The 115,343-nt window shown below is 71.1% G+C and carries 95 protein-coding genes and 6 pseudogenes (1 of these 101 running past the window's edge); 58 read left to right on the top strand and 43 right to left on the bottom strand.

Annotated elements, in window-relative coordinates; all coding sequences use genetic code 11:
• Together ACZ434_RS27340 and ACZ434_RS27335 are read left to right on the top strand one after the other, a co-directional pair.
• Window positions 1-106 carry the end of a replication/maintenance protein RepL gene (locus ACZ434_RS27340; RefSeq protein ID WP_468460354.1) on the top strand. It extends 485 nt beyond the left edge of the window, so the window shows 106 of its 591 coding nt (coding positions 486-591); its start codon lies beyond the left edge, outside the window; the stop codon is at window positions 104-106.
• Between the two features lie 20 nt (window positions 107-126).
• On the top strand, window positions 127-525 hold the full coding sequence (locus ACZ434_RS27335) for a hypothetical protein (RefSeq protein WP_468460352.1): 399 nt from the start codon (window positions 127-129) through the stop codon (window positions 523-525).
• A 179-nt stretch (window positions 526-704) separates the two neighbouring features.
• Here the strand turns inward: ACZ434_RS27335 and ACZ434_RS27330 are convergent, their stop codons facing one another.
• Together ACZ434_RS27330 and ACZ434_RS27325 are read right to left on the bottom strand one after the other, a co-directional pair.
• A complete protein-coding gene (locus ACZ434_RS27330) occupies window positions 705-1,592 on the bottom strand; it encodes a GNAT family N-acetyltransferase (protein WP_468460350.1) in 888 nt (295 codons plus the stop codon).
• Window positions 1,593-1,696: 104 nt separating this feature from the next.
• Window positions 1,697-2,560 (bottom strand): LysR family transcriptional regulator, encoded by an 864-nt coding sequence (locus tag ACZ434_RS27325; protein ID WP_468460428.1) that lies wholly within the window; start codon window positions 2,558-2,560, stop codon window positions 1,697-1,699.
• A gap of 155 nt (window positions 2,561-2,715) precedes the next feature.
• On the opposite strand from ACZ434_RS27325, the gene ACZ434_RS27320 reads away from it, so the two are divergent.
• Window positions 2,716-3,675: an NADP-dependent oxidoreductase gene (locus ACZ434_RS27320; RefSeq protein WP_468460348.1), complete on the top strand. Its 960-nt coding sequence runs from the start codon at window positions 2,716-2,718 to the stop codon at window positions 3,673-3,675.
• Between the two features lie 268 nt (window positions 3,676-3,943).
• Here the strand turns inward: ACZ434_RS27320 and ACZ434_RS27315 are convergent, their stop codons facing one another.
• Complete coding sequence (locus tag ACZ434_RS27315; RefSeq protein ID WP_468460345.1) at window positions 3,944-4,564, bottom strand: TetR family transcriptional regulator; 621 nt, start codon at window positions 4,562-4,564, stop codon at window positions 3,944-3,946.
• Between the two features lie 176 nt (window positions 4,565-4,740).
• Here ACZ434_RS27315 and ACZ434_RS27310 point away from each other — a divergent pair, with 176 nt between their 5' ends.
• On the top strand, window positions 4,741-5,664 hold the full coding sequence (locus ACZ434_RS27310; RefSeq protein WP_468460343.1) for an SDR family oxidoreductase: 924 nt from the start codon (window positions 4,741-4,743) through the stop codon (window positions 5,662-5,664).
• Between the two features lie 94 nt (window positions 5,665-5,758).
• On the opposite strand, the gene ACZ434_RS27305 is transcribed toward ACZ434_RS27310, so the two are convergent.
• The 3 genes from ACZ434_RS27305 to ACZ434_RS27295 all read right to left on the bottom strand — a co-directional run bounded on the left by ACZ434_RS27305 (window position 5,759) and on the right by ACZ434_RS27295 (window position 8,786).
• The gene (locus tag ACZ434_RS27305) at window positions 5,759-6,628 is read right to left on the bottom strand and encodes a hypothetical protein (RefSeq protein ID WP_468460341.1); all 870 of its coding nucleotides are present in this window, start codon (window positions 6,626-6,628) and stop codon (window positions 5,759-5,761) included.
• Between the two features lie 335 nt (window positions 6,629-6,963).
• The gene (locus ACZ434_RS27300) at window positions 6,964-7,503 is read right to left on the bottom strand and encodes a GNAT family N-acetyltransferase (RefSeq protein ID WP_468460339.1); all 540 of its coding nucleotides are present in this window, start codon (window positions 7,501-7,503) and stop codon (window positions 6,964-6,966) included.
• Entirely contained in the window at window positions 7,500-8,786 is a 1,287-nt protein-coding gene (locus ACZ434_RS27295; protein ID WP_468460337.1) for an XRE family transcriptional regulator, read from the bottom strand. Before ACZ434_RS27295 ends, ACZ434_RS27300 begins: the two co-directional genes overlap by 4 nt.
• A gap of 324 nt (window positions 8,787-9,110) precedes the next feature.
• Here ACZ434_RS27295 and ACZ434_RS27290 point away from each other — a divergent pair, with 324 nt between their 5' ends.
• The 9 genes and pseudogenes from ACZ434_RS27290 (at window position 9,111) to ACZ434_RS27250 (ending at window position 15,048) form a co-directional block, all read left to right on the top strand.
• The gene (locus ACZ434_RS27290) at window positions 9,111-9,530 is read left to right on the top strand and encodes an ATP-binding protein (protein ID WP_468460336.1); all 420 of its coding nucleotides are present in this window, start codon (window positions 9,111-9,113) and stop codon (window positions 9,528-9,530) included.
• Window positions 9,531-9,589: 59 nt separating this feature from the next.
• Complete coding sequence (locus ACZ434_RS27285; RefSeq protein ID WP_468460334.1) at window positions 9,590-9,940, top strand: DUF6415 family natural product biosynthesis protein; 351 nt, start codon at window positions 9,590-9,592, stop codon at window positions 9,938-9,940.
• On the top strand, window positions 9,937-10,638 hold the full coding sequence (locus tag ACZ434_RS27280) for a hypothetical protein (RefSeq protein WP_468460332.1): 702 nt from the start codon (window positions 9,937-9,939) through the stop codon (window positions 10,636-10,638). Before ACZ434_RS27285 ends, ACZ434_RS27280 begins: the two co-directional genes overlap by 4 nt.
• 254 nt (window positions 10,639-10,892) lie before the next feature.
• On the top strand, window positions 10,893-11,189 hold the full coding sequence (gene tgmA / locus ACZ434_RS27275) for a putative ATP-grasp-modified RiPP (RefSeq protein WP_468460330.1): 297 nt from the start codon (window positions 10,893-10,895) through the stop codon (window positions 11,187-11,189).
• Window positions 11,189-12,154 carry an ATP-grasp ribosomal peptide maturase gene (tgmB, locus tag ACZ434_RS27270; protein ID WP_468460328.1) on the top strand — a complete coding sequence of 322 codons (966 nt, stop codon included), beginning with the start codon at window positions 11,189-11,191 and terminating at the stop codon, window positions 12,152-12,154. The genes tgmA and tgmB overlap by 1 nt, the downstream gene beginning before the upstream one ends.
• Window positions 12,154-13,287: a methyltransferase domain-containing protein gene (locus ACZ434_RS27265; RefSeq protein ID WP_468460326.1), complete on the top strand. Its 1,134-nt coding sequence runs from the start codon at window positions 12,154-12,156 to the stop codon at window positions 13,285-13,287. Before tgmB ends, ACZ434_RS27265 begins: the two co-directional genes overlap by 1 nt.
• 72 nt (window positions 13,288-13,359) lie before the next feature.
• Entirely contained in the window at window positions 13,360-13,686 is a 327-nt protein-coding gene (locus ACZ434_RS27260; protein ID WP_468460324.1) for a DUF6087 family protein, read from the top strand.
• Between the two features lie 329 nt (window positions 13,687-14,015).
• A pseudogene (locus tag ACZ434_RS27255) lies at window positions 14,016-14,257 on the top strand (metallophosphoesterase family protein); the annotation flags it as partial.
• 329 nt (window positions 14,258-14,586) lie between these two features.
• Window positions 14,587-15,048: a prevent-host-death family protein gene (locus ACZ434_RS27250; protein ID WP_468460322.1), complete on the top strand. Its 462-nt coding sequence runs from the start codon at window positions 14,587-14,589 to the stop codon at window positions 15,046-15,048.
• 381 nt (window positions 15,049-15,429) lie between these two features.
• Here the strand turns inward: ACZ434_RS27250 and ACZ434_RS27245 are convergent.
• Window positions 15,430-15,870: pseudogene (locus ACZ434_RS27245) on the bottom strand (Tn3 family transposase); the annotation flags it as partial.
• A 570-nt stretch (window positions 15,871-16,440) separates the two neighbouring features.
• Here ACZ434_RS27245 and ACZ434_RS27240 point away from each other — a divergent pair.
• Genes ACZ434_RS27240 through ACZ434_RS27230 form a run of 3 tightly spaced genes read left to right on the top strand, consistent with a single transcriptional unit; the run spans window position 16,441 to window position 18,409 of the window.
• Window positions 16,441-16,692 carry a hypothetical protein gene (locus tag ACZ434_RS27240; RefSeq protein WP_468460320.1) on the top strand — a complete coding sequence of 84 codons (252 nt, stop codon included), beginning with the start codon at window positions 16,441-16,443 and terminating at the stop codon, window positions 16,690-16,692.
• The gene (locus ACZ434_RS27235) at window positions 16,692-17,570 is read left to right on the top strand and encodes a sigma-70 RNA polymerase sigma factor region 4 domain-containing protein (RefSeq protein WP_468460318.1); all 879 of its coding nucleotides are present in this window, start codon (window positions 16,692-16,694) and stop codon (window positions 17,568-17,570) included. Before ACZ434_RS27240 ends, ACZ434_RS27235 begins: the two co-directional genes overlap by 1 nt.
• Before the next feature lie 11 nt (window positions 17,571-17,581).
• Window positions 17,582-18,409, top strand: coding sequence for a DUF6207 family protein (locus ACZ434_RS27230; RefSeq protein WP_468460316.1), 828 nt, complete (start codon window positions 17,582-17,584; stop codon window positions 18,407-18,409).
• A gap of 442 nt (window positions 18,410-18,851) precedes the next feature.
• On the opposite strand, the gene ACZ434_RS27225 is transcribed toward ACZ434_RS27230, so the two are convergent.
• On the bottom strand, window positions 18,852-20,015 hold the full coding sequence (locus ACZ434_RS27225; protein ID WP_468460314.1) for a nuclear transport factor 2 family protein: 1,164 nt from the start codon (window positions 20,013-20,015) through the stop codon (window positions 18,852-18,854).
• Between the two features lie 96 nt (window positions 20,016-20,111).
• On the opposite strand from ACZ434_RS27225, the gene ACZ434_RS27220 reads away from it, so the two are divergent.
• Window positions 20,112-21,050, top strand: a complete 939-nt coding sequence (locus ACZ434_RS27220) for a LysR family transcriptional regulator (protein ID WP_468460312.1) — start codon at window positions 20,112-20,114, stop codon at window positions 21,048-21,050.
• A 311-nt stretch (window positions 21,051-21,361) separates the two neighbouring features.
• A complete protein-coding gene (locus ACZ434_RS27215; RefSeq protein WP_468460310.1) occupies window positions 21,362-24,658 on the top strand; it encodes a tetratricopeptide repeat protein in 3,297 nt (1,098 codons plus the stop codon).
• A gap of 109 nt (window positions 24,659-24,767) precedes the next feature.
• Here ACZ434_RS27215 and ACZ434_RS27210 read toward each other — a convergent pair whose 3' ends face one another.
• Both ACZ434_RS27210 and ACZ434_RS27205 read right to left on the bottom strand, forming a co-directional pair.
• Entirely contained in the window at window positions 24,768-25,538 is a 771-nt protein-coding gene (locus ACZ434_RS27210) for a hypothetical protein (protein WP_468460308.1), read from the bottom strand.
• A gap of 4 nt (window positions 25,539-25,542) precedes the next feature.
• A complete protein-coding gene (locus tag ACZ434_RS27205; RefSeq protein ID WP_468460306.1) occupies window positions 25,543-26,322 on the bottom strand; it encodes a hypothetical protein in 780 nt (259 codons plus the stop codon).
• 417 nt (window positions 26,323-26,739) lie between these two features.
• On the opposite strand from ACZ434_RS27205, the gene ACZ434_RS27200 reads away from it, so the two are divergent.
• Window positions 26,740-27,720: a TIGR03557 family F420-dependent LLM class oxidoreductase gene (locus ACZ434_RS27200; RefSeq protein ID WP_468460305.1), complete on the top strand. Its 981-nt coding sequence runs from the start codon at window positions 26,740-26,742 to the stop codon at window positions 27,718-27,720.
• Between the two features lie 345 nt (window positions 27,721-28,065).
• Here ACZ434_RS27200 and ACZ434_RS27195 read toward each other — a convergent pair whose 3' ends face one another.
• Window positions 28,066-28,953, bottom strand: coding sequence for an alpha/beta fold hydrolase (locus ACZ434_RS27195; RefSeq protein WP_468460303.1), 888 nt, complete (start codon window positions 28,951-28,953; stop codon window positions 28,066-28,068).
• Between the two features lie 119 nt (window positions 28,954-29,072).
• On the opposite strand from ACZ434_RS27195, the gene ACZ434_RS27190 reads away from it, so the two are divergent.
• The gene (locus ACZ434_RS27190; protein ID WP_468460301.1) at window positions 29,073-31,016 is read left to right on the top strand and encodes an AfsR/SARP family transcriptional regulator; all 1,944 of its coding nucleotides are present in this window, start codon (window positions 29,073-29,075) and stop codon (window positions 31,014-31,016) included.
• Between the two features lie 137 nt (window positions 31,017-31,153).
• Here ACZ434_RS27190 and ACZ434_RS27185 read toward each other — a convergent pair whose 3' ends face one another.
• Window positions 31,154-31,288, bottom strand: a complete 135-nt coding sequence (locus tag ACZ434_RS27185; RefSeq protein WP_468460299.1) for a hypothetical protein — start codon at window positions 31,286-31,288, stop codon at window positions 31,154-31,156.
• Window positions 31,289-31,620: 332 nt separating this feature from the next.
• Entirely contained in the window at window positions 31,621-32,256 is a 636-nt protein-coding gene (locus ACZ434_RS27180) for a TetR/AcrR family transcriptional regulator (RefSeq protein WP_468460298.1), read from the bottom strand.
• A 90-nt stretch (window positions 32,257-32,346) separates the two neighbouring features.
• Between ACZ434_RS27180 and ACZ434_RS27175 the strand changes: the two genes are divergently transcribed.
• Window positions 32,347-33,789, top strand: a complete 1,443-nt coding sequence (locus tag ACZ434_RS27175) for an amidase (RefSeq protein WP_468460296.1) — start codon at window positions 32,347-32,349, stop codon at window positions 33,787-33,789.
• Between the two features lie 273 nt (window positions 33,790-34,062).
• Here the strand turns inward: ACZ434_RS27175 and ACZ434_RS27170 are convergent, their stop codons facing one another.
• Window positions 34,063-34,659, bottom strand: coding sequence for a TetR/AcrR family transcriptional regulator (locus ACZ434_RS27170; protein ID WP_468460294.1), 597 nt, complete (start codon window positions 34,657-34,659; stop codon window positions 34,063-34,065).
• A gap of 152 nt (window positions 34,660-34,811) precedes the next feature.
• Here ACZ434_RS27170 and ACZ434_RS27165 point away from each other — a divergent pair, with 152 nt between their 5' ends.
• Entirely contained in the window at window positions 34,812-37,355 is a 2,544-nt protein-coding gene (locus ACZ434_RS27165; RefSeq protein ID WP_468460292.1) for an MMPL family transporter, read from the top strand.
• A 321-nt stretch (window positions 37,356-37,676) separates the two neighbouring features.
• Here the strand turns inward: ACZ434_RS27165 and ACZ434_RS27160 are convergent, their stop codons facing one another.
• Window positions 37,677-38,084, bottom strand: a complete 408-nt coding sequence (locus ACZ434_RS27160; RefSeq protein WP_468460290.1) for an arsenate reductase ArsC — start codon at window positions 38,082-38,084, stop codon at window positions 37,677-37,679.
• A 154-nt stretch (window positions 38,085-38,238) separates the two neighbouring features.
• On the opposite strand from ACZ434_RS27160, the gene ACZ434_RS27155 reads away from it, so the two are divergent.
• The 5 genes from ACZ434_RS27155 (at window position 38,239) to ACZ434_RS27135 (ending at window position 42,530) form a co-directional block, all read left to right on the top strand.
• Window positions 38,239-38,547, top strand: coding sequence for an ArsR/SmtB family transcription factor (locus tag ACZ434_RS27155; protein WP_468460288.1), 309 nt, complete (start codon window positions 38,239-38,241; stop codon window positions 38,545-38,547).
• Window positions 38,544-39,662 carry an ACR3 family arsenite efflux transporter gene (gene arsB / locus ACZ434_RS27150; protein WP_468460287.1) on the top strand — a complete coding sequence of 373 codons (1,119 nt, stop codon included), beginning with the start codon at window positions 38,544-38,546 and terminating at the stop codon, window positions 39,660-39,662. The genes ACZ434_RS27155 and arsB overlap by 4 nt, the downstream gene beginning before the upstream one ends.
• 118 nt (window positions 39,663-39,780) lie before the next feature.
• A complete protein-coding gene (locus ACZ434_RS27145; protein ID WP_468460285.1) occupies window positions 39,781-40,350 on the top strand; it encodes an SMI1/KNR4 family protein in 570 nt (189 codons plus the stop codon).
• A gap of 253 nt (window positions 40,351-40,603) precedes the next feature.
• Complete coding sequence (locus ACZ434_RS27140) at window positions 40,604-41,104, top strand: ricin-type beta-trefoil lectin domain protein (RefSeq protein WP_468460283.1); 501 nt, start codon at window positions 40,604-40,606, stop codon at window positions 41,102-41,104.
• 256 nt (window positions 41,105-41,360) lie between these two features.
• Window positions 41,361-42,530: a tyrosine-type recombinase/integrase gene (locus ACZ434_RS27135; RefSeq protein WP_468460281.1), complete on the top strand. Its 1,170-nt coding sequence runs from the start codon at window positions 41,361-41,363 to the stop codon at window positions 42,528-42,530.
• 46 nt (window positions 42,531-42,576) lie between these two features.
• Here ACZ434_RS27135 and ACZ434_RS27130 read toward each other — a convergent pair.
• From ACZ434_RS27130 to ACZ434_RS27120, 3 genes and pseudogenes are all read right to left on the bottom strand, one after another.
• A pseudogene (locus ACZ434_RS27130) lies at window positions 42,577-42,702 on the bottom strand (hypothetical protein); the annotation flags it as partial.
• Between the two features lie 93 nt (window positions 42,703-42,795).
• Window positions 42,796-43,467: an enoyl-CoA hydratase-related protein gene (locus ACZ434_RS27125; RefSeq protein ID WP_468460279.1), complete on the bottom strand. Its 672-nt coding sequence runs from the start codon at window positions 43,465-43,467 to the stop codon at window positions 42,796-42,798.
• A gap of 50 nt (window positions 43,468-43,517) precedes the next feature.
• On the bottom strand, window positions 43,518-44,135 hold the full coding sequence (locus ACZ434_RS27120; RefSeq protein WP_468460277.1) for a TetR/AcrR family transcriptional regulator: 618 nt from the start codon (window positions 44,133-44,135) through the stop codon (window positions 43,518-43,520).
• A gap of 458 nt (window positions 44,136-44,593) precedes the next feature.
• On the opposite strand from ACZ434_RS27120, the gene ACZ434_RS27115 reads away from it, so the two are divergent.
• Window positions 44,594-45,727 carry a hypothetical protein gene (locus tag ACZ434_RS27115; RefSeq protein ID WP_468460275.1) on the top strand — a complete coding sequence of 378 codons (1,134 nt, stop codon included), beginning with the start codon at window positions 44,594-44,596 and terminating at the stop codon, window positions 45,725-45,727.
• A 153-nt stretch (window positions 45,728-45,880) separates the two neighbouring features.
• On the opposite strand, the gene ACZ434_RS27110 is transcribed toward ACZ434_RS27115, so the two are convergent.
• On the bottom strand, window positions 45,881-46,768 hold the full coding sequence (locus ACZ434_RS27110; RefSeq protein ID WP_468460273.1) for a bile acid:sodium symporter family protein: 888 nt from the start codon (window positions 46,766-46,768) through the stop codon (window positions 45,881-45,883).
• A gap of 494 nt (window positions 46,769-47,262) precedes the next feature.
• Here ACZ434_RS27110 and ACZ434_RS27105 point away from each other — a divergent pair, with 494 nt between their 5' ends.
• Complete coding sequence (locus ACZ434_RS27105) at window positions 47,263-48,030, top strand: hypothetical protein (protein ID WP_468460272.1); 768 nt, start codon at window positions 47,263-47,265, stop codon at window positions 48,028-48,030.
• 314 nt (window positions 48,031-48,344) lie between these two features.
• Here ACZ434_RS27105 and ACZ434_RS27100 read toward each other — a convergent pair whose 3' ends face one another.
• The 7 genes from ACZ434_RS27100 to ACZ434_RS27070 all read right to left on the bottom strand — a co-directional run bounded on the left by ACZ434_RS27100 (window position 48,345) and on the right by ACZ434_RS27070 (window position 53,743).
• Window positions 48,345-48,989: a response regulator transcription factor gene (locus ACZ434_RS27100; protein WP_468460270.1), complete on the bottom strand. Its 645-nt coding sequence runs from the start codon at window positions 48,987-48,989 to the stop codon at window positions 48,345-48,347.
• Entirely contained in the window at window positions 48,980-50,098 is a 1,119-nt protein-coding gene (locus ACZ434_RS27095) for a sensor histidine kinase (protein WP_468460426.1), read from the bottom strand. The genes ACZ434_RS27100 and ACZ434_RS27095 overlap by 10 nt, the downstream gene beginning before the upstream one ends.
• Window positions 50,099-50,343: 245 nt before the next feature.
• The gene (locus ACZ434_RS27090) at window positions 50,344-51,042 is read right to left on the bottom strand and encodes a DedA family protein (RefSeq protein WP_468460268.1); all 699 of its coding nucleotides are present in this window, start codon (window positions 51,040-51,042) and stop codon (window positions 50,344-50,346) included.
• A 172-nt stretch (window positions 51,043-51,214) separates the two neighbouring features.
• Window positions 51,215-51,775 carry a GNAT family N-acetyltransferase gene (locus ACZ434_RS27085; RefSeq protein WP_468460266.1) on the bottom strand — a complete coding sequence of 187 codons (561 nt, stop codon included), beginning with the start codon at window positions 51,773-51,775 and terminating at the stop codon, window positions 51,215-51,217.
• A gap of 176 nt (window positions 51,776-51,951) precedes the next feature.
• On the bottom strand, window positions 51,952-52,494 hold the full coding sequence (locus tag ACZ434_RS27080; protein WP_468460264.1) for a GNAT family N-acetyltransferase: 543 nt from the start codon (window positions 52,492-52,494) through the stop codon (window positions 51,952-51,954).
• Window positions 52,479-53,471 (bottom strand): hypothetical protein, encoded by a 993-nt coding sequence (locus ACZ434_RS27075; protein WP_468460262.1) that lies wholly within the window; start codon window positions 53,469-53,471, stop codon window positions 52,479-52,481. Before ACZ434_RS27075 ends, ACZ434_RS27080 begins: the two co-directional genes overlap by 16 nt.
• Before the next feature lie 131 nt (window positions 53,472-53,602).
• On the bottom strand, window positions 53,603-53,743 hold the full coding sequence (locus ACZ434_RS27070; RefSeq protein ID WP_468460260.1) for a hypothetical protein: 141 nt from the start codon (window positions 53,741-53,743) through the stop codon (window positions 53,603-53,605).
• A gap of 159 nt (window positions 53,744-53,902) precedes the next feature.
• Between ACZ434_RS27070 and ACZ434_RS27065 the strand changes: the two genes are divergently transcribed.
• The 3 genes from ACZ434_RS27065 to ACZ434_RS27055 all read left to right on the top strand — a co-directional run bounded on the left by ACZ434_RS27065 (window position 53,903) and on the right by ACZ434_RS27055 (window position 59,563).
• A complete protein-coding gene (locus ACZ434_RS27065) occupies window positions 53,903-54,325 on the top strand; it encodes an ATP-binding protein (RefSeq protein ID WP_468460258.1) in 423 nt (140 codons plus the stop codon).
• Window positions 54,326-54,728: 403 nt separating this feature from the next.
• The gene (locus ACZ434_RS27060) at window positions 54,729-57,224 is read left to right on the top strand and encodes a protein kinase domain-containing protein (protein WP_468460256.1); all 2,496 of its coding nucleotides are present in this window, start codon (window positions 54,729-54,731) and stop codon (window positions 57,222-57,224) included.
• Window positions 57,225-57,280: 56 nt separating this feature from the next.
• A complete protein-coding gene (locus ACZ434_RS27055) occupies window positions 57,281-59,563 on the top strand; it encodes a protein kinase domain-containing protein (RefSeq protein WP_468460254.1) in 2,283 nt (760 codons plus the stop codon).
• A 338-nt stretch (window positions 59,564-59,901) separates the two neighbouring features.
• On the opposite strand, the gene ACZ434_RS27050 is transcribed toward ACZ434_RS27055, so the two are convergent.
• On the bottom strand, window positions 59,902-60,417 hold the full coding sequence (locus ACZ434_RS27050; protein ID WP_468460252.1) for an ATP-binding protein: 516 nt from the start codon (window positions 60,415-60,417) through the stop codon (window positions 59,902-59,904).
• Window positions 60,414-60,611 (bottom strand): hypothetical protein, encoded by a 198-nt coding sequence (locus ACZ434_RS27045; protein ID WP_468460250.1) that lies wholly within the window; start codon window positions 60,609-60,611, stop codon window positions 60,414-60,416. Before ACZ434_RS27045 ends, ACZ434_RS27050 begins: the two co-directional genes overlap by 4 nt.
• Window positions 60,612-60,767: 156 nt before the next feature.
• Here ACZ434_RS27045 and ACZ434_RS27040 point away from each other — a divergent pair, with 156 nt between their 5' ends.
• Both ACZ434_RS27040 and ACZ434_RS27035 read left to right on the top strand, forming a co-directional pair.
• On the top strand, window positions 60,768-61,490 hold the full coding sequence (locus ACZ434_RS27040) for a GntR family transcriptional regulator (protein ID WP_468460248.1): 723 nt from the start codon (window positions 60,768-60,770) through the stop codon (window positions 61,488-61,490).
• A gap of 477 nt (window positions 61,491-61,967) precedes the next feature.
• The gene (locus ACZ434_RS27035) at window positions 61,968-63,224 is read left to right on the top strand and encodes a serine hydrolase domain-containing protein (RefSeq protein WP_468460246.1); all 1,257 of its coding nucleotides are present in this window, start codon (window positions 61,968-61,970) and stop codon (window positions 63,222-63,224) included.
• 172 nt (window positions 63,225-63,396) lie between these two features.
• On the opposite strand, the gene ACZ434_RS27030 is transcribed toward ACZ434_RS27035, so the two are convergent.
• From ACZ434_RS27030 to ACZ434_RS27020, 3 genes are all read right to left on the bottom strand, one after another.
• A complete protein-coding gene (locus ACZ434_RS27030) occupies window positions 63,397-63,768 on the bottom strand; it encodes a hypothetical protein (protein ID WP_468460244.1) in 372 nt (123 codons plus the stop codon).
• Window positions 63,769-63,822: 54 nt separating this feature from the next.
• A complete protein-coding gene (locus tag ACZ434_RS27025) occupies window positions 63,823-64,290 on the bottom strand; it encodes a hypothetical protein (RefSeq protein ID WP_468460242.1) in 468 nt (155 codons plus the stop codon).
• Between the two features lie 104 nt (window positions 64,291-64,394).
• Window positions 64,395-65,489, bottom strand: coding sequence for a winged helix DNA-binding domain-containing protein (locus tag ACZ434_RS27020; protein WP_468460240.1), 1,095 nt, complete (start codon window positions 65,487-65,489; stop codon window positions 64,395-64,397).
• A 298-nt stretch (window positions 65,490-65,787) separates the two neighbouring features.
• Between ACZ434_RS27020 and ACZ434_RS27015 the strand changes: the two genes are divergently transcribed.
• The gene (locus ACZ434_RS27015) at window positions 65,788-65,988 is read left to right on the top strand and encodes a hypothetical protein (protein WP_468460238.1); all 201 of its coding nucleotides are present in this window, start codon (window positions 65,788-65,790) and stop codon (window positions 65,986-65,988) included.
• A 131-nt stretch (window positions 65,989-66,119) separates the two neighbouring features.
• Window positions 66,120-66,890 (top strand): nucleotidyltransferase family protein, encoded by a 771-nt coding sequence (locus ACZ434_RS27010; RefSeq protein WP_468460236.1) that lies wholly within the window; start codon window positions 66,120-66,122, stop codon window positions 66,888-66,890.
• Between the two features lie 136 nt (window positions 66,891-67,026).
• Here ACZ434_RS27010 and ACZ434_RS27005 read toward each other — a convergent pair whose 3' ends face one another.
• The 3 genes from ACZ434_RS27005 to ACZ434_RS26995 are packed head-to-tail and all read right to left on the bottom strand — an operon-like array spanning window position 67,027 to window position 69,894.
• Window positions 67,027-67,719, bottom strand: a complete 693-nt coding sequence (locus tag ACZ434_RS27005) for a response regulator (RefSeq protein WP_468460234.1) — start codon at window positions 67,717-67,719, stop codon at window positions 67,027-67,029.
• 5 nt (window positions 67,720-67,724) lie between these two features.
• The gene (locus ACZ434_RS27000; RefSeq protein ID WP_468460232.1) at window positions 67,725-68,972 is read right to left on the bottom strand and encodes a sensor histidine kinase; all 1,248 of its coding nucleotides are present in this window, start codon (window positions 68,970-68,972) and stop codon (window positions 67,725-67,727) included.
• A gap of 25 nt (window positions 68,973-68,997) precedes the next feature.
• Window positions 68,998-69,894, bottom strand: coding sequence for a lysostaphin resistance A-like protein (locus ACZ434_RS26995; protein ID WP_468460230.1), 897 nt, complete (start codon window positions 69,892-69,894; stop codon window positions 68,998-69,000).
• 294 nt (window positions 69,895-70,188) lie between these two features.
• On the opposite strand from ACZ434_RS26995, the gene ACZ434_RS26990 reads away from it, so the two are divergent.
• A complete protein-coding gene (locus ACZ434_RS26990; RefSeq protein WP_468460228.1) occupies window positions 70,189-71,253 on the top strand; it encodes a YncE family protein in 1,065 nt (354 codons plus the stop codon).
• 12 nt (window positions 71,254-71,265) lie between these two features.
• Window positions 71,266-71,637, top strand: coding sequence for a hypothetical protein (locus tag ACZ434_RS26985; protein ID WP_468460226.1), 372 nt, complete (start codon window positions 71,266-71,268; stop codon window positions 71,635-71,637).
• A 61-nt stretch (window positions 71,638-71,698) separates the two neighbouring features.
• On the opposite strand, the gene ACZ434_RS26980 is transcribed toward ACZ434_RS26985, so the two are convergent.
• The 3 genes from ACZ434_RS26980 to ACZ434_RS26970 are packed head-to-tail and all read right to left on the bottom strand — an operon-like array spanning window position 71,699 to window position 74,063.
• On the bottom strand, window positions 71,699-72,040 hold the full coding sequence (locus ACZ434_RS26980; RefSeq protein ID WP_468460224.1) for a hypothetical protein: 342 nt from the start codon (window positions 72,038-72,040) through the stop codon (window positions 71,699-71,701).
• Window positions 72,040-73,530 carry a molybdopterin-dependent oxidoreductase gene (locus ACZ434_RS26975; RefSeq protein ID WP_468460222.1) on the bottom strand — a complete coding sequence of 497 codons (1,491 nt, stop codon included), beginning with the start codon at window positions 73,528-73,530 and terminating at the stop codon, window positions 72,040-72,042. Before ACZ434_RS26975 ends, ACZ434_RS26980 begins: the two co-directional genes overlap by 1 nt.
• A 35-nt stretch (window positions 73,531-73,565) precedes the next feature.
• Window positions 73,566-74,063: a hypothetical protein gene (locus ACZ434_RS26970; RefSeq protein ID WP_468460220.1), complete on the bottom strand. Its 498-nt coding sequence runs from the start codon at window positions 74,061-74,063 to the stop codon at window positions 73,566-73,568.
• A 275-nt stretch (window positions 74,064-74,338) separates the two neighbouring features.
• On the opposite strand from ACZ434_RS26970, the gene ACZ434_RS26965 reads away from it, so the two are divergent.
• The 7 genes from ACZ434_RS26965 to ACZ434_RS26935 all read left to right on the top strand — a co-directional run bounded on the left by ACZ434_RS26965 (window position 74,339) and on the right by ACZ434_RS26935 (window position 85,553).
• Window positions 74,339-76,144: a thiamine pyrophosphate-requiring protein gene (locus ACZ434_RS26965; RefSeq protein ID WP_468460218.1), complete on the top strand. Its 1,806-nt coding sequence runs from the start codon at window positions 74,339-74,341 to the stop codon at window positions 76,142-76,144.
• Window positions 76,141-77,202 carry an SDR family oxidoreductase gene (locus tag ACZ434_RS26960; RefSeq protein WP_468460216.1) on the top strand — a complete coding sequence of 354 codons (1,062 nt, stop codon included), beginning with the start codon at window positions 76,141-76,143 and terminating at the stop codon, window positions 77,200-77,202. The genes ACZ434_RS26965 and ACZ434_RS26960 overlap by 4 nt, the downstream gene beginning before the upstream one ends.
• 16 nt (window positions 77,203-77,218) lie before the next feature.
• Window positions 77,219-79,000 carry a glycoside hydrolase family 15 protein gene (locus ACZ434_RS26955; RefSeq protein WP_468460214.1) on the top strand — a complete coding sequence of 594 codons (1,782 nt, stop codon included), beginning with the start codon at window positions 77,219-77,221 and terminating at the stop codon, window positions 78,998-79,000.
• 168 nt (window positions 79,001-79,168) lie between these two features.
• Window positions 79,169-79,417, top strand: a complete 249-nt coding sequence (locus tag ACZ434_RS26950) for a hypothetical protein (RefSeq protein WP_468460212.1) — start codon at window positions 79,169-79,171, stop codon at window positions 79,415-79,417.
• Complete coding sequence (locus ACZ434_RS26945; protein ID WP_468460210.1) at window positions 79,417-80,556, top strand: enolase C-terminal domain-like protein; 1,140 nt, start codon at window positions 79,417-79,419, stop codon at window positions 80,554-80,556. Before ACZ434_RS26950 ends, ACZ434_RS26945 begins: the two co-directional genes overlap by 1 nt.
• Window positions 80,557-80,592: 36 nt before the next feature.
• On the top strand, window positions 80,593-83,772 hold the full coding sequence (locus ACZ434_RS26940; protein ID WP_468460208.1) for an FAD-binding and (Fe-S)-binding domain-containing protein: 3,180 nt from the start codon (window positions 80,593-80,595) through the stop codon (window positions 83,770-83,772).
• A complete protein-coding gene (locus ACZ434_RS26935) occupies window positions 83,769-85,553 on the top strand; it encodes a hypothetical protein (RefSeq protein WP_468460206.1) in 1,785 nt (594 codons plus the stop codon). Before ACZ434_RS26940 ends, ACZ434_RS26935 begins: the two co-directional genes overlap by 4 nt.
• Window positions 85,554-85,726: 173 nt before the next feature.
• Here ACZ434_RS26935 and ACZ434_RS26930 read toward each other — a convergent pair whose 3' ends face one another.
• Window positions 85,727-86,620 carry a class I SAM-dependent methyltransferase gene (locus ACZ434_RS26930; protein ID WP_468460204.1) on the bottom strand — a complete coding sequence of 298 codons (894 nt, stop codon included), beginning with the start codon at window positions 86,618-86,620 and terminating at the stop codon, window positions 85,727-85,729.
• Window positions 86,621-86,879: 259 nt separating this feature from the next.
• Here ACZ434_RS26930 and ACZ434_RS26925 point away from each other — a divergent pair, with 259 nt between their 5' ends.
• The 4 genes from ACZ434_RS26925 to ACZ434_RS26910 all read left to right on the top strand — a co-directional run bounded on the left by ACZ434_RS26925 (window position 86,880) and on the right by ACZ434_RS26910 (window position 104,130).
• Window positions 86,880-87,995 (top strand): SDR family oxidoreductase, encoded by a 1,116-nt coding sequence (locus ACZ434_RS26925; protein ID WP_468460202.1) that lies wholly within the window; start codon window positions 86,880-86,882, stop codon window positions 87,993-87,995.
• A gap of 183 nt (window positions 87,996-88,178) precedes the next feature.
• The gene (locus tag ACZ434_RS26920) at window positions 88,179-89,804 is read left to right on the top strand and encodes a PfaD family polyunsaturated fatty acid/polyketide biosynthesis protein (protein WP_468460200.1); all 1,626 of its coding nucleotides are present in this window, start codon (window positions 88,179-88,181) and stop codon (window positions 89,802-89,804) included.
• A gap of 23 nt (window positions 89,805-89,827) precedes the next feature.
• A complete protein-coding gene (locus ACZ434_RS26915) occupies window positions 89,828-96,130 on the top strand; it encodes an SDR family NAD(P)-dependent oxidoreductase (protein WP_468460198.1) in 6,303 nt (2,100 codons plus the stop codon).
• 5 nt (window positions 96,131-96,135) lie between these two features.
• Entirely contained in the window at window positions 96,136-104,130 is a 7,995-nt protein-coding gene (locus tag ACZ434_RS26910) for a beta-ketoacyl synthase N-terminal-like domain-containing protein (protein WP_468460196.1), read from the top strand.
• Window positions 104,131-104,280: 150 nt separating this feature from the next.
• Here ACZ434_RS26910 and ACZ434_RS26905 read toward each other — a convergent pair.
• Window positions 104,281-104,703: pseudogene (locus ACZ434_RS26905) on the bottom strand (DDE-type integrase/transposase/recombinase); the annotation flags it as partial.
• Between the two features lie 165 nt (window positions 104,704-104,868).
• Here ACZ434_RS26905 and ACZ434_RS26900 point away from each other — a divergent pair.
• The 5 genes and pseudogenes from ACZ434_RS26900 to ACZ434_RS26880 all read left to right on the top strand — a co-directional run.
• Window positions 104,869-105,126 (top strand): annotated as a pseudogene (locus ACZ434_RS26900) (helix-turn-helix domain-containing protein); the annotation flags it as partial.
• A gap of 98 nt (window positions 105,127-105,224) precedes the next feature.
• A complete protein-coding gene (locus ACZ434_RS26895) occupies window positions 105,225-105,362 on the top strand; it encodes a hypothetical protein (protein WP_468460430.1) in 138 nt (45 codons plus the stop codon).
• 287 nt (window positions 105,363-105,649) lie between these two features.
• The gene (locus ACZ434_RS26890; RefSeq protein WP_468460194.1) at window positions 105,650-106,186 is read left to right on the top strand and encodes a hypothetical protein; all 537 of its coding nucleotides are present in this window, start codon (window positions 105,650-105,652) and stop codon (window positions 106,184-106,186) included.
• A gap of 374 nt (window positions 106,187-106,560) precedes the next feature.
• On the top strand, window positions 106,561-107,304 hold the full coding sequence (locus ACZ434_RS26885) for an SDR family oxidoreductase (RefSeq protein WP_468460192.1): 744 nt from the start codon (window positions 106,561-106,563) through the stop codon (window positions 107,302-107,304).
• 1,210 nt (window positions 107,305-108,514) lie between these two features.
• Entirely contained in the window at window positions 108,515-109,111 is a 597-nt protein-coding gene (locus ACZ434_RS26880; RefSeq protein WP_468460424.1) for a restriction endonuclease, read from the top strand.
• Window positions 109,112-109,218: 107 nt separating this feature from the next.
• On the opposite strand, the gene ACZ434_RS26875 is transcribed toward ACZ434_RS26880, so the two are convergent.
• Window positions 109,219-109,554: an EthD domain-containing protein gene (locus tag ACZ434_RS26875; RefSeq protein ID WP_468460190.1), complete on the bottom strand. Its 336-nt coding sequence runs from the start codon at window positions 109,552-109,554 to the stop codon at window positions 109,219-109,221.
• A gap of 67 nt (window positions 109,555-109,621) precedes the next feature.
• Between ACZ434_RS26875 and ACZ434_RS26870 the strand changes: the two genes are divergently transcribed.
• Window positions 109,622-110,017, top strand: a complete 396-nt coding sequence (locus ACZ434_RS26870) for a MerR family transcriptional regulator (RefSeq protein ID WP_468460188.1) — start codon at window positions 109,622-109,624, stop codon at window positions 110,015-110,017.
• Between the two features lie 20 nt (window positions 110,018-110,037).
• On the opposite strand, the pseudogene ACZ434_RS26865 reads toward ACZ434_RS26870, so the two are convergent.
• A pseudogene (locus tag ACZ434_RS26865) lies at window positions 110,038-110,343 on the bottom strand (class I SAM-dependent methyltransferase); the annotation flags it as partial.
• Between the two features lie 240 nt (window positions 110,344-110,583).
• On the opposite strand from ACZ434_RS26865, the gene ACZ434_RS26860 reads away from it, so the two are divergent.
• Complete coding sequence (locus ACZ434_RS26860) at window positions 110,584-111,066, top strand: GNAT family N-acetyltransferase (protein ID WP_468460186.1); 483 nt, start codon at window positions 110,584-110,586, stop codon at window positions 111,064-111,066.
• A gap of 282 nt (window positions 111,067-111,348) precedes the next feature.
• Here the strand turns inward: ACZ434_RS26860 and ACZ434_RS26855 are convergent, their stop codons facing one another.
• Window positions 111,349-112,455, bottom strand: a complete 1,107-nt coding sequence (locus tag ACZ434_RS26855; RefSeq protein WP_468460184.1) for a ParB/RepB/Spo0J family partition protein — start codon at window positions 112,453-112,455, stop codon at window positions 111,349-111,351.
• Entirely contained in the window at window positions 112,452-113,615 is a 1,164-nt protein-coding gene (locus tag ACZ434_RS26850; protein WP_468460182.1) for a ParA family protein, read from the bottom strand. Before ACZ434_RS26850 ends, ACZ434_RS26855 begins: the two co-directional genes overlap by 4 nt.
• A 378-nt stretch (window positions 113,616-113,993) precedes the next feature.
• Here ACZ434_RS26850 and ACZ434_RS26845 point away from each other — a divergent pair, with 378 nt between their 5' ends.
• Both ACZ434_RS26845 and ACZ434_RS26840 read left to right on the top strand, forming a co-directional pair.
• Window positions 113,994-114,824 carry a nucleotidyltransferase domain-containing protein gene (locus ACZ434_RS26845; protein WP_468460180.1) on the top strand — a complete coding sequence of 277 codons (831 nt, stop codon included), beginning with the start codon at window positions 113,994-113,996 and terminating at the stop codon, window positions 114,822-114,824.
• Window positions 114,825-114,924: 100 nt separating this feature from the next.
• Entirely contained in the window at window positions 114,925-115,323 is a 399-nt protein-coding gene (locus tag ACZ434_RS26840) for a hypothetical protein (RefSeq protein WP_468460178.1), read from the top strand.
• Window positions 115,324-115,343 lie beyond the last annotated feature (20 nt).

The raw sequence follows: 115,343 nt of genomic DNA, 5'->3' as shown, positions 1-115,343 counted from the left end.
GCAGTACGACTTCCTCGCCGAACTGCGCGCCCTCGCCCTCGACTCCCGCTTCCCCGACGAACTCTCGCCCGAACTGACCCGGCTCCCCGGAACCGGCACCGGCTGACGGAAGGGATACTCATCGTCATGCTCTTCAACACCACGGGCCTGCTGGGCATGCTCCACCAGCTCCGGCTGACGCCGACGGCCATCGACGTCCTGTCGGTGATGGTGGCCCGTCAGCAGCCGGGCGGGGAGGTCGGCATGAACCAGTCGGAGATCGACGAGATCCTCGGTGTGGGCCAGGCCTCCATGAGCCGTGCCATGGCCCTGCTCGTCGAGCGGGGCATCGTCCTGCGCTCCGGAGGCGGCCGGGGCCACCGCTACGCCCTCAACCCGGCCGTCGCCGGCTACGAGTCGCAGACCGAGCTGGAGAAGGAGATGACCCAGCTCCTGGCCGTGGGCGGCCCCCCGTCCATCAAGGTCCCCGGCTACACCAAGCGTCCCCCCAAGCCCGGCAAGGGCGGCCTCCACGCCGTCGCCTGACCACCGGGAAAGCAGCAAGGCCCCGGCAACCGCCGGGGCCTCCTGCACCTGTACGCGAAAGCGCGTCCTCCCCAGTATGCCCGCGCGGCCGGCGGAGGGCCACGCGAAGGGGCGCAGGGGCTGAGGAAACGCCACCAGGAGCCGGACGGGGCGGCGCCGGCGAGGTGGGCAACGGATTCTCACCCGGCTTGCGGTGCGGCGGAGGAGAACCTGTATCCGGCGAAGTCGGCGAGGTGGACATACCCGATGCGCTGGTAGAGGGCGTTGCTGGTGGGGTTGTCCGGGTCCGTGAACAGGACCACGTCCGTCGCCCCCGCGGCCAGCGCGGCCCTGCTCGCCTCCACCGCCACGGCTCCTGCGTAGCCGCGGCCGCGGAGGTGGGCGGGGGTGTAGACGGGGTCCACCCGGACCATGCCGCCGACGACCGAGGTCGCGGCCGCCATCGAGACGGGGGTGCCCTCCGGGGTCTCCCAGAACGTGAAGTGCCGGTCGCCGAAACGCGACTCCTCCCAGGAGCCGGCGTCGATCACGTCGATGGAGGACTGCTCCCCGACGTCGACACAGAACTCACGGCACCAGCGCACGACTTGCTCACGGTCCCGGCCGCCCGTGAGGCGCCCCTGGCCTTCCGGGCGCGGCCGCGGTGGGGTGAGCGCGCCGAGACGGTAGAGATGCGTCCGCCAGAAGAGTTCCGCGGCCGCGCCCGTGTGCTTCTGCCATGACTCGGCGAAAGCCCTGGCGGTGTCGCGGTCGGCGATGACGTTGGCGGGTGAGTGGCCGAGGCCGGCCAGGTGTGCGGCGAGGTCGTCGGTCTGCTCGTCGGAGAGGGGCGTGAGGCCCAGACGGCCGCGCGGAGTGAGATAGAAGATCGCGCGGACCTCGCCCCGTACCTCCAGCCGGCCGAGAACGGGCGCTTCGGCGTCGTGACCGGCCGCCCTGCCCATCCGCAGCTTCGCGATGTCCGTCAGCGGCGTGTTGTGCAGGGCGGCGCGCGAGGACAGGAAGCCCTCGGCTCGCGCGAGGAAGTCGTCGACGTCATGGGTGAGGTGCCAGTCGTCCGGAAGCATGCTTCATGATCCCGGACGACCTCGAATCGGGGACTGCTTACCCAACATCCTCGGCCACCTGACCGACTGCTCCCGATCAGCCGCGCAGCTGTGGATCCGAGCGGTCACCGCGACGCTTCGGCAGCTGCGCTCATCCCCCGTGACCGGGCGACCGCTGCCGCCGCGCGGACCAGCGCGGCCACGCCGCGGCTGCGGGAGCGCTCCGGCCAGGCGATGACCAGCGTTGCGGGAGGGCAGTCCTCGACGGGCACGTAGGTTACCCCCGGCCGGGGATATCTGGCGGCGACGGATCTCGGGAGCACGGTCGTCGTCGTGCCGAGGCCGACGAGGGCGAGCAGTTGGGCGAGATCGTGTACGCCGTGCCCGTCGATGTCGTGCTCTGCCCGTTCGTCGACTTCGTCGGGGGCGATGCCGAGGTCGGCGAGCAGTACCCGGGCGGCGGACGTGAGGGCGTGGTCCGTGGGCAGCGCGGCGACACGGGGCTCCAGCGCGACGATGTCCGCGTCGATGCCGTCCGGGTCGTATGGCTCGAACATGAGTGCGGCGTCGGCCTCGCCGGTGCGCAGCAGCCGTGTGTGCTCGCGCCAGCCGCACAGGCGTACGGCGATGGGTTCGGCGCCGGGTTCGCCGGCCGCCGCGGTGAGGAGGTCCTCCAGCAGGCCCCCGTCGGCGTCCGCTTTGACGGCGAGCAGCAGGCTGCGGTTCGGCGCCGAGGCCCGCACGGTGCGGCGGACCGCCGCATCGAGTGCCTCGAGGGCGGGCCGCACCTGGGCCAGCAGTATCGCGCCGGGCTCGGTGAGCTCCACGACCCGGGTGGAGCGCTCGAAGAGGCGTACGCCGATCTCGGCTTCGAGGTTGCGGATCGCGCGCGACAGGGCGGGGCCGGCGATGCCGAGTCGGTCTGCGGCGCGAGTGAAGCTGCGTTCCTCCGCCACCGCGACGAAGTACCGCAACGACCGGGACTCCACTGCCATGAGCCTGATACTACGACCCGTTCGGCATCGCCATTGATGCCTTTTTGTTCATGGTCGGTTCCGGATCGGTCATTCTCCCGGGGTGGTCCTTCGCCGCACCCTGGTGCGGTCGCAGCGCGGACGGCCTGCGGTGGAAGGGAGAGGGAGCAATGCGAGGAATCGGCATCGAGCGCTTCGGGCAGGCCCCGGAGCTCAGGAACCTGCCCGTGCCCGAGCCCGGCCCCGGCCAGGTGCAGGTCGCGATCGAGGCGGCGGCGGTCAACCCGCTCGACAGGGCCATCGCCTCCGGCGCGCTGGCGGCGCTGGGGGAGTACCGGTTCCCCCTGACGCTCGGTATGGACGGCGCCGGAACCGTGACCGCGACCGGCGACGGCGTCACGCGGTTCCGCGTGGGGGAACGCGTCTTCGGGCAGTTCTGGGGCCAACCGCTGCAGTTCGGTACGTTCGCGGAGGTCTGCGTGGTACAGGCGGCACCCGCGTTCGGCGCGCTGGCCGCCGTACCCGACGAGTTGCCGAGCCACGTGGCTGCCGCGCTGCCGACGTCGGGCATGACCGCCCTCGGCGCCCTCGACCGCATGCAGGTCCCCGAGGGCGGAACACTCCTGGTCATCGGCGCGACAGGGGGCGTGGGCACCTTCGCGGTGCAAGCCGCCGCCGCCCGCGGGCTCAGGGTTGTCGCCACGGCGCCCGCCGAACTCGCCGAGCAGATGCGAGCACTCGGCGCCGGCGAGATCCTCACGCGAGGGACTGAGCCCCTGGATCAGGCGCTGCGCAGGATCGTTCCCCAGGGCGTCGACGCGATCCTCGATGCCGTCGGCGACCCATCCCTCACGAGCAGGGCGGCCGGCGTTGTGCGGGACGGCGGGGCCCTGCTCTCGACCGCCTTCGGCATCGGCGGCCACCTCCTCGCCGACGAGCGCATCCGAACCGCGAACTACCGCCTCGACCGCAAGCCCGAACGGCTCGCCGAACTCACCGAACTCGTCATGGCCGGCACCATCCGACCCGTCATCGGCACGGAAGCCTCCCTCGAGGAAACACCGCGCGCCCTCGCCGGCGACGCCGGCGTGACGGGGTTGCGCGGCAAGACGGTACTGCGGACGAACTGAACCCGGACCCGGCAACGAACAGGGGACTGCTCACCAGGAACTACAGCACCGACCGCCCTCCCCCCGGCCCACAGGCCACAGGTGCGGACAGGCCCCGCACCGAACACCGGACGGCCCGGCACCGACCGGAAGCCACAGCGCCGCGCGCGGCCCCGACCGAACGGGCCGCCAACTGGCATCGCCGGGCCGGCGGCTCACCCGGGAGCCGGTGGACCACCGCCGTCGACCAGATCCGGACCCGGCAGCTCTCACGGGCGCCCGCCGCCCTTCATGTCACTCCCTCATGGCCCGTGAAGTTCATGTCGTCGCTCGCGGCGACGTGTTCGGCGGGGGCGGTGAGGTGCCGGGCGGTGTCCAGGGTTTCCCGGATGTGCTGAGCGAGGGGGTGCCGGTCGGGGTCGTTGATCCAGCCTTCGAAGGCGACCTTGAAGGCGGCGATCCCGATTTCGGCGGCGAGTGCGGCGGTGGTGGTCTCCAGGCCGCGTTCGCGCAGCGTACGGGCGAGCATGGAGGCGAGGGCGGCGAGTTTGGCCAGTTCGCGTTCCTGGAGTTCGGGGTTGGCGGCGATGACGGCCTGGCGTTGCCGTGCCAGGTCCGCGCGTTCTTCGAGGACGGGGGCGACTTCGGTCAGGACGTGGGTGATCACCTCGAGCGGCGGGAGCGCGACGGGGGCGGTGGCCGTGGCGTTCGCGAGGGCGTCGGCGAGGGGGTTGGCGGCCGGGAAGAGGACTTCCCGTTTGTCGGTGAAGTGCCGGTAGAAGGTCCGTTCGGTGAGCCCGGCGCGGGTGGCGATCTCCGCGACGGTGGTGGCGTCGAAGCCCTGGTGGTTGTAGAGCTCCAGCGCCGCCTTCTCCAGGCGGCCGCGTGCGTCGGGTTTCCATCGGCTCATGCTCCGATCCTAACCGTCGATGACAGAGCCTGACATGACCGGGACGTCAGTCACGACGTAAGACGGATGTCAGTCACTGACGTAAGACTGATGTCAGTGACTGACATCGGTGTTACGGTGATGTCATCAACTGACATCACGGCGCCCGGGTGGGAGCCAGAGCAGGAAGGCGCACCATGCGCGTATTCGTCACCGGAGCCTCCGGACACGTCGGCTCCGCCGTCGTCCCCGAACTCCTCGAAGCGGGTCACCAGGTCGTCGGCCTGGCCCGCTCGGACAAGTCCGCCGCCGCGTTGGCGGCTGCCGGTGCCCAGGTGTACCGAGGCGACCTGGACCATCTCGACGGCATCGCCGCGGCCGCCGCCGCGGCCGACGGCGTCATCCATCTGGCCTTCAAGCACGACGCCATGTTCGCCGGCGACTTCGAGGGCGCGGTCGCAGCGGATCTGCGCGCCATCGAGGCGCTCGGGGACGCTCTGGCCGGCACCGGCAAGCCCCTGGTGGCCACGTCGGGAACCGCGCTGTTCGCCTCCGCGGGCCTCGAGGGCACCCTCACCGAAGCCGACGCGCTCGACGCCGGCCCGCGGATCGACGCCGAGAACGCGGTGGTCGCACTCGCGGGGCGCGGCGTCCGCTCATCCGTCGTCCGGCTCACTCCGACCGTGCACAGCACGCTCGACCACAACGGCTTCGTCCCGACCTTCATCTCCGTCGCCCGGTCGAAGGGCGTCTCCGCCTACGTCGGTGACGGGGCCAATCGCTGGCCCGCCGTGCACACGCTCGACGCGGCACGCCTGTACCGGCTGGCGCTGGAATCCGCGCCGGCGGGGTCACGGCTGCACGCCGTCGACGAGGAGGGGATCACCTTGCGCCAGATCGCCGAGGCCATCGGCCGCGGGCTGGACCGGCCCGTCGTCAGCATCCCGCCGACGCAGGCCGACGACCACTTCGGATTCCTCGGCGCCCAGGCCCAGGCCGACAACCCGTCCTCGAGCACGCTGACCCGCGACCTCCTCGGCTGGAAGCCCCTCCAGCCCGGCCTCATCGACGACCTCGCCCGGGGCCACTACTTCGACGCCGCGGCGACCACCACACACTGAGCCGAGCCCTCTCAAGCTCCCCGGTTCCGCCGCGCCGCATCCCGCCGACGGGGCGGAACCGGTCCACATGCCTCTGCCGGCGGGAACGTGGTGGTCAGCCGTTGACGGTGGGCTGTTCCCCGGTGCCGCAGAACTGCTCGAACAGCAGGGGGGTGCCGAGGGCGGTGGCGGTGAGTTTGCGGTGTGCCGATTCGAGGGTGCGTACGGCGGCCGGGAGTCCGGCGGGGGGTGCGGGTTGTCCGCTGCGGGGGCGGCCGGGTGAGGTGGTGATCCATAGTTCCTCGACGTTGCCGCCTTTGAGGACTTTCAGGTGTCCGGCGGTGAGTGCGGTGTGGGTGTTCTTCCAGCGGGTGAGGGCGCGCTGGGAGACGGTGTCGAGGGGGTACCAGTCGTGGTCGACGCGGGCGCGTGGCAGGGGGCGTTCGAGTTCGAGGTCGGCTCGTCGCATGGGGTGGAGGGTGCTTATTCCGTGTCCGGTGCAGACGGCGAGGGCGATGAGGGCGACGGTGCGTTCCCAGGTGGCCTGGTGCATGCCGGCGGGGTGGTGTCCGCAGAGCAGCTGGAGGGTGCGGTGGGCTTCGGTGGGGGTGAGCCGGTGGGCGAACTGTGCTGTGGGCGGTTGCAGCTCGAGGGGGTGGCCGCAGTAGCGGGAGAAGGTGTTGAGCGAGCTGGTGCGTGCGGCCATGGAGTTGGCGGAGGCCCGGGTGGTGGGGCCTTCGAGGCCGGGCCGGCGCCGGGTGAGGCCGCGTTGGGCGGCGGCGAGCCAGGCCAGCGCGTTGTCCTCGTCGAGGAGTTCCCCGGTGGTCACGGCGTCCGCGGCTTTGTCGTCCTGCGCGGCGACCCAGGCGGTGTACTCCTCGAGGAAGGCTCGGCGCTGGCGCCGGGTGGCGTCGGTGCGCAGCGTCTCCAGGAAGGACTCGACGGCGGTGCGGGCGCGGCGGGGGACAGGGGTCGGCTTCGGCAACGTCTCCTCCTCGGCGGTTCTCGGCACGGCGCCCGGCGCCTGCGGCCTTCCGGCCCCGAAGTATGCGCTGAGTCCGTCCACTCTGTCATTGAATAACAGCAAGTAGCTGAAGACCAGCACGAGATCCGTCCTCCAACCAGCCCATCGTTTCGGCTCGTGTCGAACCGAGTCGTACGTGCCGGTCCGGTACGCACAATGCGTCCCTCCGGCCATCCGGACACGTACGTTCCTGCCTCCGCCGACCCTGTTGCCGTTGTCCCCAGCTCCTTGCTGTTATTGAGATAACATCGGCCCCGCCTCTTCCAGGCCTCTCCCGAGGCCCGCCACGCCCAGGGTCAGCGAGTAGCGCGGATCATCACGGTGAGCACCGGGGAGGCGGGGGACGGCTGGCTCTGCCCGATGTCCTCGTATCCCCACGACCGGTAGAGCGCGTGAACCTTCCCATCCCCGGCCGCCGGGTTGACCATGAGCGTCACGTACGGCTCGTCACGGGCCGCGAGGAACGCATCGTGCAGCGCCTTGGCCGTGCCGGTCTTTCTCCACGCCGGACGCACGCCGATTTCCTTGAGCGCGACGGCCGTCTGACCGGTGTACTCCAGTGACGGCTCCGGGGCGGTGCGCTGCCAGTATCGGTCACCGTGCTCGATGCGGTTGCCGTAGACGTAGCCGACCGGGGCCCCCTCCGCGTACGCCAGGACGGCCGCGAAACCGGGCTCGGTGCTGTGCCGGTCCAGCCGCTCCCCGAACGCCGTAACCGCGTAGTTCGGCAGGTGGAGCAGCGGGGCGCGGACCTCAGCGTAGGTGTCGAGGATGTCGCCGCGTATCGGGTCCAGGTCGGTGTGCGTACGGAGTTCGGTCGTCGGTGCGCTGGTCATGCGGCGGCCCTCCGGGCGTCGCGGGTGTGCTCAGCCCAGGCTTGCGCAGTGTTGCTCTTCGGTGCCTTTGCGCGAAGGGCTGCGCTGAACTCCTGCAGCATGCGGGACACCCGGGCGTGCTGGGTAGCGGCGTCGGCGGGGACCTTCATCGCGGTGGCGGTCGCGGCTTCCAGGTCGTCCTGGGCGAGCTGGGCGTGCGCGAGGCGCGTCATGGTAATCGCCTGGGAGCGGCGCATGTGCGGGCGCAGGCCTGCCAAGCAGCGGTGCGCGTGGAACTCGGCAGTCGGGTAGTCACCCAGCGCCAAGTGGGCAGACAGGGCGAGCGAGTGGAGTTCCGCCTGATCATAGAAGGCGAGCAGCCACACCGGCCGATAGTCGTCGGGGTTGGCGCGCTGTATCGCTTCATGCGCCTGGTCGAACGTGCGGCGGGTGCCGGTGCGGTCCTGGGCTGCGCCGTGGATGGCTGCCTGCCGGGCGAGGCCAAGGGAGGCGAACATCGGGTCGCGGCGCGTGATGTGGAGGTTGCGCGCCACGTCGTTGGCGGCGAAGGCATCGGCGGGGCGGCCCATGTGCCGGTACACGGCGCCGGCGTGGCTCCAGATACGGAACTTGATGGCCTGGTCGCCGGACATCTCCGCGAGGGCCTGCGCCTCGCGCATATGCATCTTCGCGTCGGTGTAGCGGCGGCCGTCGATCGCGGCCCACATGGCGGAGGAGCGGAAGGATGCCGCGCACGCGTACAGGTTGTTGCGGACCCGCTGGGTGGCGCTGCCAGCGTTCTGCAGGTTCAGTGCCTCGTCGGCGAGTGCGGCGGCACGCTGCTCGATGCCGCGCTGCCCGCCGTGGCGGTGGTCGCTGGCGATGATCTCGGCGAAACGCTGCTGTAGACGGTCGACGTCGGTCATGCCGATGCGGCGGGGGGCAGTGGTGCCGGGGGCCGCTGCTGCTGCGGCGGCTGCAGCAGCAAGGCCGCCTACGAGGGTGCGGCGCTTCATGTCGGGGTCCTCCTGCGGTGCGGCGGGGTTGGCCGAAGTCCGGCCCCGTGGCAAGAACCCTAATTCGCTGGCGGGTAAGCCGGTGACATCCTCAAGAGCCTTGCGGGTGGCCGATTTAGGCCACCTGATGCGGCCTGCTTTCCAGGCACGGATAGATGAGCCGTCGAGCCCGCCGGGCCGTCCGGTCAGTCGCTCAAGGGCCCTGTTCACCGCCTCCGCCAGGCTGTTGGAGCTGTGCCCGTGTTCGGCCATCCACGCCTCAAGAGCCTCATTGCGAGTGGCGTTCATGCACGCACGGTAGCCCTTCACGCGCCGACCGTCATGCAAAGCGCGGGTCAAATCACCCTAGGGGGATCCGCCGGATCGGCACCTGATCGTCCTAACCAGCACCTCGCGCACAGGAGTTCTCTGGTTACCGGCCACCCGCCACCCGTGACGGTGGGCCGCCGTCGGCCTTTGCCCGCGGCCCGTCTCCCAGCGGGCAGAAGCAAGGGCGCCGAACCGAGCGCGAGGCAAACGATAATGACGACTGGGCACCTCCCCGCGACTGAGGCGGGGCACCCACACCGCGGCTGCAGCCGGCCCGAACGTCTGCACCGGGCCGACGACCGGGTGAGCGTAAGCTTCGAGGTCTGCCCGCCCGCCGCCGGGGACGAGATTCCCGAACGGGACGCGCGCCGCGTGCGGATGGCCCGGAAGCTGACCGCGGCCCGGCTGCGGTTCTGCGGCCTGGAGACGCTGGTCGACGACGCCACCCTGATCGTCTCCGAGCTGGTCACCAACGCCATCCAGCACGGGGCCGGCGCACAAGTCACCTTCACCATGACGGTCAGAGACGGCTTCCTGCGGCTGGCCGTGCACGACGAGACCCCCGGTCGGCCGGTCGTCCGCCACGCCGCCGACGACACCGAGCGCGGCCGCGGCCTGTTCCTCGTCAACTGCCTCGCTTCCGCCCACGGAGGCTCCTGGGGAACTAGCGACGACGGAGCCACCACCTGGTGCTGCCTCGCGGTTTCCGGCGGCCAGCCGTGACGGCCCCCAGCACCGCCGACACCGTACGGCCGTGGACGCCGCCCTTATCCCTCGGGGAATTGGCCACCGTCTTAGACAGGCTCCGCGGCTGGACCGTGTTCGACGGCGTCGCCCTCCTCGACGACGTCGCCGTGGTCCTGGACGACGTCCCCCCGGCCGAGGAGAACACCGAAGAACTCGCCGAACGGCTCCGCGGACACCTCATGCGGCTGGTCACCATCGCCATCGCCGCCAAAGCCGAAGAGGACACTGCCGCGGCGCACCTTATCGAGCGGGCCCGCACGCTGCGCGACGAAGACCTCCCCGGCGGCCACTGGAAGGCCGTAGCGCACCTGCGCCGGCTGGGCTGGACCGCCAACGAACTCCACGACCGGCTCGCCGCGATCCGCTGCCTGAAGGAGGCGGCATGACGCCCGCCCGTACCGCCCCGTCCCGTTCGAGAGAGAACTCCGTGCGCCGCGAACCGCCCTTGGTCCCGTTCGTCATCCAGCGCGAGGGGGAGGAGGCCGCCCCCGACAATCTGCTGCTGACCTCGTTCCGGCCGGGCCGCTACCGGCTGCGCTACGCCGACGAGGATCCCCGGGACCGGGACCTGCGGAGCGTGCTGTGGGCCCGCTGCGCCTTCGGCGAGGTCGACGACCTCGGACGGCCGACGGGCCGGCCGCAGTGGCGGATGATGCACCCCCTGCGGCAGCGGGGCACGATGCAGAACCTGCGCTGCCAGGTCTGCGCCGAACGCGCGCGGACTCCTCTCGGGTTCATCTTCCTTGCCGGCCCGAACACCGTGGACCCCGACGACCCGATGGTCCTCACGAACCAGCCGCCCGTGTGCCCGAGGCACGTGCGTACGGCCGCCGAACTGTGCCCGCACCTCACCCCCGACCCGATGGTGTTCGTCGCGCAGAGCGCGCCCATGTACGGGGTGAACGGCGTCGGCTACGGCTACGGCGACCAGGGCCTACAGGTTGTACACCGGCCCGCCGGACCGATCCCCTACGGCCACGAGCTCCTTCCCACCGTCCTCGCCTCTCAGATGGTGCGCCGTCTCAGTTCCTTCCGGCTCTTGGGCCTGAGCCAACTGCTGTGGGAGCTGGAGCGCGCCACGTAGACCCCTGTTCGGCGGCCCGGATGTCCCCCGGCCGGGCCGTCGGGCAGGCACAACTCCCGGCGCGGGGACGACCTGCCCGATCCGTGTTCCCCCCACGGAACAATCACCGCCCCGCGCCGGGCCCAGACGCGCCGGTCGGCCACACCGAAGGACAGGCGGCCGGCGTCGGGCGGGCCCGCCGGAGTCCCCCGACTCCACCTCTGCACCGGGCCTGCCCACCCCATCGCACACACGAAACGAAGGGAAGTAGGACTGTGACGACAGCACCGGAGCGCGAGGCGTTCCCCCTCACCCTGCCCGGAGGCCGCACCCCCTACAGCGACGAGGCCCCATCGGCTCCGGCCACCAGGCCGTGGGCGCTGCGGTTCGCGCGCACGCCTGATTCCACCGGTGCCGCCCGAATCCCGGCGCACGTCTACGACCACGACCGACAGGTCAACATCTCCGACGACGGCGGCCTGCTGACCTGCATGGCGAACACGCACTCGCCGACCGTCCCGGACGGCAACGTGAAGAACCCGCCGCCGCTGGATGAGGGGGCGAAGGACTGATGCCCTCGCCCGTCCTGATCATCGCCGCTTCCGACGACTGGCCCACGGACCGGATCGTCGTGGAGCTGGAGCGCCGCGGAGTGGAGGTGTTCCGCATGGACACCACCGACTTCCCGCAGCGGCTCGCCCTGGCCGGACGGATCGACCAGGCAAGCGCGTGGACGGGCGAACTTGCCACCGAGCACCGGACGGTGGAACTGTCCCGGGTCGGCGCGGTGTACTACCGCGCCCCCGGGGCGTTCCGCTTCCCCGAGGGGATGTCCGGCCCGGAGGAGAGGTTCGCTTCCGCTCAGGCCCGCGCCGGCCTGGGCGGGGTGCTGTCCGCACTGGAATGCCGCTGGGTCAACCACCCCACCGCCATGGCGCGCGCCGAGTTCAAGCCGGTGCAGCTCGCTGCCGCCCGCGCATGCGGCCTCCGCGTCCCGCCCACCCTGGTCACCAACCGGCCGCAGGACGTGATCGCGTTCGCCACGGAGATCGGCAGGCCGATCGTGTGCAAGCCGGTCGCCTCCCCCGTGCTGATCGAATACGGCCGGCTCAAAGCCGTGTATACACAGCGTCTGACCCTGCCCGAGCTGGAAGATCTGCGCGGGATCGACACCACCGCGCACCTGTTCCAGGAATGGGTGAGCAAGGACCACGAGGTGCGGCTGACGGTGGTCGGGGAGCGCATGTTCGCCGCCGCGATCCACGCCGGCAGTGAAGCCTCGTACGAGGACTGGCGCAGCGACTACGGAGCACTGTCGTACACCACGACGACCGTCCCTGACGACGTCGCTGCGGGTGTGCGGCGCCTGATGGAGCGGCTGCAACTTCGCTACGGCGCGGCAGACTTCATCGTGGGCCCCGGGGGAGAGTGGACGTTCCTCGAGGTCAATCCGTGTGGCCAGTGGGATTGGATCCAGGGCGCGACCGGCCTGCCGATCGCCGAGGCAATTGTTGACGACCTGCAAGGAGTCACCTGATGGACTGGAAGCCGCACGCGGCAGCGCTGGCGGCCCGGGTCACCTATCCGGGATCGAACTGGTGGGCGCCGGTCAAGGAGACGCCCCGGCATCTGCTGGTGGAACGCTGGTACACGTCCAGCCCAGAGGGGTGGATCGTTGCCGATGGGCCGTCCGATGAGTCGGCGTGGGCTGCGGCCGCGTACGCGGACACCACGCTGGTCACCCGCATTGGTGCGGTACACGCCGACCATGCGCGCCCGTACCCGCCGGTCACCGGGCATCCGACCTCGTCCTCCACCCTGCCCAGCCTGGTCGTGACGATGCTCGAACACGGCCGCCTCACCCCGGGCGTGCGGCTGCTGGACGTGGCCACCGGCTCCGGATACAGCGCCGCTCTGGCCTGCCAACGCCTCGGCGACGACCTGGTGACGACACTGGATGTCGACCCCTACCTCACCGAAGCGGCCGCGCAGCGCCTCGACCGTATAGGCCGGCATCCCACCGTCGTCACCGCCGACGCCGGAGGCGAGGAGCTGCCGGGCGTATTCGACCGGATCGTGTCCATGGTGTCGATGCCCCGCATTCCCGCCTCGTGGCTGGCCGCCCTCGCCCCGGGCGGGCGTCTGGTCACCACCCTTGCCGGTACCGGTCTGATCGTCACAGCGGACAAGACCGAAGACGGCGGCGCCACAGGACGCGTGGAGTGGGACCGCGGGGCGTTCATGACCACCCGGACCGGCGACGACTACCCGCCCGCCCTCAACGACGTGTTCACCACCGCCAACCACACCGAAGGAGAGGTGTCCGTCTCCTCGTTCCCCGTGCTGGACGTCATGCAGGCATGGGAAGTGTGGTCGATGCTCTCCCTGACCGTGCCCGGCATCGAGCACCGCAACGGCACCGCGGACGACGGCAGCCGCATCACCTGGATGCTGCACTCCGATGGTTCATGGGCCCGAGCCCACACCGCGCGCGGCGAGCACACCACGACCGTCTACCAAGGCGGCCCGCGCCGCCTGTACGACGTTCTGGAAGAGATCCGGTGGCGGTGGCTCGAGCACGGCGAACTCCCCGTGTACGGCGCCCAGGTCACCATCACCCCCGACGGGAGGACAACCCTGTCCCGTGGTGGCTGGTCGGCGACGCTGTGACCCGCACATGGTCCCGGTGACCGGGGACGACGCGGCAGACTGGACGAGAACCGGCAACGGAGGGAGCACCCCGTGGAAGACGAACCCCTCGAAGAGTGGGCAGCACGCCGTGAGGAGCGCCGCCCCAGGCCCGGGGAACGTCAGGCGGTCCCTCTCGGTGAACAGCCGCAGGGGGCTCACGTCGAGCCTGACACGCCGCGCGGCATCCAGGAGTGGGACGGGCACCAGTGGGCTCCCGCCGGCGTTGCCGAGGATCGCGCGGCCGCCGCGGACGAGACGAGCGGAGAGGACGCGGTGAACAGAGCCGAACGGGTCCGGCTGCCCCAGTTCGGCAAGCTGCCTCCGATGCCTGAACCGTTTCGGCCGACGGTGCCATGGCATCGTCCTGACCCCTCCTGAACCACCCAACGGCTGCGCCCCCGAGCCCTCTCGGCCCGGGGGCGCAGCCGTTGGGGTGTAACAGAACACGGCCGTTGACGTTCCGGGGGTGAAGGGGGTTGCGCTTTATGTCAACCCCGCAGTGATCCGGAGGAACGGTGACGACAGCGACAGCCCCCCTCTCGCCCGAGACCGGCCGCTCTCATCTGCAGGAGAGCCTGTTCGCCTGGCTCGACCCCGAGCCGGCCCCCACACCAGCCACCAGCCCGGCCCCCGAGCCGGTCGCGTCCGCTCCCGCGGCCGTGACCGAGACGAAGACGCTCGAGGAGTCCGACCCCGAAGGACCCCCGGTTCCGCCCGGCAGCATCGGCATGCCCTACGGACGAACCGGAGCACACTGGGCCCTCCTGGGCCCGGGCGTCGAACTCCGCACCACGCACTTCGACCTCCAGGCCGCAGCCACCCAGCTCAGCCAGGTCTCGTCCTACCCGACATCGCCGAATGGGCCGACTACTTCCTACACGCTCGCGCTACCGACGCCGACGCCCTCGCAGCCTTCGCCCCACGGGACGGACGCGACCGCAGCCCGTGACCCTCGCTCCCCTCCACAGCACAGGGAAGCCGAACACCGACTACACGATCAACGACGCCTACCAATCTCGACCCCCAGGCCCGTAGGGTCTGCCCCGCGCACGGCGGCAGCCCGCACCGTCGGCCGCAACTCCGCAGTCGGCTGTGCTTTGCGCACGCCTACCCCACCCTTCACCTCGTCCGTTCGGTCGTCCCCGCAGCCCAGGCCGGGCGGGGACGACCGAACGAGGACGAAAGGGCAGACCCGGAGGCACGCTCAATCCCGCCATCGGGCTCAGGATCAGCCCCGTCCAGTTGACTTCGGAACATGTTCCGAAGCAAGGTCAGGTCGTGTTCACACCTACGGTCGCCTTCTCCGAGCTCTCGAAGAACTCGAAACGCGTCGCCGAAACGCTCGACCGGACTCACCGCGTGCACGTCACGCGTCGGGACGGAGAGGATCTCTACCTCACCACCGCCCGCCACGACCAACAACGCGAGGAAACGGCGGACATCACCGCCCGACTCCTCTCCGCCCTCGTGCGCAGTGATGCCGGTGAGCGAGCCATACTGCGCGCACTGCCATCGGTCTTCCCGTGGGTCCGTCACCTGTCCGCGGAAGAGTCGAAGGAGTTCGTGGCCGACCTCATCGACGCCACGCATGACGCGGCCCAGCTGGACGTGCACGGCAACCTCCACCGTCTCGTCGTCGAATGGCGCGCGACGGCCCGCATCCTCGCCGATCCCGAACTCACCGCACAGCTCACCCGCCGGCTGCCGGACGAGGACCACGGCGAGGTGACAGCGCCGTGACCCCGAAGCGCGGTGACAATGTCGCTCCGCCGTCCGTGAGCGGTGAGTGGCGCCTGCGATTCGCGACGAACGAGGCAGCGAAAGGGTGGGGCGGGCTGGGCGCGGAGGCTCCAGGAAAACGCACGCCGCTGTTTCGAGGCTCTGCGCCGAGACCCGCTGCCCCGGGCGGATCCGGACCGCCAGCACCCGCTGCGCGGCCGTCTGGCCACGGGCAGCCACGGCGGCCGGGAGTACCCCCAGTGGGAGTACGAGGTGACAGCGGGCGGCCGCGTTCGCCATCTCGTCGACGAGGCACGCCGCACTGTCCTTTTCGTGTACGCGTCCACCCGCCACCCGAAGAACACCGATTGACATCCTCACTCCCTCGTACACGGGGTGCCGTTAACGAGCAGCGAACCAGGTGACAAGTAACCCACCAGTAGCTTTCGGATTGAAGATCGGCCCCCTCGCCGGGACGTGGTGAGGGGGCCGAGTGGCGTGCGCCGGCACCCAGGCCGCGGCTGGCTCCGGTTCCGGCTCGGGGTCGGCGGGGGTGGGGACCGCGAGCCGGAGACGGCTGCCCATGTTCAGCCGCACCTCCCCGTAGGGCTGGACGTGCATCCAGAACAGCGGGGTCAGGGCCCGCTTGTCCTCGTCGGTGAGGACGTCGGCCCACTCGGGGTCGGCGAGCATGTCCTGGATCATCAGGGTGTTCACGAAGACGAGCGCCGTTTGCAGGAGATGGAGCGCGAGAACGGACAGTTCTTGCTGGTCACGGCGGTTGCTGCTGAGCTCGCCGCTCTTGCCGAAGAAGATGACGTCGTTGGCTCCGTTCCAGCCCTCGACGACGTTGGACGGGCCGTCCATGCGGTGGTTGGCGCCGTTCATGATGAACCGGGTGCCCGTCCCCAGCGCGCAGTACTTGCCGATGACAAGCCGCTCGGGGCCGTAGTGGTACAGGACGTTGCGCGGTCGGTACCGCCGCGCGCAGTTGGATCCCGCAGCCGTCGACGAGGTCGGCGTGTACGCATCCCGCCACCGGGCCCGACCACGCGGGGCCGGGCTCACGGGTGGTGGGTCGTGCGGCCCCCTCTTTCGTTCTTCAGCACAGGGGGCCGCACGTGGTGCGGCGTCGAGTGGCGCCTTGGAGCATCCATGATGAGGGATCCCCTGCAATTGCAGAGCAGAAGTGCCGTTTTTCTCCTCAAAGGGATGAACCGTGCGCTACGGGGGCCGCGAGGCGGGTGGCGGGACGTAGCGGAAGGTGGCGGATCTTCTTATTGTTCCGTAATCCCATGATCACATAGCGTCGGAAGGCTGTGTGCGGTCATTCTGGCGGTCCTTCCTGATGGCGCTTCAGCGCCGCCTGAAGGAAGGCCAGTTGAAACTGTTCGCTCACAGAAACCGAGTGCGATGTCGAGGTCGAGCAAGAAGGTGGTGGCCGCTGTCGTCCTGGCGGCGGCCCTTACGTGGAGCACGGTGATGACCGTGCTGGGACACGCAGCCGCCGCGGCGGTCCTGCTGCCCTCCCTGGGCCTGCTCGTGCAGCAGGTCGTCCAGGCGCTCACGGCGTCCGACGGACGCCCCCGTCCCGCGGACGCCACACCGTCCTCCACCGACGGCCCGACCGGGCGGCTGCGGGACGGTCAGGAGGCGCCGCGGTGATGCCGTCGTCCGATGCCGCCCAGCCCCCACCACACAGCGTCAGACGGGGCCGCCCGCCGGCCCCCATCTCCCCGAGCGCGGGCGCACTGCACCGCGCCTGGCTCGAACCCGTCCGCAACGTGCTCTTCACCAGTGGCATGACCCTGGACGACCTCGTCGACCGGTCCGGCTACTCCAAGACCCGGATCAGCGAACTCCTGCGCGGAAACGGCTACTACCCCGCCTGGGAGATCACCTTCAGCGTGATCCGCGCCCTGGACATACCCACGGCGCCCATGTGCCGACTGTGGAGAGCCGCCGCCCGCGAAGCCCACAAGGGCCCGGAGTGGATCCGCCAGTGCATCGAACAGGTCGCCCACGAGGCCGAAGGGCCCCCGCTGCCCTACCAGGCGTTCACCGACACCATGTACCGCCCCTACCTGGAATACGCCTCCGCCTTCCTCCTGACCGACCGGCGGGCCCGGGGAGTCGTCGCGGAAGCCAACGACATCCTGTGGCTCTCCTGGAACGAAGCCACCGCCAGCGCGAACCTCAACCGCTACGCCTGGCTCCTGCTGCGCTCCCGGGTCATGCTCCGCGCCCCCCGCCACGAAGGACACCCCGATCTGCGCGCCGCCGTCTTCTCCACCCGCGAGATCCGCACCAGCCAGGACCCCGGGCACCTGATCGCCCTGTCCGAACTGATCGATCTCTTCGACGCCATCAGCCGCCTGCCCGACGACCAGATGGACGTCGCCGTCCTGCACTACCTGTGCGGCATCCCCGACCAGCGCATCCCCCATGTCCTCGGCCTGAGTCCCGCCATCGCCCACGCCGTCGACCACCACGCCCGCGCCACCGTAGAGGCCCTCCTCGACGCCCCCAACACCCGGGAGTGACCCCGCCCGTCATGTCTGCCATCGACCAGCTCCTCGCCCGAGCCCGCCTGCACCACCACCCCGACGTCCCCGACGACGCCGTCCCCCACGACGACGGCACCTGCCCCGACCACCTCCCGGCCGCCCCCCTGCCCACCTGCTCCGACCACACCGACCCGGCCGCGGCCCGGCAACTCCACACGCTGTGCGAAACCGCCGTCACCGCCGTCACCCCCGACGTGCTGGCCTTCCTCACCGACCAGATCCCCGACCACCACAGCGCCTGGCTCCTGGGCTGCGCCCTCCACCTCGCGGGCATCGAGGACGGCGCCCGCTTCTGGTGGCAGTACGCCGCCGGCGACGGCCACCCCCCGGCCTGCTACACCCTCTCCCTGCACCACCGTGTCCGCGGCGAACAGCACGCCGCCGCCTTCTACGCCCAGCAGACCGGCCTCGACCTCACCCCCGAGGCCGGGGCATCGGAAACCCTCACCGTCGCCGGCACATGCCCGCCCACGGACATCCGCTTCGACGCCGGAGTCTCCACCGTGCTCCGCATCCTCAGCGAACTCGCGGCCCCGGGCTACCGCCGCCGGCCCCACCGCATCGTCGCCCTGACCAACTACGTCGCCGACGCCGTCACCCCCCACTACAACCGCCACCCGAACATCGAACTGCCCGTCCCCGAGCCCCGGTTCGCCGACAGGATCGACTTCCTCCTCAACACCCCACCGTGGAAGGCCCGCACCCGCACCCCCCGCGCCACCGCGCCCGCGCTGCCCGTCCGCACAGACCAGGACCGGACCGGCAGCCCCCGGGCACAGCCGCCCTGCGCACACCGAGGCGCCGCCACGTCCTGACCCGGGCCCCGGCCGGGAGGCAGCGGGACGACAGAACGGGAACTGTCCGACGGCGACGGCGACGGCCGGTCCGGCGAACTCCGGCATGTCGCGGGACCTCTCGCGAGGAACAGCAGGTTCGGCTGGCGCTTGTCGACGGGCAGGGTGCTCAGGAATCCCAGCACGGCCGGGTCGGACGCCACCGCGGGGGCCAGTGCCTCGTGGGCGGGGGAGTATCCCGCCGTCTCGTGCTCGGCGAAGCGGCGATAGTTCTCCGCGGTCGTCACCTGGTCGTCCAAGCCCGCCATCGCCACGGCGTGATCATACGGGCCGGTCCGGAGCTCCCGGGGAGATGCGCGGGCGGCCGTAACCACGGGAAGCCGCGCTCCAGAAGCCCTCGCCACCACGCACCGCGCGTGACCCGCCGGTGGCCCTCCAGCGCACCGGCCCGCTCGCCGCTCTCTCAGGAATGCCGGTGATACGCCTTGTTGGCGATGCGCCAGCTGCCGTCGACGCGGGTCAGCAGGAAGACGTCGGTGAAGACGTCCGTGCCGTGCCGGAGCGTCATGGTGGCGGTCGCGACGGTGCCGTGGACGTCGATGACGTCGATGCGGCGGGAACGGGTCGGTTCGTCCGGGGCGGGCCGACCCGGGAAGAGGGCGCAGTACTCGTCCAGGGGCCAGGAGACGAACGCACCGTCCCGGATTCCCTCGATGTGGGCGGTGGGCAGGAACGCGTCGAGGAAGTGGGTGGGGTCGCCGGTGGCGTGTCCGCGCATGTAGGCGCGGAGCGGTTCGAGCACGGCGTCCTCCACGGCGGGGACCGTCGCGGCGGCGGCGATGTCGGCCTCGGGGTCGGGGTCGGCGGGGGTGCCGGTCAGGTCGGCCGCGCTGCGCGAGGGGGTGTGCGACGCGGCGGCCAGCAGCGCCATGTCCTTGGCCAGCGCTCCGATGGTGAATTCTGCTGTGCCGGCGGCCGGCCGGTCGGTGAGGAGGGGTCGCTTACGGGTCACCAGCCCGCCGAGCTGGCCGAGTTCGAGGACGTCCAGCGTCTGCGTACGGGGCAGGCCGAGGGCGTCGGCCTGCCGCAGTGAGTCACGCAGCGCGAGGACGGCGCCGGCGAGGCTGTTGTTGGCGATCAGCTTGAGCGCGGCGGCGGTGGAGGCGTCGTCCGTGCGCCGGACGGTGCCCAGCGTCTCCAGAACCGGCCGGACCCGTTCGAGCGCGTCCTGGTCGGCGGCGGCGAGAAGGTGCAGGGCGCCGGCGGCGGCGGCCGGCACCGACCCGAGCACGGGCGCGTGGACGTAGGACGGACCGAGTTGCCGGGCCAGCTCCGACGCTTCGGCGGGGGCGACGGTGCTGGTGTTGAGCACGATCGTGTCCGTTCGCAGCGATGCGCGCACGTCGTCGAGGACCTGCCGGCACGCCGGCCCGTCGAACAGTGCCAGGAGTACGACGCCGGCCTGCGCGACGGCCTCGTTCGGGTCGCCGGTCGTCCTGACCGGACCTGGGGTCCGCCCCGAGCGTGTCCAGCCGACGACGTCCCAGTCGCGGGCGGCCAGTCGTGTCGCGATCGCGCCGCCCATGCGCCCCAGACCGAGGACGGCGATCGTGTGCGGTGTGGTCATGCACCCCACACTGGTGCCACCTCGACGGATGCGACAAGCGCAGACTTCGCACCCCTGCCCTGCGCACCTCGCATACCTGCCGGTCATACTGCCGTCATGGATCTGACGGTGTGGCGGGTATTCGTGACCGTGTGCCGGCTCGGGTCGCTGTCGGCGGCGGCAGCCGAGTCCCATCACACGCAGTCGGCCGTCTCCCGGCAGATCGCCGGGCTGGAGCAGCAGCTCGGCGTGCCTCTGCTGGAGCGGCATGCCCGTGGCGTGCGCCCCACTCCGGCCGGTGAGGTGTTCCGGCGCCACGCCCTGGCCACGCTCAACGAGGCGGACCGCGCCGTTCGCGCTGTACGAGACGTTCGCGACGGGGTGGGCGACCGGCCGCTGGCCATCGGCGCGACACCGTCCCTCGCCGCGGGTTTCGTCCCGGAGGCCGTCCGAGGCTTGCTGGAGCGGACCGGATCCCTCCGGTGGAGCCTGCTGCCCGGTCTGAGCGCACAACTGCACAGCCGCGTGGTCGCCGGCGACCTCGACGTCGCCGTCGTCACCGACGCTCCGCCGGGGCTGGCCGTCGACCCGCGCGTCGGCCGGCGGTTCCTCGGGCTGGACGAGATGGTCGTCGTACTGCCGGCCGGTCATCCGCAGGCCGGGCGCGGGCCGGTGCCCGTCGAGGCGCTGGCCGACCAGACCTGGGTCGAGGACAACGACGGCTCGGCGGCGCTCCTGCACCAGCACGCCGCCCGCGCCGGAGTCGGCGTCCGCATCGACCTCACCGCGGCCGATCTGCCCGGCAAGCTGGCCCTGGTCGCCACCGGTCACGCCATCGCGCTGATCCCCGGAGTGCTGACGCGCGCGCTGCGGGCCGACGTCACCACAGTCGGCCTCGTGGATCCCCCGACCCGCGGGATCTACGCGATCACACCGCGCCGCGACGCCCACCCCCGCGCAGCGACCCTGCTCGAACTGCTCGCCACCGCCTTCGTGTCCATCCGCTCGGCCCGCGCTGCTCACCGGTACGACACCGACCCGCCACCGCGACCGTAGGAGCACCTGCTCGCCCGGCGAGGACGTCACCCGGCTCTCCCCGCTCAAGGACCGGGGCCGGTCCGGACCGGTACCCATTCGTGTGGAACAGCCGTCAACGCCGGCCAAGGCGTCGGCGGGAGCGCACCGGCCACCGAACCCGCGGCGCGGCACCTCCGGTGTCGGTCAACCGGCTGCCTCCTCCCTCACCTGGCTGACAGACCGGGGCCCGGACCTGGAGACTGATGCCCTGCCTCTGGTGAGGCGTCGGACGTCGGTGGCAGGTGTGGCCGGTCCCGGGAGCGGGGCGGGCGAGTTGCGGGGGTGGCTGGTTGTCGGGGTCGGGTGCGCGGGGCGGCCTGTCGCGAGGGGCGCTGATCCGGCAGCGGGCGAAGGCCCGGTTCGTGGGGCGGCGTGCGCAGTTGGCGCTGTTCACGGAGAACCTGTCGAAGGACCCCTTGTCCGAGGAGGCTCCGGCCGAGTTCCTCTTCCACGTGCGCGGCGTGGGCGGGGTGGGCAAGTCCACGCTGCTGCGCCAGTGGCAGGAGGCGGCCAGACGGGCGGACGCGGTGACGGCGGTGGTGGACGAGAACGACGTCCACGGGGTACGGCAGGCCCTGGTCGAGCTGACCCGGCAGCTGGCGGAGCAGACGGGACCGTGCAAGGAGTTCGACAAGGCGGTCGAGCAGTTCAGCCGGGAGCAGACCGAGCCGATGCCCGTGGAGGGCGAGGCGTCGGTGTCGAGCCGGGTCGTGGCGCAGGCCGCACTGGGAGCGGCGTCGCTGATCCCGGGGGCCGGCGTCGTCACGGCGATGGCGAACCCGGACACCGCCGCCCAGGGGCTGGACCGGCTTCGGTCGGTGTCGCGGTCCCGTGCGGGGCGGCGCGGCGGCCGGGGTGACGAGGCGGGGCTCAGCCGTGCCTTCGTGGCCGAGCTGGAGCGGCTGTGCCGCCGGCGGCCGTGGGTGGTGCTGTTCTTCGACACGTGGGAGCAGAGCGCGCAGTACCTGGACGGGTGGCTGCTGAGCCTGCTGGACGAGGAGTTCGGACCGGTCCCGGCCAACGTCATCATCGTACTGGCGGGCCGGGACGAGCTGGCGGAGCGGGAGTGGGCGCCGCTGCGGGACCAGGTCGCCGACGTACCGCTGGAGGTCTTCACCGAGTCGGAGACGCGTTCGCTGCTCACGTCGCGGGGGGTGTCCGATCCCGCGGTGGTGGAAGCGGTGCTGCAGCTGTCGATGGGGCTGCCCCTGCTCGTGGAGCTCCTCGCCCTGGCCCGCCCCCGCACGGCCGACGAGGTCGACGCGGGCGGCGACCTCGCCGACGTGGCCGTCGAACGCTTCGTACAGTGGATCACCACCCCCGAGCAGCGCGCGGCCGTACGGGCGTGTGCGCTGCCGCTGCAGCTGAACGAGGACGTCTTCGCCGCCGCGGCCGGGCCCGGGGCGGCGGCGTTGTGGGAGTGGCTGTGCGGGCAGCCGTTCGTCAGCGGCCGCGGCGACTTCAAGCACTACCACGCGGTGGTCCGCGCCAGCATGGTCCGCCAGGAACGCACCCACTCCCCCCGGGGCTGGGAGTCGGCGCATCTGCGGCTGGCCGGCACGCATGCCGACTGGCGTGCCGCGGTCGAGGAGCGGCTGCCCGAGGCGAAGCGGTGGAAGGACCCCGACTGGCGCCGGCACCGTCTGGACGAGACGTACCACCGGCTGTGCGCGCACCCGGGAACGCATCTGACCCCCGCTCTCGAACAGGTGGTCCATGCCGCGGGCGAGGACACCGCCGTCCTACGGCAGTGGATCGAGGCCCTGGAACAGGCCGCACGGGACACCACCGACCCGGCCCTGCTCGACTGGTCCGAACGCCTTCGGGGCGCTCTCGCCGACGACGAGCCCGGGCTCACCTGCCTCGGTGTCCTGCTCTCCCACGGCCGGCTGAGCGCCGGGACGAAGAGCTGGGCCCACACCTACCGCGGCATCCGCCTCTACCTCTGCGACCGGGAGGAAGAGGCGCTCGCCGAGTTCGACCGCGCCCTCGCGTGCGACGCCCGTAACGCCCGTGCCTGGGCCCGCCGCGGGGAGACCCACCGCTGGCTCGGCCACTACGACCTGGCCGTCGACGACTTCACCGCCGCCCTCGCACTCGACCCCGCCGACGCCTGGGCGCTCGCGTCCCGCGGCCAGGCGCACCTGCAGACGGAACGGTACGAGCAGGCCTTCGCCGACCTCACCGCCGCGCTCGAACTCGACCCCGCCCTGGCCTGGGCCCTGGGCCAGCGCGGCCAGGCACACCTCCAGGTGGACCAGTACGACGAGGCCTTCGCCGACCTCACCGCCGCACTGGAACTCCGCCCCGCGGACGCCTGGACGCTCGGCACCCGCGGCTGGGCGTACTACCGGGCCGGCCGCTACGACGAGGCCATCGCCGACTTCACCGCCGCCCTCGAACTCGAGCCCACCGACGCCGGAGTCCTCAGCTTCCGCGGCCGCGCACACCACCAGGCCGGCCGCTACGACCAGGCCGTCGCCGACCTGACCGCCGCCCTCGCCCTCGACCCCACCGACCCCTGGACGCTCACCTCCCGCGGCCAGACCCACCGCCGAACCGGCCGCCACGAGCAGGCCGTCGCCGACTTCACCGCCGCCCTCGCCCTCGACCCCGCCTACGCCTGGGCCCTCACCTCCCGCGGCCAGACGCACCAGGAGACCGACCACCACGACGAGGCCATCGCCGACTTCACCGCCGCGCTCGCACTCGACCCCACCAACACGTGGACGCTCACCTCCCGCGGCCAGACCCACCGCCGAACCGGCCGCTACGACCAGGCCGTCGCCGACCTCGACGCCGCGCTCGCCCTCGACCCCCGCTACGCCTGGGCCCTCGGCACCCGGGGAGAGATGCACCTGCACATGGGCCGCTACTCCCGGGCGATCGCCGACCTGACCGCCGCACTCGCACTCGACCCCACCTACGCCTGGGCCCTCAGCCAGCGCGGGGAGGCGTACCGCCAGACCGACCGTTACGACGAGGCGATCGCCGACCTGACCGCCGCACTGGAGATCGACCCCACCTACGCCTGGGCCCTCGGCGCCCGGGGAGAGACACACCACCAGGCCGGCCGCTACGACCAGGCCGTCGCCGATCTGACCGCCGCCCTCGAACTCGACCCCGCCTCCATCTGGGCCCTCGGCATCCGCGGCAGGGTTCACCGCCAGGCCGGCCACTTCGAGAAGGCTCGCACGGACCTCGAGCGGGCGGTGCGCATGGCTCCCGATGACCTCTCCTGCAGATTCGAGAAGCTCATGCTCGACACCGTGGAGGGCAGGCCCGAAGCGTGCGCGGAACAGTGGCTTCAGCTGCTCACCTCGCCCATGGACCCCGCGACGGAAGTCGGCACCAAGTTCCTGGACCTCTTCCACGCCCTGCTCGTCGCACCGGAGAACCGTGTGGCGCAGGCGGCCGAGGAGCTGCTCGCCGCCCGGCCGGAACCGAGCAGCTCGACAGAACTGCTGAGCTATCTGGCCGAGCTGGCTGCGGTAGGAGACGGGGCAGGCGGGGTGGCCGGGGTGGACGGGGTGGCCGAGCGTGCGCGGCTGTGCCGTGACCTGATCGTCGCGGAGACGGTGAGCTGAGCAGCGCCCGGTGCTTGAGCGGCCCGCAGGGGCGAACGCGTGACCCGGCCCCGTCGGCTCGCCGTCCCGGGAAGGCGTGCGCGCCCGCACCGCCGCATCGCACGGCTGGTCAGAACGGGCGCGGGTCGCCGATCCGGTAAGAGACCCTGTTGCGGCACTGCCGGGCGAGGCGGGTGTTGCCGTAGAAGCGGGCCTGGTCCCGGACGGCGACCGGTACCCAGGAGAAGGGAAACTCGGCAAGGTCGGCGTTGTACTCGATGCCGACCTGGTAGGGCGAGTGGAACCTCATGGGGCTGGAGTTCGGGTCGGCCGCCCACAGGGTGCCGAAGTCGAACAGACCGGAGCCGTGGAAGTAGTACCAGTCGCCGTCGAGGCCGGGTTCGATCGCGCCGCCGGTCAGGTGGTTGCCTTCCCAGCCGTACTTGTACTGCCAGTGGTGCCACGCCTCGTGGACCATGACGGCGGCCCGGTTCGCCGGGTCGTCCGAGGGACCGCCCACGTGGAAGACCGGGCACCGGAAATTGGTGCGGTCCCGGGCCAGGACACGGCCGGTCTCGGCCTGGGCCTCGAGGCCGTCACGGTTGAGGAAGCGTGTGTAGAAGGGGCCGTGGTACCTGCTGCTGCCGGCGCGCGCCGCGGCCAGGTAGTCGGCGCGGGCGTGCCATTGCGGGATGTACTCGTCGCGCAGCGCGTAGGCCAGCAGATAGACCGAGTTGACCATCTTTCCGTAGGGCAGGATGCTGCTCCACGCGTCCAGCCGGCCCGCGCCGTTCCAGGAGTCGTCGTCGAGGGCGAAGGCGTCGTCGGCCCACGAGTAGAACTCCGGCCACTGCGAGGGCGCCGGGATGAGGCGACGTACCGCCAGTTCGGTGAGGGTCATGCCGTCACGGCACATCGCCGTCTCCCTCCGCCCGATCGAGGGGTTGGGGCAGCTCCACGGCGGAGCCGAACTCCTCCTGGTGGCGCGCGACCGCACGGTCGAAGACCGCCGCGTCGAACTCCCCGGTGCCGTGGTCGGCGGCCCGTCGGGGCAGGCCCACCGCCCACTGGTCCTCTTCCCGGGCCAGCGCACGGAGCCGGTCGAGTTCGCCGGGGTCGTCGTCGACGGCGTACGCGCAGGCGCCCAGAGTGGCCACCCGGACCTGCTGACCGGGGTGGTCGGTGAGGACGCGTCGGATGGCGTCGGAGTGATGGTGGCGGAGCACCCAGACGAGCATCTCGGCGGCCCGGCTCTGCAGGGTGCCCGTGGCGGCGAACATGCAGCCGGGGCCGGTGGCCGGGGTTGCCCACACCTCCTCGTCGTCGAGCCAGAGGAAGCGCTCGAGAGGCTCGGCGGAGGACGGCTCGCGCAGTTCGCCGGTGAGGGAGAGCAGCAGCAGGTGCCGGCCGAAGTCGCGGACCGGCAGCTCGAAGAGGGACTCGTGAAGCAGTGCGGCCACCACATCGCGGTGGTCGAAGCCGGCGATCGTGTCGATGATCAGTTGCCGCTCACCGGTCGGGGTGGTGGCCACCGCGCGGACCAGCAGGTCCAGCTCATGGCGGTCGCTTGGAGGCGGCAGCGGCAGGGTGGGCGATGCGAGGTCCTCGCCGGGTGGGGAGGGATCGTCGGGCGAGCGGAAGCGCAACGCGGGAGCGTCGACGAGGGGCCGTTCTCTGTGATCCATGACGCCTCCGTCGGGTAGGCGCGCAGCGGTGTCGCGGTTTCGGCAACAGGCAACAGGCAACAGAGCAGGCCGCGCACCACTTCCAGCGTCTCTCCTGTCCCCGTCGATCGCATCCTCGACATCGGCCGAGGTCAGCGGCGGTGAGGGAACCCGACATCCTCTTCGCGGTCCCGTGGACCGGCCGGCGGCCCGGGCCCGGGCCCGGGCCCGGGCCGCCGGGGCGCCGGGGCGCTGCTGCTCCGTGCCGCGTACCGAGGCGGGCGCCGTTCAGGTGACAACGCGGCCGGGCGCAGCCCGCCTCCTCACCGCCCTCCCTCCGGCCTGCCAGGGTGCATCGGGTTCATCGAGCCCACTGGGCCCGTCGAGCCATCGGGCCCGGGACAGAGGCCGGCTACCGGAAAGAAGAAGGGGCGGCAGATGGAAATCGGCTACAAGTTGGCCTCCGAAGCCTTCGGGCCGGACGAGCTGATCCGGCAGGCCATCGCGGCAGAGGCCGCTGGCTTCGACTTCGTGGAGATGAGCGACCACTTCCATCCGTGGCTGGACGTCCAGGGCCACTCGTGCTTCACCTGGACCGTGCTGGGCGCCATCGCGGCCAGGACCGAACGCATCCAGCTGGTCACCGGCGTGACCTGCCCGACCATCCGCTACCACCCGGCGATCATCGCCCAGGCGGCGGCGACGCTCGCGCTGGTCTCGGGCGGGCGCTTCGTGCTCGGTGTGGGCTCCGGCGAGCGGCTCAACGAACACGTCGTCGGCCTCGGATTCCCCGACTCCGTCCACGTACGGCACGAGATGCTGCGCGAGGCGCTGGACATCATCCGCCTGCTGTGGCAAGGCGGTTACCGCTCCTACGAGGGCAAGCACCTGCGGCTCGAGGACGCCCGCGTCTTCGACCTCCCGCCCGAGCTGCCGAAGATCGCCGTGGCCGCCAGCGGCCGTAACTCGGCACGCATCGCCGCGGAACTCGGCGACTGCCTGTTCGTCAACGAACAGAAGCCGGAGATCCTGCGCCACTACCGGGACGCCGGCGGCACCGGCCCCGGATACGCCGAGGTCCCCCTGGCCTGGGCCCCGGACGAGCGGAGCGGTGCCCAAGCCGCGCTGGAGACCTCCCGGTGGGCGCTGACCGGATGGAAGGTCATGAGCGAGCTGCCCAACCCGGTCAACTTCGACGCCGCGACGACCACGGTCCGCGAGGAGGACATGCTGGCCAAGTTCGCCTGCGGCCCCGACCTGAACCGCCATCTGCAGGTCGCCCAGGAGTTCGTGGACGCCGGTTACGACCGCCTGGTCATGCAGAACGCGGGCCCCGACCCCGACGGCTTCCTGGACTTCTACCAGCGCGAACTCGACACCCCCCTCCGCCGCCTGACTCCCGGCACCACGACCTCCTGAGCGACACTGCCGGGCGGTGGGGTGGCGCGGGCACCGTCCGTCCCGGGTCTCCCACCGCAACGAGACCGCCGATCGAGAATGAGACCGCTGACCGAGCGGGTCCGTGTGCTTCGACGAAGTACCGGGGCGGCGGCTCAGTCCTTCTGCTGCCCGAGGAGTCAGCGGCACTCGCGCGTCGGCCGGCGCCGCTGGTCCCTGCCACCGGAGGTGTGCCGCACCGCTGCGGCGATCTCCCTCACGCGGTCCCGGGTGATTCCCGTGCGTTGTTCGACGGCGAGGGGGTGGTCGGTGGCCGAGGCCCGACCGACGAGTCGGGACCGGGCGGGCTCGGCGGGCTCAGCGGGCTCAGCGGGCCAGCAGCCCCCGGATCGCCGCCGTGATCTCGTCGGGTGCCTCTTCGGCCATGAAGTGTCCGGCCCGGGTCAGCCGGTGGTCCAGGTCCGGGGCCCACGCCTTCCACACCGCGGCGGCGTCGTAACCGAGTTGCGCGCCCCAGTCCTGCTGGACGACCGTCACGGGCATGGCCAGTTGTGACCCGGCGTCCAGGTCCGCCTGGTCGTGCCGGATGTCGATGTCCGCCGAGGCCCGGTAGTCCGCGACGATCGACGTCACCGCGGCGGCGCTCGCGCGCAGGTACTCGGCACGCACCTCCTCGGGCATCGCGGCCGGGTCGCCGGCCCAGGCGTCGAGGAACGAGCCGAAGAACGCGTCCGCACTGCCCGAGATCATCGCCTCCGGCAGTCCCGGCGGCTGTGCCATCAGGAAGAGGTGGTAGCCGACCGCCGCCGAGACGCCGTGCAGCACGTTCCACGTGTCGAGCGTCGGCACGATGTCGAGGATGCCGAGGTGCGTGATGGTCTCCGGGTGGTCGAGGCCGGCCCGGAAGGCGACGAGGGCGCCCCGGTCGTGGCCGACCAGGGCGAAGCGCTCGTGGCCGAGCGCCGCCGCCAGGTTCACGACGTCGGCGGCCATGGTGCGCTTGGCGTACACCTCGGGGCCGGTCGCCGCCGGCTTGTCGCTGGCGCCGTAGCCGCGCAGGTCGGGGCAGATCACGGTGTGCTCGTCGGCGAGCCGCTCGGCGACGTGCCGCCACATCAGGTGGGTCTGGGGGAAGCCGTGCAGCAGCACGACCGGGCTGCCGCCGCAATTGCCGCCGACGGCCGCGGCCAGCTCCACCCCGTCCGCGGCACCGGGCAGACGGACATGATCGAAGCCGGGAAGGGTGAGCGTCATGAGGGACCACCTTTTCGGGGTCGAGGTCAGGGACGTGATGCGATCAGCTTGGGCGACGGCGATCAGCAGCCGATCAGTACGGTTGGCCGCGGTCGGTCCCCGGCACGGAGGATGAGGGCATGCGAATCGACGTGCTCGGTGCGGTACGGGCCCTCCGCGACGACGGCAGCCCGGTCGACCTGGGCGGACCCCGCCATCGTGAGGTGCTCGCCCGGCTCGTCGCCGCCGAGGGACGGATGGTCACCACCGACACCCTCGTCGATGACCTGTGGACCGATCCGCCGGTACGCGCCGTGGGTGCTCTGCGTACGTTCGTCGCCGCGCTGCGCCGCGCCCTCGAACCCGACCGGCCGCCCCGCGATCCGCCGCGCGTCATCGTCACCGAGGGCCCCGGCTACGCGCTGCGCCTGCCGCGCGACGACGTGGACGTCCACCGGTTCCAGGACACCCTGGCCCGCGCCCGCCGCGACCCCGGCGCGGTGGCCGACCTCGGCGTGGCGCTCGCGGCCTGGCGCGGACCCGCCTACGCCGACGTCACCGGCTCCGCATGGGCGCAGCGCGAACGGACCCGGCTGGAGGAACTGAGGCTGGAGGGCGTGGAACTGCGCGCCCGCATCCTCCTCGACTCCGGCGAAGGCGCCGCCCTCGTCGCCGAACTGGGCGCCCATGTCGCCGAACACCCGTGGCGCGAGCCGGCCTGGGAGCTGCTGGCCCGCGCGCTGTACCGGGCGGGCCGCCAGGCCGACGCGCTGGCCACCCTCCGCCGCGCCCGCGCGATGCTCGTCGACCAGCTCGGACTCGACCCCGGCCCCGGCCTTCAGCGCCTGGAGACGGACATCCTCAACGGGTCAGCGCCGCCCGAAGGGGCCCGTACCGCGTGGTCAGGCCAGGGTGTCCGCCGGCTAGGCCCGCGCACCACCGTGGATCTGGCCCGTACCCTCGCCCTGGCGGGTGGCGACGCCCTCGTCCACTCCCGGCGCGACCGCCTCGCCGCCATCCGCGCGGCGGAGCGTACGGGAGACCTCTCCCTGACCGCCCGGATCATCGGCGCCTACGACGTGCCCGCCCTCTGGAGCCGGGCCGACGACCCCGAGCAGTCCCGTGCCGTCGTCGCGGCTGCCGAGCGCACGCTCACCGGGCTCGGCCCGGACGGCCCCGCCGATCTGCGGGCCCGCCTCCTGGCCACGGTCGCCGTCGAGAGCCGCAGCGCCGACCTGTCCGGGCCCGAGCTGAAGCGGGCGCGGCAGGCGGCGCGTGAGGCCGAGGAGCTGGCACGGCGCCTGGCCGATCCCGCCCTGCTGGTCCTCGCCCTCAACGGGGTGTTCCTGCAGTCCTTCGCCCGCCCCGGGCTCGCGGCGGCACGGGACAGGACCGGCGCCGAGATCCTCGACCTCGCCACCCGGCACGACCTGCCGAACTTCGCCGTACTCGGCCGGCTCGTCCGCCTGCAATCCGCCTCGGCCCTCGGCGACCTCGACGCCGCCGCCTCGCACGCTGACGCCGCCGACCGGCTCGCCGCCACCACCGAGGCGCCCCTCGTCCCCGTCCTCACCGGGTGGTTCCGGGCCCGGGCCACGGCCGCCCGCAGCACCGAACCCGGCGGACCGACCGCCGCCACGGCCGCGGCGCACTACCGCGCCGCCGAGGACGCCCTCCGTCCGGCCGGGATGCCGGGGCTGCACCGGGGCCTGTTCCCGCTCGCCCTGCTGGGACTGCGCCTGCTGCACGACCGGCCCGCACCCACCGACCCGCACCTCGACTGGGGTCCGTACGAGCCCTGGGCGCGACCCCTCGTACTGCTCGCCCAGAACCGGGGCGAGGAGGCCCGTACCGCCCTGGCCGCGCTGCCCGAACCACCGCGTGACCACATGCAGGAGGCCATGTGGTGCCTGACCGCCCGCGCCGCCGTACGCCTCGGCGAGCGCGGAACCGCCGCGCACGCGGCGGCTGCCCTGCGCGACGCCCGTGCGGAACACGCGGGCGCGGCCGGCGGAATGCTGACCCTGGGCCCGGTGGCGCGCTACCTGGCAGAGGCGGAGGCATGCGCCGCAGCAGCGGAGTAGGCGACCACGGCGCGGACGTGACGGGTACGGCCGCGGCTCGGCCTGCGGTCGTGGCGGGTGCGGGTCCCTCGCGATCACGGTCGAGGTCACGGTGGCTGCCCGGCCTCCCTGTCATACGGCCACGGCGACGGCCGCGATCACGCCGACAGCGACTTGAGCTGAACGGCGAAGCCCAGCCTCGTGGCGCCGGTCTTGTTCCGCAGCCAGCCCGCCTCGTCTCCGGAGAGGGTGAAGTGGTCCACCACCCCGTCCAGACCCAGATCCCGCCCCACTGCCCAGCTCCTTCCGCACGCCCCCGTGATCGCCTGTCGGGCTGGACGGTAAGGGCTCTGGTGTACGGCTGGCGCGGGTATCAGCGAAGTGCCCGGGAGGGGCGGGGTGACCTGGTACAGCTACCGGCTCTGCCGCAAGACGGCGTCCACGTCGTCGGTGCAGCGAAGACCGGCGCAGCCTGACCGCGCTGTTCTGGTCGAACGTCAACCTGTACGGGACGTTCCGCCTCGACAGGGACAAGCGACACGACCTGGTGCCTGTGGCAGCTCCCCTGCCCTGGCAATTCGGTGCAGCCGACACGGCACGCGCGAGGCGATGAGTGCCCTGAGTGTCAGATGGTCTTTCGGAGGCGGGTGGTGCCGAGGCGTTCCCAGAGGCCGGCCAGATGCGTGTGCAGGACTTCCTCGGCTTCCTCTTCGGTCAAGTGGCCTATGAGTACGTGGGTGGTGAGGCCGTCGGCGAGGGCGAGCAGAGTGCAAGCCTCGTGCTGCGGGTTAGGTGGCGTAGCGCCTTCGTCGGCCGAGCCGCTGTCGGTGGCCTCTGTGATGAGGCGGGCGAGGAGGCTCTGGAGCGCCGCGTAGCTGGTTCTCAGCGGACCGGCGAGTGGCTCGCTGACAGCGGCCTGAGCGATGAACGCGAGCCAGATCCGTGCTTCGGCGCGGTGTTCTTCGCGGAGCAGGGCGATCTCGTTGGCCGCGTGGCCCAGGGCGGTGGCGGCCGACTGGGCCGGGCTTGCGGCCAGGCGGGTCCTCACACGTTCGGTGATGCGTTCGCCGACGTGGTCGACGGCGAAGAGGAGCATCTCCCCCTTGCTGCGGAAACATCGCTGAACGGCGCCCAGTGAGACCTGCGCGCGGGCGGCGACGTCGCGCATGCTTACGCCCTCCGGTCCGTGTTCGTCGGCGAGGAGGCAGACGGCCTCGGCGATCCGGCGACGTCGGCTTTCGTAGTCCACCTGTTTGGGCATGCGCGGTCAGCCTCCTTATTTCGATACGATCGTATCGCTTCCAGGTTAGGGTTCGGCCACAAGTACTTCGGCATGTGGATGGGAAGCGCGATGATCAGGCAGGACGCCCTGTGGGCAATGACGGCCGCCGCCCAGGCGGAGGCGGTCCGAGGTGGGGAGATGTCGGCCCTCGAACTGGTCGACAGTCACCTGGAACGCATTGCCGAGGTCAACCCGCAGCTCAATGCGGTCACGCAGTTGATGGCCGAGCGAGCCCGTGAGGCGGCGGCGCAGACGGACCGGCGGCGAGCAGCGGGCGAAGAACTCGGGCGGCTGGCCGGCGTGCCGTTCACGGTGAAGGAGACCACCGCTGTCGAGGGCGTGCCGACCACACTCGGAACGGCACGCTTCCGCGACCTGGTGGCTCCGGCCGACGCACCCCCGGTGGCCCGGCTCCGCGCGGCGGGAGCCATACCGATCGGCCACAGCAACATGCCCACTCTCGTCGTGGCCGGGATGCACACCCGCAGCGAGTTGTTCGGCGACACCGTCAACCCGTGGAACCGGAGCCGGACCCCGGGCGGCAGCAGCGGCGGTGACGGAGTGGCCGTCGCCACCGGCATGGCCGCACTCGGACTCGGCAACGATTCCGGCGGATCAGTCCGGATCCCAGCCTCGTTCTGCGGCGTGACGGGGCTGAAGCCGACCACCGGGCGGTTCCCCGCCGACCACCGCGTCCTCGGCCCGGACGACCCGGGACCAGCCTCACAGATGCTGGTCACCGACGGGCCCCTGGCCCGTACGGTCGCCGACCTGCGGCTGGCATACGAGGCGCTGGCCGGGACCGACCCTCGGGACCCGCGGGCCGTACCCGTGCCCCTCTACGGCGAACCGCTGCCGGGGCCGGTCAAGGTCGCGGTCGTCGCCGACCCCGGAGGCCACGGCGTCCACCCCACGGTCCGCGGGGCCGTCACAGCGGCAGCGGACGCGTTGCGCGACGCCGGGTACGACGTACGGGAGATGGCGGACGTTCCGCGGCTGGACGAGGCACTTGAGGCATACGGCCGGATCACCGTGACCGAATTCGCGCCGACCTGGCCGGTGGTGCGGAAACTGCTCGGCGAAGGCGGAGACCGCTACATCCAGATGGCCATGGAGAAGACTCCGCCTGCGAACGCCGCAGAGCTCACGGAGCTGATGGGGACCTGGCTCGGCATCCGCCGCTCGTGGGCAGAGTTCCTCGACGAATACCCGCTGCTGCTCGGCCCGGTGTTCACCGAGCCGCCCGTCGTGCCGGGACTGGAGTCACGCGATGAAGCGGGGCGGGAACGGGTCGCCCAGGGCATGCGCCTGTGCACGGTGACCAGCTTCGTGGGCGTACCCTCGGTCGCCGTACCGACCGGACTCGGCGACGGACTGCCATCCGGCGTACAGATCATCGGGCGCGCGTTCCGGGAAGACCTGTGCCTGGCCGCTGCCCAGGAGATCGAGGACCGCCTCGGCGTGCTCACGCCGATCAGCCCTCGCCCCGAATCCCCGGCTGCCGCACGGTAGGCGGAGCTACCACAGAGGGCAAAGAGACGGCCAGAGGTCAACGAGCGGCGCGGAGGAGGCAGCATCCGTGCCGCGCCGCTCACTGGCCCCTCCCCGGTCGAAGTGTCGGCAAACGACCGTTTGTGAGAGTGGAGTTCGTTCGTGCAGCCCATGGCTTTAGCTCGCATGTGAGCCACCAGCGGTCTGCGTTACGGTCCGGGGCGGCTCAAGATCGGGCTCGTTCTGCCGGAGCTTCGCTATCGACGGGCCTGCGAGCAGCCCGGGCGGGGTGCGTCACGGGTGATGCGGCAAGTCGTCGTCCGCGAGCAGTCGACGCGTCGCTCCCGCCGCGAAGTCGGACACGGTCGTCAGATCGTCGCCCTGGTCGATTCTGCGGATGCATGCATCGACAACTGCCTGAACCACCGCCACGGTCAGCTCGGGCTGTGGCTGCCCCAGTTCGCGCACGACCCGGGCGAGCGCCTCGTGTAGCGAAATGTGCAGATTCCTCACCCGCTCCCGCGCCGGCGGGGAGAGCGAGTCGCGCGAGAGCGCGGCCAGCCAGCCGTGGGTGCCGCGAGCCGCCTGTTCGAGGTTGGCCCTGACGTAGGCGGCAGCCTGGGCGGCGGGCGTGATCTCGCTCGCGATGGCCTGCTCCACTGCGTCGATCCAGGCGGGGAATTCGCGGGTGACGACGAGTTCGAGCAGGTCGTCGATGGAGTTGAAGTAGCGATAGATGCTGTTGCGGGCGATCCCGGCTCGCGCGGCAACGGCTCCGGCTGTGAGGGCTTCGGCGCCGCCCTCTTCCAGGATCTCCTCGGCCGCGTCGATCAGCTGCGCGAGCCGCTGGGCCCGGTGCTCCCGGACGCTGCCGGCTTCGATCTTGGGCATTTTCTCCGCTTCACCTCGGACGCTGTGCCGTCTCCCGCCAACCTACCCCCACGCCCGGGAGGCCGAGCGAGCATGTTAGCTTGCACGACTTAGAGACACCCTGTCGCTAAGTTCTGTCCGTGCTTCCTGCCGAAGGCTGCCCGATGCAACCGATGAACTCCCCCTCTCTGCTCCGATGTCTCCTGGGATCGAAAAAGCGCGCCGCCGTGGTGGTGGCCTTCTGGGTCCTGATCGCGGGCCTCCTCGCCGGGGTCGCCCCGGCCCTGGAATCCGTCGAGGACAACGCGTCCGCCAACCTGCCGCCCGCCGCCTCGGACTCGATGAAGGCCCGTGATCTCGTCCGCGCCCAGCTTCCGGGCCAGGACACGACGCCGGCGATCATCGTGGTCCGCGGCAAGGGCACCGACGCCGCGGCGAGCACCACACAGGCGGTCGCCGCCATCACCTCGGCCCTTTCCGGAACCAGCCGACCCGACCATGTCGTGAGCGTGGTCTCCACGGTGACCGCTCCCGACGCCGCGGCCGAGCTGGTCTCGCAGGACCGCGGTGCCCAGCTGGTCATCGTGCCCATGAAGGGAAGCCCCTCGGACGAGTCCTTCCAGAACGCGGTCGACGAGGTGCGTGCCCTCGCGTCCGACCGGGCCGGGCCCACCGACGTCGCAGTGACCGGCCCCGCCGGGATCGCCACCGACACCGTGAAGGTCTTCAGCGGCGGTGACAAAGTCCTGCTGCTGGCCACCATCGTGCTCGTCCTGATCATCCTGCTGGCGATCTACCGCTCGCCCCTGATGGCGCTCGTGCCGCTTCTTGCCGTGGGCGTGGCTATGCGCGTGGCGGAGACTCTCGGCGCGATTCTCGCGGACGCCGGAGTCATCACGGTCAGCTCCCAGACCGCCTCGATCATGACCGTGCTGCTGTTCGGGGTGGGCACGGACTACGCGCTGATCATCACCGCCCGCTACCGCGAGACCCTGCTCGACGAGCCAGACCGCGCCCGCGCGATGCAGGCCGCCGTGCGCAGCACCGCCGAGTCCGTCCTCGCCAGTGCCTCAACCATCGTGCTCGCCATGTTCGCCCTGCTCGTGGCCGTCTCCCCGGCACTTCACGGCTTCGGACCGTACCTCGCCCTGGGCGTGGCCGTCATGGCGCTGGTGGCGTTCACCTTCATCCCCGCCCTGGTCCTCCTGCTGGGCAGGGGCGTCTTCTGGCCCGGGGGCGTGGACAAGGCCGCCGAACGCAGTCGCGGCGCAGGCATCTGGCACCGCATCGCCGCCCTGGTCGCACGGGCCCCCGTCAAGGTGGCCTCGGCCGTGATCGCACTCCTGGTGGTGCTGAGCGCGGGACTGCTCGGCTACCAGGAGAGTTTCAACACCCTCAGCGGCTTCCGCGCCGCCACCGAGTCGGAGCACGGGCAGCACCTCATCCAGGAGGAATTCGGGCCCGGCGAGATCGCCCCCAGTACCGTCGTCGTCCTCTCCCAGGACAACCTGCGCTCCGGCCCCGAACCCGCCGACATCGCCACCGCGCTCACCGACGCCGATCACGTCAGCCGTGTCGCAGACCCCCGCATCGGCAAGGACGGCAAGACCGTCTTCTACGAGGTCGTCCTCGACCTCGACCCCTACAGCTCCGAGGCACTCGATGCGATCGGTCCCCTCAAGCAGGCCACACAATCCGCAGCCCAGGCCGCCGGAGTGCAGGACGCAACGGTGCTCATCGGCGGCGAGACCGCGCAGAACGCCGACATCCGCTCCGCCCTCGACCGCGACACGACCTTCATCGTGCTCCTGGTCCTGGCCATCGTCACCGCGGTCCTCGTCCTGCTGCTCCGCTCGCTCCTTGCCCCGCTCTACCTGGTCGCGACCCTGATCCTGTCGTTCCTGGCCGCCCTGGGCGCCACCACCTTCTTCACCGTGACCGTCCTCGGTGACGACGGCATCGGCAACCGCGTCACCGCGTACATCTTCGTCTTCCTCGTCGCGCTCGGCGTCGACTACAACATCTTCATCATGAGCCGGTTCAAGCAGGAACTGCGCACCCAGCCCCCGGCGAAGGCGATCACCGCCGCCCTGACACGCACCGGCGGCGTCATCTCCTCCGCGGGCCTCATCCTCGCGGCGACCTTCGCCGTCCTGATGACCCAGCCGATCCGCGAACTGTTCCAGTTCGGTTTCGCCATGGCCTTCGGCATCCTGCTGGACACCTTCCTCATCCGCCCGCTCCTGGTCCCCGCCATCGTCCGCCTGCTCGGCGACCGCGCCCTGTGGCCCGCACGCCCAGGCACCCCGCAGACGCCTTCCACGCCCACCTCCGCACCGCCTTCCGCCGACGTGCCGGCCGCACGGGCCACCGAGACCGGCTCCAGCCGTCTGCTGCGCGCGTTCACCTGGATCGCGGTCATCGAAGCGTGCACATGGGCAGGTCTGCTGGCCGGGATGTATCTCAAGTACGTTCCCGAAACCACCGAACTCGGCGTACGGATCTTCGGCACCCTCCACGGTGCCGCCTTCATCGTCTACGTGTCCCTGACCGTCCTGGTCGCGATCCGGCTGAAGTGGCGGCTGGGCCGGACCACGATCTTCGCCCTGCTGGCCGCCGTACCCCCGTTCATGACTGTCGCGTTCGAAATCTGGGCCCGCCGCACAGGCAGGCTCCCTCAGCCGACCGCGGCCCCGAGCCCGACTCCAGCCCTGTAACCGCACCCTGCAGAGGGACTCGATCGGACACGCGGTGCACATCATCGCCATCGCCGTGCGGGCCTCGGCCGGGCGGGACAGCCACCGACATCACGCCAACAACCGAGAGAAGACAGAAAAGCAGCGTCCAGACCTCGATCAGGTCCTCCGGCTCCCACTCCTGCCGCACCCCGCGCTCCCTCCGGTCGTCACGACCGGACCAACCTCACCGAGCAAGGCCCCCGACGAGCCCGGAAGACCAAAAACACTGACAAACACATCCCAAATCCGCTACAGAGAGCTACTTGTCACTTCGCCGTAGCTTCGGGAGAACAGGGCCTTCTACGGGATCTCGACGATGTCGGTGATCAGCGCCTCGACCAGCGTCCTGATCTCGTCGCGGATCGGGCGCACGGCCTCCACGCCCTGCCCGGCCGGGTCCTCCAGCTTCCAGTCCAGGTAGCGCTTGCCGGGGAAGACGGGGCAGGTGTCACCGCAGCCCATCGTGATGCACACGTCGGATGCGCGGACCGCGTCGACGGTGAGGATCTTCGGCGTCTCCCTGGAGATGTCGATGCCGACCTCGGCCATCGCGGCGACGGCGGCCGGATTGACCCGGTCGCCGGGGTCGGAGCCGGCGGAACGGACCTCGACGCGGTCTCCGGCCAGGTGGGTCAGCCACGCGGCGGCCATCTGGGAACGGCCGGCGTTGTGAACGCAGACGAACAGGACGGACGGCTTGTCGGCCATGATGATCGTTCTCTCTCGTCTCTCGTCTCTCGATCTCGTCTTCGGTCTTTCGTCGCACGGCGGAACCCGGCGAACTGCGGCCGCCGCCCATCACTTCGGCTCCCGCTTCAGCCCCCGCCGATATCAGCGAGCGGTGATGTGAAAGTATCAGCACATGCTGACTTCAGTCGATCCTGATGTGATCCGGGCGCTGAGCGACCCGCTCCGCCTGAAGATCGTGACCCTGCTCGCGCGCGAGACGCTCTGCACGACGCACCTGGTCGAGGAGACCGGAGCCAAGCAGACCAACCTGTCCAACCACATGAAGGTGCTGCGTGAGGCCGGGGTGGTGGAGACCGAGCCCTGCGGCCGCTTCACCTATTACAAGCTCAGGCCCGAGGTCCTGGCCGGCCTGTCCGAGCAGTTCGCGGAACTCGCCGCCGCCGCCCGTACCGCCGCCGGGAACAAGCGGGCCTGCCCATGACCTCCACCGAGCCCACCACCCCCCGTACACAGGGCGCCGGCCCGGCCGGGGACGCCTCGATCGTCCGGAAGCTCTCCACCCTCGACCGCTACCTCGCGGTGTGGATCCTGCTCGCCATGGCCGTCGGCCTGGCCCTGGGCCGCCTGGTCCCGGGCATGAACGACGCGCTCGCGAGGATCGAGATCGGCGGGATCTCCCTGCCGATCGCGCTCGGCCTGCTGGTGATGATGTACCCGGTCCTGGCCAAGGTCCGCTACGACCGGCTCGACCGCGTGACCGGCGACCGCAAACTGCTGGTCTCCTCGCTGGTCATCAACTGGATCGTCGGCCCGGCGGTGATGTTCGCCCTGGCGTGGATCTTCCTTCCGGACCTGCCCGAGTACCGCACCGGCCTGATCATCGTCGGGCTGGCCCGCTGCATCGCCATGGTCATCATCTGGAACGACCTCGCCTGCGGCGACCGCGAGGCCGCGGCCGTCCTCGTCGCCCTCAACTCGGTGTTCCAGGTCCTGGCCTTCGGCCTGCTGGGCTGGTTCTACCTCGACCTGCTGCCACGCCGGCTGCACCTCGGCGACGGCCAGGGCCTGGACGTCTCCGTGTGGCACATCGCGCTCAACGTCGTCGTCTTCCTCGGCATCCCGCTGCTGGCCGGCTTCCTGACCCGCCGTATCGGCGAGCGGAGGCTGGGCCGTACCGGCTACGAGCAGAAGTTCCTGCCGAGGATCGGCCCATGGGCGCTGTACGGGCTGCTGTTCACGATCGTCATCCTCTTCGCCCTGCAGGGCCGGACCATCACCTCGCAGCCGCTGGACGTCGCCCGGATCGCGCTGCCGCTGCTGGTCTACTTCGCGGTCATGTTCTTCGGCACCTTCCTCCTCGGCAAGGGCCTGGGCCTGGCCTACGACCGCACCGTGACGCTCGCCTTCACGGCGGCGGGCAACAACTTCGAGCTGGCCATCGCCGTCGCCATCGCCACCTTCGGCGTCACCTCCGGCCAGGCCCTCTCCGGCGTCGTCGGCCCGCTCATCGAGGTACCGGTCCTGATCGGCCTCGTCCACGTCGCCCTGGCCTGGCGCAGAAAGTTCACCACCGACGCGGTGACCACCACCCGGTGACACGACACACGCACGCCGCAGCACTGGACCGTGTATGCGTGTATGCGTGCTCACGCGGCGAAATTCGCCGCCGAAGCGACGCGACCGCACAGGGCTTCTACGCAGGGAGTAGTCAGGAATGAGCGTGGTGGAGAGCTGGTCCCGCGTGATGAGTCTCCTTCGGGAGCACGCCCCGGCCGACCACGCGGATCTGCCCGGGCCGGCCACGGAACAGATGCTCGCGGCCGCCGAGGAACGGATGGGCATCCCGCTTCACCGGGAACTGCGGGCCTGGCTGTCGCAGAACAACCTCGATCTCCCTGAGGAAGATATGGACGACGAGGTGGCCTGCTGCGGTTTCGCCGGTTTTCCGGACGAGGGAAGCTTCTTTCTGGGCATCCGGACGCTGGAGAAGCTCTATGCGAACCACTCCCTGCCCGGTGGAATCAACCCTCCGGACCAGCCGGACAATCCGTTCTGGCGCAATGAGTGGATCCCCTTCCTGTCGGACCAGGACGGCTGGACAGGAAGGTTCATCGACGTGCGGGACGGCCGTATCGGTAGGTGGTTCGTGGGTGAGATCACGACCACGGGCGAGTACGCGTCACTGGCTCACTATTTCGACTCCGTGGCAGAAATGCTGACGAACATCGCCGCCGGAAACCATCCGACCTGCTCGGTCACCGAAGGCCGGCTCGTCTGGTCGTGAAACCAGATCAACGTAAGACCGGACCGCGGCCAAACCCCCGCGCGCCGCTCAAACACGCCTTGGCGCGCCCCATTCACTACTCATGCGACGAATGCCCGGTACGAGTGGTGTTCCCCGGCATGTCTGGTTACCGGCCCGCCGCCTCTGCCAACGTCGTCGGTGAGCGGGAAGCCCCCCGGACCACTGTCACATCGGGGCAACATACGGCGCGCAGACGGCGCTCCGCAGCCCGCCACGTATGAGGAGAAGCTGCATGAAGCACACCGCCGCCTGGGCCGCCGCCGCCATGCTGGCCGCAGCCCTGCTTACCGGGACCGGCCCGGCCCACGCCGACGCGCCCACGGGCATCGCTCCAGCCGCGGACACAGCCCACTCGTCCACGCGCCTGGCCGGCCGCTACTGCCTCGCGAACGACTGGGGCACTCCCAAGGTGTCCATGAAGCCGTGCAGCCCCTCCGACCCGGGACAGCAGTGGGTGGTCTCGGGGCATCAGATCGCCCTGGCCAACGCCCGCAACTACTGCCTGGCCAACACCTGGGGAACCCCAGCGGTCTCCACCAAGCCGTGCAACACCAACGACGAAGGGCAGTACTGGGACGTCTCAGGGCAGCAGATCTCCCTCAACTTCGCACCCGCGTACTGCCTGGCCAACGCTTGGGAAACGCCGAATGTCTCCACCAAGCCGTGCGACACCTCCGACCGGGGGCAGCACTGGGTGGTCTTCAACGACCAGATCAGCCTCGCGCTCGTCTGACGCGCTGTCGCCGTGCCCGAGCCGGCAGGTGGAACCCGTGTGAGCCGGGCCCCACGCACGTGCGTGGGGCCCGGCTCACGTCCGGGGCCGACCCGGCTCTCGGTCCCCCATCCTTCCTCACCCTCGTATAAATTCCCTTATACGAGGCTGGTTGTCTGAGAACGATTCTGACGGGGAGTGGCATGAACGGCGACGAGGCGGCGGAGACAGAGACGGAGACATACGGCACGAGCAGCGGCGGCGGATCGGTGACGTCATGACCACAGCCGACGAACTCGAGTCCACCGAGGTGGAGGTGGTCGAAGCCGAACTCGTCGACGACGCCGAACTCCTGCCGGCCGTCGCGCCGCCCCCGGCATCACCCGCCCCGCCGACGGTCGATCAGCACACCCTCCTCTACCCGGGCGAACCCCTGCCGACCGCGGCCGACGCCCCGCGCTACTCCCGGCGCGACTTCGAGGTGTCCGAGGAGACGGCGCGGCGCCTGGAGGAGGAGTCGGCGCCGGTCAACACGGGCCGCAACTACCGGAATCAGCGCAGGCTGTTCGCCGAGTGGTGCGAGGGAATGGGCCGGGTGGCGCGGCCGTGCACGACGGCGACGTACGTGGAGTACTGCGCGCACCTGATCGCCCGGGACATGAGCCCGAACACGGTCAGCACGTACCTGTCGGCCGTACGGACGTGGATGCCCGACGACAAGAAGCCGGGCACCGGCCAGGTGCGCGGCCTGCTGCGCGAGTACCGCAAGCAGTGGCTCAAGCGGAACCGGGTGCGGAAGGCACCGGCCATCACGGCCGCCATGACGCGGGCGATGGTGGACACCTGCGACCTGCGCCATCCGGTCGGGCTGCGCGACCGCTTCGTCCTGCTCGTGGGCCGCAAGGCCCTCAACCGGAGGATCGAGTTGGCCAACCTGACCGTCCAGGACCTGACCGTCGAGGACGGCGGTGTCGCCCAGTGGGTCGCCTACTCGAAGACCGACCAGGACGCCCACGGCGAGGAGACCTGGGTCCCCTCCGACGGCGACGGAGGGCCGTACGACCCGGTGCGGGCCACCCGGGAATGGCTCAACTGCCTGTACCGCCTGGGCGTTGACTCCGGCCCGGTCCTGCGGGCACTCACGGTCGCCGGCACCCTCCAGTCCCGGGCCGCCGCGACGGTCCGGGGCGACTTCGTCACGGGCGACGCCGTCAACGACTGGATCCGCGGCCGGGCCTACGCCGCCGGCCTGCCCAACTGGCAGGACATCACCGCGCACGGCCTGCGCCGCGGCGGCGCCCAGGAGATCGCGGACGCCGGCGGCGACCCGACGAAACAGGGCCGCTGGAAACCGGGCAGCGCCACGGTGAAGAAGGAGTACCTCGACCGTGCACAGAGCCGGGCGGACAACCCCTGGCACCAGGTGGCCCGGCGAGGGGCTGGATAAAGCGGAACGGCTGCATGAGACGCCGACCTGGTTGTAGGTGGCCGGCGGTGGCGGCGTGGTCCTTGTCGCCGCGGATCTTGGCGAGGCGGCGGCCGTCGGTCTGGATCTGGATGCCGCAGTTGTTCTCGCACAGGATGCACGCGCTCTTGTGCCAGGCGGTGTCGGTGGTCATCGGCCCTGTCTCCTCGTGCGGTAGGCAGCTGGAGCGGCCCGCGCCCCGGGGTGAGCCCGGGGCGTGGGGTGGTGCGGTCGGTGAGGTGCCGGCTCAGCCGAGCGGGTTGGTGGTGTCGCGCAGGGTGGCCAGGGCCGGGGCGTACATGCGGGCCTTGATGGTGCCCAGGGTGTCGCCGGCCTTGTTCACCTGTGCCTGGGCGATCTCGATCGCGGTGGATCGCACGGCTTCCTCGGCGACGGCCTGGTCGACGATGCCGGCGGCCGCGGCGTCGGCGCCGCCGTAGCGGTGGGCGGTGATCATGGCCGTGTGCGCGGTCTGCGGGGCCAGCCGGGACTGGATGAGGGCGGCCATGCCGGGGGTGAAGGGGATGTTGATGTCGGCTTCGGGAAGGCACCAGTAGCCGCGGTCGGCGCGCATCACACGGAAGTCGTGGGCGAGGGAGAACATCGCGCCGGCGGCGAAGGTGTGCCCCTGCAGCGCGGCGACCGTGATGACCGGCAGCGACAGCATCCGTGCGAACAGGTCGTGGACGGAGACGACATAGTCGTGGTACTGGTCGGCGTTGGCGAACAGCCAGTCCAGATCGAGGCCGTTGGAGTAGAACTTGCCGGTGGCGGCGGTGACCAGAGCACGGGGGCCTTCCGCCTTCTCCACCTCGTCGAGCGCCGCGCCGACGGCGGTGAGCCAGTCGGGGTGGAAGCGGTTCTCTCCGTCCCCGAGGTCGAGGACGAAGACGTTGTCGTGGCGGTCGAGCGAGGGCATAGCGACTCCTTCGTTACTGATCTGATCTGACGTGGGGCAAGGACTGCGGACTACGCCTTGGGTCCGGACCCGGATCCGGTGCCCGGGCGGTCGCGCAGGGCGTAGACGAGCAGATCGTGGATCTCGGCGGCGGCTGCCTCGATCGGGGCGGTGCTCTGCTCGGCCCGGCACATGATCACCGCGCCTTCGACCGCGGCGACGATGAAGGCGCCGAGCCGGCGGCTGCGCTCCTCGGTCAGGCCGTGCCGGACGAAGAGTCCTGCGAGGGCTTCCTGCCAGCGAGCGAAGAAGGCGGCGGCGGAACGGGCGAGCTGGGGTGCGTCGTCGTTGGTCTCGACGGCGACCGCCACGATCGGGCAACCGGCCCGGAAGTCGCTCTCCACGAGCCGGTCGCGCCAGAGCACGAAGAACGCATCGACGGCCGCCACCGGGTCGTCCGCCTGCATGGCCGCGTCGATCAGGCCCGCGATGAAGTCCCCCGCCAGTGCCACCGCCTCGTCGATGAGCTGCGCCCGCCCGCCGGGGAAGTGGTGATACACCGAGCCCCGCGGGGCTCCGCTGTGGGCGAGCACCCGATCGATGCTGGTCGCGCTCGCCCCGTACTCACGCAGCAGCGCAGCGGCGCTGAGGATCATCCGGTCACGGCTTTCACTCCTGCGCGGACTCACCTGCCCAGCACCTCCCGACGACGACGTGGCCTCCGCGGACGGATTGGCTACCTGCCGGTAACTTATGGGGTCTGTCATAGAACATGCAAGAGGAGTTGCAGCAGTCATTGAAGCCGGCTGAACCTGACAGAGAAGCTCAGGAGGCGGCGGATGCCGGTTGGGGGGCGATCGAGCCTGGCTGTCGCCCGGCCATCGCCGGGTTGGACCTTGCGAGGCTCCGTGCCCTTCAAAAGGTTCGTCCAGGCGTGCTGCGTCACCGGACAGCCGTACGCGACACCACGAGTCCGAGCTCGGTGAAGGGCGCGGCGACCTGCGCAAAAGGTCCCGGGTCCGATGCGGTCTGCCCCCGGCTTTGCCCTTGCGTACCTCCCGCGAACCGGCGGAGCCACTCACACTGGCCATTTGCGGTGATCGGCAGGCCAAGGCGGCAGGCCGACATGAGGGGAGTTGCGGGGAGCGTGCGCGCACAAGAGGAAGCGAAGCGGGAGCAGGCAGGTGTCGCAGCCCGCACCGCTCGCCGAGCAGTGGCCAGGGAGCAGGCCACCGGCCCGGGCGCTGCCCTGCTCACGCTCCAGCGGACAGCGGGAAACGCCGCGGTGGCCTCGCTCGTGGCCCGCGCCCGGACCCCGGCACCGGAGACCCCCGTCCAGCGAGCCGAGGACGACGTGAAGGAAAGTCTGGTCTTCACCGAGAGCGCGGGTCACGGCACCTTCCGGCAGAAGGGCAACAAGTTCGACTTCGAGCCCATGGTCGGTGTGCCGATGACGGACCTCTCCGGGAAGGACATCAAGGGCCGGCTCGGCGGCAGGCCCCGGCGTGCGGATCCCCTGCCCGGCCGCCCCCAGGCCGAACTGACCAACACCACCGGCATTCCGGGCATGGTGATGGAGTTCGACGGGTCGCCGCTCTCGTTCGCCCACCGCTCCTACAACGGCAACGCCGCCGCCCCGAACGGCCACACCCAGCCGAACGACCACCTCACCGTCGAGAACTCCCTGGGCACGGCCCTCGTCACCGCCAAGCAGGACCCCGAGAACATGTACTCGTTCCTCCAGGGCCGCATGGGCAGGAGGAAGCCCGACTTCAACGATGAGATGGGCTGGCACGGCTACGGAGAGATAGACAACCTCCACTTCCGCCCCGGCGCCACCGACCAGCGGCGCGCCAACGGCACCGCCGTCGAGGCGTCCGACGTGGACACGGACATCACCCTGCGCCAGTTCCTCGACTTCGTCGACCACATCGCCGCGCGGCTGGACATCGCCGAGTCCCTCCGCACCCAGCTCCGAGCGTCGGTCGAACAGGTCCAGGGCCGGATGGGCATCGCCGTCGAGCGTATGTACTTCAGCACCGCGGGCAGGCGCGACTTCGCCAAGTTCGTCGTCCTCGCACGGCAGTTGACGGGCCAGAACGTTCCCGGGGCCCTGGAGGGCCTCACCAAGAAGAAGGCCGAGCTGCCTTATGGCGGCAGTACGTGCGAGGAGGGCGAAGCCGACTTCAACCAGGCGGTCAACGAACTCATCGGCGGCGAGAAGCCCGGCCAGTACTGGCCGGAGATCGTGCGCTGGGCGACGAACCTCCAGCCCGCTTGACCGTCCCCCGAGGCTGCTGTGTCGGCACCGGTGCCGACCAGGCGTCGAAGGTGAGGCGTTCGGTGATGGCCGCGCAGGGACTCGGCGGTTCGGCCGCGGGACTCCCACAGTCCGGGGCGCCACCCTGTGGCGCCCCGACCGGTGCCGGAGGCGTCATGCGATCGGTTGACTCGGGCTTCGCTCGGCGTTCGAGGAGCGTCGGGTCAGCAGGTAGCCGAAGGCGGTCGCGAGGATGTACATGAGGACCGAGTAGACGGCGCTGGGGATCGCGACCTCGGTGCTGTCCAGGACGCTGAGCGCGATGGTGAGCGCCACGGTCGTGTTGTGGATCCCGACCTCCATGGAGCTCGCTATCGCCTGGCGCTTGTCGAGACGGAGCAGCCTGGCGCCGCCGTAGCCGAGGGTGAGGCTCGCGAGGCAGAAGAGGCCGGTCACCAGCCCGACCTGCTGCGCGTAGTCGGCCAGGTTCTCCCGTTCGCCCAGCAGAGCACCGACCGCGACGACCACCAGCACGACGATGGAGAAGATCCGGACCGGGCGGTCGGCGCGGGCGGCGAAGTCGGCGGAGCGCCGTCGGACCGCCATGCCGATCCCGACCGGGACGAGCACGACCGCGATCACCTGCACCACCTTGCCGAACTGCAGGCCGAGGTCGCCCTGGGCGTCGAAATGGTCGATGGCGAGGTTGGTGATGACCGGGATGGTGAGGGCGGCGAGGAGCGAGTTGATGGCGGTCAGCGTGATGTTGAGGGCCACGTCCCCGCGGAAGAGGTGGCTGAACAGATTGGCCGTGGTCCCGCCGGGGGACGCGGCCAGCAACATCACGCCGACGGCGAGCAAGGGGTCGAGGTCGAAGAGTTTGACCAGCCCGAACGCCACGAGCGGGAGTATCAGCACCTGCAGCACAAGCGCGACGACCACCGCCTTCGGTGTGCGGGTGACTCTTCTGAAGTCGTCCGTGGTCAAGGACAGCCCGAGGCCGAACATGATGATCGCCAGGGCGATCGGAAGGCCGGTGGTGATGAGTGCCGAGTCGTTCATCGGTGCCCTTCAGGTCTGGAGGGGTGAGGACGGCGGGTTCGTTCCGCCTCGCGTGAGGGCGTGCGAGCGGCGCTCGGGAGGAACGGGTACCACACGGAGGGACGTTGGAGTGCCTGTCACCGTGGGGATGCCGGACGTGTAGGACCGCCTGCTCATGGACCCCGCCGACCGCTTCGTCACTCGCTCCCCATCAGTCGCCCCGCACGCCTGCTCGTTCAAGCACCTGTAGCTGACGACGGCGGGGCGGCGGAAGCAAGGGCCGGGACAGGATCAGTTGGGGGCCCCTCGCTGCGTAGTTCTGCTTTTGTTCTGCTTTTGCCCTGCTTTTGTTCTGCTCAGGGCCCGCCGTGTCACGTCGAGATCGGCAGCTGTCCCACCCAGTCGACCGTGGTGTGCCTTGGGTGTGTTCCTCAGCCCGGGCTCGTGTGGTGAAGTTGGGCCTCTCGTCACTCCGGTCACTCCGGTAACTCCGACAGCAGGGAGCGTTTCTTCCTATGGCCATACAGACCGCACGCCCTCAGCGCAGCGACCGTCCCGAAGCCGCCTCGGTCGTGGATGGCTTGCCGTTCAAGCCGTCCCTCGTCAAAGCGGTGTTCAGGGACGTGACCTCGATGCACGTCTCCCGGTCGGCCGCGTGGGCCGCCGCGTCGGTGACGCGGACCGTGTTGACGGGGATCATCGAGGAGGCGAGGCGGGCGGCGGCGGAGGAGGCCCGGAAGAGGTTGGTTCCCGGGGATCTCATCTCGGCGATCGGCCGGAACGTCGAGCTCGAGGTGGGGAGCAAGTGGTACTACCACAGCCCGACGTTTCGGGACCTGGCCAGTGTCCCGTACGACGCCGAGGGTGTCGCCGTCGTTCCTTCTCGTAAAACGAGTGCCGTGGTCGGCGCCCACCGGTTCGAGGCCGGGGTCAGGAAGCTGCTGCGGAGCCAGGGGGTGACGGCCGTCCCGGTGATGGTCCGCGACCTGGACGGCATCGCGAGCGCGTTCCTGACGGACCTCGCCCGGGACGCGGCCATGGTCGTCCGCGAGGGCGGGGTCCAGCGTTTCGGCTCGGTCTCCGTGGTGATGCCGGGCGAACCGGCCACACCCCCGGTGCCCAAGGACGCCTTCCGGGCCGTGCCCGGCCGCCAGGGCGACGGGCGGACCATCGGCAGGGACGACATCCTGGCCGCCACCAGGATCCAGTTGTTCGGCGGCAACATCAGGCAGCGGGCCCTCACCGAAGCACACGAGGCGACACGGAACACTCCGGCCGGCTGAACGGGTGCGGGTGCGCCGGCCTTTTTCAGCAGCTCAGCAGCTCAGCAGCGGTATCCGTCCGGGCACTCGGAGAACAGCACTCCGGAGAGGAGGAAGAAGCGATCGTCCAGGCGCCGGGCGGCCCGGCTCCGTTCCCCCGCGACGGCTCTCCGGAACGACCTCAGACGCCTCAGACGATGTCATGCCCGCATGGCAGGTGGCTGAGGGAGGGGATGGTCGGTTGTCCCTCTCATGCCTCGAGCTTCCTGTTCGAACGGGGTGGCTGTACAGCCGACGACGACTTCGGGCTCGCGCTGGCTCGGAAGGAGCCCCCCTTACGACTCCAGGTAGCGCAGGGCCGCCAGGATGCGCCGGTTGTAGCCGGTGCTGTGCGGCAGCTCCAGTTTGTCGAAGACGGCGTGGATGTTCTTCTCCACCGAACTCAGCGACAGGTGCAGCTTCTCCGCGATGGCCGTGTTGGTGTACCCCATGGCCAGCACCTCCAGCACGCTGCGCTCGCGCGGGGTGAGCCGGGTCAGCGGGTCGCTGTGCGTGGTGCGGATGAGCAACTGCCGTACGACCTCGGGGTCGATGGCGGCCCCGCCCGCGTGGATGCGATCCAGCGCGTCAAGGAACTCCTCGACCTGCGCCACCCGGTCCTTGAGCAGGTAGCCGACCCGTTCGGCGTTGGAGGCCAGCAGCTGGGCGGCGTAGTTGCGCTCGATGTGCTGCGAGAGCACCAGCACGCCGACGTCCGGGAAGCGGTCGCGGATCTCCACGGCGGCCCGCAGGCCCTCGTCGGTGTGGGTCGGCGGCATCCGGATGTCGGCGACGACGATGTCCGGCCGCTGCTCCTCGACCTCCTTGAGGAGGGTCACCGCGTCGCCCAGCGCCGACACCACCTCATGGCCCTCGTCGGCGAGCAGCCGGACCAGGCCCTCTCGCAACAGGGCCGAGTCCTCGGCGAGGATCACGCGCACGGCAGCTCCGCTGAGATGGTGGTGGGTCCCCCGAGGGGGCTGTCGATGTGCAGCACGCCGTCCAGGGCGGCCACCCGGCCGCGCAGCCCGGCCAGCCCGCTGCCGGCAGGGTCCGCGCCGCCCCGGCCGTTGTCCACGACCCGTACGGCGAGCCGCTCCCCGGTGAGCGCCACCCGTACGTCGATGGCGGTGGCCGCGGAGTGCTTGGCGGCGTTGGTGACGGCCTCGGACACCACGAAGTAGGCGGCCGTCTCCACGGGTTGGGGCAGCCGCGCGCCGGCCTCGAACCGGATGCGCAACGGGATGCTGCTCCGCTCGGCCACCCCGCCCAGGGCTTCCTCCAGGCCGAGGGTGTCCAGTGCCGAGGGATAGACCTGCCAGGCCACTTCCCGCAGTTCGTTGAGGACCCCCCGGGACTCCTCGTGCGCCTGTGTCAGCAGCGCGTCGGCCCGCTCGGGGTCGCGGCTGCGGCGCGCGCGGCCGAGCAGCATGGCGAGTGCGACGAGGCGCTGCTGGACGCCGTCGTGCAGGTCGCGTTCGATGCGCCGGCGCTCGACGTCGACCGCCTGCACCACCGCGGCCCGGCTGGCGGCGAGTTCGTCGATCCGCTGCCGGAGCAGCTCCCGTTCGGAGGGGCCGAAGCACTCGCGGGCGGTACGGGCGTCCAGGGCGGCCAGCGAGTACAGGCCCTGGACGTCGAGGAAGAGCAGGACGCCCCCCAGCACGGCCTGGGTCAGCAGCTCGTCCCAGTCGAGACTGCCCCGTGCCACCCCGTTGACCAGCAGCCCGGCCAGCAGGGCGCCGAAACCGAGCAGCCCGATCACGACCGCGCACAGCAGGCCCGTGTAGCAGCGGACGGCGAGGTAGCGCAGGATCTTCTGGTCCGAGGCCTTGTAGTGCTCGGGGAACCGGTCGCCGAAGAACACCGAGCGGCGGATCCGTTCGAGCGCCGTGAGGCGGCGCGCTCCGGCCATCAGGACGCGCAGCGCGTCCGGGCGGGTGCGCGGCCACAGCAGGAAGGGGCCGAGGAGGACACCGACGAGGAGGAAGTGGAGGGCGCCGAGCAGGGCGGTCGCGCAGCCGAGCAGCACGCCCAGGCCGCGGCGCAGCAGTGGGGGCGGCGAGGCGGCTCTCCGGTCGTCGCCGTGGGCCGCGGGGTCCGCAGGGTCTGCGGTGCCGAGGGCTGCCGCTTCTACGGGACCGTGGGACGCGGCGCCGGTCAACTCCTCCCCCACGACGCCCGAGCCTAGTGCGGCCGAACGGCCGCGGGCAAGATCGCCGGGAGCCGAGGGCGGGAGGACGGGGCGTGGGTCGGCGTGCGCGCGGTCGGCGGGGTCGGCGGGGTCGGTACGCATCAGGCGCGGCGGTGCTGGGCCTTGGTACGGCCCTTGGTACGGCCCTTGTCGCGGCCCTTGTTGCTGCCCTTGCTGCGGCCCTTCACCCGTACGGCCACGTAGGCGGCGAAGGCGACGACGACCATGACCAGGACGAACTTGCTCAGGAGGCCGACGTAGGCGCCGACCTCGTCCCACTGGTCACCCAGCCAGTAGCCGGCCAGCACCAGGACGCTGTTCCAGACCAGACTGCCGAGCGTGGTGAGCATGATGAACACCGGCATCGGCATCCGCTCGATACCGGCGGGCACCGAGATCAGGCTGCGGAAGATCGGCACCATCCTGCCGAGGAAGACCGCCTTGGTGCCGTGCTTGGCGAACCATTCCTCGGTGCGCTGGAGGTCGGAGGTCTTCACCAGCGGCAGCTTCGCCCACAGCGCGTACATCCGCTGCCGGCCGAAGAGCGCGCCGATCCAGTAGAGGATGAGCGCGCCGGCCACGGAGCCGAGCGTCGTCCAGAACAGGGCCGAGGCGAGGGTCAGTACGCCCTGGCCGGCGGCGAAGCCGGTCAGCGGGAGGATGATCTCGCTGGGCAGCGGCGGGAAGACGTTCTCCAGGGCGACGAACAGACCGGCGCCGGGAGCCCCCAGCGCGTCCACGAGGTCGGCGGCCCACCCCGCGATGCCGTCGGCGGGCTCCTGGGGCAGAGCGAGAGTCATGTGATGCACGGTGGGCCTCCGAGGGGGCGGCGGGTCGGCGGGGCGGGGCGACTGCCCCAGATGCCCTCCAAGCTAGAAACCGCAGCTCGGCGGCGGTATGAGGGTTGCCGCCCGGTCCGATGCGGTTCCCCGCACCCGGGACCCTGCGGAAAACCGCGGGGTCCCGGTGGCATCAGCCGCGGCAGCGCCGGATCCAGGTACCGCCGGCCTTCTGCTCGGGCAGGGCTCGGTCACCGGCTCGCGTCGCGAAGCCCGTTAAGTCGCGCTGATACCAGGGGCCTGACTCACCACCGAGGTCGGCCGGGCCAACCAGGACGAAGCCGGCCTTGATCAGCACCCTCTGGGACGCGACATTCTCGCGGGAGGTGCCCGCCCGCAGGGTGCGCAGCCCGTGCCGCGCCACCGCCAGCCGGCACAGCTCCCGGACGGTCGCGGTCGCCACGCCGCGGCCGGCAACGTGCTGCGCGACCCGGTAACCGAGCTCAGCAGTGCCGTTCTCGAGGTCGTACAGGTTGAACCGGCCCAAAACCGAGCCGTCCTCGGCAACGAGCACGTAGAAGGCGCAGATGCCGGCTTCCTGCTCAGCCAGCAGAGCGCCGTACCGGTCGGTGAACTTGTCGAAGAAGTCGTCGCCGCGGTCGGGGACCGAAGCAGCGAAGTAGGCACGGTTCGCCAGCTCGAAGGCCAGGACCGCCGGGGCATGGCCAGCATGCAGCCGCTTCAGCTCGGGCACTGCCCGACCCTATCCAGGGGGTGCGTTCAGATCATCCGAGTTTCCGCCAGCGGCAGAACCCGCTCGCGCAGCAGTTCGAAGCCGACGCGAGCGAACCCCTGGTGCTGGAACTTCTTGATCCGGTTGACATGCTCCTCGACGGCGCCGGAGTCCCCGCGGCACGGACGACGTCCGGGTCAGCGTGAGAGGGGCAGCTCCGTCAGCATGACCGCGTACACCGGGGAGTCCGGGAACGGCCGGCGCTCCCCGACCTTCCTGAAGCCCCAGGACTCGTACAGCGCCTGGACCCGGGGGTGTTGGACGTCGACCAGGAGGACGACGAGGTCCTCCGGACGGTCCTCCAGGAGCGCCCTGGACAGCGCGTGCGCCACACCTTGCTTTCGCCACTTCGTACGAACGGCCAGCTCTGAGAAGGAGAACGTCCGATTCCTTTCCGGGGCGGGCTCGAGATGCTCGCGCCACCACTCACGGTCCGGGTTCGCGGGAGCCCCGTAGGCGAAGGCCACCGGTTCCTCCCCGTCGAAGGCGATCACACAGGCGAACTCGGGGTGACCTCCCCAGTGGTCCACGAACCAGGGGAAGCGCTGGTTGAACTCGTCATCCATCGCATCGGCGCGGGCGTCGGCGTGCACGTCGATCAGGGCCTGGCGGATCTGCGGGAGATCCTTGTGCGCGAAGCGGCGAACGAGCAGATCGGCGACGCTCAAGCTCGGCTCCATTCGGCTCGGTAGCGGTCGCCCCACTCTCGTGCGACTGCCGCGTCCGGTGCAAGAGTGATCAAGTCGCGGTAGTAGTCCCCGAGGAGGGACCGCATCCTTCCGGGCAGCGGCGAGCCCTTCATCAGGTCGAAGACACCAGAGGCCGTAGCACACGCCTGATCGATGTCCCGCTGATGAAGCTGGGCCAGGGCGAGCCGTACGGTGGCCAGGGACCTGTTCCTGCGGAACTGCTCGGGGATCGCCCCCAGAGCCATGTGGGAGGCCGCTTCGGCCCCGGCGTGGTCCCCGATCCGGTCCCGGACGATGGCCGTCATGGCCGTCAGCTCGGCCGGTCCGTAGAAGGCTGTCCATCTGGGCCTGGACTGGTCCTGTGCCGCCTTCCCCAGGGCGTCTTGCGCGTGCCCCAGGGAGCGGATGGCGACCTGGCGGTCTCCGAGGGTCGAGTGGCCGATGGCCGTACGGGCATGGGCGAGGGAGGCGAAGAACGGATCCCGCCTGGTGATCGATGTCGCCTGCGCGGCTTGGGCGGAGTCGACGGCCTCTGCGTACTCCCCTCGCTGGTGGGCCAGCATGGCGTAGGCGTTCCAGACCTTCAGCTCCGCCACGGGGTCCTGGGCCGTCCCGGCCAGGTACAGGGCCTTCCCCAGCAGAGTGTACGCACGGTCCAGCCGACGGGCGTCGATCGCGCTCCAAGCGGCGGTGGCGGTGTAGTCGGCGGCGACGGAGTAGAGCCGGAGGCGGATGCGCTGAGTGGCGGCGAGCTTCTGTTTCTCCAGGGCCTCGGCGGCTCCGGCCAACGCGGCCCGTTCCAGGTCTTCGTGGCCTCCTCTTGTGTCGTCCAGGGCCGTCAGGGCGTCCAGCCCGCTACGGAGCCGGAGGACGTCGGAGGTCCCCACCCGGGGCGGGGCCCCGACGAGCGGAACCGTCACGGCTGCCGTCGTACCGCCGACGACAGTGAGGAAGTTGCGGCGCCTCACGGGTTCCTCCTCGGGGTTCGAGGTGTGCCGTCCTCGCGCCGGCGGGCTGAAACCCAGCTCTCCGGCGGTACAGCCGAATACTGCCTCCAACGCCGAGCGTTGCCGAGGGTGAGGCCACCCTGTCTTTCCGGTCAGCCAGTTGCGGACCGTGCGTCGCTGACCGTCCCCTCGTGCCCGGCGCGGATCAGGTGGGCGTTCACCTTGTCGGCCAACTCGGCCTGGGTGAGGCCGTTCTCGCGCATCGCGCTGTCTAGGCCCTCGATCCTCAGCACATACCCACGGTGGTGACCGAGTCACCGTCAGGAGCAGGACCGGCAGGGAATTTCCGGTTCCGACCGATGCATGCGGCAGGGACTTTTCCTGCCCCTGGAAGGCCGTGAGCCGTTCACTCGGGTAAGGCCACACCGCAACCGAACCCCCCAGAGGTCCTGATGACTGTGACGGCGACGCCACACCCCACGGGGCGCCCCGGATACTCCCAGACACTCCCCCGCGAACCGGAGAGCGCGGCGGTCGCCCGCAGGCTCGTCCGGACCGCTCTGATCGCCTGGGGCCTGGAGGAGCACATCGACGACGCCATGCTGGTCATCACGGAGCTGGTCTCGAATGCCGTGCACCACGGCCGTCTCGCCTCGATCCGGGTCGTCGTCACCCGGCCCGCCGAGCACCGGGTCCGCCTCGGGGTGGTCGACCGCTCCAGGGCCCTCCCCGTGATGCGGACCGACTCCGACGGAAACCGGCTCCGTGGCCGTGGCCTCGTCCTGGTCGACGCCCTGACCGAACGCTGGGGCACGGACCTCCACCAGTGGGGCAAGGACGTCTGGGCCGAGCTGAAGTGCGAACCGGCACGGTGACCGAGGAGCAGAACGCCTTCCCGCTCCCGCACATCCCCCGAAGGGATAGACAGCCCCGTGCGCCCCAAGCCGTCCCTCGTATGGTGCGCCGGCTCAGCCGCTTTCGGACCGTGCCCCTGGACGAACTGCTCTGGGAACTGGAACGCACTGCGTAGCCCCTGTTCGAACAGTCCGGGTGGGCAACGGGGGCCGTAGCCCACCCCGGCATCAGAGCTGATCGGCTCACCGCAGTCAGCCGGCCACTACCCAAAGCCCTCGCGGCAGCAGCGACCTGAAAGTGGATCACGGATCACACCGCACGGCATGATGGCCCGACAGATCTCAACCGGGGTGGGGAGATGCATGGCGGTCGGCCGGGCAGAAGGTGTGGGGAGAGGCGTGGCCGGGCAGGGGGTGGGTCACCGTGCTCGGTGAGCTGCTCGACCGTTCGCCGCGCCACATAGGCCCGTACCGGCTGCTTGCCCGTATCGGCGCGGGCGGTATGGGTGAGGTGTACCTGGGCGCCGACACCCGCCCGGTTCCCGACGGGGCCGGTCCCCGGCTGGCGGCCGTCAAGACGGTGCGGGCGGAACTGCTCGGCGACGTGGCCTTCCGTGACCGTTTCCGCCGCGAGATGCAGGCGGCCCGGTCGGTCGAGAGCCGCTTCACGGCCCGGCTGCTGGCCGGCGACGCGGACGCGGCGGAGCCGTGGCTGGCCACGGAGTACGTCGCGGGCCCGAACCTGGAGCGTGCGGTCCGCACGGTGGGGCCGCTGCCCGTGGACGCGGTACGGAGCCTGGGCCTCGATCTCGTACGGGCGCTGCGGGGCATCCACCACGCCCGCATCCAGCACCGGGATCTGAAGCCGGCGAACGTGCTGCTCGGTGCCGACGGGCCCAAGGTCATCGACTTCGGGATCGCCCGGAACTTCGGCGCCAGCACGATGACGGCAACCGGGGCGATGGTCGGATCGCCCGGCTACATGTCGCCGGAGCACGTACTGGGCGGGCGGCATGTGGTGGCCGCGTCGGACGTCTTCTGCCTGGCATCGGTGCTGTGCTTCGCGGCCACGGGCGAGTCGCCGTTCGGGACCGGGCCGGTGGCCGCCGTGCTGTACCGGATATCGCAGGCCGAGGCGGATCTCACCGGTGTGCCGGACGAGGTGCGGGAGCTGGTCGAGGACTGCCTGGGCCTCGATCCCTCCGCCCGCCCCGACGTCGCCGCGCTCGAATCCCGGTTCCAGGTGGCGGCCGCAAGCCCGGCGGCGGGCGGCGACACCGGGCAGAGCGCCGTCTGGCCCCCCGCCGTCCAGTCCCTGGTGGAGGCGCACCAGGCCGAACTGGCCAAGGCCCTGGAAGCCGCCGGGCCCCTCGCCGCCCCTGTCCCGACCATGCCGGGGGCGTCGCCGATCCACAGCGCGGACACCGTCACGGCGTCTCCTGCTCACCACCCCGTACCCGGTGCCTCCGGATCGAGCCGGAGACCGCGGCGGCGCACGATCGCCATCGTGACGGCGGCGGCACTCGCCGTCGGAGTCCTGGGGGCCTTCGGCATCCGGACGCTGCAGGAAGGCGGAGGAGGCGAGGGAAGCGCCGACCGGTCGGCGTCCGGTGCTCCCGGAGGCACCTCGTCTTCCTCCCCCTCTCCCTCCTCGCCGCCGGGCGCGGTGCCGCAGGCCGGCGTCGACCGGCACGGCTTCGAACGCAGCCGTTACTTCCCCGTCGACCCCACCGCCCGGCCGGACGGCTGGAAACCGTGGTCGGGGAAACTGGAGGAACGGCCCTGGGGGTGCACGCTGAACAGCGAACTGCTGGTGTGCCGCACGTATGACGGCGGGTTGGAGGCGGTCCGCGCGTCCGACGGGCGCCCCCTGTGGAAGGCGCCCTCCCCCGATCCCGCCGGCCGGCCGCTCATGACGGCGCGCGGCGTCGTGATCCCGGGCCGCGGCAGCACTCCCCTGCTGCACCAGGACACGGTGGTCTCGGCGGAGGGCGGCATGGTGCGGGGGCGGTCCGCCGAGGACGGCACCGTCCGCTGGGAGCGCTCCGCGGAGGCCGGGGAAGAGCCGGGCAACGTCGCGGATCCCATGCTGGGCGACGGCATCGCCTTCTTCACCCTGGGCGGCGGCTCCCTGACGACCCTGCACGCCTTCGACGCCCGCACGGGCGAACGGCTGTGGCAGGAGGAGCTGAACGCGCACGACGCACCGCTGGCCGCGGTCGGGATGTACGGTGCCGAGCTCTTCACGGAGGGCAGGCTCATCGCGCGGACCGACGGCGGCCTGACCGCGTTCGACGCGAAGACCGGGAAGCCGACGCCCGTCTCCGTACCCGGTGGCGGTGACTGCGCCGCGGTCCGCGCACACGCGGGCCAGGTCCTCTGCGACATCGAGGGGCAGGGCACAGTCACGCTGGACGGGGTGACGCTGCGGCCGGTCGAGGGCTCCCCGGACCCCGCCACCCGCGAGATCCCGGCGAAGGACGTCGTCTCCACGGGCAGCGGGGACTACCGCCTGGAGACGGACCACGCGGCGGGAAAGGTCGTCCTCTCCGACCTGTCCGCCTCCGGAACGGCCGGTGAGCCGCGCACCGTCGGTCTCCTGCCCGACAAACTCGAGGGCGAGGGCGGAACGGACCGGGCATCGGGTCAGTACGCCCCTTCGCAGCCGGTGATCGTCGGCTCCACCGCGCTGTTCGCCGACAACCGGTACCTGTACACCCTTCCGGTACGCGGCGGAGAGCCGGCCCGGCACGAGGTCGACGGGGCCCCGGGCAACCGGGCCTCCAGCGGGTTCGGCGACGGCAGCGGCCTCGACGAAGCCGACGCACAGGTGTGGGCACCGGAGGTCGTCTCGCTCGGCGGCGCCCTCTTCCTCGTCTTCCACGACGGAACCCTGCGCTCCCTCGAACTCCCCACCTGACGCCCCGCCGGCATCCGTACCCCACCCCCGGTACTTCGACCGACTTGGAGCCCGCCATGCTGCGCCCGCTCGACGCCGACGCCCCCTTCGACGTCGGCCCCTACCGGCTGCTCGCGGGTCTCGGCTCCGGTGGCATGGGCACGGTCCACCTGGCCGTCCCGCACGAGGGCGGCCTCGAGGAGCTCGTCGCCCTGAAGACCGTACGCCGGGACCTGGAGCCGGAAGGCGACTTCCGGATCCGGTTCCGCCGCGAGGTCGAGGCGGCACGGGCCGTGCGCAGCCCGTACGTCTCCGCGCTCGTCGACGCGGACCCGTCGGCCGAACGGCCGTGGCTGGCCACCGAGTACGTCGCCGGCCCCCCGCTCGACGAAACGGTCACCCGGCAGGGCCCACTGCCGGTCTCCGCCGTACGGGACCTCGGCGCCACCCTCGCCCGCGGACTCGCCGCCGTGCACGGCGCCCGGCTCGTGCACCGGGACCTGAAGCCGGCCAACGTCGTCCTGGGCACCACGGGCCCACGGCTCATCGACTTCGGCATCGCCCAGGCGTACGACGCCACCGCGCTCACGGCGACCGGCATCATGGTCGGCTCGCCGGGCTTCATGTCGCCCGAGCACATCGCGGGCAACCGGTCGGTGACCACCGCCTCCGACGTCTTCTGCCTCGGCGCGGTCCTCTGCTTCGCGGCCACCGGACACGGGCCGTTCGAGGACACGGAACTGGCCGCGATCGTCCACCGCATCGCGCAGGGCCGGGCCGATCTGTCGAAGGTGCCGGAGGAGCTGAAAGAAGTCGTGGCCGGTTGCCTACGGCAGGACCCCGACAGCAGGCCGACCACCGGCGAACTGATCCGAGCCCTGGACCCGGCGGCCGCGGCTGCCCGGCCCGGTGTCGATCCGACGCCCCGCCCGGGCCCGTTCCCCTGGCCGGACGGTGTGCAGGAGCTGATCCACGCGTACGAGACCGCGGTGGGCAGAGCCCTGCTGGCCCCACCCGTCCCCCCGCCGCCCCGTACGCCTCCCACGCCGGCCCCCGAGGACGCCGCCCCCGCGCCGAAGCGGGCCGGAAACCGGCGGCGTTGGGCGATCGGCATCGGTTCCGGTCTGCTGGCCGGCTCCCTGGCGGCCGTACTGCTGCTGACCCTGCCGAACGGCGGCACCTCCCCCGAAGCCGGAGCCGGAGCCGGGAGCACCGCCGACGCTGCCACGGACCAGCCGAAGGAGCCTCCCGCCACCGCGCGCACCGCCCCCGTGGTCCACAGCGGGTTGAGCGACTTCGGACCGGACGCGCTGGACCGCACTCTGCAACCGGAGAACTGGCGCCCGTGGACGGCGTCCTTCGAGGCAGCCGGCTCGGCGACGGGCTGTGCGCTCAGCGGCGCCGTCCTCCTGTGCAGTCTGTACGACGAGGAGGCGCGAAGCGGCCGCCTGGAGGCCCGCAACGCGAGCGACGGGGAACGGCTGTGGCACTACCCGGCCGAGGCCGGGACGGACTACACCGTCGGGTCGGCAGGTTTCGCCCTCGACGACCGGCACGTCTACGCGCCGTCGGCCGACGGCGCCGGCATCGAGGTGCTGGATCTCAAGGACGGGAAGCCGGTCACCAGGCTGCCGGGCCGGGGCGGGTACCTGCCGGCGGCGGTCCGGGTCCACGACGGGCGGATCTTCGTCTCGTACACGGGCGACGGCGGGACGGGACAGGCCGCCAACATGCTCTTCCGCGCCTACGGGGCCGAGAACCGCGCGCAGCAGTGGGAACGTGTCATCCCCTTGGCGTTCCCGCCGTCCCTGGGCGTGGCGGGCGACCGGGTCTGGCTGACCGGCGCGGCGGAGACCCTCGCCCTGGACCCGGCGACCGGAAAGACCCTGGCCAGGGTCGCCGAGCACTGCTCGCGTCCGGGCCGGGACGATCCTCACGTGTTCTGTGGGCAGACGTTGAGAGACTCGCGGACGCTCAAGGAAGTGAACGACAGGGCGGCGACGGGTCAGCTGGAGGCCGTGAGCCGCGACGGGCTGGGCTTCGCACGGGGCGTGGGACGCCGGCAGGGTTCCCCGTACCTGAAGGCCATCGACGTCCGCACGGGCCACGAGCAGTGGTCGCTGACCTGGCAGCCCGGAGACTCCGTGGACGTGGCCGGCGACCGGCTCGTGACGTTCGGCTCCCAGGGCCTGCGCACGTACCGGCTCGACAGCGGCGAACTCGACGCGACACTGACCACCATCCGCGGCTGGCCACTGCAGAACGGCGCCTCCGCCCAACCGACCACGGCACTGATCTCGGGCGGCGCGTTCTTCCTGACCTTCGAGGACGGCACGGTGGTGTCGGCGTCGGTGCCCTGACCGGGGCGGCCGTACGGATGCCTGATGGGAGGCCGAGCCCTCGCTTCCGGGCGGAGGTCCGACGTCGATGCCGAGGAGTGCTTGGGCGTCCTCGCGAAAGTCCCTTGGTGCGACGGATATCCGGTGAACTGCCTGATCAGCCCGGCGAGTGGCTCTCAGGTGGTCCTCTGCTGGGCTCCTGGATCGCCGAACCGGGTGACCACCGGGCAGCCGCCCCACAACCCGCACACCAGGCAGCCGTAGCCATGGCCGGCGCGCGATCCACCCCACGCACGGGGTCGCTTTGCGACAGGAGCACGACCGGGTCACGGAGGGGATGGAACGCCCGGCGGAGGCAGTCAGGGCCGGTCGCCGGGGACGGGGAGACGGCACCAGGTGGTGGCCCCGTCGTTGCTGGTTCCCCAGGTGCCGCCGTGGGCGGCGGTGAGGCGGTCGATGAGGAAGAGGCCACGACCGCTCTCGGAGCCGGCGTCGGCCTGGCGGACGACCGGCCGACCGGTCGTCTCGACATGTACGGCCAGGCGCAGGAAGCCGTCGCGCATCGCCACGGTGAAGGTGACCTGCGCGCCGCTGCCGTGCTGGATGGCGTTGGTGACCAGTTCCGAGACGATGAGCGTGGCGTCGTCGACCAGCAACTCCAGGCCGCAGAACCGCAGGTGGAGCGCGGTCACTCGCCGGGCCAGCTGCACCCGGCGCGCGTCGCGTTCCAGAATCCCGTTCCCTGGCTGGGGCGGACGGACCTCGAAGCACACCTGCACGGCTGCAGCGGCGCGGCACTTCTCGAAGGTGATGCCGCCATCCGGTGCATCGTGGATGGTGTGGGTGATGTGCCGGGAGGTGGCGCGAGGGCTCACTGGTGGCCCTCCGGATGGCGCCGCATGTAGACGTTGCAGTCGCTGACGGTGGTCATGTCTCCGACCGCGCGGGCCTGGTCGCGCACGTCGGCCAGCTCGGCACAGCCCGCGCAGCCTTCGACGGCCGTCGGCTCCAGTCCCAGGCGCAACGGCAGTTCGACCGGCGGGGTCGAGTACCTGGTCGGCTCTGTCACTGCGCATCGCCACCTCTCGAACATCACAGGACCGACCTCTTGACAGGTCGGTGCTCTAGTTCAGTATTCGAGTGGCCGAAGCACTCCCGCTACGGTTCGCAGTGCACTAGTGTGCTCCCACTGACAGCACGTCAACTCAACGGAGGGGCGCGCCTTATGCCCAGTCCCAAGACGTTCACGAAGATCGCGGACCACTTCCGGGAGCGCATCCTGTCGGGTGAACTCGAGCCGGGCACCAAGCTGCCGACGAACCGGGAGATCGCCGGCCAGTGGCAGGCCGCGGCCGCCACCGTCTCCCGCGCCCTGCAGGCCCTCCAGGTGGAGAACTTCATCCGCACCACCCCCCGGGGCACCTACGTCGCCGACGACCCTCGCTGGACGCTGTCGGCGCGGGACCGGCTGGCCCGGGTCCAGCGGGTGAAGTCGTTCCTGGCCGAGGGCGAGACAAGCCGAGTCACGGCTGCCGAACTGATCACCCCACCGCTGTACGTGGCGGAGATCTTCGATCTTGAGCCCGGGGACCAGGTGGTGCGGCGCGAGTGGCTGGCGGGCCGGGGCAAGACCCGGACCGTGTTCGCCGTGACCTGGTACCCGGCCCCGTTCGCCGCTCTCGTACCGGACCTGCTGAACACCGCCCCGGGCCGCAATCACGGGCTGTCCGCCCGAGTCCTGGAAGCCACCGGGCGCACGATCACCCACGCCCGCGACGACATGCACGCCCGTTCTGCCGACGCCCGGGAGGGGAGCGCGCTGGGGCTGCCGGTCGGCTCCCCGATCCTGGCCGGCGCCCACCGATGGTCGGATGCGGAGGGGGTCATCGAGTACGGGGAGTGGTGTCTACCGCCCCGGTTCACCATGGGCTACGAGTACCACCCCTGACCGGACCTCGCGCACGAGCAGCCTGGAACCGGGTGCCAGAGCACCGGAGTAGGTTCTTCTCTGAACTACGCGTGCAGCGGCTAGCGCGGAGGGAGGGTGAGGGCTGCCCCTCAATGCCGCTGTACCGTCTTCGGGAGTGGACCACGGGCAGACGGCGGGAAGTCCTCGCTGCTGAGAACCGGGCTGCTGCCGGCGTTACATCGGGAGCTCTCCCCGTGCCGGGCTCACACCGCTGGCCGGTTCTTGTCACGCACCCTGGCGGCCGCCCCGTGGACGACTTAAGACGTAAAGGGTAATCCGCCTAGATCAAACGCCCTCTCAGAACTCACCGTCACGCGTTGCTGCTCTCACCCGGCACCATCAGCAGGGGTGCGGCAAGGAGGGCGGTGGGCGCCGGGTGGTAGGGGGCCAGCACCACCCCCGTCCGGGCTGCTAGCCGGATGGTCCGCGGCGCCGGCCCTCCGTAGTGTTCCGGACATGGAGATCACGAAGAGTGCGCGGTGGGGCCGGTCCGGACGGTGGCGTGCGGGGCTGGCCGTGGCCGGGGTCGCCGCAATCGGGACCGTATCGCTTCTCGGGCCGGGCACCACGGCCGAGGCCATGGGCGCCGGCGGCGGGGACGCGCGGTCGCGGCTGCAGCGGGACGCGGACGCGGTACGGGACACGGGGGCCACCGGGCTGACGGTGCTCGCCCGGGACGCGGCCGGGCGCGAGACGCAGGCCCGGTCCGGCACCGCGAGCCTGAAGGACGGGGGCCGGGTGCCCTTCGACGCCTACTACCGCATCGGCAGCGACACCAAGACCTTCACAGCCGTGGCCGCGCTCCAGCTCGTCGGCGAGGGCACGCTGAGCCTGGACGACACCGTCGAACAGTGGCTGCCCGGGGTGGTCGCCGGCAACGGCAACGACGGCAGCCGCGTCACCCTGCGCAACCTGCTCCAGCACACCAGCGGCCTGGCCAATTACACGGACATCGCCTTCGAGGACCCGGCGGAGCTGACGCCCGAGCGCTTCCACGCACAGCGGTTCCGCTCGCAGACCCCCGAGGAGCAGGTCGCCGTGGCGATGGAGCGCGCCCCCGGCTGGCTGCCGGACGCGGACGATCCGGGCGCCGAGACGCAGTGGGCGTACTCCAACACCAACTACGTGCTGCTCGGGATGGTCATCGAGAAGGCCACTGGCAACCCCTGGGCGCAGGAGGTGCACGACCGGATCATCGAGCCGCTGGGACTGCGCCGCACACTCATTCCGGACACCTCGCCGTACGTGCCGATGCCGACGGCCGCCGGGTACACGCAGTTCCCCGGCCGGGACGACCTCACCGACACCACGCTGGCCGTGGGCGGCGGCGCGGACGGCGGCATCATCAGCACCACCCGCGACATGAACACCTTCCTGCGCGCCCTGATGGGCGGCCGGCTGCTGCCGCCGGAGCAGCTGAAGCAGATGCGCACCACCGTCCCGGCACCCGGCTACGCCACCGACGGCAGGGCCCGCTACGGGCTCGGCCTCGCCTGGCGCCCGGCCAAGGGCTGCGGGGGCGGGATCTGGTACCACGGCGGCACGTCCTTCGGTACCGCCTCCGAGACCGCCGTCACGCCCGACGGCCGGGTGTCGGCCGCGGCCGCTGTCTTCACCACGCGTTTCGGTGACGAGAAGCGCTTCCTCGAGCAGGCGGAGGCCGCGGTCCGCCTGCTGGACCGGGCGGTGTGCGGCGACCGGAAGCGCGGGTGACCCCGCCGCCCTCGACGCGGACACGCGGGTAGCGCCCGGTCCCTGAGCACCCCCGGTCCCTGAGCACCTCACGAACCACCGGCTGAACACCTCGCCAGCTCTCTTCAGACTGCTCCGTACTCTGATCCCAGGTCTTGGCTGGGCAGCCCTCGGGGCGTGTACCGAGTCGTGTTCAAGCCGGGGGTTCATCCTCGCGCTGGAGCGATTTCAGGAAGTCGATCAGGCTTCCGAGCATCCTCTCGAACTCATGGGCACTCATCCGGCAGTCCTCGAACTGCCCGTACATGTCCCCGAGTTCGATCTCGTCCGGCCCTACGCGCCTGACCTGCGCGCTCGTGGTCGCCAGGGAGTAGTCGTCGCCGAACTCCTTGGCCATGCGCCGCCACTGGCGCAGATAATCCTCCGCGGAAGCGGCCGAGTCGCCGAAGGGAATCAGCACGGTCTCCACGGCGAGCCGCACGTTCTCCGGCACGCCGGAGGGGGCGGCGGCGACGACCATACCGTCCTCATCCACCGTGAAGGACCACTCGTCGGTGCCCGTCATCAGGACCCTCCCTGGGAAAAAATGGTGGACAAGGCAAGACCGTGTGCTTGTTGCCTATGACCCGTTCGAGCAGACGGTCTCGGTCCAGGTCGCCCGGAGGTCCCGGCAGACGACGGTGAGTGTGCCGTCCCAGCAGGCGATCTCGTGGCTGCAGCCGTCCCTGTGCGGCAGGATCTCGTCGAGGATCACCGTCCCGAGGTCCGTTCCCCGAGCGTCGTCGGCGGGATCGACGACGAAGCCGGACACCCCTGTGTAGCGGATCAGCAGATCTTGGTCGTGTTTCCAGCAGTTGTGCTGGAACTCGGCCTCCATCTCCTCAGCACCGGCGCCCCGGACGGCCCGCAGCGTCAGGTCCTTCACACATCGCCTGCTGCGGAAGTCGTAGTGGTCCGTGTCGGTGGCGAAAGCCCGGGCGCCCGGCGGCAGGTCACCTGAGACGGAGGGGAGGTGGCTCAGGTAGCGGGCCGGGTCCAGGACTCCTGACAGGCCGTTCACCCGCGCGTCGAGATCGACGTACCGCATCGGCCTTCGCCCCACTCACTGCTTCCACCAGCCGACGGATCGTCACGCATACTCACCCGATGATGGCACGGCGCCGGGCATGAAGTCGGTGAACGGGTGTCATTTCAGGTGAGGTCCGCGATCTGGATCGTGTCGATGCTCTGATCCAGGAAGATGGCCAGCTTCTGGCCCTCCTCCTTCAGGTCTTGTCTTTCGGACCGGGTCAGGTCGCGTAGAGGACTGATGGTGAGGTGGCGGCCGTTGGTGTCCCACGTGGCGGCGACGCGGCCGTCGATGAGGACGGCGCGTTGTCCTGCGACGGAGAGACCACGGTGTGCGTCGTCGATGATGCGGCTGCGGTCCTGGTAGCCGAGGATCGCGTTGTCGAAGGCAGGGAGGAAGCGGACCGGTGCGGGGGTGTCGGGGTGCGGGCGGGGTGCGCCGGGCAGGTCGAGGAGTTGGCGGCCGCTTTCGTCGCGGAAGGTGATGAGGTCGCCGCGGAGGGCTTGGACGGCGGCGGGCAGCCCGGCCAGACCGCTCCAGGCGCGGATGTCCGCGGTGCCGGCGGGGCCGAAGGCGGCCAGGTACCGCAGGACGAGCTGTTGTCCGACCGGATCGCCCGGATCCGTGGGCAGAGGGGCGACGGGCTGGTGCAGCCAGGTGGACAGCGGAAGGTTGCGGACACCCGCGGTGCTCTTCCACAGCCCCCTGGGAGGAAGCTGGGCCATGGGGATGAGCGCGGCGACGAGAAGTTCGCCCAGCGCCCGGCGGGGCGGCGTGGGCCAGCGGTCGCGGAGAGCGTCGACGAGCTCGCCCATGGCGCGCGGCCGGTCGTCGGCCATGACGGCCCGGCCCGCGGCACTCAGTTCGTCCAGGTCGATGCCCGCGAGTTCGCGACGGTAGGCGGACAGGCCCCGTTGACGCAGCATGGCGTCGTGACGAGCGCGCCAGGCAAGCGCGTCGGTGGCGGTGACGAGGTGGACGGTGCGGCGCATGAGATGGGTGCGCACGACTTGGCGACCGGTGACCAGGGTGTCCAGGTCGGCGGGTGCGAACGCCCCGAGGCGCGACCACAGGCCGGTGAAGGGTTCCTGAGGAGCCTGGGCCTGTAGTCCGGCCAGGTGGGCCACTGCATCGAGGGGAGCGCAGTCCTGACGTTCGAGAAGGTACTGGCGGGCGAGAGTGGCTCGGTTGAGGTCGCGCTGGGTCAGGATGTTCATCGTCTCGGGCTCCGGTGTACTGCTGTCGGGACGGGGCGGGGCGTGCGGCCGCTGCGGGGTGCTCGCCCCGGGGTGGGTCAGCTGTCGCCCTGCTCGTACGGCACGCCGAAGGCACGTCGTAGGCCATGACGGGGAAGCCGTGTCGGCGAGGAACTGACCCCACATCAACCAGTCCGCCTTGAGACGGACTGGTAGAAGTCCAGCGCCTGACGGGCCGAGCCGCGGAAGCGCAGAAGCGTGGTGGTGGTAACGGACACGGGCTGCTCCTACCTGGAAGGCGCTGGTCGAGGTGCAGAGCATGGCACCCGTAGAGGACAGGTTCTGTCCTGTTACGACGCACTGCGCGGGTGCGGGAGAGCACCCGCGGACCGCCTTCGGCGACCCGGACGCCTACGCGGTGCAGGCCGCCGAGCGGCTGGTGCCGCCGGACCAGGCGATGCGCGCCAGGCGGCACGACAACGTAGTGGACCGCCTCGACTCCGTACTCAGGGGTCTTTGAGAAGTGCCGAGGTGGGAGGCGGTTGGCCTGCTGAGTGCCGGCTTGCTGCCCGGCGCCGGGCGGGCTGCGTCGCGGTGCCCCTGGCTGTAGGGGATGGAGCGCGGCCCGCCGGTACCGTACGCTTCGCATTCGTGTCGTTACTCACGGATGATGTGGATGGTGAGGGCATCGGCCCGAGCGGCGTGTGTCAGGCGGTGATCCTGGCCGGCGGCGTCGGAAGCCGGATGCAGCCGCTCACGCTGACCAGACCGAAGGCCATGGTCGAGGTGCACGGCACACCGATCCTGCGACATCAACTCGACTGGCTCGCCGAGTCCGGAGTGGAGCGGGTCGTCATCTCCGCGGGCCACCGGGCGCAGGTGATCAGTGACTACCTCCGCGCCTGCCGGTTGCCCATGCGCACGGATGTGGTGGTCGAGAGACGGCCCCTGGGCCGGGGCGGGGGGCTGAAGCTGGCCGCTGCTGCGCTGGACCGGCCCGACCAGCCGTGGCTGGCGATGTACGGGGACATCTGGACACGGTTCCCGCTCACCGCGATGTTCGCTCACCACCAGCGGCACGCCATGCTGGCCACGGTCGCCCTTGCCCGTCCCTGGCTGCCCAGAGGCAGAGTCGACTGTGACGAACTGGGCCGGGTGACCGCACTCGCCTCGCAGGCACCTGTGCCGCTGCGGGTCAACGGCGGCGTCTTCGTCTTCGATTCCCAGGTGGTGCGGATGCTGCCGGACGAAGGCGACCATGAGACGTCGACTCTTCCCCGGCTGACCCGGGCGCGGCAGCTGATGGGTTACCCGGTGGACAATTTGTGGCGGGCCCTCAACACGCCACGCGATGTGTACGACGTCGAACGCGAGATCGCTGCCCAGGCCCAGGCCCAGGGGCGGTGCGGGGAGAGGGTGTGACACCCACGGGACAGGCTCGGCCCCAGGTCCGCACCCAGGGTCTTTGAGAAGTGCCGAGGTGGGACACCGGTCTTGCCCTTGGCCGATGTCCCATGCCGACGTTGTCGCGCTGTACGGGGCACACGCACGTGCCGGCTCACGGTGTGCCGGACACCAGCCCGATCCGGTAGGCGAGGACGACGGCCTGGACGCGGTCGCGCAGGGCGAGTTTCGCCAGGATGCGGGACACGTAGGTCTTGACGGTCTCGGGCGTGATGAACATCGCCGCGGCGATCTCCGCGTTCGACAGCCCCTCGGCGATCAGTTGGAGCACTTCCAGCTCGCGGGGGGTCAGTGCGCGTACGACGTCCTGCCGGGCCGGCCGGGAGGTGTCGGCCGGTCGCAGGTGCTGGGCGAAGTGGCCGATGAGGTGGCGGGTGACGGCGGGTGCCAGCAGGGCCTCGCCCCGGGCGACGGTCCGTATGCCGCTGACCAGCTCCGCCGGAGGCGAGTCCTTGAGGAGGAAGCCGCTCGCTCCGGCGCGCAACGCGTCGTAGACGTAGGCGTCGACGTTGAACGTGGTGACGACCAGTACCTTCGGCGCGCCTTCGGTATCGGGGCCGGCGAGCTGCCGCGTCGCCTGGATGCCGTCGAGCAGGGGCATCCGGATGTCCATCACGACCACGTCGGGGCGCAGCCGCCGCGCGGCCCGAACCGCCTCGTGGCCGTTCTCGGCCTCCCCGACGACCTCCATGTCGGGCTGCGAGGAGAAGATGGTGACGTAGCCGGTCCGTACCAGCGCCTGGTCGTCGCAGACGAGTACACGGATCGGCGGCGGCGCGTCGCTCAACGGGGTCACTCCTGAAGGGGCTTGGACGGAATCGTGGCGCGGACCTCGAACCCGCCTCCGGGCCGGGAGCCGGCCTCCAGTTCACCATCGAGCATCCGCACCCGTGTACGCAGCCCGGCCAGCCCACGTCCGCCCGCGGGACCCGGCTTCCGCGCGACCGGTGCGGCAGTCGCTCCGCCGGCGGGTCCGTCGGTGGATCCGTCGGTGGTCACCTCGATCTCGATGAGCTCGTCGCCGCCGTGCCGGAGCAGGACCCGTGTCGGCTTCCCGGCGGCGTACTTCATGGCGTTGGTGAGCGCCTCCTGCACCACCCGGTACGCGGCCAGCTCCACGTCGACGCTCTGCGGCCGCCGCTCGCCCTGCTCGCTGAACTCGACCGGCTGACCCGACCTGCGGGCCTGCTCGACCAGGTCCCCCACCCGTCCGAGGGCGGGCGCCCGGCCCGCGTCCGCCGGGTCCGCGGACGCCGACTCGCCGGTCGCCTCCAGGACACCGAGCAGGTACCGCAGTTCCGTCAGCGCCCGACGGCCGGTGTCGCTCACGGCCGTCAGTCCCTCGCCGGCGCGTTCCGGCGCGGACGTGAGCAGGAACTGCGCCGCGTCGGCCTGGACCACCATGGCCGTCACGTGGTGGGTGACCACGTCGTGCAGTTCGCGGGCGATCCGGGCCCGCTCGGCGGCCGTGGCCACCTCGGCGGCCAGCCGCCGCCGCTGCGCCTCCTCCGCCCGCCGCGTACGCACCATGCTCCCCACCAGCCAGGACGCGACCAGCGCCAGAGAGAACCCGAGATAGTCCGGTATCGCGTTCGGTGAGCCCAGGCGGTCCAGGACGACGGCCAGCCCGGCGTAACCCGCGCTCGCCACGACGGCCAGACCGCGGCGGAAGCGGACCTGGTGGGCCCCGGCGGAGTACAGGGCCAGATACAGTCCCATGCTCGCGAACGTCGTCGCGAAGCCCATCGCCTGGTGCACGGCGAACGCGCCCGCGATGACGGCCAGACAGGCCGCGGGCCACCTGCGGCGGACCGTCAGCGGCACGGTCTGGGCCAGGGCCAGCCCGACGCTCAGCACGTTCGCCGACCGCTCGGGCAGATCGCCGATCTGCGCGCCGATCGGGGACAGGGTCGGTACGAAGGCCAGCAGGGTGAGCGTCAGGGCGAGGACGCCGTCCTTGAGGAGAACATCCCGCTCCCTCCACCGGTCGAGCGACGCCCGGAGCAGCGGCATACTCCAGGGAGTCTGACGGGACATCATTTCGGTTTCCTCCAGCCGGCCTGTCTCAACGGCCCGCGGGTCGGCGGGACTTGATGCCACCGTTCCGGTGGGCGCGGACGAGCATCGGAACGGCGATGGCGACGCCCATCAGGATGGGCATGATCGATGCCTCCAGACCGAAGCTGCCACCGGTCAGGAGGGCGGAGCCGTGGACGTCGACATCGAACAGACCCTCGGGGGCGTGTCCGGAGACCGGGATGCCGAGCAGCTGCTGCGTGGTGTTCCAGGCGAAGTGCAGCCCCACGACGAACCAGATGTTACGCCGCCACAGGAACGCGGCTCCGAGCAGGACGCCCGCCTCCAGAGCGATCGCCAGTCCGCTCCACGCGTTCGCGCCCGGGGCTCCCAGGTGGGCGACACCGAAGAACAGCGAGGTGATCGCGATGGCGGCCCAACTGCCCCAGAGCTTCTCAAGGGCCTGCAGGGCGAGACCGCGGAACAGCAACTCCTCGGTGACCGCGGCGCCGATCTGCACCGCGACCGCGGTCCCGACGACCGACACGAAGCCGTCACCGGCCCAGGAGAACGAGTAGCCTCCGAACGCCGTGATCAGGAGGGCGGAGACCAGGATGAAGCCCAGGCCGATCCCGCCGCCCAGCAGCACCTCGCGGCCGGCCCCGGCCCGGGCGATCTCCGGCGTGGAGCGTCCTGCCACACGGCGCATGACCCACCAGTAGACGGCCACCGCGGCGACCGCGCCCAGCACCGGCACCGGGCCTGGTCCGGTCGCCGTCAGCCCCGAGACCAGGCCGACGCCGACCATGCCCGCGAGCATCCAGCCGATCGGAGAACGAGCGAACCGGCCGAACCGCCCGCGGCCCCCGATCCCGCCCTCGTCGCCGTCGCCGTCCTTGCCCGGGCCGGAGCCTGCGTCGTGTCGTACGGCGGACGTCGTGTCCATGGTGGCCTCCTCGGTAGCGGGTCACCCCTCCGGCGACCTGAGGACCACGCTAGGAATCCGCGGACGTCCGCGAATCACCCGCGCATGGACAGCACTTGTAGCTCTCACGGGGGATGCGCCACCCGTCCCGCGCGCTCCGCCCGTTCCGCCCGTGGCAGGTCGGCTGTCCGGATGGGGCCGGTCGGCTGGCACAGTGCTCCGGCGCGCGATTGCATGGGAGGGCGCGCTCATGGGCACCCCGGGGAGGCAGCGCACGACTGAGGATCTCCTGGGTCGATGTGAACGGAGAGCACGTTGGGCTTTCGAAGGGCGGTGGGCCTGAGCGCGGCGGTCGTTGCGCTGGCGGCGGGCTGCACGGCGGCCGACGCGGCGCCGGACTCGGCTCCTCAGGTGGCCCTTCTGCGGCTGGACGCCCCCGTGCGGGAGCCGATCTGGTCCGAGGAGGCTCGGGGGGTGGTCGCGCTGGCTGAAGCGGAACCGCGGCTCGTCAAGTTCACCCCGGCGTCGTCGGGCGGCCGGCTCACGGCCCGTACCACCGTCTCCGCCCCGCTCCCCGGCCTGGGTGAGAACCTGGCGCCGAGCGCGACGGGCAAGGAGGTGGTGTACGCGCCACGTCCGGGGGCGGGCCGGGTCGAGGTCGTCGATGTCGGAACGCTGCGGGTGGAGGGGTCGTTGCGGGCGGGAGAGTCGCCTTCCTTCGTAGCTGTCGACACGGGTGCGGATGTGCTGCTGGCGCTGTCCGAGAACGGCTCCACCGTCACGGGGGTGGACGTGCAGCCGGATCCCGGCGAGGACCCCACCGTCGTGACCCGCAACGAGGTCCGGCTCGGCCCGGCAGGTCAGGTCGCGGGCCCCGTCCGCGGACGCCTCATCGAGTTCCACACCGTCGGCCCGGACCTGGTCAGCCACTACAAGGGGGCCGTGGACGAGGTGAAGAAGACCGCCGCCATCGCCTTCCGGGCCGAGACGGCGATCGGCGACCTGGTCAAGGTCAGCCGGCTCTACGCCGCGGAGAAGGGCACGGACCGTCTCGTCGCGATCGACAGCTCACCCGGTGGTGACGAGCTCATGGTCGTGGCCCGAGCCCATCTCGGCAAGCCGGTGCTGCACCTCGGTGTGGACGCGAACCTGCTCTACGCCGCCACCGAGGACCGCCTGGTGGTCCTGGAGACGAACAGCTACGAGGGCTACACGGACGAGAAGTTCACCGTCGTGGAGAGCATCGACTACCGGGCGGCCCTGAAAAATCCCGAGCTGAGGAAGGCACCCGTGTCCGGCCTGGCAGTGGGGCCGGAGCGCGTCTACTTGACTCTGCGAGGGGTCCCGTACGCACTCGGCATCGCCGAACCCGAGCTGTAGAGGCGGCTGGTCATGGGATGGCGCACGTGGCGCACACCGGGCAGGCAGCCTGCACGTCCCGGCGGTGGCTCGGAGCCCGTCATCGGGCCCGGCACGGACGCGGACCTGATGCTGCTCCACGACCAGGTACGGCAACTGCGGGAGCTGGCGGGTGACCCCGGGCGGGCCGGGGACGCGGAACGCGTGTACGACTTCAGCATCAGGTGGGGGGCGTTCCTGCACGGGCGCTTGCCTCGCCTCACGGAGTACGACCGTCGTGGTGCGCTCACGCCGACGCAGCGCAACCGGTTCGCGGATCTGTGCGCCGAGCTACGCGCTGTCGCACCGCTGGCCGAACGACTGGGCCTGGCGGTGCCGCCTCGGGACGGCAACAAGCCGGTATGAGGCCGGCCCGTCAGGCGGCCAGGCGGTCAGGCGGTCAGGAAGAAGTCAGGCAGTCAGGAAGTCAGGAAGTCAGGAAGTCATCGGCGCGCATGATGATGCCGGTCCGGGGGCTGAGACAGTTTCGGCGGCGGCAGGTCAGCCCGATCATGTAGGCATCCCTTTCCTCGTCGAGGAAGAGGAAACCGAGCGGCAGCGCGTCGCCCACGCTCCACCGGCGGCGGTTCCCACAGTTCGGGCAGGCCGGGCGGCGGCGGCGAAGTGCGCTGCGGACCCGGTCACGCTGCTGTTCGTCGAGGGGTGTGATCTCCGGACGCTGTGCCGGCCGCACCGGGGCGCCGGCTGAACGTCGGTGACTGTCCCGGTGCTCGTCGGTGGGCCGGCCGGCGCGGGTCGTGCCGGTCATCAGACTTCCACGTCCTTGTCGTAGAAGACGTTGTCCTCGCGCCAGCCGCCCATGCCTTCGCCGATGTGGGAGTAGTCGGACACGACCTCGATCCGCTCGATCCACTTGGCCATCTTGAAGCCCACTTGCGTTTCCAGCCGCAGCCGCAGCGGGGCGCCGTGCTTGATCGGCAGGGGCCCGCCGTTCATGTCGTAGGCGAGGATGCACTGGGGGTGCTGTGCCAGGCTGAGGTCGATGACTTCGTAGAACTGGCCGGCGCCTTCCGCGCTGGGCTCGTCGCGGCCGGTGTCCTGCATCGTCAGAAAGCACAGGTACCGCGCTCCGGGCATCGGCTCGACCAGGTCGAGCACCGTCTGCAGGGGTACGCCGCCCCATTCGGCGATGCTGGACCAGCCCTGGACGCAGTTGTGCAGCACTCGCTGGGTCTGCGGCCGTCCCAGTGTGCGCAGCTCCTCCAGTGAGAAGGTCATGGGTCTTTCCACGAGCCCGCCGACCTCGAGCCGCCAGTCCGTGAAGCCGTGCACGGCCATCGTCTTGTACTCCAGGGAGCACGGCGGCTTTCCGTTGACCCGGTGCTCCACCGACACCGCGCGGCGCGGGTACGCCTGAGTGGATTTCAACGGCCGCAGCAGCATCCGGCGGACCGCGGTGATGACGGCTCCGAGTCCGCGTTGCACGGTGCGCGGTCGTCTCAGACTGATGACCGTGGCCGCGACGTGGACGGCGGCGACGGCGGCGAGGAGGGCCAGCGACGCTCCGATGGCCCAGTCCGGGTCACGGACGTCACCGAAGATCATCAGGGCGTGGAGTTCCGGCCAGCCCCACACACCGATCATCAGCAGATGTACGGCGATGAACCCGAGGAAGGCCAGCAGGCCCAGGGCATGGAGGCTGCGGGCCGCCTGCCGGCCGCCGAACAGCCGCACGTACCGGGGGAAGCGGGCTTCGATCGCCGGGGACTGGGCGGCGCCGGTCAGGATCTGGAACGGGGCCAGGAGGAAGAGCACAGCCGCGTAGACGACCTTCTGCAGCCCGTCCAGGGGCTGGCCGGGCAGGAGGGGCGGCAGGTTGAAGCTGAGGTAGGTCAGCAGGTCGTTCCATGCGGTGGAGAACAGTGACCAGTCCTGGGGGATGTAGCGGCGCCACTGGCCGGTCGCGAACAGCAGGACGTAATAGACGACACCGGTCAGGACCCAGCCGATGACGCTGATGAAGTGCCAGTGCCGGCCCATCCCCAGGTTCTTGTGGCCCGGCAGGGACACGATCGAGGAATAGGACTCCTCCTCGTCGAGCGTGTCGTAGAGACGGTCCTTCGGCATCGTCCTGCGGGTGAAGCGCGCCCACTCGGTGCCGGGCCGGCTGTCATTGCGCCAGTAGAGCTTGGGATGGGTGGCGATGATCTCGATGCCACTGCGGATGAGCAGCGTGAGGAACAGGACGTTCAGCCAGTGCTCCACCCGCAGCCACACGGGGTAATCCAGCTGCTGCACAGGCACTCCGCCTCACGCGCTGTCGGCTTTCCGGTTCATTCCTGCCAGTCACGGCGATCGGGCGCGGCCACGTTCAGCCCGGTGAGGACCGAGAAGTGCAGTCCGACGAAGAGCCCCGCCAGGGCCATGGAGAGGGTGCCCGGGATGTAGTCCCACCTGCCCTCCAGCTCCCCGAGACCCGGAAGCCCGGCGGTGCGGCTGAACAGGTACACACCGAGCGACACCAGCGACACCACGCTGCCCAGTACCCAGGCGGGACGCCCGCTGCGACGAAGCACGCCCGACGCGAAGAGCCCACCCAGGGCGATACCCGCTGCGGCGAGCACCGCCCCGGCGGTCAGCAGGGCCAGGTACGCCGTGTAAGAGGCCGGCACCGCATGGTGCGTGGTCAAGATCCACAGCTGGACCACGGTGAATCCGAGCAGCAGTCCTACCGCCGACAGTGTGGTGAACACCGGCAGGTTGAAGGCGAAGTACTGGTAGAAGGACAGCGCCTTTGCCGCTCCGGACCACCGGAGCACCGCGCTCGTCACGGCCCGCTCCGTTCCCGCGCATGACTGTGTGGCCGGTGTCCGACCGGTCGTCGTCCGTGGGTGGCGGGCATGTGTCCCAACGTAGGGGCAGCCGTCAGTGACGGCATTCCGACAGCGTCGCGGCACGGCGGGGCTGACGAGTCCCCCGGCCTCCTCTCCCTGTGCAGAGGCCATCGCGAGAAGGGGAACCGAATGAGTGAGTAAAACCCCGTTTACCGGTTTTCAGGGAAGGCACTTGGGAAGCCCGGTACGTCCCCCATGCCCTGGAGAGCGTCATGAGTCAAGTCGCCGACTTTGTCCTGCAGCGCCTGACGGAGTGGGGCGTGCAGCGTGTGTACGGCTATCCGGGTGATGGCATCAACGGCTTGCTCGGCGCGTTCGACCGGGCCGGCGGCAGTCCGGAGTTCATCCAGACGCGGCACGAGGAAATGGCCGCGTTCATGGCCTGCGCCCACGCCAAGTTCACCGGCGAAGTCGGCTGCTGCATCGCCACCTCGGGTCCGGGCGCCGTACACCTCCTCAACGGCCTCTACGACGCGAAGCTCGACCACCAGCCCGTGGTGGCCGTGATCGGCCAGCAGAAGCGGCTCTCCCTCGGCACCCACTACCAGCAGGAGATCGCCCTCGACCAGCTGTTCGCGGACGTCTCCGAGTACTGCCAGATGGTCGTCCACCCGGGCCAGGCCCGTCACGTCATCGACCGTGCCTTCAAGACGGCGCTGACCACGCGGGGCGTGGCCACGATCATCATCCCGAACGACGTGCAGGAGGAGGACGCCATGCCCTCCCCGCCCAGGGCGCACGGATCGGTCTTCTCCAGCGTCGGCTGGAGCCGGCCCCGCGTTCTGCCCGACGAGGGGGAACTGCGCAAGGCCGCCGACGTCCTCAACGCCGGTAAGAAGGTCGCGATGCTGGTCGGCCAGGGCGCCGCGGCAGCGGCCGGCGAAGTCGTGGAGACCGCGGAGCTGCTCGGCGCCGGTGTGGCGAAGGCCCTGCTGGGCCGTGAGGTGCTGCCCGACGACCTGCCGTTCGTCACCGGTCCCATCGGTCTGCTGGGCAGCAAGGCCAGCGACAGCATGATCCAAGGCTGCGACACCCTGCTGATGGTCGGCACGAGCTTCCCGTACTCGGAGTGGCTCCCCGAGGAGGGGCAGGCCCGCGGTGTCGAGATCGACATCGACGGCCGCATGATCGGCATCCGCTACCCCATGGAGGCCCACCTCGTCGGCGACGCCAAGGAGACGCTGAAGGCGCTGATCCCGCTCCTGAAGCGCAAGGAGGACCGCTCCTGGCGGGAGAAGATCGAGAAGGACGTCCGCGAGTGGAATGCGATCTGCGACAAGCGTGCCGGCCAGCACTTCGGCGGTGTGATCAACCCTGAATCGGTGGCCGCGGAGCTCTCTCCGCGCCTGCCCGACGGCGCGATCCTGACGGCCGACTCCGGCTCGGGCACCAACTGGTGGGCACGGCACCTCAAGCTCCGCGACGGCATGCGCGCCTCACTCTCCGGAACTCTGGCGACGATGGGCCCGGGAACGCCGTACGCCATCGCGGCCAGGTTCGCCTACCCGGACCGGCCGGTGATCGCCTTCGTCGGTGACGGGGCGTTCCAGATGAACGGCATGAACGAGATGATCACCGTCAAGCGGTACCTGGACCGCCTGTCCGGCCCCGCACCACTGATCTTCTGCGTCTTCAACAACCAGGACCTCAACCAGGTCACCTGGGAACAGCGCGCCATGGCAGGCGACCCCAAATACCCCGGCTCCCAGGACATCCCCGACGTGCCCTACGCCGCCTACGCCGAACTCCTCGGCCTGAAGGGCATCGTCTGCGACAAGCCGAAGAAGGTCGGAGCCGCCTGGGAAGAGGCCCTGGACTCCGACCGGCCGGTGGTACTGGAGTTCAAGGTCGACGCCCAGATCGCCCCGATCCCCCCGCACATCATGAAGGAACAGGGCAAGAAGGCCGCCAAAGCCGCTGTCCACGACCCGGAGCGGGCCGGGATCGCCGCCAAGGGCATCCGTCAGAAGCTCACCGAGTACGCCGAACACCTCCCCGGCCGCGGAGGCAAGCAGTGAGCCTCCCGAAAGGCTTCGGGCACGGCGGGCCGAAACACCGGGTGGACGGTTCCGCGGTCGTGGTCGTCACCGGCGCCAGCGGAGGTGTCGGCCGGGCCACGGCCCGCGCCTTCGGTGCCCGCGGCTGCTCCGTGGCCCTGCTCGCGCGGGGCAGGCACGCACTGGAGCGGGCGGCCGAAGAGGTCCGGGAGGCCGGAGGGCGGGCGCTGCCCCTGGTGGTGGACGTCTCCGATCCGCAGGCGGTGGACGCCGCCGCGACCCGGACCGAGGACGAGTTCGGGCCGATCGATGTCTGGGTGAACTCCGCGTTCACGACGGTTTTCGCGCCCGTGGCGGAGATCAGGCCCGAGGAACTCAGCCGGGCCACCGAGGTGACCTACTTCGGCTTCGTCCACGGCACCCAGGCGGCCCTGCGGCGCATGACCCCGCGCGACCGCGGCACCATCGTGCAGGTCGGCTCCGCCCTGGCCCAGCGCAGCGTCCCGCTCCAGGCGGTGTACTGCGCGGCCAAGCACGCCATCCAGGGCTTCACCGCAGCCCTGCGCTGCGAGCTGCTGCACGACCGCAGCGGCGTGCGGGTGACCATGGTCCAGATGCCGGGGCTGAACACGCCCCAGTTCAGCTGGGTGCTCACCAGGCTGCCCCGGCACCCGAGGCCGGTGGCTCCCGTCTACCAGCCCGAGGTCGCCGCCCGGGCGGTCCTGTACGCCGCCGACCACCCGGAACGCCGCGAGTACTGGGTCGGCGGCTCCACCGTCGCCACCCTGCTGGGGCAGAAGCTCGTCCCGGGGCTCCTGGACCGCTATCTGGCCCGCACCGGCTACGACGGGCAGCAGACCGACCAGCCCGTCGACCCGTCCCGGCCGGTGAACCTCTACGAGCCGGTGGACGATGCCGCACCCGCCGACTACGGCGCCCACGGCGTCTTCGACGACGAGTCACACCCGCGCAGCCTCCAGTTCTGGCTCTCCCGCCACCGCCGGCCCCTCGCGCTGGCCGCCGCCCTGACCGCGGCAGCCGCAGCGGCCGGGGTCAGGGACCTCCGGCCGACGCGCTGAGGCCGGTGGCACAGCCATGAACGCCGGTTCCCGGAGGACCGCCGCGGCACAGGACCCCGCCGCTGCTCCCTGGGTGCTGCGGGAGTACGGCCTGCTCGCCGACGGGGAACGCGGTGCGCTGGTCGATCCCGAGGGCAGGGTGGTCTGGCTGTGCGCGCCGCGGTGGCACAGTGACGCGGTGTTCAGCGCGCTGATCGGTGGCGCCGGGTACTTCGCGGTGGAGCCCGCCGACCGGTGGCATGTGTGGGGCGGCTACTACGAGGACGGCACCCTCATCCGCGTGAGCCGCTGGGTGACCGCCGACTCCGTCGTCGAGTGCCGTGACGCGTTGGCCATGCCCGCTGCACCGGACCGGCTGGTGCTGCTGCGGCGCATGCGGGTGCGGCGCGGACGGGCGCGGTTGCGGCTGACTCTGGATCCGCGCCCCGGCTTCGGCGCCGACCGCATGACGGACGCCCACGTGGAGGACGGCGTATGGACGGCCCGCGGAGGCGGCCTGCGCCTGCGGCTGCTCGGCGCGGGAATGGCGCGCTGGGCGGCCGGGGGCGGACTGGGCGGCGAGGTGCGGCTGCGGCAGGGCGAGGAGCACGACGTCGTCCTCGAAGCGGCGACAGGGCCGGAGGCGCCCCGCCTGGACCCTGCGGAGTTGTGGCGGGCAACGGAGCAGGAGTGGCGGCGTGCGGTGCCGGACTGTTCGGCACTGGCCGCGCCGCGCGACGCCCGGCACGCGTACGCGGTGCTGCGGGGCCTGACCAGCAGTACGGGCGGCATGGTCGCCGCCGCCACGACGTCGCTGCCGGAGAGGGCCAACACCGGGCGCAGCTACGACTACCGGTACACGTGGCTGCGTGATCAGTGCTATGCGGGCCTGGCGGTGGCCGCGCACGGTCCGCACGAGCTGATGGACAGCGCCGTGCGCTTCACCGCCGAACGCATCCTGGAGGACGGCGAACGGGTCCGGCCCGCCTACACCGTCACCGGCGGGACCGTTCCTGGGGAGCACGCGCTGGGCCTGCCGGGCTATCCGGGCGGCGGCGACCGGGTCGGCAACCACGCGGCCACCCAGTTCCAGCTCGATACGTTCGGGGAAGCGCTGCAGCTGTTCGCGGCCGCGGCCCGCCACGACCGGCTCCCCCCGGAGGCGGAACGGGCGGTGAGGGTGGCGGTGGACGCGGTGGAACGGAACTGGCAGCGGCCCGACGCCGGACTGTGGGAGCTGGAGGACCGGTGGTGGACGCACTCCCGGCTGGGCGTGGCCTGCGGGCTGTCGCACATCGCGGACGTGTTCCCCGGCCCCACAGCGCGGCGCTGCACCCCGCTCTCCGACACGATCATGGCCGAGACACGTCGCCGCTGCCTGCGCGCCGACCGTCGCTGGCGGCGGGCCGCCGACGACGACGGGGCCGATGCCGCCCTGCTGGTACCGCTGGCCCGTGGCTGTCCGAGCCCTGACGACCCCAGCAACGCCGCCACCCGGGCCCATATCGAGGAGGAGCTGGCCGAGGACGGGTACGTCTACCGTTTCAACCACCACGGCGGCCCGCTGGGCCGGGAGGAGGGAGCCTTCCTGCTGTGCGGGTTCACCATGGCCCTGGCCACCCACCATCTGGGAGACCGCGTGGGAGCGTTCCGCTGGTTCGAACGTTCCCGGGCCGCCTGCGGGCCGTCCGGGCTGTTCGCGGAGGAGTACGACGTACGGCAGCGTCAGCTGCGCGGCAACCTGCCCCAGGCGTTCGTCCACGCCCTCCTGCTGGAATGCGCGGTACGGCTCAACGACGCCTCGACGCTGCCACCCTGAGGCCGTCCAGCGCCCCTGCGCGTCGAGCGGGTCGCCCGGCGCAAGGAACGCACCAGCAGCCCGCTTGCCGGACCCGCCCGGGTGGCGCGGCGCCGCACCCTGTTTACGGCACTCGTGCGCGGGTCACCCAGTGAGAACGGGCGAGGGGTGCCTTCGAGGGAGCACGTGATGACACTGGTGGCCGACTTCGTTCCGCGGCGCCTGCCGGAGCGGGGCGTGCCGCGTGTGTACGGCTGTCCGGGTGATGGCATCAACGGCTTGCTCGGCGCGTTCGACCGGGCCGGCGGCAGCCCGGAGGAGCAGGGCAGGAAGGCCGCCGAGGCCGCTGTCCACGACCCGGAGCGGGCCGGGATCGCCACCAAGGGCGTACGTCAGAAGCTCATCGTGTACGCCGAGCACTTCCCCGGACGCCACTGATGGCCGGTGACACGGCAGCGGAGGAGTGCCCGGTCGACGCGGTCGACGTGCACGCCTTCCGGGTCCCCACCGACGGGCCGGACGGCAGGGAACAGGACGGCACCCTGGAGTGGGACTCGACCACGCTGGTGCTGGTGCGGGTGCACGCCGCCGGCAGGACCGGCCTCGGTTACAGCTACGGTGACATCGCGACCGCCCACTTCGTGCGCACGGAACTGGCCCCGGTGATCGAGGGCTCGAGCACCGCATCGCCGGCCGCGCTGTGGCAGCGGATGGCCGCACGGATCCGCAACGCGGGCCGTCCCGGCGTCGGTGCCATGGCCCTGTCCGCCGTCGACGTCGCCCTGTGGGACCTCAAGGCCAGGCTGCTCGGCCTCCCGCTGGTCCACCTCCTCCCGGCATTCCACGAGCGGGTGCCCGTCTACGGCAGCGGCGGTTTCACCAACTACCCCCTGAACCGTCTCACCGACCAGCTCACCGGCTGGGTCGACCAGGGTGTTCCGCGCGTGAAGCTGAAGACCTCACGTGATCCGGAACGCGACGCGGACCGCCTCGACGCCGTACGCGAGGCGCTCGGTGACGGACCGGAACTGTTCACCGACGCCAACGGCGCGCTCGGCCGCAAAGAGGCTCTGTACTGGGCGCACCGGTTCCACGAGGAGTGGGACGTGCGCTGGTTCGAGGAGCCCGTCACCTCCGCCGACCTGGAAGGGCTGCGGATGCTGCGCGAACGCGGCCCGGCGCGTCTGGAGATCGCGGCGGGGGAATACGCCTTCACCACCCAGGACTTCGCCAGCCTCGTCGAACCGCCCGCTGTGGACTGCCTGCAGGCCGACGTCACCCGCTGCGGCGGCATCACCGGCGTACTGGAAGTCGCGGGCCTGTCGGCCGCCCGGCATCTCGACCTGTCCGCGCACTGCGCCCCGGCCGTCTCGGCCCACGCATTCTGCGCGGTGCGCCGGCTGCGGCACCTGGAGTACTTCCACGACCACGTCCGCGTCGAACATCTGCTGTTCGACGGCACCCTGTCACCCGACGGTGGCGCCCTGCGCCCCGACACCGACCGGCCGGGGCTCGGCCTGGACGTCAAATGGGCCGACGCGGAGCCCTACCGCGTGCACGGCGCGCGACCGTCCTGACCAGTCCCCCACCTACGACGAGGAGAGTCGACCCCGATGGCGAAGGCAACGCGCGACGTACCGGCCAGGACCCACCCGGCAATCGCGGGCCCGCCACGCGGCAGGCAGACCATCGAGGTCGGCAAGCTGGAGCAGGCCCTGCGCAAGGCGGTCGACGGCGAGGTCCGCTTCGATACCGGGTCGCTGGGCCTGTACGCGCAGGATGCCTCGAACTTCCGGCAGGTGCCGATCGGTGTGGTCGTCCCACGCACCCTGGACGACGTCGTCGCGGTGCACAAGATCTGCCACCGCTTCGGAGCCCCCGTCCTCAACCGCGGCGGCGGCACCAGCCTGTCCGGCGAGACGGTCAACGAAGCCGTCGTCATCGACCACTCCAAGTACCTGACCGCCATCGGGGACATCGACGTGGACCGCCGCCTGGTCACGTGCGAGCCCGGCGTCATCAACGAGGTCCTCAACCGCCACACCGGCAAGCACGACCTGATCTTCGGCCCCGACCCGTCCACGCACTCCCGCTGCGTCATCGGTGGCAACATCGGGAACAACTCCTGCGGCATCCACTCGGTGCAGTCGCAGCTCTACGGTCCCGGACCGCGCACCAGCGACAACGTGGAGGCACTGGAGGTCGTCACCTACGACGGCGAACGCTTCTGGGTCGGTGTGAACGAGGAGGACCGGCTCGACGAGATCATCGCCGCAGGGGGCCGCAAGGGAGAGATCTACGCGGCGCTGCGCGACCTGCGTGACGAGTACGCCGACACCATCCGGGAGCGTTTCCACTCGGAGAAGCAGGTGCCGCGCCGAGTCTCCGGCTACAACCTCGACGAACTCCTGCCCGAACGCGGCTTCAACGTCGCCCGCGCCCTGGTGGGCACCGAGTCCACCTGCGCCACGGTGCTGCGGGCCGTCCTCAAGCTCACCCCCGCCCTGCTGCACCGCACCACCGTGGTCGTCGAGTACGACGAGCTCCCCGACGCCGCCGAGCACTGCGAGGAGATCATCGAACGGTGGCGGCCGATCGGCCTGGAGGCCCTGGACGACGAGCTCATCCGGGATCAGCAGGAACAGAACATGCACATCAAGGACATCAAGGAACTCCCGGGCCTGGGCGGCGGAGGCTGGCTCGTCGTCCAGTTCGGCGCCGACTCCGAAGAGGAGTCCGCCGGCCAGGCCCACGGGTTCGTCGACTGGCTCACCGGCGACAAGGGCTATTCCCGCGACCGTATCCGGCTGGCGAAAAGCACCCAGGAGGGCGGCACCAGCGAACACCTGTGGGCGATCCGGGAAGGCGGTCTCGGCTCGACCGCCTTCCCACCCGACGGCATCGACCACTGGCCCGGCTGGGAGGACTCCGCGGTCCCTCCGGACCGCATCGGCGAATACGTGCGCAAGTTGCGCGGAGTGATGGACCGGCACGGCATCAAGGGCGCCATGTACGGCCACTTCGGCCAGGGCTGCATCCACTGCCGGCTCAGCTTCGACCTGCGCACCGCCGACGGCCTCGCCACCTACCGCTCCTTCATGGAAGACGCCGCCGACCTGGTCGTCTCCCTGGGCGGGTCCGTGTCCGGCGAGCACGGCGACGGCCAGCAGCGCGGCGAACTGCTGGAGAAGCAGTACGGAAGCGAACTCCTCCAGGCCATGCGCACGTTCAAGGCCGTCTGGGACCCGCAGGGCAAGATGAACCCCGGCAAGGTCATCGACCCCTACCGGCTGGACGAGAACCTCAAACTCGGCACCGACTACAACCCGCCCCGCGTCCCGCTCAAGTTCGCCTACCCGGAAGACGGCGGCGACTTCGCCCACGCCACCCTGCGCTGCGTCGGCATCGGCAAGTGCCGCGTCCCACAGGCCGAGACCACGATGTGCCCCAGCTACCAGGTGACCCGCGAGGAGAAGCACACCACCCGCGGCCGGGCCCGCATGCTCTACGAGATGCTCAAGGGCGACGTCATCACCGACGGCTGGCAGTCCAAGGAGGTCAAGGACGCCCTCGACCTGTGCCTGGCGTGCAAGGGCTGCACCAACGACTGCCCCGTCAACGTCGACATGCCCACCTACAAGGCCGAATTCCTGCACCACCACTACAAGTCGGCCAAGCGGTGGCGCCCCCGCCACGCCTACGCCTTCGGCTACATCGACCAGCTCGCCCGGCTCGCCTCCCACATCCCCGGAATCGCCAACACCGCCACCCGGACCCCCGGTCTGGCACGACTCGCCAAGCTGGTCGCCGGTATCGACCGCAAACGCCCCCTGCCGCGCTTCGCACCGATGACACTCCAGGAGTGGTTCGCCCGGCGCGGCGGCACCGCCAACCCGGCCGGCCGTCCCGTCGTCCTGTTCCCCGACACCTTCAACAACCACTTCCACACCCAGGTCGGCGTCGCCTGCGTCGAGGCCATCGAGGCGGCCGGCTGGCGCGTCATCATGCCCGAGCAGCACATCTGCTGCGGCCGGCCCCTGTACGACTACGGATTCCTGGACGCCGCCGAACGCTACCTGCACCGCGTGCTGGACATCCTGCGGCCCGAACTGCGCGCCGGCACGCCCATCGTCGGCATGGAACCCAGCTGCCTGGCCGTCTTCAAGGACGAGCTGCCCAAGCTGCTGCCGCACGACGACGACGCCAAGCGCCTCACCCGCAACGCGTACCACTTCGCCGAGTTCTTCCAGACGTACGGGATCAAGCCGCCCGCCCTGGAGGGCAAGGCTCTCCTGTGGGGCCACTGCCATCAGCGGGCAACCGGCGGCATGACCCCCGACGAGCAACTCCTCGAGGACATGGGACTCGAAGTGGACAACCTGCAGGGAGGCTGCTGCGGCCTGGCCGGATCGTGGGGATTCGAGTCCGGCAAGTACGAGATCTCCATGGACTGCGGCGAACAGGCACTCCTCCCCTCGGTACGCGACACCGACGACCAGTGCTTCGTGGTCGCCGACGGGTTCTCCTGCAAGACCCAGATCAAGGACGCCGGAACGGGCCGCGAGGCACTGCACGTCGCCGAGATCATGAAACTGGCCCGCGAGCACGGCGCAGGTGCGGCCTCGAGCCGGAACACTCTGACGCGTCCGGCTCCGCCGTGGCACCACCGCGTCCTGCGCATCTCGGCCGCCGCAGCGCTGGCAGCCGCCGTCACCGCTGTCGCCGTCCGCACAAGGAGGCCCCCTCGGCGTCGTGCGTCCCGCGCCCGGTCGGTACAGTCTTGCCCTCGTTGACGATCAACTGCGCGCCCGGCCGGGGGCCGTTGGGGGGACTGGTGGTGGGCAACCTGCCCGGAGTACTCGCTCTGCCTCGCATACTGCGGCACATCGCGGCCACCGGCGAAGGGCTGCCGCCCGACGGGGCGGTGGAGCTGGACGCGCCGGACTCCGCTCTGCGGGCCGCGCTCACCGCGGCCCGGTCGGGAGCCTGGGAGCCGGCGGCGGAACTGCTGGCCGAGACGCGCACCGCCCGGGACTGGGACCGGCGCGGCCAGTACAGCGCCGGTCTGGCCGAACTCGCGCTGCACCACACCGGATGGCTCGACGCCTGGCGGCAGGAACGGCCCGGGGACCCCGATCTCGCCCTGGTGGCGGCCGAACTGGAGATCGACCGGGCCTGGGAGATACGTACCGCCGCACGCGCCCGCCATGTGTCGCGGGAGCAGTTCCGGGCGTTCCACACGTTGCTGCACGACGCCGAGCCGATCCTGCGGACCGCCGCCGACCTCAACCCCGGCGACCCCGTCCCCTGGCGGGTCCTCATCTCCCACGCCATGGGACTCGGTGCTCCCCGCACGGTGTTCGACGAGTACCTGGCGCGGGGGCGCGAAGCCGACCCGCACGATGTGGGCCTGCACGCCCGCGCGGTGCAGTACCTGGCGGAGAAGTGGTACGGCTCGCACGCGGAGATGTTCGAGTTCGCCGAGTCGGCCGCCGCGGCAGCCCCTGAGGGCTCACCGCTGCGCGGACTGCCCCTGCACGCGGTCACCGAGTACGCGCTGGAGCACGATGCGGGGATCGAGAAGGGGCCGGTGGCGTGGTCACGTATCGAGCGACTCGTCGAGGCATGCCTCCCCCTGTCCGCCGGGTACGAGCCGGGCGACCGACGGGCAGCGGGCTTCCGCAACCACCTCGCCCTCGCACTGATCCGCTCCAAGCGCCAGGCGGACGCCCTGGACGTCTTCCGCCTCATCGGCACCGACGCCCGCACGTTCCCCTGGGCGTATCTGGGCGATCCTCGGGAGATCTTCCTCCTGATGCGCCAGGGCGTCCGGGTCCATGTCGCCCGCCGGACACCGTACTTCGGCGGCTCCGTCCCGGCACCGGCCGTCGGCGTCCCGTCCGATACGGCGACCACGGCGGACGCCGCCACCGCTCCCGTGGCCATGGCCGTCGCGCTCGCCGTCGCGCCGCTGCGGGACGTCCGTACGGCGGTCCTGCTCAGCGGTAGGGCCATGCGCCTCGCTCCGGCGCCCGGCGGCGGCACGTTCGTCGAGATCGCGTCTTCGGCGGATGCGCCGGGCCGCAGCAAGGGCCTGCGCAAGACCCTGCTCAGCGAGGGTGGGCTGCCCGGGCTGGCCGGTCTGTTCAGCCGGGGTGAGCAGTGGCCGGTCCTGGTGGCGGTCAAGGAGGGCGCGGACTACACGCTCCACCTGTACCGCGACGGCCGCCTCGTGACCGCCCACGTGTGGTGGGACGACCCGGCCGAGATGCCGACGCAGGAAGAGGCGGCGAAACGGGCGACCGCGCTGGGGGCGGCCTACGGGCTGACGGATCACCGCCCCCTCACCGCGATCCTGCGCGGCACCGGCGCTCCGCGCCGCCACCTCACCGAGGCATTCACGGCGCTCGGGCTGCCCCCACCCCCGGCCGGCTTCGGCGACCGCCCCGAACCCCTGGCCGAGGTGCGGGGCGCCCAACTGGTCGAGCGGCGCTCCTTCTTCCGCGCGCTCAAAGAGTCCCTCTCCTCCGAGAGCGACAGCACCTCCAACCGAGAACTGCCCCCACTGACCTGACCACATACCCGTCACACTTCAGCGCCGCCCCCTGCTTCGGAGGCCTCCCCCTGTGACCCGTACAGCATCCACGGCTCCGCGCGTCGGCGGAGCCGCTGGTCTCCGGGCCTGATGAGGCGGGGCGGGACGGGGCGGTACGGGTCGACGTGAGCCAGGGTCGGCGGAGGTGGTGATCAGGCCGGTTTGTCGAGCACCAGGGCGACGTAGCCCGTGCAGCCTCCTACGGAGCGGTGGGCGTCGACACTGGCGAGGGTGTGCCGCCAGTCCTGTTCGCTGAACCCGCGCAAGTCGGGCCAGCGCAGGCACAGCAGTTCCCGGCCGGCCTGGTTCGTCGCCATGCGTGTCAGGAGAGCGCCGAGACGGGAGAAGCCTTCGATCACCGGACGGGTCCAGTCGACGGTGCGCCATATGACGAACCCCGTCTCCTCCGCGTGCCTCAGGTAACGCCTCAGGGGCTCGAACTCGTCGAACCGCCACGCCTCGCGGACGAGGCCCAGTGGATCGAGCTGCCGGATCATCGACGGATCGTCCGTGTTCCAGACGAAGTCGACCAGGACGAACCTTCCGCCGGGGCGCAGTACCCGGAAGGCTTCGGCCAACAGAGCGCGGCGGTCGGCAGGAGAGAGATGGAAGGCCGCCTCCAGGCAGAGCACCCGGTCGAACGAGCCGTTCGTGGCACGGATGCCCTCTGCCTGCGGCAGGGCGGTGACATCGGCCACGGCGAAGGTGGCGCGGGCGGCGTCGCCGTACCGGGCGCGAGCCTGTGCGATCTGGTCGGCGGTGATGTCGACCCCCACGGCGTCACAGCCCGCGGCAGCCAGCCGGGCGGTGGTGTGGCCGCGTCCGCAGCAGGCGTCCAGCACCCGGTGTCCCGGACTGGCCTGCAGGAGTGCCAGGCTCCTGGTCTCGAGCCGTCGTTGAAACCAAGCCAGCCCACCGACGATCCCGGGGAGGGTCGGAAGGGTGTGGTAACCGAGGTTGACCAGCGCGCCCCAGCCCAGGTGCCGGCACAACCGGAACAGTGGGTTGGCATCGCCGTAGGACGCTGCAAGGCGGTCCTGGCCCATTGAGTTCCTTCCTGTGTGTTCCAGGCGGCTCGCATTCCAGGCGGCTCGCAATACCCGGGAACGCAGCGGCAAGCAGGCGTGCCGGGCCGACCCACGCACGGTACAGAACAGGTGCTTACCGGCGAAAACGGCGGTGCGCCAGCGGTTCTGCCTCAATATCAGCACAACGAGTGGTGCCGTTCCCCGTGGCCTCGTCCCACCGCTTTCCGCGTGAGAACGTGAGCCGGCATCAGGGGCGAGAGCGGGGGGTACGGTGCGGGTGGCGTTGACCGGTGCCACGGGTTTCCTTGGCCTTCGACTTCTGCACGAACTGCTGCGCCGTCACCCGTCGGTCACCGTGCTCGCGCGCGGAGAGCCCGACCGCGTACGGGAGCGGATCACCCGAGGCCTCGGCCGGTTCGCCCCCGGCCTCACCGGCCTCGCCGACCGCGTCCAGGTGGTGTCCGCCCGGATCACCGAGCCCGGCCTCGCCCTGCCGAAGAGTGACTACCAGGAACTGGCGGACTCGCTGGACGCGATCTGGCACTGTGCCGGGAACACCACACTCGACGGTGACCTGGCCACGCTGCGCGAGGTGAACGTGGAAGGCACCCGGTACGTCCTCGACCTGGCCGGGGCCGGACGCCGTACCCCCGCGGTGTTCCACGTCTCCACGGCGTTCGTGGCCGGGGCGCGTCGGACCGGGGTGGTGTACGAGGACGAACTGACCGATGCCTACGGCTTCGAAGGCACCTACGAACGGTCCAAGTTCGAGGCGGAACAGTTGGTGCACGCGTGGGCGAGGGCCACCGGCCGGCCGGTGGTGATCTTCCGGCCAAGCGTCCTGACCACCGGTCTGCCACCCCACCCGGATCTCCCGGAACACCCGTTGCTGAACATCACGCGGAACCTGTCCGGCATCGCACGGAGCCAGCTCGGCCCCGGCCGGACACCGGACGTGCTCCTCCCCCGGACCAACCGCTTCCGGATCCTGGGGCGGCCGGACGGACAACTCAACCTGATGCCGGTGGAATCCGCCGCCGCCGTGATGGCCCGGCTCGCCGACCTGCCTCCCCCCGACGGAGTGGAGACCTACCACGTCGTACACGGCCAGGAGACACCGGTCGTCGTGTTCGGCAGGCTGCTGGAGCACCTCTCCGGGGTCCGTATCGCAGTGGTGCCGGAGCTCCCCGACCCCTCGCCGTACGAGTCGGTCCTTTCACTGGTCAGGGGGGTGTTCTGCTATCTGCGGCACCACCGTCGGTACGACGACTCCCGGGTGAGGGCCAGACTCGGACCGGCGGGCGTCCCGGAACACATCAGCCTGGAGTACCTGCTGTCCGGGCTCCCACCCCGAACGGAGGCTGCCCCGGTTGGCCTGGCACCGCATCGCTGAACTGCTGTGGCCCGCTTCCAGCCGGCGGGTCGACTCCTGGGGCCGTTCCCCGGCCGTCCCCGTGTCGCGTCCCCGGGCAAGTTCCTCCGTGCCCGGCAGGGCAGTCGGCCCCACCGGGAACGGGTACGGGCCGGCCGGAGGACCTACGCCCACACCGACCCCGCGTCCGAGAGGAGACGACCGGTGAACACCACTCTGTCCGAGGCGCCCGGACGCGCCGCCGGCGTGCCCCAGGTCTGCTGGCGGCCCGGCTCGGAGCCGGGCGCGTTCGACCCGGCCGGGATCTCCGCCTACGCGGCCCGGATCCGTGAGCCTCTGTACGTGGTGGGCGGCGGATCCGGGTACGGGTTGGCCGTGGGCGGGACACTCGGGCCCGGCGGGGGCCACCCGCTCGTCGGGCTGGCCCCACCGGTGTACCCGGAGTGGCTTGGCGACCGAGGCTTCGCCGAGGCACACGGAACACGGTTTCCCTACGTGGCCGGGGAGATGGCCAACGGGATCGCCACCACCCGGATGGTGATGGAGCTGGCCGGAGCCCGGCTCATGGGCTTCTTCGGCGCCGCCGGACTCGCCCCCGACCGGGTGGAACAGGCGGTGACGGAGCTGACCGCGGCGTTGGGCGACGCGCCCAACTGGGGCGTCAACCTGATCCACTCACCCGGCGAGCCCCGACTGGAGTCGCAGGTCGCCGAGCTCCTGCTGCGTCACCGTGTACGCCGGATCTCGGCCTCCGCGTTCATGGACCTGACGCCCGCCGTCGTCCGCTGCGCGGCGGCCGGACTGCGGCGGGACGCCGACGGCCGGGTGGTCAGGGACACCTGTCTGTTCGCCAAGGTGTCCCGTCGTGAGGTGGCCGAGAAGTTCATGTCGCCTGCGCCGGAGGCGCTGTTGGACGCGCTGGTCCGGGACGGGGCTCTCACCGCTGAGCAGGGCCGGCTGGCCCGCCTGGTCCCGGTCGCCGAGGACGTGACCGTCGAGGCCGACAGCGGCGGTCACACCGACGGCCGCCCGCTGTCCGTGATCCTGCCCGAGCTGCTGGCGCTCCGGGACACCCTGGTGGCCAGGTACGGCTTCCTCCGCCCGATCCGGGTCGGTGCCGCGGGCGGTCTGGGCACCCCCGGCGCGGTGGCCGGTGCCTTCGCACTCGGCGCGGCCTACGTGATGACCGGATCGGTCAATCAACTGGCAGCGGAGTCCGGGGTGTCCGCGGACGCGCGGGAGCTGCTGGCCGGAGCCGGCGTCACCGACGTGGCCATGGCCCCGGCCGCGGACATGTTCGAGCAAGGCATTCAGGTCCAGGTGTTGACGAGGGGCACCCTGTTCGCGGCGCGCGCCAAGCGACTGTACGACGTCTACCGGCGTCACCGGTCCCTGGCGGAGATCCCCGCCGACACGCGGCACAGACTGGAGAACGAAGTGTTCGGCGCGGACCTGGACGCGATCTGGGCGGACACCGAACGGTTCTGGCTACGGCGCGACCCCGGACAGCTGGCCAGAGCCGAACGCGACCCCAAGCACCGGATGGCCCTGGTATTCCGGTGGTACGTGGGCAACGCCAGCCGGTGGGCGATCGAGGGCCGGCCGGAGCGCCGCATCGACTACCAGTTGTGGGCCGGTCCCTCGCTGGGCGCGTTCAACGACTGGGCCCGGGGCAGCCTGCTTGCCGATCCGTCCCGGCGCACCGTCACGCAGATCGCCTTGAATCTGCTGGAGGGCGCCGCGGTGATCACTCGCGCGCACCAGCTGCGTACCTTCGGGCTTTCCCTACCGGACTCAGCCCTGACGTTCCGTCCCCGCAAACTCGCCTGACCCCTGCAGGAGTGTCCGCGCAGATGAGAGCAGAACGTGCCCAGGTTCCCGTCGCGGTGGTCGGTCTCGCCGCGTTCACCCCAGGCTCCCGAGACGTGGCAGGGTTCTGGCGGAACGTCCTCGCCGGCCGGGATCTCATGTCCGACGTACCGGTGGAGCGTTGGTCACCGGCCGACCACTACGACCCTGACCCGTTCGCTCCGGACAAGACCTACGTGCGCAGGGGCGCGTTCCTGCCTGACCTCGAGTTCGATCCGTTGGCGTACGGAATCCCGCCGAGCGACCTTGCGGCCACCGACACCGCCCAGCTGCTGGCCATGATGGCCGCGGGTGACCTGCTGGCCGACTGCGGCCTCGGGCAGATGACCGCACAACAGCGGGAACGGGTCGGGGTGGTGCTGGGCACAAGCGGCCTGGCCCTGGGGTTCGAGGTGTCGGCGCGGCTCTCCCGCCCGGTGTGGAGAAGGGAACTCCTCGCCTCCGGTCTCGACCCGGCCGCGGCCGACGAGATCTGCGACCGGATCAGTGCCAACTTCCCGGTCTGGACCGAGGCGACCTTCCCCGGTCTGCTCGGCAACGTGGTGTCCGGCAGGATCGCCAACCGGTACGACCTGCACGGCGTCAACCACGTGACCGACGCCGCGTGTGCCTCGTCGCTGGCCGCGCTCTCCACCGGACTGGGTGAGCTCGCCCTCGGCGGCTGCGACCTGGTGATCTGCGGCGGCGTGGACGTGCTGAACGACATCACCATGTACGTGTGCTTCTCGAAGACTCCGGCGCTCTCTCCGACGGAGGACTGCCGGCCGTTCGCGGCCGACGCCGACGGCACCATGCTCGGCGAGGCCGTGGTCATGTTCGCGCTGAAGCGGCTGGCCGACGCCGAACGCGACGGGGACCGGATCTACGCGGTGATCCGGGGCCTCGGCGCAGCGTCGGACGGCCGGAGCAAGGCCATCTACGCGCCGCTGGCCGCCGGCCAGGAACGGGCGCTGCGCCGGGCGTACGACGTGGCCGGGTACGGCCCGGAGAGCGTGGAACTCGTCGAGGCGCACGGCACCGGGACCAAGGCCGGTGACGCCGCCGAGTTCGCCGCGCTGAGGGAGGTGTTCCAGGCTGAAGGACGCCCTGACCGGCAGTGGTGCGCCTTGGGCTCGGCCAAGTCCCAGTTCGGACACACCAAGTCCTCCGCCGGCGCCGTCGGCATGCTGAAGGCCGTACTCGCCCTGCACCACCGGGTGTTGCCTCCGACCATCAAGGTGGGGCGGCCCAACCCCGAACTTGAGCTCACCGATTCCCCTTTCTACCTGAACACCGCCACCCGGCCCTGGATCAGCGGCTCCGGTCGGTCGCGTCGCGCCGGCGTGTCGAGCTTCGGTTTCGGAGGCACCAACTTCCACGTCACGCTGGAGGAATACGTTCCCGCCGGGGGCGGCCGACGAGCCTGGCACCTCCCGGCGGCCCCCGGCGAACTCGTCCTGTTCAGCGCCTCCTCCCCCGGCGCACTGGCCGAACTGATCCGCCGGCCCCGGCCCGACCGGCCGTTGGCGGCGATCGCGCGGGAGTGTCAGGCGGCGTTCAGGACCGAACACCGGGCGAGGCTGGCCGTGGTGGCCGACGACGCCACCGATCTGGCGGGGCGGCTGGACGCGCTGGCGGTCCGGGTACAGGCCGGGGTGCCGTTCTCCGCGCCCCGGGCGCACTTCGCCACCGGTGATCCCGCCCCCGGCCGGGTCGCTTTCCTTTTCCCCGGCCAGGGCGCGCAGTACGTGGGCATGGGCGCCGAACTCGCCGTTCACCACAGGGCGGCCCGGGATGCCTGGGACGCGGTCGCGGCAGTCCTCCCGGTGCACCGGGAGGTGTTCCCGCCCCCCGTGTTCAGCGAGGAGGACCGTGCCTCGCTGGAGGCGGCACTGACCGCCACCGAGGTCGCTCAGCCGGCGCTGGCCGCGCACAGCCTGGCCCTGCTGGCCGTGCTGTCGGATCTGAAGCTGACGCCTGACTGCGTGGCGGGGCACAGCTTCGGGGAACTGGTCGCCCTGCACGCGGCGGGCTCCTTCGACGCCCCCACCCTGGTCCGGCTGGCCCGGCGGCGGGGAGAGCTGATGCGGGACGCGGCCACCACCGCCGGGGGGATGCTCGCGGTGAACGCGCCGCTGGAGCGCGTCGAGGAGCTGACGGAGCAGGTGGAAGAGGTGTGGGTCGCCCACCACAACGCTCCCCGGCAGGTCGTCCTGGCCGGCACGGACCAGGCATTGACCGCCGTGGAGGCCCGGTGCGCCGCGACCGGCGTGGTCACCCGCCGGCTGAACGCCGCCGCCGCGTTCCACAGTCCCCTGGTCGCCGACGCCACCGAGCCGTTCACCCGTTTCCTTGCCGACCTCACGGTCCACCGGCCGGCACGGACGGTGTACGCGGGAGCCGATGCGGCCCCGTACCGGCGCGAAGCGGAGGCGGTGCGGCGGGGCATCGCCGCCCAACTGGCCGCGCCGGCGCGGTTCGGCGCCATGGTGGAGGCGATGTACGAGGACGGAGTGCGCACCTTCGTCGAGGTCGGGCCCGGCACCACCCTGACCGGGCTGACCGGTGAGGTACTCGGTGACCGCGAGCACGCGGCGATCAGCCTCGACCGGCGCGGAAGCCACGGGTTGGCCGCGTTCTACGACGGGCTGGGGCGGGCCGCGGTGCGCGGGGTCGCCATGGACCTGTCCGCGCTGTGGGAGGGGCACAAGCCCGTGCCCGAGCCGGATCGTGAGGAGAAACCACGGATGACGGTCCTGATCAACGGCGGCAACCACCGCGATGACCATCGTGGCGGGCGGGCCACTCCCGCGGCTCCGGGACCGGTGGCGTCGCCCGACGGGGCGCCGGGGCGGCCGGGGCCGGTGGTGCCGCCCGCGGCGGTGTCGGAGGCGACACCACCGGTCCCGGGCCCCGGCACCGCGCGGCCCGCCCCGGGCCCGATGCCGGCGGCGCACTTGTCGGTCCAGCCGGTGGCCTGGTCGGCGCCGGTGTCCTCCGCCGGCCCGTCCCCGACACCGGTCCCGGGTCTCGCCGAGCCGGCCGGGCCCGGCACACAGGCACCGCTGATCCCCGGCCAGGTGGCCACGGACAGGCCCGGAGACATCCGGCCGGGCACGCCGGCTCCCGTGGCCACCCCGAGCGTCCGGTCCACCGGCTCGGCCCACCCCGCTCCGCCGACGGAATGGTTGCGGCTCCTGGCCGAGGCCCAGCGGCAGAGCGCGGAGGCGCATGCCACGTACCAACGGGTGACCGCTGAGAACCACCAGCTCTACCTGCGGACGGCGCATGCCTCGATGGAGGCCCTGCTCGGCGCCGCCGGTGTCCGCCTCCCCGCCGTCGGCGTGGACGACCCGCAGCCATGGCCCGTCGCAGAGGTCGCGGTGGGTGCCACCGGCACGCAGGTCGTGCCCTCCGGTCAACCCGCCCACGCCCCCGTGTCGTCAGGTACGGTCCCCGGCTCCGGCCGGCCCTTCCGTTCCGGTTCGGGCGGCGACAGGGGTGAGGCGACATCGGCTGTGCCGACGCCACTTCCGCAGGCCACCGTCGTGCCGTCGCCCGTGGAGGCCCCGGCGCCCGGGCTGGTGCTGCTCGGGTCGCAACCGGACGCGTTGCGGCCGGACGGGCTGCCGCTGGACGGGCTGCCGCTGGACGGGCTGCCGCTGGACGCCGAGTCGATCGGCGCGCTGCTGCTGGAGGTGGTCGCCGAGCGCACCGGCTACCCGGCGGACATCATCAACCTCGACATGGAACTCGAGGCCGACCTGGGCATCGACTCCATCAAGAAGGTCGAAGTGCTCTCCCGGGTCCGCCAACGTGTGGGTGAACTGCCCGCAGCCGACCTGTCCGAGCTGGCGTCCTTGCGCACGCTGCGGGAGATCTCGGTCAAGGTCGCCCAGCTGGCGGGAGAGATCGATGACGCCGGCGACCAGGCGTCCGCCGGTCCGTCGCCGGTGTCCCCGGTGTCCCCGGTGTCCCCGGTGCCTCCCGGGGCCTCCGCCCCCGGATCTCCCCAGGACGTGGACTCCGAGCCCGCCGCCGGTCCGGAAGCCACCGAAGTCCCCACCGCCGAAGTCCTCACCGCCGACGTCCCCACCGCCACCAACCGTCCGGAGCCGGTCCGCCTGGCGGTACGCGCCCTGCCGCTGGCGCCGGCCGGGCTGGCCCTGGCCGGTCTGCGCGACCGGGAGCTCCTCGTGCTCGACGACTCCACCCGGGTGGGTCATCTGCTGGTCGAGGAACTCGCGGCCCATGGTGTGCCGGCCCGGCTCGTCACCGGTCTTCCGGCCGAGGCACGGTCGGTGGTCCTGCTGGACAAGGGCGACGACCCGCCGGCCGCCTTCGCGGCGGTCCGGGGGCTGGCCGACCGGCTCAGCTCGGACGGCGGCCTCCTGGTCACCGTGCAGGACACCGGGGGCGACTTCGGGCTGAGCGGAAACGGCGGCCGGCCGGTCCATGGTGGTCTGGACGCACTGGCCAGGACCGCCGCCCGGGAGTGGCCCCTGGCCACGGTGAAGGCCATCGACTGCGCACGCACCGGGCGCAGTGACAAGCAGGTCGCTGCCGCGATCGCCGCCGAGCTCACCGCGGGCGGGCCGTCGATCACGGTCGGTCTACCCGCCGACGGAAGCCGGACGGTTCCGCTGGCGTGCCCCGTCGCACCCGGCCCCGTCGAACCCCGGGCCGATGCCGACTCGGTGATCGTGGTCACCGGCGGCGCACGCGGCGTCACCGCGTCGGCGATCCGCGAACTCGCGTCCGCCCACCGGCCCAGACTGGTGCTCCTCGGCCGTACCGCACTGGCCGAGGAACCCGCGGGGCTGGCCGGGGCCACCGACGAGGCGGGCCTGATCCGGCTGCTCGCCACCGGCCCCCGCCAGGCCCCACCAGCCGAACTCGCCGCCGAGGCGCGGCGCGTGCTGGCCGTACGTGAGGTCCGGCAGACCCTGCGGGCCCTGGAGGATGCGGGCTCGCCGACGCGCTACCTGTCCGTGGACACCCGGGACGAGGTGGCCCTGCGCGACGCCCTGGCCGAGGTACGCCGGGACTGGGGCCCGATCACCGGGGTGGTGCACGGCGCCGGGGTGATCGCCGACCGGTTGATCGGTGCCAAGACCGACGAGCAGTTCGCCCTGGTGTACTCCACCAAGGTGGACGGGCTGCGCGCCCTGCTGGCCGCCACCGCCGACGACCCGCTCTCCCTGCTCGTGGCGTTCACCTCGGTCTCCGGAGTGTTCGGCAGCCCGGGGCAGGCCGACTACGCGATGGCCAACACCGCCGTCGACCACCTGCTCTCCGCGTACGCCGCCGCCCGTCCCGGTTGCCTGACACGCTCTTTGGCCTGGGGTCCCTGGGACGGCGGCATGGTCACCCGGACGATCGCGGAACGGTTCCGCGCCGCCGGGGTCGAGCTGATCGAACCGGCCGCCGGAGCGCGCGCGTTCGTCGCCGAACTCGCCGACCCCGGTGGACCCACCCGGGTGCTGCGCGCCGCCGGGGACGTGGCTCCCGACGTCCTTGCCGGGCAGGGACCGGTCGCCGAACTGACCCTCGCCCGGCCGCAGTACACGCTGCTGGACGACCACCGGATCGACGGGGCACCGGTGGTTCCGGTCGCCGTCCTGGTGCACTGGTTCACCGGGCTGGCCCGGTCCTGGCGGCCGGACGCCGGCCCGTTGGTCCTCCACGACCTGCGGGTACTCCGCAGGATCGAACTGCGGGAACCGGGCGAGAGGCTCGTGCTGCGCGGCCGGACGAGGACGGACGAGTCCGCACGGCGCGACGGTCTCACCGTCGAACTGGGCGCCGTGGGGGCCAAGTACGCCGGCACGGTGGTCGCCGGCGGCCCGCCGCCGGACCCGCACCGCTGGCGGACGCCGGAAGGCCTCGAAGAGGTCCCCGAACCGTACGACGGAACGGCGCTCTTCCACGGCCCGGTGTTCCAGGTCCTGGACCAGGTCCGGCTCGGCGCCGACGGGGGTGTGGCCGGGCTCCGCCCCCGGGACGTCGAGCCCTGGACGGCCGTGCCCTGGACGGTGGACGTCGCCGCGCTCGACGGGGCCCTCCAACTCGCCGTCGGCTGGACGTTACGGGCCGGTGTCGGGGCGGCGCTGCCGATGTCGATCCGGGAGTGCCGGATCCACCGGGCGGGGACCGACTGGGGAGCCGCGCGCGTCGTCGTCTCGGCACGACGGACCGACGGGATGTCCGCCGAGTGCGACGCGGCCGTACTGTCCGAGGACGGCACCGTGCTGGCCGAGCTGCTCGGGGTGGAGCTGATCCGCCGGCCCGACCTGACCGAGGACTGACGCGGATGCGTTCTCCGGAAGCGACTCCTCGGCAGGCGTCGTTCTTCGAACCGGTCGCGATCGTCGGGCGCGGCTGTGTACTGCCTGGTGCGCTCGACCCGGACACCTTCTGGGCCCAGATCGCCGCAGGCCGTTCCGCCCTGTCACCGGTGCCCGACGGACGCTGGCGGGTGCCGCTGGCACGGGTGTCGGGTGCACCTGGTGACACCGATCGGATCTGGACCGACATCGGAGGCTACGTCCACGGCTTCGACGAGGCGTTCGACCCGACCGGGTTCGAGCTGCCCCCGGCCGAGATCGCCCCACTGGACCGGGTGTTCCGCTGGGTCCTGCACGCCGGCCGGCAGGCGTTGGACGAGGCGGGCCGGCCCGGTCTCGGCCGCGCGGGGCTGGTCCTGGGCAACCTGGCGTACCCGACCACGGCCATGGCCCGTTACGCCGAGCACGTATGGCTGTCCGGTCCGGGGCGGCCGGGGCCGGGCGACGACGTTCGCCCCGATCCCCTGAACCGGTTCGGGGCCGGTCTCCCCGCCCACCTGGCCGTTCGCGCGCTCGGCCTCGGCGCCGGCGGTCATGCCCTGGACGCCGCGTGCGCCTCCTCCCTGTACGCGGTGAAAGCCGGCTGCGACCGGCTGCGGGACGGGGACGCCGACCTCGTGCTGGCCGGGGCGGTGGCCGCCGCCGACAGCCTCTACATCCATCAGGGGTTCTGCGCGCTGACCGCGATGAGCCGGTCGGGCCGTAGCCGCCCCTTCCACCGGGAGGCGGACGGACTGGTGCCCGCCGAGGGTGCGGTGCTGTTCGCACTGGCCCGGCTCGATGACGCACTCGCCCAGGGCATGCCGGTCCTGGGCGTGATCCGGGGCATCGGGCTGAGCAACGACGGCGTGGGCGGTGGCCTGCTGGCCCCGGACCGGGCCGGTCAGGAGCGCGCCGTGCGCGCCGCCTACGCCTCGGCCGGGATCGCACCGGAGACCGTTTCGCTGGTCGAGTGCCACGCGCCGGGAACCCCGAGCGGGGATGTGACCGAGGCACTGGTGATGCGTGAGGTGTTCGCTGATGCGGTGGACCTGCCGATCGGTTCGGTCAAGTCCAACCTGGGGCACCCGCTCGCGGCGGCCGGCGGTGCCGGTCTGCTGAAGGTTCTCGGTGCGTTGCGTGCCCGGGTGCGGCCGCCGTCCCTGCACGCGGACGCGCCGTTGGACGTACTCGCCGGAACGCCGCTGCGACTGCTGCGGGAGGCCGAGGAGTGGCGCGGGCGGCGCAGGGCAGCGGTCAGCGCGTTCGGATTCGGCGGCGCCAACGCGCATGTGGTCGTCGATGCCTGGGAGCCCGGTCGGGCCGCATCCACCGCTGCCCTCTCCCCCCGCCCTGTTTCCAGCCGGCCACGGGTGGACCAGCGGGTGGCGATCGTGGCGATCGGTGCACGGGCCGGGTCGGGGGCCGGCTACCGGGACCTGTGTCACGCGGTCCTGGACGGCGCGCCCAGCCTCGGCCCCCGGCGCTCCATCGAGGTCGCGCTGGCCGGGCTGCGGTTCCCTCCGGCCGATCTGGCCGAGGCGTTGCCGCAGCAGGTCCTTGCCTTGGAAGCGGCCCGGGAAGCCGCCTCCGCGACCCGGCTGCCGCCCGACCGGACGATGGTCCTGATCGGCATGGGCACGGACCCCGAGGCGGCGCGTCCCGGTGCCCGCTGGCGTGCGCCGGACTGGGACACCGCCTCCGGCCTGCCCGCTCCGGTGCCGGACTGGCCGGACGCCTTCCGCGCTCCGCTGGTCCCGGAAACCGTGCCGGGCACCATGCCCAACCTGGTGGCCCACCGGATCAACGCCCAACTGGACCTGCGCGGCCCCAGCCATGTGGTCTGCGCGGAGCAGGCGTCCGGCCTGGTCGCCCTGGATCTGGGGGCGCGGGCGCTGCGGGCGGGGGAGGCGGACGCGGTGCTCGCCGGCGCGGTCGACCTGTCCCATGAGCCCGTGCACCTGGCGGCGCTGGGCGCGCTGGGAGATCACCGGCCCGGTGGTGACGTGGCCGTCGTCCTGGTGTTGAAACGCCTCACCGACGCCGAGCAGGACGGCGACCAGGTCATCGCGTTGCTCGACCACGCGACGGACCGGACGGCCCCCGTCGGCCTGCTGGTCGGCGACGCGGACGCCGGAGGAACGGACGGGACCCACCGGCTCCGGGACCACGAGGTCCCGCCCGACCGTGAGGGCGACAAGATCGACAGGGGCCGGGCGGGGAACCAGGAGGACGGGAACCAGGAGGACGGGGACGACCGGAACGTGATCGGAGGGGACGGCGAGCCGGCCGGCCGGCCGCCCACGCCCCGCGTCACCGCCCGGTACGACCACAGCGAACTGTTCGGAACGGCCCATGCCGCGCACGGCGCGCTCGCCGTGGCGGTGGCCGCGATCGCGGTCCACCACCAGGCGGTGCCACGGTCGGGTGCGGCCGCGCTGCCCGCCGACGCGCCCCTGACCGCCTGCGCCCGGGTGACGCCCCTGGGCGCCTCCCCGATGTCGGTCCGTCTGCGCCCGGCCGGCCCGCCGCTGCCCTGGTCCTCGATCGCGCCCCGCTCCCACGTGTTCTCCGGCGCCGATCGGGCCGAGGTGCTGGCCGCACTGGCCGACGGACGGGAGTCCGACACCGGTCCCGCCCGCCTCGCGGTGGTGGTCGACCAGGTCTCCGAGACGCTGCGCGAACGGCTGGCGGTCGCACGCCACTGGTTGACGTCCGGCGGGCCCCGCCCGGACCGGATCGCCTACCGGGACACCCCCACGAGCGGGGAGGTGGCCTTCGTCTTCCCCAGCGGCCAGGCGAGCTATCCCGGGTGCGGGGCGGACCTACGACTCGCCCTGCGCGCCCCCGGAACCGAGGAAGCCGCCCGGCCCGGCCCGGTGCCGGAGCCCCGGCACTCCACCGGCACCGACCCGGTGCCGGTCGTGACGCGGATCCGGGACACCACCGAACTCGCCGCCCTGCACGGCGAGATCACCCAGAGCCTGCTGGGGCTGCGGCCGGACGCGGCGATCGGCTTCTCCTCCGGGGAGTCCACCGCACTGATCGTGCTCGGGGCGTGGCCCGACGCGGCCGGCCTGTACCAGGCGGTCTCCGACAGCGACGTCTTCCGGTTCGACCTGTCCGGGGAGTTCCGCGCGGCGCACCGGTTCTGGCGCGGACACGGCCAGGAACGGGGGCGTTGGGCCGAGTACCTGGTGCACGCGACCCCAGCCGACGTGCGCGCCGCCCTGGCAGGTGAACCACTGGCACACCTGCTCGCCGTCGACTCGCCCGACACGTGCGTGATCGGCGGACTGGACGCTGCCTGCCGGCGCGTGCTGGACCGGATCGGCCCCGGGCTCCCGATGGCCGACGGGTACCAGATGGTGGCGCACGCCCCCGCGGCGAACCAGGTCGCGGCCGCATTTCGCGCGTTGCACCGCCGGCCGACCAGTCCCACGCCGGGCATCCGCTATTACAGCGCGGCCACCGGCGAGCCGTACCCGGTCGATCCGGACCACGTCGCGGACGCGCTGCTCACCCAGATGACCAGCACGCTCGACTACCCGAAGGTGGTCGAGCGGGCCTGGACGGACGGGGTGCGCGTGCTGATCGAACACGGCCCGCAGAGCGGGCGTACCCGGTCGATCCGCCGGATCCTGGCGGACCGGGACCACCTGGCGGTGGCGCTCGATGTGCCGGGACGGGGACTGCGGCAGCTGTGCGACGCGGTCGCCGAACTCGTCGCCGCCGGGGTCTGCCCCGATCCCGCGCCGCTGTTCGACCGGCTCACAGCTGCCGCCGGGCTGCCGGCTGATCCGGGGAGGACGATCACCCTGCCGGCGCACCCGCCCGCGATCCGGCTGCCCGGAACAGATCATCCGGAGCAGCGGATGGAACCTGCGCCGGTGTCGCCTCCGGCGCCGGTACCGACGCAACCGGTCGGCGTGCCGGCCGGTCCCGGTACGGCGGTCCCCTCCGATGCCCAGGGCTCGGCCTCGCCGCGTGCCAGGGCTGTACCCGTCGCACGAGCCGCGTCGATCGGCCCGGTGACCGCTGCGGACCACCCGGTGCCGCCCCTGGCCCCTGCGAACCACCGGGCGCCGGCCGTGGCCGCTGCCGACGATCCGGTGCCGGCACTCGCCGCCGCCCACCACGCCCGTCTCGCCGTCGCCCAGCGGGAGTTCCTGGAACGGCAGGGCCAGGCTCACGCGGCGTTCCTCCGCACCCGGCAGCTGGTGATCGGCGCGGTCACCGCCGTGACGGCCGGCGGTGACCGCGCCCTGTCCCCCGCTCCGGATCCCGCGCACCTGCCGCAGGCCATCGAGCCCGCGCCGGTGGCGATCCCGTCACCGGGCTCCCCGCCCCTGCCGTGGCGACCGGCAGTACCGGAGCGGCCCACGCGGGGACTGTCGCTGCCCCTGGACCGTGCCCTGCTGGAGTACCTGGCGCACGGGCGGATCTCCGACGTCTTCGGTCCCGCCTTCCGCGCGCAGGACCACAAGCGACGGCAGACCCGGTTGCCGCGCCCCCCGATGCTCCTGGTGGACCGGGTCACCCGGCTCGACGCGGAACCCGGCTCGATGTCCACCGGCACGGTTCACACAGAGACCTACGTCGCCCCGGACGCCTGGTACCTGGATCCGGCCGGCCGGATGCCCGCGGGCCTGTTCATCGAGGCCGGCCAGGCCGACCTGCTGCTGATCAGCCGGCTCGGGGTGGACCTGCTCGACCACGGCGACCGGGTCTACCGGCTGCTGGGCTGCGAGGTGACGTACCACGGACCGCGCCCGGCCGTCGGGGAGACGCTGCGGTACGAGATCCACGTCGAGGGCCATGCCGAGCACGACGGCGTGCGGCTGTTCTTCTTCCGCAGCGACTGCTATGTCGGTGAGGAGCTGCGGCTGTCGGTACGCCAGGGCCAGGCCGGCTACTTCACCGACGCGGAACTCGCCGCTTCGCAGGGGGTGCGCTGGAGCCCGGAACCATCACCGGCAGGGGCGGTCGACCCGCCCGCTGTTCCTCCGGCCGCCACCGCTTTCGGTCCCGACGCCGTACGCGCCTTCGCCGAGGGCCGACCGGCGGACTGTTTCGGCCCCGGCTGGGACGGGTCGCGCACCCATGTGCGTACCCCGACTCCTGGGGAGGGCCGGCTGTGGCTGCTGGACGAGGTGAGCGAACTCGACCCCGCCGGGGGCCCCTGGGGTCGTGGCTACCTGCGTGCGGAGAGCGAGGTCCGGCCTGACGACTGGTTCTTCGACGGCCACTTCCACAACGATCCGTGCATGCCCGGCACGCTCATGTTCGAGGGCTGCGTGCAGGCGATGGCGTTCTATCTGGCCGCGCTGGGCTTCACACTCGACCGGGACGGCTGGCGGTTCGAGCCGGTGCCCGACGAGTCCTACCGGATGCGCTGCCGGGGACAGGTCACCCCCCGGAGCCGTCGGGTCCGCTACGAGGTGTTCGTCAGCGGACTGTCCTCCCACCCCCGGCCCACGCTCCGTGCCGACCTGCTCTGCACGGTGGACGGCCTGCCCGCTTTCCACGCCTCCGGGGTGGGGCTGGCACTGGTCCCGGACTGGCCCCTGGAGTACTGGCGGTGGCTGGGGCCGCCCGCCGTTCAGACCAGTGGGGCACCGGTTCCGCTGCCGGTGCTCGGTGGCCTGCGCGGTCTGGACCCCGACCCGGCGGCGGCCACCCTCGCCGGACGGAGCGCGGACTTCCCGCTGATGCTGGCCGCGGCCTGGGGCCGGCCCAGCGCGTTCGGCACCCGTGGAACCCAGTTCGACGACGGCAAGCGCTGCGCCCGACTGCCGGGCCCGCCCTACCTGTTCGTCACCCGCATCGTCGACGCCGGCCTCGAACCGGACCGGCCGCGCCCGGGTTCCCGGCTGGTCGCCGAGTACGACGTACCGGAACAGGCCTGGTACTTCGAGGAGAACGGCACCCGGGTGATGCCGTTCGCGGTGCTCAACGAGGTGGTCCTGCAACCGTGCGGGATGGCCGCGAGCCTGCTCGTGCCGCACCCACCGGACGCCCCCGAGCTGCTCTTCCGCAACCTGCAGGGGAACGGCACCGTCCTGCGGGACATCCCGGCCGGGACCCGCACCCTGCGCACCAGGGTCGAGCTGGGGGACCTCTCGCAGTTCGACGGCGTCACCCTCGTCCCGTTCGAGGTCACCTGCGAGGCGGTCGACGAGACCGGCGCCCTGCTGCCGGTCATGGAACTGTCCACGCAGTTCGGGTACTTCCCGGTGACCTCGTTCGCCCGGCAGCCCGGATTGCCCCCCACCGCCACCGAACGCGCCCGGCTGGCCGAACCCTGCGACCGGGTGGTGGAGCTGCGGCATCGTCAAGAACGCTACGGCTCCGGCTCCCTGCGGCTGCCCGGACCGATGCTGCTGATGCTGGACCGGGTCACCGGGTACTGGCCCGATGCCGGACGGGCGGGACTTGGCCGGGTGCGCGCCGAGCGCAAGGTCGACGCCGGGGACTGGTACTTCCGCGCCCACTTCTTCACCGACCCGGTGCAACCCGGATCCCTCGGCCTCGAAGGTGTGGTCCAGCTGCTCCAGTGGTACCTCCTCGAACGCGACGCCGGCACCGGGCTGACCGCCCCACGCTTCGAGTCCGTGGCCGTCGGTCACGAGGTGCGCTGGCTCTACCGGGGCCAGGTGGTGCCGAGCGACGGCGTGGTCACGTTCGAGGCCGAGATCACCGAGTACGGGAGCGACGCGCGCGGCCGATACGTACGTGCCGAGGCCTGGCTGTGGGTCGACGGACGTCGCATCTACCACCTGCCCCGCATCGGGGTCCGGGTGGTCGACGGCCATCCGGCCGTGCGGGAGCTGGAGCTGGACCCGGCAGTGGACACCTGGCTGGGCGACCACCGGCCCAACTTCGTGGTTCCCGCGGTGCCCCTGATGACCACGGTGGATCAACTCGCCACCGCCGCGGCCAGGCTGACCGGTCAACCGGTCGTCGGCCTGCGCGAGGTCCAGCTGCACCGCTGGCTTCCCCTGCCCGGCCCCGCGCGGATCCGTACCGACGCCGAACCGGCGGCCGGGGAAGGGACCGCGGTTCGTCTCTCCGTCTGGCGGGAGGCCGGTGAACTGTCCCGGTACGAGGTGGTCGGCGAGGCCACCGTACTGACCGGAACCGTGCCGGGGCCTCCCCCGGCCCCGCTTCCTCCGCTCACCGACGGCCGGCCGCAGCCGGACCCGTACGAGGCCGCGGAGCTGTTCCACGGCCCGGCGCTGCAGTACCTGACCTCACTGACCGTGGGCTCCACCGGCTCCAGCGCGGTGCTCGACGCCGGACGGGGCACCACGCCGTACGGCCAGCTGGGGCAGGGGCTGCTCGACGGTTTCCTGCACGCCATCCCGTCCCAGTCGCTCTGGCGGTGGATTCCCGGCCTGTCCCAGGACCTGGTCGGCTACCCCCACCGGTTGCCCTGGCTGGACCTGTACGAGCCGCTGCCGACCAGCGGTGAGCTGCGGGTCGAGGCCCGGTTCGCCGGCTTCGACCAGGGACACCGCCTGCTGCCGATGATCGACGTCCAGGCCCAGATCGGCACCCGGGTCGTGGCGCACCTGAGGCTGGTGGAGATCCTGGTGCGCCTGCCGGGGATCGAACGAGTGCCGCTGCGGGACCGCAGGGCCTTCGCGACGGGCCTCCGGTATGTCCCCACCGCCCGTCTGTCCATCACCCGGGACGGGATCACCACACTCTCCGTCGACACGGTCCGCCGGTTCGACACCCTGCCGGGCACCACCTCACGGATCTACCGGCTTCCGGCCGGTCTTCCGCTACCCGAACGCAGCACGCGCATCGCCGTCAAGGAGCACGTGTCCGGCCTGGCCAGGGCCCATCCCGGACAGATCGAGGTGGCAGCCGACCTGCGCTCGGCCTGGGTGACCGGTGCCCCCGGCACGGTCTGGCCGGTGCGGGTAGAACACGAAGCGGACGTGGTGGTGGTGCGTTGCCCCCTCCCCGACTGAGATGCCCGGCCCGGGATCCGGTACGGTGCCGGCTCCCGCCAAGTGGACCGGCCGCAGGTACCTCTGAGAGGCGCTGTCACATCATTGGGCGACGGTGGGTCTCTGGCAGCGCGTCGGGGCGTGGGGAGAGGCCGGGTTCCGGGCCGGTGCTCAGACCTGGGCGGGCCGGCCGGCGGCGCGGGAGGTCCCGTCCCGGCTGGCGAAGCGGACGGTCGTCTCGGCTCGGTAGCCGGGGGCGGTCATCAGGTGGCGGCGGGGCCGGAAGCGGGGTGAGGTGCCACTGAACGCGGCCAGGAACCGCTGAGTTCCGCCGACGCCGCGGAAGCCTTGCATGGCGCGTTCGCGCCGCCGGGCGGGCTGGTGGCTGTTCTCGGCCCGGTTGTTCAGGCCCTTGTGCGAGCGGTGCTCGACCGAGGACTTGACCTGGCGGTGGGCCGCTCGGTAGGAGCGCAGCTTGTCGGTGACGATCACCCGGGACTCCGTGCGGGCCGTCTTCGGCAGGCGGCGGAGGAAGCGCCGGGCCGCGGCCTCGTCCTGCCGGTTCTGCACGAGGATGTCAAGAACGGCGCCGTCGGCGACGCAGAGCAGTCGCCTCGCGCTCGCGGTCGGTTCGGCGCGGTCGTCCCCGACGGGGGGGTTACGGAGACGACCACCGGGCCGTACGTAACCCGCCCTGATGCGGAGCCGGTTCGGCTCCCACCCAGTCAACGATCACTGTCCGCTGCGGGACCATCACCCATGCGGCATATGCATACGGGTACGCGCTCAGCAGGTATGGGCAGGCGCCGAAAGCCGCAGGGCCTCGTAGCGTGGGGGCGTGGGGGACATCGTGGACTTCAGGCAGGGCCGATCCGGGACGCCTCACGAGCTGGGGACTACGGACGCGTGATCGAACTGGCCCGCAAGGGACTGCAGATGACGCAGGCGGCGCTGGGGCAGGCCCTGGGCATGCCCCAGTCGGCCATCTCCCGTCTGGAGAAACGCGGCCAAGCCTCCTACAGCACCGACGTCCTGGCTGCGGCGGCTGCCCATCTTCGAATCCCGCCGGCGCTGGTGGGTCTGGCAGACGGACGCACGGCGCAGGCTCAGGCGCGATGGCAGCCCCCATCCTGGCCACCGTGCCGGCCCCGCATCACACGACCGGCGGACAGGCCGCCGCCCTCCGGCTGACCACGAGCGCCTACCGCAGACTCGATGGCACCACCCCCTCCCGGGCCTCGCCGACGCGGTAGAAGGCCACATCCGGCTCATCCAGACCATCACCCGCACCGCGACCGGGGATGCGGACCGGGCACGGCTGGCCGCCGTGGGCGGCGAAGCCGCCTCCTTCGCAGGCTGGCTCGCGTGTGGCTTTGTCCATGAGAACGGTCAGCAGATATTCACCCTTCGGGAGGCGGCAGAGCCCGTCGGGGAATTCGAACGGCGCGAGAGTCTCAAGGCCGGAGCGTCAGCTCCGCAGAGAGCTTTGCGAGCGCTGCCCCCGCGGAAGGCTGTCAGTGCTCATTCATAGGATCACGGCATGTCTGATGCCTTCACCGTCTTGTGGACCCATGACACGTGCCGCGCGTTGCGCAAGGCGGGTCGCGTGGGCGAGCGACCGCCGGTCGCCTTCAGCGGCGCTCACTCCTCCCTGCCCGCGTGGACGGGTGCTCGTGCTGGGGACGAGGTGTACGCGCTGCACGTCAACCAGCGCGAGGTGTTCGTGGTGAGCCGGATGCGAGTGATCGACATGGAACGACGCGACTGCTGCGGCATCGCCCCCGCAGCATGGGAGGACCCTGCGTATCCCGGACACGGTGACTGGTCGATGCTCGGCGCCGGCGGCTGCGGCGCCCAGGCGGTGCACGTGGACGCGACGCCCGTACGTTTCGATGTGGCCGTCCCCGGTGACCTGCTTGCGAGGCTTACTTGGCGCAACCGCCGAGGTCAGACCCGCGGTCTGAAGTACGTGGTAGATGGCCGTCTCGAGAACTCGGTCAGCCTTCAGGGGTTCTATCGCCTGACCCCTGAGGCCGCTGACGCGTTGGCGGAAGTCGCCGGCAGTCCTGCCCTTTGATGATGCTGACGGACGAACGAGGCACACCTCTCGGCACGCGTCGCCCTTGTGCTGAGGCAGTTGCGGGAAATCGAACAAGGCCGACCGTCGGTGCCTCCCGAAGCGGTCAACACCTGCTGTCCGTTCTCATTGACAAAGCCACGTGGCTTCGTTCGTGATTGTCGACAGCGTTTGTCGGTGAGTTCGAGCAGCATTAGCGATCTTTGGTCTCGATGATGTTCATCAGTTTTGACGACGCTCATGCCGCCGCGTGCTCAGTGGCATGGGATCTGGCGCAGGGGGCTCCTTGAGCGAACGAGAGGACCTTGTTCGGGTGGAGCCGCTGGGTGGGTAGGGGTGCTCGCGACAGACGAGACGTCAAGGCAGGAGAGAACATGGCGGTGCTCACAGGCAAGGCAGCTGTCGTCACCGGAGGCTCACGAGGGATCGGCCGGGCTATCGTGCTGCGACTCGCGCGGGACGGAGCGGCTGTGGTCTTCAACTACGCGCAGAACCGGGATGCTGCGGACGAGGTCGTTCGGCAGGCTGAGAAGGTTGGCGGGAAGGTCATTGCGGTCCAGCTGGATCTGGCCGAACCCAGCGCAGCCGAGGAACTGTTAGCAACGGCCGAACGTCAGCTCGGCGGCCTGGACATCCTGGTCAACAACGCGGCTATGCATACCGAAGTCGTGCCCATCGCGCAGACGACTGAGGCTGATTTCGACAGAGTGATGGCCGTCAACGCAAAGTCAGTTTTCCTCACTGTGCGTTACGCGGCACGGCGCATGCGGGATGGCGGGCGGATCGTGAACATCTCCACCATCAACACCGTATTCCCCGCACCTGGCAACGCCCCCTACGCCGCCAGCAAGGGGGCCCTCGAACAGCTGACCTTGGTGGCCTCACGCGAGCTGGGCGCACGCGGCATCACGGTCAATTCCGTATCACCCGGTGCCACGGACACCGATCTTCTGAACGCGGCCAACGAGCCGGAGAAACTGGCGATGGCCATCGGGATGACCTCGCTCGGACGCATTGGCCAGCCCGAGGACCTGGCGGACGTGGTCGCCTTCCTCACGGGGCCGGACGGACGATGGCTGACGGGCCAGAACATCCGTGCCAACGGAGGCGTCCTCTAGTCAACAGGGACGAGGCGCTGTGGTCACTGGTTGCGGACGGTCGAAGGTGCGGCGATGCGCAGTCCTCTCCGTCGCTCGTGAACAGAGCCACCCACAGGGTGGAGGTAGGCACGGATGCGGATGCTGACCCGTTCGCCCTCGTGGGCGCGGGCCTTGGCGAGCTGGGCGCCGGTCAGTTCGGCACGTGGGTACGCGCGAAGTTCCGGGCGTACGAGTTGCTTGCCGGTGAGGGGGGACGCCCTTGGTCAGGGCTCGTGCGGCCTGCTTCCTCGCCTCGTCGAGGGGCGTGCCGGGGGGTCTGGCCGACCTCGGTGAGCCTTCGCCGGTCCATACGAGGGTGCTGCCGCTGCCACCCTCTGCGGCGCCCATGCGGTGGTCGGCCTGGTCGCCGGGGGCCGGGTGGTCGGGCCCGTCAAGGGTTTCGCCGGTGGGCTGGACGTAGCAGCCGGCATGGCCGGTGAGGCGGTACTCGACCTGGCCGTCGTCCACAATCCCGGTGACCCAGGCCATCGGCTGCCGCCCCTCCCCCATCGGCCTTGGTGGCCGACGGCCGCGTCCGTTTCCGTAGGGGACGTACCTTTGTCCATCCCTATCGCTTCTTACCGGTCGTCAAGGTAGGACTGACAGGTCTCACGGACCCGCGACGCGCCGGAGGAGTGCCGGGCCGTACCCCGGTCGCCACACCCCCGGCGGCCGAGAAGGCATGGGACCGGGAGCGGAGCTGCTGCCGAGCACCGGGGCGAAGGAGCATCCGGAACTGTGTCCGCCACGGCTGATCCGCCGTGCGGTATTCGGCCAGTTCCCATGCCTTTGTGCCATTTATCGGCAACGCGGCCCCCGCTTCAGCCAGTCCCGCTACACAGGGAGGCCGGGGCGGTGTTCGCCGCCCTGGTTGTCATGGTGGCCGGTCGGTCGGCGGGAAAGGTTCGGGACGGTTGTTGACCATCAAGGGGTACGGAAGCCCGCAGCCGCTTCGACGAGAGGCCAGCCGTCGCCATCAGCCTGGCACCGGGCAGATCGGTGGCCCCCACTCCCGCGTGACGGGGAGCCCTGGACATCCCGGGCCGGTTCACGAGCGCCGGTCGGCGCCCTCCGGCGCATCCTGCGGGGCACGGTGATGGCAGCGCGTCGGCGGCGTTGGCGCTTGAAGAAGCGGACGCTCAGGCAGGTACGCCTCTGGGGCACGGTGGTGGCACTAGCCGCCGTGGTGATGGTGATTCGGGCCTGGTCAGTGGTGTGGCCCGTCCTGGTCGCCGTGCTCGCCACGGCCGTGGTGGGCGGCGTCGGCTGGGGGCTGTGGCGGGCGCACCGTCGCGCGGTCGGCCAGGACCGCGCATGGCGGGCCCAGGAAGAGGCCCGGGCGCGCGAGTTGTCCATGGCCGAGGTCGACGCGTTGTCGTGGCAGGAGTTCGAGACGTACATCGCGGAGCTGTGCCGGCGGGACGGGTGTACGAGGGTCGTTGTCAGCGGCAAGAGCGGCGACTTGGGCGCGGATGTGGTCGGCTATCTGGCCGACGGCCGCAAACTGGTGGTCCAGTGCAAGAAGTACGCGCCGCACCGGAGTGTGTCCTCGCAGGACATGCAGAAGTTCGTCGGCACCGCCCGCCTCGAGCACGGCGCGGACGTCGCCCTGTTCGTCACCACCTGCCGCACGTTCACGAAGGCCGCGCTGGGCCTGGCACTGCGCCAGGACATCGTGGCACTCCACCGTGACCTGCTGGGCTCCTGGGTCAAAGGCGCTCGCCTGGAGACGCTGATCCCGCTGAACGGAAGCGGCGGCGGCAGCAGACGGCGAACGTCCGCCTGACTGAGCGGGCTGCTCAGTGACCGCACCGCGAACGATTCTGCCGGCCTGTTCCCGGCCGGCACTCTCGTATAGTCATCGGGCTCGCGGGGAGGGCGAAAAAGGGTAGCTCAGATGACCTTCTTCTCCTCGGTGACCATCACGGCTACCGAGTCCATGTCGATGAAGCGTGCTTCGTCGGGGTTGACCAGCGTCCGGTAGTTCTCGGAGGCGAAGAAGGCGTCGTGGTCCTCCCAGTTCTCGAACCAGATCTCCGTCAGGCCGTCGTAGGCCCGGGGCGGGTAGTTCTCGGCGGGGACCGGGTGGGACACGGTGTACTTGCGCACGTAGCGCTCCGCCTCCGGGATGGAGGTGAACAGCGGCGCGTGCAGGTCCCGGTGGTGCTCGACGAAACGCTCGTACGACATTCCCTCGACACGGTTGATCATGAAGATGAGCTTCAGCATGGCGTTAACCTAAAAGCTCACATCAATGTCAGGGGCAAGTGAGTCAGCGGCATGTGAGGAGTTCGGCATGCGGATCGGCGAACTGTCCGCCCGGACGGGAGCCAGCCGCCGGTCGTTGCGCTACTACGAGGAGCAGGGCCTGCTCGTCAGCTCCCGCTCGCCCAGCGGGCAGCGCCACTACGAGGACGAACACGTTCAGCGGGTGCGCCTCATTCAGGCGTTCCTGGCAGCGGGCGTGCCCAGCGGCACCATCGCCGAGATGGCACCCTGCATGTCCGAGCCGACCGAGGACAGGGCGCGGCAGGCACTGGAAATCCTGGCCCGCGAGCGGGTCCGGCTGTCCGAGGCCATCGACGGCCTCGCCGCCGCCAGGGCCGCGCTGGATCACCTCATCGAGGACAACCATGCGTACCTGACACGGTCGGCGGCCGAGACCACGGTCCGTGAACCGGGGACGCTCTGATCAGCGGGCGGACCGGTGGCAAATCCGGCCTCGTCGAGGAGCCTGGCCCACCCGTGCTCTTGGAGCACCCAGCGACGCATCGTGGCTGCCTCACCGTCCGGGGCCTTGGCTGGAATGTCGGCATGGCCCACGTAAGGCTGCGCGGGCGCTCCATCTTGGTAGTGGGCGAGGGTGGAGACACCAGCCGTCCGCCCGGCCGCAGCGCGGACGCCTCCGCTGGCAGCAGCCGCGGCGGCTTCGGTGACGTCGACCGCGCCGAACCTGCTGTAGAGCACGTCGCACGTGCCGGGCGCCGTCTGCAGGTGCTCCACGACGTCCGCGTGGAGGTGGGGGTGGTCACCCACCTCGTCCTGGCGGGCACAGCCGCTGGGCGGGCCGGTGCGTGGGAACCTCACCCAGGCGTGCTGTGAACTGCGGCGGCCGGACAGGGTTCAGGGCTGATTGTTCAGCGGCTCCGCCATGTCGGCTTCCAGCGGCCCAGCTGGTGCAGATCCTGGAGTTGGTCTGTGGGAGGACCACCGGAAGCGGCGGCAAGTTGTCAGTCGCAGCCGTTAGTGTCGCGGCTCATGAGTGATCAACGGCATGTGGTGGTTGTCCGCAAGGCAGAGCACGCGGATGTCGAAGGTCTTGTGGCGTGCAGTCGTGCCCTGTTCGCCGAGGATGCGGGGACCCGGGATCCGAGCGTCAACGTCGACTGGCCGCGCGAGCACGGTCCGCAGCGTTTCGCCGCGGGCCTTGACGATCCGGATCGGTTGTTGCTCGTTGCCGACCGGGACGGTCAGGTCGTCGGCCATCTCTCCGGTGTGGTGGCGGAGGGGCCCGCGATGAAGCCGGTGAGGGTGGCGTCGCTGGTGAGCATGTATGTACAGCCGGATTGTCGCCGAGAGCAGATAGGCGGGCGCCTGGTCGGTGAGTTCACGGCCTGGGCGAAGGGAAAGGGAGCACAGTTGGCGGAGGTGACGGCCTACTCGAGCAATACCGCGGCCATCCGCTTCTATGAGCGCAATGGCTTCACGTCCAAGTCGGTGACCTTGGACATTGCGCTGTAGATGTCGGTCTCACCTGATCGACGGGCGTACGGGAACCCACACCGCGGCCGTGACCCGAGTCTGAACAGGCGAGCTGCGAGCCGCTTGCAGGTCATGTCCCCGTGGCTGTCGCACATTGCTCGCGATCGCTGGCAGCGCCTCGACGTGAACGGCGCCGCTCCATGGTCGTGCAGACCTGGCCTCGGGCATTTGGAGACACCTGGCAGTCACCCGCTGCCCCGTAACCCAAGCGGTCCCGCTCGCCGCCGCGAGGTGGGCGAGCGGGACTTTGGGCGGCTCTGACTACCGGGATTCCAGCTCGGCGAGCAGAGCCCTGTACTCCTCCGGGTGTTGTTCCCTCAGGATGTCCATCCACATCCGGGCGCCCTGGGCGAACGTCTCGGGCTTCATCTTCTGGTGGAGGTGGTGCACGCAGTAGAAGGCGTCGTCGTAGGGGAGCCGCTTCGGTTGCTTCGGCTGGGTTTCCTCGGCGTTCGCCGGCTCGGGATCTCCCCCGCTGGTGCGCGGTACCGGGATGGAGTCGGGTGCCTGCTCGCGTGCGGCCGACGGCACGGGCGTGGTGGGCGGGGGTGGAGGGGCGACGGGGGCCGGTGCGGGGGTCTCCGGGATTATCACGCCGTGATAATCGGCGGGGCCCGCTGAACGCTCGGCGACCTGCTGCGGCCGGTCCTCCGCCTTCAGGCGTGCCGCTTCCGCCCGTTCGTCGGCTTTCGCCTTCTGCTCCTCGGCGGACAGCTTGCCCAGGTTGCGGACGTGCTCGACCTTCCGCGCCCCGGTCACCAAATCCTTCTGGAGCTCGGGAGCAAGCTTCAGCAGGGAGAGCTTGCTGGAGATGGTGTTCTGCGGGATGCCGAGCCGCTTGGCCGCCTTGGTCTGGGAGCCGTAGTGGTCGACCAGGGTCTTGAGGGCGTGGGCCTCCTCGAGGTCCGTCATGTCGTCGCGGTGGTAGTTGGCGACGAACGCGGCCTCGAGGAGGGTCTCGTCGGTGGCGACCCGTCCGTTGTCGACCCGGACCGGGATGGTGGCCATGCCGACGCGACGGGCGGCCTCGAGGCGGCGGTGGCCGTCGACGACGATGTACTGCGCCCCGTCGTCGAGGTCGTCGGCGCGGTCCGGCCGGTTGCGCAGGTAGGCGTCGACCGTGGCCACGGCGATGGGGATGATGATGCCGACCTCGCGGACGCTCTGTACCGTCTCGTCGAGGTGGCGCAGATGGTTGCGCGGGTTGTCGGGGTTGTCGCTGATGAGGGTGACCGGCAGCTCGGTGATGGCTGCGGTGGTCGACTCCTCACCGGCGATGGTCTGGTCGATGAGGCTGCGCCGGGAGGACCGGGCGCCGCGGGCCGCGCCGAACGCGGGCGCCGATCCCAAAGTGTCCGCCTTGCTCAACGGGTTGCTCCCCTCGCTACTTGCCGCATGGCTTCGGCCTGGTCACTGTGGGGCGCGTAGGTCAGCAGCGGCATGCGCTTGCGGACCGCTTCGCGCTGCTCCTTCAGGTCGCCGATGACGGCGAGGACCTTCGGGTCGCCGAGCGACTTCCAGTTGTCCAGGGAGGAGGTGGCGACGTAACCGCGGCGGGAGTCGTACAGGTTGACGACCAGGCCGAGGTAGTCGATCTCCAGGGAGAGGTCCTCGCAGAGGTCCTCGATCTGCTGGGCGAGCATGCCGTACGCGGTGGCGGAGGAGTCCTCGGCGAGTACGGGGATGACGACCCCGGAGACACCGGCGGCCTCCCCGCGGCGCCGGCGTCCGTAGTAGAGGGCGGCGTCCATCGCGATACCGAGGCTGGGCGGGCAGTCGACGATGATGATGTCGTAGTCGGCTTCCAGCGGGCGCAGGGCCAGCTCGAGGGCCGCTTCCTTCTGGAAGCCGCGCTTCTGCGTCGCCACGACAGCGATCTTCGCGTCGAGGAGGAACCCGTCGAAGCAGGCGGGCAGGACGTGCAGCCGCTTCTGGAACCGCGGATCGTCTATCTCCACGACCAGGTCGCGCAGGTCTCCCCTGCCTTCGCCGCACATGTGGGAGACGAGGCTGTCGTGGTTGGGCTCGATCTGGGGGACTCCGAGCTGCTCGCTGAGGTGCCCCTGCGGGTCGAAGTCGACGACGAGGACGCGTTTGCCCGCCTCGGCGTAGGCCTCGCCGATGCCTGCGGAGATGGCGGTCTTGCCGACCCCGCCCTTCTGGTTGCCGACGATCTTCCGCTCGGGCTCGGTGCCGCGCGCGTCATGCCGGGGGGAGGGGTTGGTGTCGAGCCAGTCACGGATCGACTGGGCGAGGCCCTGGGTGTAGGAGACGCCGCGGTCGGTGCAGGTCTCCTTGAACTGCTCGTACAGGCCGGGCGGAAGCCAGGTGGAGAACGACTTCGCACCGGCGGTGTCCACCTCCGCGCCGGCGTCCGTGCCGGTGCGCCAGTCGTTGATGGCCGCCTCGACGGCGTCCTGGATGTCCAGGCTGAGCTCGGCGGCGCGGACCTTGAGTGCTTGCTGGAGCGCCGAGGGCAGCTTGGACGCTACCTTTTCCCGGTCTCCATCGGGGTAAGGAGAAGCCATGACGTCAGCATACTGACCTGCCGTGGCGGAATGACAAGCGCTTCGCGGGTTCTGACGGGGTTTCACCCGATGAGCTCCCCCGATGCCCCCTGACTCCCCCGCCGGATTATCACGCCGTGATAATTGCCGTCTTGGGTGGCCGGGTTCGGGGAACGGGCCCCAACGGCGCTGCGACATAAGGGTGCGGAGGGCGCTGCCATCCCTGACCTGCTTTCGCCGACTTGGCGGCTGAGCCGTCCCCTATGATCTCGATCATGGGCAACTTCTCCTGAACGGGCGGGCCGCGACCCGCGACGGTCCACAGACACTCGCCCGGCCGGCAGGTGCCGGGCTCCATCAGCGTGCCCGCACGCTCACCTCAGGAGACACGAACGCACAATGTCCGTTCACTCTGCCCGTTCCGCCCTGGACGACCGCATCGCACGCCTGCGACAGCTCGCGCACGCCGACACCCGGCTGGAGGGCGTACTGCTCTACGGCTCCTGGACCGTGGGCGAGGCCGACGAGCATTCCGACATCGAGGCGTACCTCTACATCCAGGACGACCACCTCGCCGACTTCGACGGGCCCGGCTTCCTCTCCCAGCTCGCCCCGCTCCAGCTCTCCTACACCAACATGTACGGCATCCTCGCCGTCGTCTTCGACGACCTGATGCGCGGCGAGTTCCACCTCTCCCCCGCCGGTGCCGGCATCGACGAAGTTCCCGCCTGGCGGGGCATGGTGCACCTGCCCCGCCCCGAGGACGCCGTCCTGCTCGACCGCACCGGCCGGCTCACCCGGGCGGCCCGGCAGCTGGCCACCTTCCAGCCGCCCGAGCCGGTGACCACCGCCCAGCAGCTCACCTACGAGCTGAGTAACTGGACGCTCATGCTCGCCCACGTACTGGCCCGCGGCGAGATCGCCCGCGCCCACGCCCTGCTCCACACCGTCATCGCGCCCCAGCAGCTCCAGCTCTGCCGCTTGTTGCGCAACAGCACGGCCCACTGGCTCACGCCCAGCCGCGCGCTCGAACATGACCTGCCTGACATCGACCGTCGTCGATACGCCACCACCACGGCTGCCGCCCACGACCAGGACGTGCGTACAGCGGCGCGCAACAGCTGGCGCTGGAGCCGCGACCTGGCCGCCGAGGCAGCCGACCGCTGGTCCCTTCACCTGCCGCACGAGCTCCACGAACAGATCAGCAGCCGCCTGAACGGCACTCGCTGACCACGGTCAGGCTGGTGCCATCGGAGTCATCCGGTGGCACCAGCCTGACCGCTCGGCCGCCGCACAACACCAAGGGGCGTTCACCACTTAGAGTCGCCCCGTGGACGGCAGCAGCACTCCCTGGTTCGTGGTCGAGGACCCTCAGGCGGACGGCGAGGAGCCCTGGGACTTCGATGCCGATGAGTTGGCCTTCATCGCGGCCTTGCAGGACCGTGCCTCGTCCTGGCGCGTGCCGTTCGCATACAGCATCGTCGGTCGTCCCGAGGACGACTCCTCCCTGCTGGTCCACGTCTCCCTCTCCGACCGGGACGCACCCCTGGTACTCGGCGAATGGGCGGTGCACTTCCACGGCACGCATGTCCGGGCCGGCAGGGTCCACGACCAGCTCTTCAACCTCGACGAGACGCCCGAGCGCGGGTACTTCGGTCATGTCCCCTGTCGTGGTGTAGGCGATCAGTCGTCTGACGTGGCGGGTAGGACGGTTGGGGCATCGAGGTAGAGGGCGTCCATGCTCTCGTT

This window comes from Streptomyces sp. NPDC030893 (assembly GCF_055571535.1).
This window is presented reverse-complemented; position numbering and strand designations above follow the sequence as displayed.

Coding starts and splice junctions, on each gene's coding strand:
- ACZ434_RS27335 (WP_468460352.1), top strand. CDS start 127: ATGCTCTTCAACACCACGGGCCTGCTGGGCATGCTCCACCAGCTCCGG.
- ACZ434_RS27330 (WP_468460350.1), bottom strand. CDS start 1,592: ATGCTTCCGGACGACTGGCACCTCACCCATGACGTCGACGACTTCCTC.
- ACZ434_RS27320 (WP_468460348.1), top strand. CDS start 2,716: ATGCGAGGAATCGGCATCGAGCGCTTCGGGCAGGCCCCGGAGCTCAGG.
- ACZ434_RS27315 (WP_468460345.1), bottom strand. CDS start 4,564: ATGAGCCGATGGAAACCCGACGCACGCGGCCGCCTGGAGAAGGCGGCG.
- ACZ434_RS27310 (WP_468460343.1), top strand. CDS start 4,741: ATGCGCGTATTCGTCACCGGAGCCTCCGGACACGTCGGCTCCGCCGTC.
- ACZ434_RS27300 (WP_468460339.1), bottom strand. CDS start 7,503: ATGACCAGCGCACCGACGACCGAACTCCGTACGCACACCGACCTGGAC.
- ACZ434_RS27295 (WP_468460337.1), bottom strand. CDS start 8,786: ATGAACGCCACTCGCAATGAGGCTCTTGAGGCGTGGATGGCCGAACAC.
- ACZ434_RS27280 (WP_468460332.1), top strand. CDS start 9,937: ATGACGCCCGCCCGTACCGCCCCGTCCCGTTCGAGAGAGAACTCCGTG.
- tgmB (WP_468460328.1), top strand. CDS start 11,189: ATGCCCTCGCCCGTCCTGATCATCGCCGCTTCCGACGACTGGCCCACG.
- ACZ434_RS27265 (WP_468460326.1), top strand. CDS start 12,154: ATGGACTGGAAGCCGCACGCGGCAGCGCTGGCGGCCCGGGTCACCTAT.
- ACZ434_RS27240 (WP_468460320.1), top strand. CDS start 16,441: ATGTCGAGGTCGAGCAAGAAGGTGGTGGCCGCTGTCGTCCTGGCGGCG.
- ACZ434_RS27235 (WP_468460318.1), top strand. CDS start 16,692: ATGCCGTCGTCCGATGCCGCCCAGCCCCCACCACACAGCGTCAGACGG.
- ACZ434_RS27230 (WP_468460316.1), top strand. CDS start 17,582: ATGTCTGCCATCGACCAGCTCCTCGCCCGAGCCCGCCTGCACCACCAC.
- ACZ434_RS27225 (WP_468460314.1), bottom strand. CDS start 20,015: ATGACCACACCGCACACGATCGCCGTCCTCGGTCTGGGGCGCATGGGC.
- ACZ434_RS27220 (WP_468460312.1), top strand. CDS start 20,112: ATGGATCTGACGGTGTGGCGGGTATTCGTGACCGTGTGCCGGCTCGGG.
- ACZ434_RS27210 (WP_468460308.1), bottom strand. CDS start 25,538: ATGACCCTCACCGAACTGGCGGTACGTCGCCTCATCCCGGCGCCCTCG.
- ACZ434_RS27205 (WP_468460306.1), bottom strand. CDS start 26,322: ATGGATCACAGAGAACGGCCCCTCGTCGACGCTCCCGCGTTGCGCTTC.
- ACZ434_RS27200 (WP_468460305.1), top strand. CDS start 26,740: ATGGAAATCGGCTACAAGTTGGCCTCCGAAGCCTTCGGGCCGGACGAG.
- ACZ434_RS27195 (WP_468460303.1), bottom strand. CDS start 28,953: ATGACGCTCACCCTTCCCGGCTTCGATCATGTCCGTCTGCCCGGTGCC.
- ACZ434_RS27190 (WP_468460301.1), top strand. CDS start 29,073: ATGCGAATCGACGTGCTCGGTGCGGTACGGGCCCTCCGCGACGACGGC.
- ACZ434_RS27180 (WP_468460298.1), bottom strand. CDS start 32,256: ATGCCCAAACAGGTGGACTACGAAAGCCGACGTCGCCGGATCGCCGAG.
- ACZ434_RS27175 (WP_468460296.1), top strand. CDS start 32,347: ATGATCAGGCAGGACGCCCTGTGGGCAATGACGGCCGCCGCCCAGGCG.
- ACZ434_RS27170 (WP_468460294.1), bottom strand. CDS start 34,659: ATGCCCAAGATCGAAGCCGGCAGCGTCCGGGAGCACCGGGCCCAGCGG.
- ACZ434_RS27165 (WP_468460292.1), top strand. CDS start 34,812: ATGAACTCCCCCTCTCTGCTCCGATGTCTCCTGGGATCGAAAAAGCGC.
- ACZ434_RS27160 (WP_468460290.1), bottom strand. CDS start 38,084: ATGGCCGACAAGCCGTCCGTCCTGTTCGTCTGCGTTCACAACGCCGGC.
- ACZ434_RS27155 (WP_468460288.1), top strand. CDS start 38,239: ATGCTGACTTCAGTCGATCCTGATGTGATCCGGGCGCTGAGCGACCCG.
- arsB (WP_468460287.1), top strand. CDS start 38,544: ATGACCTCCACCGAGCCCACCACCCCCCGTACACAGGGCGCCGGCCCG.
- ACZ434_RS27145 (WP_468460285.1), top strand. CDS start 39,781: ATGAGCGTGGTGGAGAGCTGGTCCCGCGTGATGAGTCTCCTTCGGGAG.
- ACZ434_RS27140 (WP_468460283.1), top strand. CDS start 40,604: ATGAAGCACACCGCCGCCTGGGCCGCCGCCGCCATGCTGGCCGCAGCC.
- ACZ434_RS27135 (WP_468460281.1), top strand. CDS start 41,361: ATGACCACAGCCGACGAACTCGAGTCCACCGAGGTGGAGGTGGTCGAA.
- ACZ434_RS27125 (WP_468460279.1), bottom strand. CDS start 43,467: ATGCCCTCGCTCGACCGCCACGACAACGTCTTCGTCCTCGACCTCGGG.
- ACZ434_RS27110 (WP_468460273.1), bottom strand. CDS start 46,768: ATGAACGACTCGGCACTCATCACCACCGGCCTTCCGATCGCCCTGGCG.
- ACZ434_RS27105 (WP_468460272.1), top strand. CDS start 47,263: ATGGCCATACAGACCGCACGCCCTCAGCGCAGCGACCGTCCCGAAGCC.
- ACZ434_RS27090 (WP_468460268.1), bottom strand. CDS start 51,042: ATGACTCTCGCTCTGCCCCAGGAGCCCGCCGACGGCATCGCGGGGTGG.
- ACZ434_RS27080 (WP_468460264.1), bottom strand. CDS start 52,494: ATGGAGCCGAGCTTGAGCGTCGCCGATCTGCTCGTTCGCCGCTTCGCG.
- ACZ434_RS27065 (WP_468460258.1), top strand. CDS start 53,903: ATGACTGTGACGGCGACGCCACACCCCACGGGGCGCCCCGGATACTCC.
- ACZ434_RS27055 (WP_468460254.1), top strand. CDS start 57,281: ATGCTGCGCCCGCTCGACGCCGACGCCCCCTTCGACGTCGGCCCCTAC.
- ACZ434_RS27040 (WP_468460248.1), top strand. CDS start 60,768: ATGCCCAGTCCCAAGACGTTCACGAAGATCGCGGACCACTTCCGGGAG.
- ACZ434_RS27035 (WP_468460246.1), top strand. CDS start 61,968: ATGGAGATCACGAAGAGTGCGCGGTGGGGCCGGTCCGGACGGTGGCGT.
- ACZ434_RS27030 (WP_468460244.1), bottom strand. CDS start 63,768: ATGACGGGCACCGACGAGTGGTCCTTCACGGTGGATGAGGACGGTATG.
- ACZ434_RS27025 (WP_468460242.1), bottom strand. CDS start 64,290: ATGCGGTACGTCGATCTCGACGCGCGGGTGAACGGCCTGTCAGGAGTC.
- ACZ434_RS27020 (WP_468460240.1), bottom strand. CDS start 65,489: ATGAACATCCTGACCCAGCGCGACCTCAACCGAGCCACTCTCGCCCGC.
- ACZ434_RS27015 (WP_468460238.1), top strand. CDS start 65,788: ATGGCACCCGTAGAGGACAGGTTCTGTCCTGTTACGACGCACTGCGCG.
- ACZ434_RS27000 (WP_468460232.1), bottom strand. CDS start 68,972: ATGATGTCCCGTCAGACTCCCTGGAGTATGCCGCTGCTCCGGGCGTCG.
- ACZ434_RS26995 (WP_468460230.1), bottom strand. CDS start 69,894: ATGGACACGACGTCCGCCGTACGACACGACGCAGGCTCCGGCCCGGGC.
- ACZ434_RS26985 (WP_468460226.1), top strand. CDS start 71,266: ATGGGATGGCGCACGTGGCGCACACCGGGCAGGCAGCCTGCACGTCCC.
- ACZ434_RS26980 (WP_468460224.1), bottom strand. CDS start 72,040: ATGACCGGCACGACCCGCGCCGGCCGGCCCACCGACGAGCACCGGGAC.
- ACZ434_RS26965 (WP_468460218.1), top strand. CDS start 74,339: ATGAGTCAAGTCGCCGACTTTGTCCTGCAGCGCCTGACGGAGTGGGGC.
- ACZ434_RS26955 (WP_468460214.1), top strand. CDS start 77,219: ATGAACGCCGGTTCCCGGAGGACCGCCGCGGCACAGGACCCCGCCGCT.
- ACZ434_RS26950 (WP_468460212.1), top strand. CDS start 79,169: ATGACACTGGTGGCCGACTTCGTTCCGCGGCGCCTGCCGGAGCGGGGC.
- ACZ434_RS26945 (WP_468460210.1), top strand. CDS start 79,417: ATGGCCGGTGACACGGCAGCGGAGGAGTGCCCGGTCGACGCGGTCGAC.
- ACZ434_RS26940 (WP_468460208.1), top strand. CDS start 80,593: ATGGCGAAGGCAACGCGCGACGTACCGGCCAGGACCCACCCGGCAATC.
- ACZ434_RS26930 (WP_468460204.1), bottom strand. CDS start 86,620: ATGGGCCAGGACCGCCTTGCAGCGTCCTACGGCGATGCCAACCCACTG.
- ACZ434_RS26915 (WP_468460198.1), top strand. CDS start 89,828: ATGAGAGCAGAACGTGCCCAGGTTCCCGTCGCGGTGGTCGGTCTCGCC.
- ACZ434_RS26910 (WP_468460196.1), top strand. CDS start 96,136: ATGCGTTCTCCGGAAGCGACTCCTCGGCAGGCGTCGTTCTTCGAACCG.
- ACZ434_RS26895 (WP_468460430.1), top strand. CDS start 105,225: ATGGCAGCCCCCATCCTGGCCACCGTGCCGGCCCCGCATCACACGACC.
- ACZ434_RS26890 (WP_468460194.1), top strand. CDS start 105,650: ATGTCTGATGCCTTCACCGTCTTGTGGACCCATGACACGTGCCGCGCG.
- ACZ434_RS26885 (WP_468460192.1), top strand. CDS start 106,561: ATGGCGGTGCTCACAGGCAAGGCAGCTGTCGTCACCGGAGGCTCACGA.
- ACZ434_RS26880 (WP_468460424.1), top strand. CDS start 108,515: ATGGTGATTCGGGCCTGGTCAGTGGTGTGGCCCGTCCTGGTCGCCGTG.
- ACZ434_RS26875 (WP_468460190.1), bottom strand. CDS start 109,554: ATGCTGAAGCTCATCTTCATGATCAACCGTGTCGAGGGAATGTCGTAC.
- ACZ434_RS26870 (WP_468460188.1), top strand. CDS start 109,622: ATGCGGATCGGCGAACTGTCCGCCCGGACGGGAGCCAGCCGCCGGTCG.
- ACZ434_RS26860 (WP_468460186.1), top strand. CDS start 110,584: ATGAGTGATCAACGGCATGTGGTGGTTGTCCGCAAGGCAGAGCACGCG.
- ACZ434_RS26850 (WP_468460182.1), bottom strand. CDS start 113,615: ATGGCTTCTCCTTACCCCGATGGAGACCGGGAAAAGGTAGCGTCCAAG.
- ACZ434_RS26845 (WP_468460180.1), top strand. CDS start 113,994: ATGTCCGTTCACTCTGCCCGTTCCGCCCTGGACGACCGCATCGCACGC.